The sequence below is a fragment of the Caballeronia sp. dw_19 genome, from assembly GCF_018449515.1.
Classification (GTDB): Bacteria; Pseudomonadota; Gammaproteobacteria; order Burkholderiales; family Burkholderiaceae; genus Caballeronia.
The window spans coordinates 1-113316 of sequence record NZ_JAAVUQ010000022.1; the positions used below are offsets into that span (position 1 = coordinate 1).

Below are 113316 nucleotides of genomic sequence, written 5' to 3' on the forward strand. Positions count from 1 at the left end.
CCCGCAGCCCATTTTTGCTCGAGCGCTATACCGTGATGCGCGCAGCTTAATGACGCATGCGCCATACCAAAATTCGAGATCTGCTTCCAGTCCCCGCGCAGGATTCGGTTGTTGCCAACGGGGACGTTGGATGCGGCGATCGACTAGAACTGACCGCCGGAGAATCGATTAGGACCGCTAGTGGAACGAACCGAGCCGCGCGGATTGGAGAAAGAGTCAACGCTTCGCTATATAGACCTTTAAAGGAAATTTTCATGGCCCTCGTATCACTACGCCAACAGCTGGACCACGCTGCCGAACACTGTTATGGCTTACCCGCCTTCAACGTCAACAATCTGGAGCAGATCCTGGCCATCATGCAGGCTGAAGATGCCTGTGACAGCCTGGTCGTCCTGCAGGCCTCAGCCGGGGCGCGGAAATATGCCGGCGAAGCCTTCCTTCGCAAAATCGTTGAAGCTGCCGTGGAAACTTATCCGCACATCCCGATCTGCCTGCGTCAAGACCATGGCGGCAGTGCCGCGGTATGCAAGGCTTCGATCCGTTCTGGCTTTTCCAGTGTGATGATGGACGGCTCGCTGATGGAGGATATGAAAACGCCGTCGTCCTATGCCTACAACATCGAAGTAACCCGTAAGGTAGTGGACTTCGCTCATTACATCGGTGTATCAGTCGAGGATGAGCTCGGGTGCTTAGGTTCGCTAGAATCCGGACAGGCGGGGGAGGAAAACGGCTCGGGCGCCGAGGGAATGCTGTCGCACGATCAACTACTGACCGATCCTGCCCAGGCGGCCGACTTCGTCAAGCGGACCGGCGTCGATGCGCTAGCCATTGCAATCGGCACCAGCCACGGCGCCTACAAGTTCAGCCGTAAGCTTACAGGCGACATTCTTGCGATTGATCGCATCAAGGAAATCCATGCTCGCATCTCCGACACCCATCTCGTGATGCACGGCTCCTCCTCCGTGCCGCAGGAGTGGCTGGAGTCATCCGCCAATACGGCGGGGACATACAGGAAACGTATGGTGTGTCGGTAGAAGAGATTTTGCAGGGCATCAAGCATGGCGTGCGCAAGATCAATATCGATACGGATATCCGATTGGTAATGACCGGAGCGATGCGGCGCGGCATGGCCCAAAATCCTTCTCAGTTCGATCCGCGTAAGTTCTTTAATGATGCTGTGGCTGCAGCCAGAGACCTATGCCAGATGCGCTTTGAAGCGTTCGGGTCCGCCAGACAGGCGGCGAAGATTAAGGTTATGCCACTTGAACGGATGGCGCGTCGGTATGTGAAAGGTGAACTGGCCGCTGTGGCGAATTAAATGGTATCTGTCAACTCGGCTCACTTTTAAGGAAACCAGATCAACCTCCAGGAAGTGGCTTTGCACCACGTAAACGGGGCACAGCTTTCCCTTTATCGAAGAAAGGGAAAGCCGCCCAAGTGCAGTATTGGCCGCATTCGTGTGCGACACGGCCGAGAACCTGTGTTGATGCGATCGCACCAGTGGCGCGAGAGATGCTTTCCAGGACAACTAAGTCGATGCAAAGAAACGGGCCGTACGCCGCGACCCGGGCAGTATTCGGGTATAAAAGTGATTGTCGTGTCCGTACTGTTTGGCGCTTTCATCGAGGCCGCCTAGATACGGGCGTTCATTGCTTTTCACGGATACCCGCTTTTGCTCGGTACGGCCCTTCTGGCCTGTGGTTTTGGATTGCGGCACGCGGCGGATGACGATCACATCGTCGCGATCTATAACGTGATGCGCAAGCTCATGCAGGAAGGAAAGCGCCCGCTCGCCATCGGATTCATGTTTTCGCCGGGAAATTCCACGGCAGTCGTGCCCGCGACTACCGTGAGAGGAGCCACCGCCCTCGCCTTGCAACGCGAGATGGACGCGATCAAGGAAATCGGCGGAATCAGCGGCACACTGATCAGCTTTCTTCCTATTCGCCACTGCGTTGATCAACCTGATGGTCCTGGATTCCATCTATCAGGCCTTCACGCGCAAGCGCCGGGGCGAGCCTTACGGCGAGAAAATTTTCGCTCAGCTGCTGGCGGACCGGGGCCTGCTTGCGCGGATTTTCCATCCTATGTTCAAGCTGATTATCCGCAGCTGGCATAGGTATCCGCGCGGTGTGCTGTTTGGCTCGGGCTTCGATACCGCGACGGAAATCGGCTTGCTGGGCATTTCGGCTGCAGAGGCGTACCGAGGCGTATCGGTTTGGTCGATTCTTGTATTCCCGCCCTCTTCTGCGCCGGTATGTCTCTCGTCGATACGACCGACAGCATTCTGATGCTCGGCGCCTACGGATGGGTCTTCATCAAACCCATGCGCGAGCTGTAAGTTGTACTACAACATGACGATTCCCTTCGTCTCCGTTGTGCCGCTCACTAAGCCCATGGGGAAGTTCGAAAGCACCGTACACGAAATTGAAAAGCTCCAAGCTATAGCACTACTCACCCGACAGGCGCCCGAGGAATATGAAGAGCTTCACGATCAGCCCTTCGGTGATGGATGGCCTGATTGGACAGGCGTTTCGGCTGTCGGGTAACGAATGAACGGTTGCAATAATGCGTCGCGAAAGAGTCATGGCTCACACGTAAGACCGGAGCATAAGCCTATCAGCGCCACGGAACTCGCATTCGGCGAGCGAGATAGCTGTACTGCCTGACGGCTGATGACGTTGTGATGTGTCGCTCAATCAAGAACAGTAAGCAGTCCTTCCGTAAGAAGGGAGGCGTGTCTACGATTGTTGTGGTAGGCGCGATGATGCCGTTGACCAGCCAGGATATTACTTCGTGTACGGCCCGACAGACATTTGAACGGGAGCAGATCATCGCCTGATCGGTCCGCCATTACGCACTGCCCGGACCGTTGGCGATCAACTCAGACCTCAGCATGGAGGTGAGCATGCTCGGGGCGAACCCCTCGAAATATGCTGGATCTGGCCCCTCAGTGCGATATTGTTCCGCTCTGTTTCTGACCTAGGATGGGCAAGGTCGCTGCGCGGCTCGCGGACCACGTGGTGCAATTCAGGTGATCTGCAATTGAGGTAATCTGTACAAATCGCTATATCCTACGGTATATTACGGTGTCATGCGCCGATTGAAACCGATTATCTGAGGCGAGAACTCCTATGAATCCTCAACCATCTCATCGTGCCCAGTCACCGACTGCGGAGTACATGAAACACGATGCACCCGAACACGTGCCCGGCAGTGACATCCGGCGCGCGCGGCTGGCCGACCTCGATCCGTACATCCACTGCTCTGTGATCGGCACCTGCCCTGCCAGCACCGATCTGCGCGATATCGTTACCCGCTTTGCGGGGTTCGACTTCCATCATCGGGTGAGCAACTTCGAGGTGCATCACGCCGCAGTACAGATCGCTGCCGAAGGCGGCCGGGGCGCCGACGCTCTGCAGGAGATGCTGGACCATCGTTACGATGGGGAAATCAAGCGTTTCGAAAGAGCGCGCAATGAAAGTGAACTGTGCCATCTATGGAACACGGCGAGGCGAAGTGGCGAGACAGCCGGCGCCTACTGGGCGCTGATGACGCACCCGCATGCGACGCACGAATTGCGCCAGCGTATCGTCGTCGAAGCGCACAGGCTTACGTATGTAGTGACGGGGCCGTCACCGATGCTCGACACTGATTGACCGCATCTGTGGCGCGGAGGTGGACTGCGCTACGCCGTCGAAAGCGAGCCAATGCAGCGCTCTACCAGTTGCGATTCCGGAATCGATCAGCGCTGCAAGACCGGCGCCTGATTTTGGCCGCGGTGATCTCTGCCAGGATTCGTCGAGAATCGGCATGTGCGGACGGCGGTCATTTCCGGGTATATTCACATTGATGAGTGAGCCCTCTTCCGATTCGTCGGCGCACATCTCGCCGATTCTGCTTGTGGCCTGCCTTTGCGCCCGGTGGTGTCGCACGTGTGACACCTATCGCGCAACACTCAACGCCGTACGCGCAGAGCTGCGACGCACCCGACCCCATGCTCACCTGCGCTTCTTGTGGATCGACATCGAGGACGAGGCCGCGCTGATAGGTGACCTCGACATCGAGAACTTCCCCACGATCCTGCTTGCGAGCGACGAACAGGGACTGTTCCTCGGTCCTGTGATGCCCCACGCCGCGGCGCTGGACCGCCTGATCCTCGCGGCCCTGGACGGCGACCTGCCGCCAGTGACGCTGCCCGAGGGCGATGCCGCGACATTGCCGGCACGGCTTGCGGAGCATACCGATCTCTGAGCGTCGTGCGAGCTGCTGCCACACGCGCCGCGATTGTCGACGCAACACGCATCGCCGGTCGTTCGCTGAAACCTCCGCGCTCCAGACGCGAGAAGCGGTGCGAGCAAGCTTCGTCGCCTCAGCCGCCGATGTAGTGCATCTCGACGCGCGGCGCGGATCGCCGATCGACCCCAGCCGCAATAGCGTCCGAAGCGCGGAGCTCCGAATAGCGGTCGGCACGCTGACCCCAGAGACCGTTGATCGCGTTGGCAAGCTCCACGTCGCTTGCGCCTCCACGCAGCGGCCCGCGCAGGTCGTAGCCAAGCGAGGCGAACAGACAGAGATAAAGCTGGCCATCGGTCGACAGGCGCGCGCGATTGCAATTGCCGCAGAATGGCTGCGTGACGCTCGAGATCAGACCGACCTCGGCACCGTCATCCGAGAAACGCCAGCGCCGCGCCGTTTCGCCAGAACTATTCTGTGTCATCGGTTCGACCGGCCCGATCTCTCGCAACCGCTGCAGTACGTCATCCGAGGGTAACACCTCGTCCGATCGCCAGCCATTGGTGGCGCCGACATCCATGAACTCGATGAAGCGAAGCACTACCGCGTCACCGTATCGCAGCCGAAGCGCACGCGCGAGTGGGACGATCTGGCCATCGTCGGTACCTCTCTTGACAACCATGTTGACCTTCACGGGCAGCAGACCCGCTGCCAGAGCGGCATCGATGCCCTCGAGAACGCTCTCGACAGCGAAGCCGACGTCGTTCATTGCACGGAACACGCCATCGTCGATCGCATCGAGACTGACTGTCACGCGATCGAGCCCCGCTCGCTTCAACGCGGCGGCTTTGCGTGCAAGCAGTGAGCCATTCGTCGTCAGCGTCAAGTCGAGCCGACCGCCGGTGGGCGTGCGCAGCGCGGCCAGCATTGACACGAGCACGTCGACGTCCTTGCGCAGCAGCGGCTCGCCGCCGGTCAACCGGAGTTTCGTGCAGCCCGCGGCGGCGAACAGACGCGCGAGTCGAGTGATTTCTTCGAAGGTCAACATCGCCGAGTGCGGCAGGAACGCATGGCGGTCGTCGAAAATCTCCTTGGGCATGCAATAGCTACAGCGGAAGTTGCAGCGATCGGTAACGGAGATGCGCAGGTCGCGCAACGGGCGGCCGAGCATGTCGAGGCGATCGGCTCCTGGAGCGAAACCGCTCGAATTTCTCGTCGGTAGGCGCTGGTCGACGAGCCGGATGAAAGTTGAACTCATGAATCTCCGGGTACAGGGACGATGCAATGCGCAGAGGAATTCGCGACAGACGACGGCAAGTGTCCAGGCGTCGCCCACCCCGGCACCCGCGCCGTGACGACGTCGATCAGCAGAAACAGGTTGGGCTGTCATCTCGCACCACCGGTAGATGGCTTTCATTCTCGACTGAAGGAAGCTCGGTTCCGACTCCAGCGAGCAGAAAGTGCCGAACCCAAAGACCCGCACCGGTCGCATGCGAAATGACGCTTGGCAAGCGAGCCAACAAGACAGTTGGCCAAGCGCGATGCACAGCGCAAGCCGCACGGCAAGCGCGCGGCTTGCGGCGATCGACAGCGAGATGCCATCTACTCACGCGGGCTCATGGCAAATCAAGCCGGTAGCGACGTCTGTGAACAACGGTGCCAGGTTCTCAGCCGCACGATCGCGATCCTTTTCGCCCAGTAGAGTTTCACCGGCCAAGCCGGCGCAACTCAGCAATGGCGAGCACGGACGTCGCCACTGTGTGATGGTGGGTAGCGTGATACCACCGCTGGTCATCGGCCTGCGTTGACGACACGCTCCGAGGCGTCTCCGACGGGATGTCACGGGCAACCGCCAGACGGACCCAAGGAAATGGAAGAGAGTCCTGGACATCGTGCACCTACCATCGTACAACTCCGCGGGCGTCACCGTTTCGCTGTTGAGTGCACGTTTCGCTTCGTACGTGGCGCTGGACCTGGCGCGGAGAGTACGCAAGAAGCATGGCCGCATCTCAACGGATAGGTGGCTGGGTTGATCGTTCGTCATGGGCACCGGTATCTGATGCATGCATTTAGTGGGGATGCTGGCTTTTCCCCTGCCCATCCGCTCGGCTACACGAAGATGGCAACCATCGTCTCGTGGATCGCGGCTGCCTCCGCCGTCGCGCTGTACATCGCGAGTCGACCATCGCTCAGTTGGCAATCGCTAACCGGCAGCGCGCTCGCGCCGGACGCGGCGGGCATCTGTGCGATGCACTTCATCGGCACTGCGGCGCTCGACATCGCGCCGCGTATCGTCTGGAGTCCCTGGCTTGTGGCCGCGTCGGTAGCGATTACGATTGGCGCATCGGTGCCGTCGCTGGGCGTGTTCTTCTGGATCCGCCGCGACAACATCCAACATTGCCCGGATCACCTATCAGAAACGATGACGCACGCCTACGGCGACCGCGACTTGATCTTTGGTCGTTGAAGGCGGAATCATGCCCGCCATAGAAGTCGCGTTGGGTCCCACGGAAACGGCCTCTGTCGAGGTGTCAACGGTAATTGCTCGGCCTTGGGCATATTGATAGACTCCGGCCACATAGACATCGCTACGCTTGCTAAGCGAATAATCAAGGCCAAGTACTCCGGAATGCCATTTCGGAGTCGCCGATACTCCGGCATACGACTCTCTTCCAGTGGTATAGGTATAGGAACCGATTGCGGTCAGCGAGGCGGTCACACCATACGTACCGTTGATTTCGATATTGTCAAAGCGGGCCTGGTCACCAGCAATCGCGGCGATACCCTGTTGTTGAGCATGCGTCCAGAGGATGCCTACCGTACCGGGACCAAATGCATAGTTGCCACCAACGCCGTAAATGCGCTGACGCGTCGCGGTGCCAAGTGCCTGAGGTGCGAGTACTGAGGTCACCCCTAAATTCGCCCCGCTACCCGATTGGTCCCGCTGGACGTAAGCAGCCGCGATTTTGATCGGACCATTCGCATAAGCTGCTCCGACACCGAAAAGCCGTCCTTGATTGAACCCGCCGGGCACATTGCTGAATCCATATTCACCCCCGACATGGAAGCCTGAAATATCAGGGCTCTCATATTTGACGACATTGGAAGACGAAGCCGGATTGCCGAGATTGTCGACATCACCCGGATGGGCAGCAAGATTGACCCCTCCTGCCTGTCCTGCCAGACCCAATGGGCCAAGATAATCCACACCGGAATCAAACTGACGGCCAAGCGTCAACGTTCCGATCCGATCATCCTGTAGACCGACATAAGCCTGACGGGTAAACAGGCCCGAGCCCGGAGCACCCAGATTTGCATCGAACTTCCCGAACTGACCATTTCCGATATTGAAGCCACTCTCTAATTTGAAAATTGCCCGTAGGCCATTTCCAAGATCCTCCGTACCGCGCAAACCGAAATACGTATCCGACAGCGCACCGCTATCCTGAGCCCAGAGGCTTTTACCACCCGCATTATTTACATAAGCCAGACCCGCATCAATCGTACCGTATAAGGTAACGCTGCTTTGAGCATGGGCAATCGAAGCCATCAGTGCGGGAATGCCGATAATCATAAATTTCTTCAAGATCAACTCCTCATGGAAATTATTGATTTCACTTTTTCACAACAGGCACCGTAACGCCACTTCTACATGTTCGAGTTGGCTTCTTATTGATCTGGTCGCAAAGGCACCTCGCGGCACGCATCCACGCACGACGTTGCGAGATCCGTGCCCTCGGGCCAGTCGAGCGTCTCGCCGATCCCGAGCGCTTCGCGCAAGGACGCAAATAGCGGACATTCAACTTCATGGCGCGAGCTCCGCGAGAGACAGATACCGCACGCTGTCGCCGGCTCGCACGACGCGCCCCGGCGCGATATCCGCCAGTCCATCGCCCCAGGCCAACGAAGTCATCACGCTCGAGTTCTGGTTCGGATAGACGTCGAGACCACCATTCACGTTTCGACGCACGCGCAGGAATTCACGGCGCGCGTCCGGCTTCTGCCAGTCGAAATCAGCGCGAGCCAGCAGGCTGGGCGGCTCGACGTCCCTGACTCCTTGCATCCGCAACAACACCGGCCGCACGAACAGCAAGAAAGTGACGAAACTGGACACCGGATTGCCGGGCAGCCCCAGGTACAAGGTCTCGCCAGCGACGCTGTTTCCCGGGTCAGCCTCCGGCCGTCGCACCGCGCCGAACACCAGCGGCTTTCCGGGCTTGATCGCCACGGCCCACAGGTCGAGCCGGCCCTCCTCGCGCAGCGCCGGCCTCAGGTGATCCTCCTCTCCGACAGATACACCTCCAGCGCTCAGTACCAGATCGTTGTCTCGCGCGGCAGCGCGTAACGTTGCCCGCGTCACATCGAGGCGATCAGGCACGTTGCCGAGATCGTTGACGATGCAGCCAAGACCACGCAGCAACGCACCCAGCGTAAAGCGGCTTGCGTTGTAGATCGCGCCGGGCAGCAGCGGCTCGCCCGGCATCACCAGTTCGTCGCCGGTCGAGAAGAGCCCGACTCGCGGCCTTGCTACGACGTCCAGGTGAGCGCATCCAATCGTCGCGGCGAGGCCTAGCGCCGCGGCATCGAGTCGGCTACCCGAGCGCAGCACGACACTGCCGGCCTGGACGTCCTCGCCGCACAGCCGGATCGACTCTCCGGCCGGCGGGACAACGCGAACAAGCACGCTCCCGAACCCGGCGCGCTCGGCCGGCGCCAATACTGCTTCGCAGTGCTCCTGCATCACGACCGCATCGGCGCCCGGCGGGATCGGGGCGCCGGTGAAGATCCGGGCTGCGGTGCCGGCCAGCAGCGGCTGACCGACCTGACCCGCAGGGATGCGCTGCGACACCGGCAATGACGCGGTGGTGTCGCCGCAGAGGTCAGCCAGCCGGATTGCATAACCGTCCATCGCGCTCTTGTCCAACGTCGGGACGTTGATGTCGGAAACGATGTCATGCGCCAACACGCGGCTCCACGCGCATTCCGTCATGACGTGCTCGGTGCGCGCCAGCGGCGAGACAGCGGCAAGCAGTAGCTGGCGCGCCTCGTCGGCCTCGATCAGTGACTGCTGCGACTGGACGGTTGGGGTACGCGAATTTTCGTCTGTGATGGATATCATGACGGTTGGAAAGGAACGGAATGGCAGGCGCTGCACACAATGCGTGAGTTGCCGGCACATAGGCGCGACCGACCACGATCGGCTCAATCGCGAATGGAGAAGGCCTCTGCGTTCATCTGCTCGGACCTGGAATAGCAGACACTGAACATGACGATGAATGGCGCGCCGAAGAACATCGCGTATGCGAGCGCGGTGCCACTGTTGCCATTCGTACCAGGCGTCGAGCAGATCATCGTGGTGTCTGACGTGCCGAGGTAGTGCATCGGGATGATGCCCCCGCCCATGACGCCGCCATCCAGCGTGTACGCCGCGGACATGATCCGGTCCTCGGCGTCTATACCTCGGCGACGCGAGCCACAGTGCGGTGCATGAGCCGCAAACAGCGATCGGCAGCGACAGCGCGACTGGCGTCGGATCATAGCGATGATTGGCCAGACCAACTGCCAGTTCGAGACTCGTCGCGTGCGAAATACCCCGTGCATCAGTCGACATGGTCAGCTTCCTGCCTCTTCGCTTATCGAATGACTCACAGCCGTACGAGTTGATGGCATCTGCCGGGCCGTGACCTTGCATTCCGTCGTGGATGTACTCCAGTCGACCAGTGCGCCGCGCAGTTCGCTGCCACGCCGTACCGCCGTCATCTCGGCCAGAATCGCCAGGCAGATTTCCGGCGGCGTGCGGCCTCCGAGGTTGAGCCCAACCGGGCCGCGCAGTTTGCGGGCCTGCATCTCGGTCACGTCAAATTCGAGAAGCCGGGTACGGCGTGCCTCGTTATTTTTGCGCGAGCCGAGGGCGCCCACGTAGAACGCTGGCGTCTTCAGCGCTTCCATCAGAGCCAGGTCGTCGAGCTTGGGATCGTGTGTCACCGCTACCACTGCGCTGCTTGCATCGAGCTTTAGTTGTACAACCAGGTCGTCGGGCATTTCTCGCACGAGTTCGACCCCTTCGAGCGCTTGCCAGCCTTCGTGATATTCAACGCGCGGCTCGCAAACGATGACTCGATAGTCGAGCATCAAGGCCATCGCTGCGAGATAGCGCGACAGCTGGCCTCCACCAATGATCAGGAGCCGCAGCCCCGGGCCGTGCACCGTCGTCAGCACCACACCGTCGAACGTGACGAGATCGCCGACGCTAGCCATCGAATCGATCGAAACCGCGCCCGATTCGATCTCAAGCCGACGCAACACGATGCGGTGCTGCTCGACTGCCACCAACAGTTCCGGCAGTTGCGATTGCGTTCCCAAAGGCTCAAGGACGATCTGTACCGTGCCGCCGCATGGCAGCCCGAAGCGCTCCGCCTCACCTGCATTGGCTCCGTAGATGACAGACTGAGGCAGTGTGGGTGCCAGCTCGCCGCGTTGCACGCGGCCGATCAGGTCATCCTCGATGCAGCCACCCGACAATGAGCCGGCCACTTGGCCGTCGTCGCGAATGATCATCAGCGAACCCGGCGGGCGTGGCGAGGACCCCCAGGTGTGAACCACTGTGCCCAACACGACACGGTGCTTGCGCCGGATCCAGTCGATCGCGGTGCGAAGAACTTCGATGTCCATATTGTTCATGGTCTCTTCTCCAGCTTGTTAAAGGCCGCGGGTTTCCACAGCGACAGCGCCGCTCCTACGGCGGCGAGTGCGCCGAGGCCGATCTGTGTGCCACGCAGTGCCGATGGGCCGCAGTAAGTGACGGCCACGCCAAGCAAAGCGATGCAGCAGGCTGGCACCAGTGCGCCGAACCATGTCGGTGCCGCCGCTCGCGTTTCTATTCGAGGCGCGTCGCCGATCCGGGCGAACCAGGCCAGACTCCAGCCAAGCGACTGGCACATCGACGCCAGCATCAGGCCCAGCATGCTGGTCGACAGCAGCGACAGCAGGAGGCCCGCTGTCATCGCCGCTGCGACCCACGCCTCGGCGCGCAAGGTCACACGCAGCAGGTACAGCGTCAGCGGCGGCATGAGCATCGCACCGAGATGCAGGCCGACTATGGCGGCCGTGCTCAGCCAGACTTCGCCGCGGCACCACTGCGTCATGACGGACATGGAGGCCATCATCGGCAGCATCGCCCAGCTTGCGGCCTGCGTGGGCCACTTCGCCGGATTGCTCCAATGGCTCCATCCACCCAACGGTAACGCACAGTCGAACAGGCCCCCGCGGCATCCGCTCGTGATGCCGCGGGATGGCAGCATGATCGCCAGCAGCGCCGCCGCGGCAAGCAGGCCGATGGCGGGCGCGGTCGTCAGCGCGACGCCCGGGTCGCCGGAGACGAGCCAGGCCAGAGCGGCACCTGCGGTGGCCGGTAATATCGGTGGCGGCGCGCGCCGGGCTCGTGCCCGAAGCATCTTCACGGCGCGCGACGCGGCGACCAGGAGTGCAGCCCATCCAGCGGCAGCGCACGCAACCATGATCAGGCTCGCGGAGTGGCCAGTCCGCAGCAGCGCTCCCGCAGCAACAGCGGCTGTCGCCAGCAATACGAAGCGAAGCACCATAGCGGGCACCGCCAGCGTGGCCCCGGCGCGCAATACGATACCGGTGACTCCGAGAAACAACACCATCGGTGCCAGTCCACCAAGCTCGAACGGCATCACGGCACTCCCGAGATCGCCCAGCACCAGCCAGCCGCCGATCAGCAGCGCCCACGCCAGCGTGCGCGCGACGAGCAGGAGCGAAGTCGCGCTATCGATCACTGTAGCCACGCAGTTGGTCGCTTCCCCGCACCGCGTGGATGCTCGCGTTGAACGACACGATGAGTCGCTCCGACTCTCCTGCATACGGCAGCGCCTGGTGCGCAAGCCACGAAGGAAACACGAGCAGTTGGCCCGGGAGCGGCTCGACGTCCACGTGCGGGGGAAGCAGATACGCATTGCCGAGATCGACGTGCGCCCCCGCCAGGGCGCCGAACGACGGGCCGTAGAATCGCGTCACGCCGTTGGCCTCGCCGAAGACCGGATGCATGGCTCGCCGGGACGGCTCGTCGACCTGCACCACGTAGATGCCCGACCAGGAGCAGTTGCCATGCGTATGCACATCGTGATGCGCGCCATCGTTGCTGAACTGAAACCACAGACCCTCGATCGCGACCTTCAGGTCGAGCCTCTCGCGCAGCCAGGCATCGCGGTTGGCCTGCGCGGCGGTGTCGCGAAGGCTCCTGACGAGGAACTCCACGAACTGATCCCACTCCGCCAGCTTCACGCGGCCAATCAGATCGTCGTCGCTGGCGAAGAAGGCCCGCTGCGGCTCGCCGCGTGCATGCAACTGCGTCGCACGAATTGCGGAGAACACGCGCACGAGCAGCGGGTTTAGCGAATCCGCGCGGACAAGGCGGTGAACGCCCAGCGGCATCGGCCACAGTGAATGGAAGCCGGGATCGAGTGCCACCGCGTCAGACCTTCTCGGTGCTCGGCCACCGCAGCGCGTGCCCGGTCTCGCGCTCGAAGCGCTCGACATCTTCCTGGGTATCAATGTCCACGCGGTAGCGCCGGTTGTCAGTCACGTACGGTGTCACGAGTTCGGGATGCCGCGACTGCCACTGCCGACAGCCGGTCTTGTAGTCCCCGGCCAACACCTGCTCGCGCACGTCCGATCCGAAGATGACCGGGTTGCCGCGTTCGCCACGCACTTCGGGATAAACTACGCTCGCGTCGCGCGGGCGTTTCTTCCACGCCGAGATCAGAGCGGTGATGTCCTGGGCGTTCAGCAGCGGCTGGTCGGCGAGCACCATCAGCACCGCGTCGCAGCGGTTTGACAACGCGCCGAGGCCGACGCGCTGCGATGAGACCTGACCATCATCCGGGTGCGGATTGCGCACGATGGTGACAGGGAAACATTCGATGACAGGCGCCACCGCTTCCGCGTGATGGCCGAGCACCACGACCAGTTCGTCAACTCCAGCGCCCGAAAGTGCCACCAGTACGCGTCGGATTAGTGGCACGCCGCCTAGCTCGAGCAGACACTTCGGCCGGCGTCCGATGCGCTCGCCGGCGCCAGCGGCCAGCACGATCGCGCCGATCACCACGCGACTGTTCAGGCCTCCACCACCTTTCATGATGCAGCCCATTGTGTCGACTCCTCAGTGAGCGGAATGGCCGGCCGCCTCAAGCGCGGCCGATTGTAAGGCGGGCTCGTGTTGCGCCGAGCCACCCGAGCAGCAGGAGCCACCGTGCGACATCGGCGTTGGGGCAAGCGACGACGATGCGACGGCCGCGGTCTGCGGCACCGAACGCGCGGCCTTCGATGTCGACACGTCGCGACGCGACGCGATTACGGCAGCGAGCACAGACAGTGCGATTTCCTCGGGTGTCTGTGCGCCGATCGCGATCCCTGCCGGGGCGATGATCGATGCGACAACGCCGGCGTCGACTCCGGACTCCGCAAGCGACGCGCGCATCGCCTCTGCCTTGCGCGCGCTCGAGACGAAGAAGATCGAGCGCGCATCGATTGCGATCGCGGCGTGCAAGCCCTGCAGATCGCGCTGTCCTTGCGTTGCCACGACGACGACGGCGCCGCCGGGGATGTCGGCGTTGACCTCCGTCGGATCGTCGGTGTTCACGACACGCGCTGCATCCGGGAACGCGGCCGGGTCGGCGCCAGGCGCGACGACGAACACGTCGAGGCCGACGCGCGGCGCGAGGCCGCTCAACGCGATGGCAACGGGCGAGTGGCCCACGACGACGAGGCGCGGGCGAGGCAGAAACGGATCGACGAACAGCTCGATCGTGCCGCCCGAGTGGCAAGTCATGCCGAACTCGAGCACGTCGTCGGCGTTGCGCTCGTAGCCATCAGCCGAAGGCGCGATGCGCACCACGCGCGCAATGCCGTCGGCGATCGCTGAGCGCACCACGCGCGCCACCACGGGCTGCGTGCAACCCCCGCCGATCCATCCGTCGATGCGGCCGTCCTCGGTTACCACCGCCTTGTCGCCCGGGTGGGCGGACGTAGGGGGTACGACTCGCACGACGCTCACGAGCGCACACGGAATGCCTTGCGCCTGCAGGCGCTGAATCGACGTGAGAGTCTGGGACACGGCGGCTTTCATTGGGGAATCCTTTGGGTCATTTCAGCAGCGCCGCGGCGTTGGCGAGATCACGCAGCGTCGCGAGGGGAATGAAGCGCTCGATCAGCGCATGGCACGGTTGCATCGCTTCCGAGGTGGGTGGCTTCACGGTGGGATGGAACCACGTAATGCGGGCGCCGCGCGCTCGCACGCGTTCGAGTTCGTCATGCAGCCGCTCCGGCGGGTCGGCGTCGAAACCGTCTGACAGCACCCACACGCGCGACCCGCGATCGATCTGCGCGCGCGCGTGGACGCGGTGAAAGTCGGCAATGCTCGTGGCGATGCGCGTGCCTCCGGCGAAGCCTGCCGTGACGGCGTTCACTTTTTCCTGCACCGTGCCAGAGTCACGCTTGAGCAGCGGCGTGACTTCGGCGAGCCGCGTATGGAACACGAAGACGCGCGCGCCCGCAGCACCGACGAATGCACGTGCGATGCGAAGGAACAATTGCGCATGGGTTTGCATCGAGCGGCTGACGTCGACCAGGATGAACAGTTTTGGTCGTTCCCGGCGCGGCCGGCGCCACACCGGCGCGACTGGCACACCACCGGTGCGCAAACTGGCGCGCATCGTACGTCGGATGTCCAGCCTGGACCCCATCGCGTGCTGGTGCCAGCGTCGTGTCAGTTGCTGCCGCAGGCGGTTCGCGATGAGGTCCGCAAGCCGCTGCAGCCGTTCCAGATCCTGCGGCAGCCATTGCGACAGCGATCGGTCATCGAGCGGCTCGGCTCGGCTCGCCCCACCCTGCGCCCGTCGACCTTCGCCTTCATCCGATAGTGCGACCCCGTCCTCGAGAGCGCTGTCACCACCCGAGGCTTCGCCCGGGCGGCTGCTGCCGCCCATCGCATCGTGCAGCGCCTGCACTATCTGGCGCAGGTCACGGGACGGCCGCATCTGGCCGCTCATGCGTACCTGCCCCTTCAGGCGAGTCGGGTGCCAGTAGCGCTCGAACAGATCGTCCCATTTGTGCCATTCGCGATGCGAGTGGCACGCAACGGAGCGCCACGCGGCTTCGATTACGCGGTGGCGTGCGACAGGAATCGCGAGCGCGGCGTGGATCAGCGCCTGATGCTCGGCAACGCCGATGTTGAGCCCGTGATCGCGCAAAAACGCGACGAAACCGGCGATCGCCTCCAGTGGGCGAGGAACCGCCTCGCTCGCATACTTGCATTGGCCGTCGACGATGGGATCGGAGTTCATGGAAGAGCGGCACAATGTCCGTCTGCAATACCTGATGACGATTGCGCCGTCTTCACGGCGACGCCTTCGGTGCGCCGCCCGTCGATGAGCTTCTGCACGTGCTCCGGCGTCAACTGGAACAGGTCGTCGCGCGTCTTCAGGAGGCAACCGAGCGTCGCCGTCAGGCCGTGGGGATCGTCGGGCAATGCCTCCATGCGCATCCGATGCAGGGCGCGCACCCAGTCGAGTGTCTCGGCGACACCCGGCGTCTTGCCGAGGTCTTCCTTGCGCAAGCGCTGCACGAACCCGACCGCCTGTTCTACCAGCGCGCCTTCGGCGGTGGGTACCGCGCTGCGCACGATCGCGATCTCGCGCGCCAACGTCGGGTAGTCGAGCCAGTGGAACAGACAGCGCCGGCGCAGTGCGTCGGACAGCTCGCGCGTACCATTGCTCGTAAGCAGTACGCGCGGCACGTATCGCGCACGCACGGTACCCAGCTCGGGCACGCTGATCTGGTAGTCCGACAGTACTTCGAGCAGAAAAGCCTCAAAAGCCTCGTCGGCACGATCAATTTCGTCGATCAGCAACACGCAGGGTACGTCGCTTGAGATCGCCTGCAGCAGAGGGCGCTCCAGCAGGTAGTCGCGCGAGAACAGGTCGCTCTCGTTGACGATTGCCGCTTGCGCTTCAAGCACGCGAATCGCCAGCAACTGACGCCCGTAGTTCCATTCATACGCCGCTTGCGACAGGTCGAGGCCTTCGTGGCACTGAAGCCGAACCAGGCGTCGTCCTTCGGCGCGCGCCAGCGCGATCGCCAGGGCCGTCTTGCCGACGCCCGCATCGCCTTCGACCAGCAGTGGTCGCTGCAGCTCGCACGCGAGCCACATGACGGCCGCCAGGCCCTCATCGGCGATGTAGCCCGCGCGCTGCAATTGTTCCCGAAGCAGGGCGTCGCCGCCGGACGTAGTCCGCGCATCGGACTCGACCGACGCTGCCTCGCTGCGCTGTTGCCGCGTGATCGTGTCGTTCATTGACTATCTCGCGCACGCTTGCTTTTGCCGAACATGCCGGCAAGCCAGCCCTTGAACAGCGCCCAACCGAACGCCATTACGTTGAGTTCCTTGACCGGGCGCGAGGCAATGCCATCAGCTGCGCTGGCTGGAGCCGCACCGCCCGCGGACGCCGGAGCCGCACCGCCTGAGGAAGCCGCAACCCCAGGAACCAGAGCCGCCGACGCCTTGAAGTTCTCGGCGAACTGCCCGAGCATCATATCGGCCACCGGCACCAGCAGGCGCCCGCCGAACTGGGACAACTTGCCATTGACGATGACCACGGCGCACCCGACGAGGACGCACTTGCCGGGGCCGTCACCGGGCTCGAGACTGGCGGTCAGGTCCATCGATGCCGACGAACCCGCCTTGTCGACCCCTTTGCCGAGCATTCGAAGCTGGTGGGCTGCAGGGTCGATGCCGAGCACCTCTATGTCGCCACCGAACGTCATCACGGCTGGGCCGATCTTGCTACGTACCGTCCCCTTGTAGCGCGTAGCGTCGACCTGCTCGGTGATGGCGGCGCCCGGCATGCAAGTCGCGGTAGAACGGATATCGGCGAGGATGGCCCAGGCCTGATCGACGCTGACGTCGAGGGGATACCGTTTGTCGAGTTGGACGTCCATTAAAGTTGCGCTCCGATTTCTTTCAGTTGCTGCCACACGCGATAGCTGTTGTGCGGCATCGTCATGTTCGAGATCCCCAGATGTTCGAACGCATCGACGATTGCGGCCGTGAACGTGGGAATGGACCCAACGTGAGGCGACTCGGCAACACCCTTGGCGCCGAGGGGGTGGTGCGGCGAAGGCGTGACGGTGAAGTCGGTCTCCCAGGTCGGCGTCTCGACCGCTGTGGGCAGAAAGTAGTCCATCAACGAGTTACCCATGATGTTGCCCTGCGCGTCGAACGGCAGTTGCTGCCCCATCGCAACCGCGAAGCCCTCGGTCAGACCACCGTGGATCTGGCCTTCGATGATCATCGGGTTGATTCGCGTGCCGCAATCGTCGAGCGCGTAGAAGAGACGGATCTTGGTCTCGCCGGTATGGCGGTCGATGTCGGCCACACACAGATAGATGCCGAAGGGGTACGTGAAGTTGGGTGGGTCGTAGTAGTGCACTGCCTCGAGACCCGGCTCAAGGCCGGGTGGTGGCGAGTTGTATGAAGCCCAGGCGATGTCCTTCATCGACTTGAATCGCGCGTCGTCGCCCTTGACCTTGAAGCGATCGACCTCCCAGTCGAGATCGTTCTCGCCGACCTCGAGCAGGTGCGCAGCGATCTTGCGAGCTTTCGCATGGATCTTGCGTGCGGCAATGGCGATCGCGGCGCCAGCCACCGGCGTAGAGCGCGACCCGTAGGTGCCCAGGCCGTATGGTGCGGTCGAGGTGTCGCCCTCTTCGACCTGGATCACTTCCGACGGAATGCCCAGCTCGGTCGCGATGATCTGGGCATACGTGGTCTGGTGGCCCTGACCCTGGGTGATCGTGCCCATCCGCGCGATGGCGCTGCCGGTCGGGTGGATGCGGATTTCGCAGCTATCGAACATGCCGACGCCCAGGATGTCGCAGATCTTGCTCGGACCCGCGCCCACGACTTCGGTGAAAGTCACCAGCCCGATGCCCATCAGCGTGGGCGATTGTGGGTCGGCGCGCTTGGTGGCCTGTTCGGCACGCAGTCCCTTGTAGTCGACGGCGTCGAGCACCTTCTTCAGAGCCGTGTGGTAATCGCCGGAGTCGTACTCGAAACCGAACGCGGACGTATACGGGAACTGCTCCTTGCGGATAAAATTCTTCGCACGGATCTCAGCCTTGTCCATTCCCAGCTTGAACGCGAGGATGTCGACCATCCGCTCGACCAGATAGACCGCCTCGGTGACGCGAAACGAGCAGCGGTACGACACCCCGCCAGGTGCCTTGTTCGTGTACACGCCCTTCACACTGCAGAACGCAGCGGGAATGTCGTACGAACCCGAGCAGATGTGGAACATGCCAGCCGGAAATTTGGTTGGGTCGGCGCAGGCGTCGAACGCGCCATGGTCAGCGATGACATTGACGCGCAACCCGACGATCTTGCCGTCGGCTGTGGCGGCAATCTCGCCGTCCATATGGTAGTCGCGGGCGAACGCCGTCGACGACAGGTTCTCGATGCGATCTTCGATCCACTTGACTGGCTTGCCGAGCACGATGCTGGCGACGATAGCGCAAACGTAGCCCGGGTAGATGCCGACCTTGTTGCCGAAGCCACCTCCGATGTCGGGGCTGACGATGCGCACCTTGGATTCGGGGATGCCGGACAGCATCGACACGACGGTGCGGACGACGTGCGGCGCCTGCGACGTGATGTAGGTGGTCAGATCGCCACGGATCGGGTCGAAGCTGGCGACACAGCCACAGGTCTCGAGCGGGCACGGGTGCACGCGCGGGTAGACGATGCGCTCGGCGACACTGACGGCCGCCGACGCGAACGCCGCCTCGGTGGCATCTGGATCGCCGGCGGTCCACGTGAAGATGTGATTGTGGTGATCGCGTTTGCCGTGGGCGCCGACTGTCTTGCCCGCAAGATCATCGCGAACGACAGGAGCATCGGGGGCGAGTGCTGAGTACGGATCCACGACCGGTGTTAGCTCGTCGTACTCGACCTGAACGGCAGCCGCGCCGTCGGCTGCGATGTAGCGGTCCTCGGCGATGACGACGGCCACTTCCTGCATCTGGAAATGCACCTTGCCGTCGGCCAGCACTGCGGCGACGTCGCCGGCCAGCGTCGGCATCCAGTGCAAGTTCAGCGGCTTCAGGTCTTCCGCGGTCAGGATTGCGACGACGCCGGGGATCTTCAGCGCCTCGCTCTTGTCGATATTCGTGATGCGGGCGTGCGCGATCGACGATCGCACGATCGCCATGTGCAGCATGCCGGGCATTTTGATGTCGTCGACGTAGTTGCCCTTGCCCTGGATGAAGCGTGCATCTTCCTTGCGAAGGCGGCTTTCCCCCATGCCCTGGAGAGCGGCGGTGCGCTCCAGGACGCTTTGATCGACCGACACGTTCATGCAGCCTCCACTTCGGATTTCTGTTGCAGTTTGGCCGCGGCGTATTGCACGGCCTTAACGATGTTCTGGTAGCCGGTACAACGGCATAGGTTGCCGGCCATGCCGTGGCGGATCTCGGTGTCGGTGGGATTCGGGTTGTCCTGCAGCAGGCGGTAGGCGCGCGTCAACATGCCCGGTGTGCAGAAGCCACACTGCAAGCCGTGCTCCCTGTAGAAGCCTTCCTGCACCGCGTGCAGCACGCCGCCCTGCGCGAGTCCCTCGACAGTGACGAGCTCGGAGCCTTCGCACTGCACCGCCAGGTGCGTGCACGACTTGACCGAGCGGCCGTCGACGTCGACCGTGCAAGCGCCGCAATGGGTGGTCTCGCAGCCGATGTGCGGACCCGTCAGGTTGCATTCTTCACGCAGGAAGTGGATCAGCAACATGCGGGGCTCGACGGCCTTCTCGACCGCCTTGCCGTTGATCTTCAGATTGACAATCGTCTTGGACATGAGTTTCCTCGCTCCTGGTGTTTCAACGGCAACGGGCCGCGGCATTGCGGATAGCGCGCTTGACCATTTCCCCAGCCATCGCGGTCTTGTATTCGACGTTGCCGCGCAGGTCTTCCGTGGGATCGGCGATGCCCATCGCGGCGGCAGCGGCGGCGTCGATCGTCGCGTCAGTCAGCGGCTTGCCAATCAGTGCCTGCTCGGCGGCGGCGGCGCGCAGCGCAACGGGCGCTGCGTTGGTCAGTGCGATGCGCACGGCGCTGACGGTCTCGCCCGACTTGCGCATCACGACCGCGGCGCCCGCCGTGGCGAAGTCGCCGGTCTTGCGCTTGAGCTTCTCGTAGGCCCAGCCAGTGCCGACGGCTAGCGACGCGATGCGGATCTCGCACAGGATCTCGTCTTCCGCGAGCTCGGTCATGTAAGTGCCGTGGAAGAAGTTGTCGGCTTTGACGGTACGGCGGCCCTTGGGTCCTTGCAGCACGAACGACGCGTCGAGCGCGAGCGCGATCGCGGGATGGTCATTGCCGGGGTCGCCATGGGCGATGTCTCCGCCAATCGTGCCTCGGTTGCGCACCTGAGGATCGGCGATCAGCCTGGCGGCTGCGCAGATGAGCGGCACCTTGTCGAGCAGCAGCGCCGAAGTAATCAGATCGGCCTCGCAGGTCATCGCGCCAATGACAATCTCGCTACCTTCTTCGCGGATGCCGCGCAGCTCGGGAATGCGGTTGATGTCGATCAGGTGCGCGGGCGCAGCGAACCGCAGTTTCATCATCGGCAGCAGGCTGTGACCTCCCGCTAGCAGCTTCGCCTCGCTGCCCAGGCTACCCAGCAGGGAAATTGCCTCGCTGATGGATTTGGGCGCGTGATAATCGAACGCGGCTGGAATCATCAAGGTCTCCGTCTTACGTGTTATGAGCTGAAAACCAGTCTGACCGCAAATCACCAATTGCTCAACTCATGCCCAAATTCGCTCTTTGCCTCTGTCATAGCGCGAATTGCAATTGGCACGACACGAAATGCAAACAGGTTGCGCGGGCTGCGTAATATGCATAACAGCGCGATGAGGCCGTAAGGGAAAACGATACCTAGTATTTACCTTAGGTATGCTATGTATGAAAGGAACGCCACGACCTGCGGCGCAACGCATCGTCGTTGTGCATCGAAGCCAGGTCCATCGTGCGCACGTCCAAGGCGTCGCGCACCTGGACGGCATATCTCCTGCGACTCGGGATGATCAGGGATGACGCCCGGTAGTGACCATGTTCGTCACGCCGAGACGTTGGAGCAGCGCGGGCGCGCTGGTGCGTGACACTGGCACCCCGGCACCGCCGTCGATCACCTGGACCACGACGCGACTGCCCTCGCGCGAGACGGCCTTGACGGCGCCGATGTTCACGATGTGACTGCGGTGCACGCGCATGAATACGTCCGGATCCAGCCGTGCTTCGATGTCACTGATACTCAGGTTGCAAAAGCTGGCACCTTCGGCCGTGACAACCCAACTGTAATGTCCGTCTGAATATAGATGGAGTATCTTTTCTGTGTCCACCAATACGACATGGTTGTCGGACGCGGTTGGAATCTTGTTCAACCGACGGCGCTGGTTCCTGTCCGTGCTCTCTGGAGTTTCAGTACTGACCGCGTCGGTGATATCGTGGAATATTAGGATATATCCAGCCGGACGCGACTCAACGTCAGAGATGCGCGTCACCTTGATCAGCAGCACCCGTTCCGGGATATTGATGATCATGGTCATCGGTGGCGGGTTCGCGACAGGGCAGACCGCCGCCTGCTCGAGCAGGAACGCGACTTTGGCTCGCGAGCGCTCAGGATGAAACGACAGCACATCCCGCTCGAACGGTCGCAGTTCGTCAACCGGCAGCGTCGCGCGCGCGATATCGTTCATGCCCACCACGCGCCGGTTGACATCGAGATAGACGACGCCGACCTCCGCGCGCTCGAGCGAGTACAGCGGGGAAATTTGCGTCACGCGTGATCCTCTGGGAGCCAAACGTGCCAATCGCAGTTGACAGACTGCAACCGGGCTATAGACATGCAATGCAGGATTGCTCTTGCGCAGAGAGACTCCGCGACAGCGCAAACTCTCGTGCTATCTCGTCGACCAAACCAGGTGCGTTGATCCGGTGCAGAAAGCAGGGCTTCGTCTTCAGGACGCGTCAGCGAGTGCATAAGGGTACGCGTAAAGCGCTTGCTCGCGATTGCGAGAACCCGTTGAATCTGTGCGGAACGATCCGGTGCCTCGAAGGCGACGTAATGGAAGAAAGAGCGCCGCGCCGTAAGGCGAAGATTACGGCTACCCATACCATTCCAGCGCTGGCGCTTCTCCAGTTCGTCGAGAAATTCAACTACCAGAGGAGCATCGATGTGCTCAAGGTCCAGTTGTGACGGTGACTTGTGCAACTGCTGCTACGCGAATTTTAGAAATTGACGAAAGTATCGCGATAGGAACTGATCGTGTGCCCTTGAGCTCCGCGAGTTTTCCCACGTCGATGAGATGGCCTCTGACAGGCTGCGGGGAGCGTGGTATTCGAAAGGGCGATGTATCACGTGGGTCTCCTGGCTTTTATCGGTCGGCGAACGGGAACGTCATCGGCCTGTAGCTCATAAGCATTTCACAGGACGACGCAGCAATTCAAGGCGAGTTCTTCAACGGCGGAATAGGTGCGTCAACTGTCGGCTAGCCAGCGTGAATTGCGATTAGTCCACTGCACGTACGCACTGGAAGGTGCAGCGGGACCCTGTATGTCTGGGATCAAAACGTCACGCCAAAACCGACGCCCAGGATCCAGGGGTTGATTTTCAGGGTGCCGATCGGAGGGTTCTGTCGCAGTAAGCCGATCTGCTATGGTGGTCGGTTCCGAGACGAGCGATGTAACGAATGACCAAGACCCCGAACGCCACTGTGAGCAAGGCGCTAAAACGGCTGCATTACCCGCTGGATATAATGCTGACATGCGTACGTTGGTACGTCGCCTATCCGTTGAGTCTGCGTCATCTGGAAGAAATGATGTCCGAGCGGGCAGTGTCGGTCGATCATTCGACGGTGCACCGGTGGGCTATCAAATTGCTGCCTGCGCTCGGTAAGGCATTCGGACCGTACAAGAAAAAGGTTGGTCGAAGTTGGCGAATGGATGAGACCTACATCAAGGTCAAGGGCGAATGGAGGTACCTGTACCGGGCCGTTGATAAGGCCGGCGACACGGTTGACTTCCTGTTCCGCGCCAAGCGGGACAAGGCCGCGGCCCGGCGCTATTTCGAAAAGGCGATCGCTGGAAACGGCGTACCGGAGACGGTGACGATCGACAAGAGCGGAGCGAATCTTGCAGGGCTAAATGCGATCAATGCTGATCGCGAAGTGCCGATCAAAATTCGACAATCGAAGTATCTGAACAACGTGGTGGAGCAAGACCATCGATCGATCAAACGGATCGTACGACCAATGCTAGGATTCAAGAGCTTCCGTTGCGCCCGCATCATTTTAGGCGGTATCGAACTCATGCACATGATAGCGAAAGGGCAGATGAAGAGTGACGATGGACGGCGTCGTTCAGTCGCCGAGCAATTCTACGATCTCGCGAAATAAGCATTCCTATCCGTTCTGTCTCACCTCCACCTAATTTCCTTACTGCGACAGAACCAGAAATCTTGCGCTGAGACTGGATTTCACGCGACGTTTCTCCAGTTTGCGGCATTCACGTATTGTCCGGTCCATCATCGCACCCTGCGCGGCACCTCTGGATTCGATCAAAACCGGCCTCCGAAATCGCATTTCGAGACCTAATTCGGTAGCCTTGTCAGGCCGATCATCCCCTGCTCGATTACGCCGATCCGCAACAGCCGGCGTCGCTCCGTCCAGTCAATCCCGGACGGTAGGTGTCGATGGCATAATTGGCTTTCACTTGAACAGCCGCTGGCTCCCGATTTCAAGCATGCAACTCGATATTTTTGCAGATAGCCGCGATGTGATGCTGCGCAACGATGTCTTGAGCGCGCTGCAACGCTACGACGCGCGTGAGACACAGCAGACCCTTCGGCGGCTGAGTGACGAGTATCCCGATGACGACAGCATTCCCCAACTGACCGCTCTGGCCGGCGCACTCGATCTGCGCTCAACCGTCGCGTTCTCCAAGCATCAAGTTGCGGCTGAAGCACGCGGTGGGCTCGTTGAAAAAACCACGCCGGCCGCCCTGCGCATGTGGGGCGAGCATGCGGGCAGCAGATGGCTTTTGCCTCTATGGCGGGAACTGGCGCAGCGCGCGACTTCGCTGCCCTTCCGAGGCGATTCGATCGACACCCATGCAGCAGCGCTATGGCTGAAGGCAGGCGGTTGGTCGGATGCGCGCGAATCGGTCCTTACTATCGAATCATGGCGTCGCATTCCTGCGCCGCTAGCATGGATGGCCGAAGCCTCCTACCGGCTCGACGCACTGGAGGACACTTGGCCCCTCCTGGCGGAACTCGCATGGCTCGCGCCGGATCGCTGTGCCGGGCTTGTCGAACGAATGGGCGACAAGTCGTTGGATTCGTTGCTCAAGAAGTTCTACGCGAGCTTTGAAGGCGCCGGTGATAGCACGGATATCGCTTGGTTTCCTGCCTGGGTCTTGATCGAGAAACCCGCTCTTGCGCGCCTCCTGATCGCGGCGCAACCCTCAACGCAGGCAAGTCCGGAACGCGCCATGCGACTGCTGCTTGAATTGCTCAGCCTTGAGCGACAAGGCCGCCACTACGACGTTTTGGATTACCGCAAAAAGCTTCAGGGCTTGCACGCCTCGCTCTACTTGTCCTACATGAGCACTCGCTGATTGAAAACTTCAATGGTCGGAAGAAGCTTCCACAAGTGGGCATTCGCTTCCCACTTTCGACGTCAGGCTTTCGGTTGGCGCTCAGCGCTGCCGATTCAGGGTCTGAAGGAAGCGGGAACAGAAATCAAGCGCACGGCGCGCACTGACCCTCTGCTTGCGGCCGACGGCGCTGTTTTGCTTCTTGAAAAGCTCTCGCCCGCGCTGGAGCAAGTCGATAGCTCCTCCGGGGCACTGGGAAGCGCGGTGAATCGCGCCATCGACGTACTCGTCCCGATCATCGCTGCGCCAGACGTGACAGAATCCGTGCGCGAAGCGTGGCTTGAGCGGCTATTCGATACGCTACAAGAAGACCGGATACCGTACATCGAACACTTAGGTGACCTTTGGGGCCAGTTATGCGTGACGCCGTCAATCGCCTCGGCTTGGGCAGAACGGCTTTTGGGGACGACCACACGTGTGTTAGGCCCTGATGCCCATGGCGAGTTCTTTACCGGCACGACTGCTTGCCTGAGCGCGCTCTACGGCGCTCAACGCTACGAAGAATTGATCCGACTGGCGGACAGCGCACGTTTCAACTGGTGGCACTACCGTCGCTGGGGAGTCGATGCGTTGATGGCGCAAGGCCAGCCAGCCGAAGCACTCCGCTATGCACAGGCTTGACAGGAATCCAATGCCCCACTTGGCGCGGTCGCGAAAGCCTGTGAGACGATCCTCTTGCAGTCCGGAATGATTGATGAGGCCTACGCCCGCTACGCAATCATCGCCGACGAGGGAACCACCCATCTGGCGACGTTTCGCGCCATCGTCAAAAAGTACCCGCACAAGCAGCCGGGCGATGTCCTGCACGACCTCGTAGCCAGCGATCCTGGCTCGGAAGGCAAATGGTTTGCAGCGGCCAAGGACGCGGGTCTCTTCGAGTTGGCCGCGTCGCTTGCGAAGCGAAGTCCCACCGATCCGCGAACGCTCACCCGCGCAGCGAGAGACTTCGGCGATAGTCAACCTGACTTCGCGATGTCATGCGGGCTGAGCGCGCTGCACTGGATGGCGGCGGGCTATGGTTACGATATTACGCGTATCGATGTACTCGACGCATACGCTGCAATCGTCCATGCCGGCGAAGCGCTGGGCATAGCCACGGCCGAAATTAACGCGCGCATTCGGGCCCAGCTAGGCAACCGAGGCAGAGAGCGAACGGTGGTCGAGGAGGCTTTGGCACATTACATCCGTTGATGCGAACACCAGCGCGCAAAAGTCAGCGTGTGTCGAAACGATTATCGAGGATTGCGCGAACAGCCCTTGATGAGCGAGCGCAATGACTCTCCTCGACCCAGTGGGGCGACATGGATGCGGCTCACGCCTGTCCGCTTTCGATTCAGATTCAGCCCACCTGCGGCGACACCCATACAGAAGACGTGATATCAACAACTGAGCGGAGTCGTCGCACCCCGATCCCTTCGCACCGTTTCCGTCAGCAGTAAAAGCGCCGCAGTCGAACTGGCCGCCGACCCCACCATAAACCACGCAACCGACGCCCCCTTGCCAGTGGTCGACAGTAGTGCCGTCGTGATGATCGGCGTCGCCGCGCTGCCCAACAGTCCGGATAGCATGTAGCTCACCGACAGGCCGGAGTACCGAACCTGAGTGCCGAACAGTTCCGCGAGAAAGGTGGCAATCGGTCCATAGTTGGCGGCGAATGCGGTCATCATTAGCAGATAGCCGAGCAACGCGGAGGGGAACTCGCGGGTGTCGAGCAGCCAGAAGAGCGGAAATGCCAACAGCGCGTCGGCGATAATGCCGCCGACGATTACAGGCTTGCGGCCGATCAGATCGGAGAGCCGTCCAAAGGCAGGCAGCATCACAATGCAAAGCGCGCAGGAGATCAGCGCGATAGCTAGATCGCGTTGCGCGAAAAACCGAGTGTTTGCGTTCCGTAGGTCAGTCCAAACGCAACGATCAGGCGGAACGACGTACCGGTCGACATTGTGGCGATGCCCCCAAGCAGCATCTGTTTCCAGTGCTTGCCCAGCAGTTCAGCCAACGGCACTTTGACCTGGGCGTCGGCGTCCCTGATCTTGCGAAATGCCGGCGTTTCCGAGGTGTTCAGTCGAACATAGAGGCCGACGGCGACTAGCAACACACTGACGAGGAAAGGGATACGCCAGCCCCATGCGAGCAGCGCGCCATTGGGTAGCACCGCACTGCACAGCAGGAAAACAAGGTTGGCGATCAAGGTGCCCGCAGGCACACCGATTTGCACCCAGGAACCGTAAAGGCCACGCTTGTTGGCCGGTGCGTGTTCGACTGCCATCAACACCGCACCGCCCCATTCGCCGCCTAGCGCGAGACCTTGCACGATGCGTAGCGTGAGCAGCAGGAGAGGCGCCCAGATGCCGATCGACGCGTACTCCGGCAGAAGACCGATGCAAAACGTGGCGATGCCCATGATCACCAGCGACACGAGCAGCATCGACTTGCGCCCTAGCCGGTCGCCGAAATGACCGAACAGCGCTGCGCCCACGATACGTGCCAGATACGCAGACGCAAACGTGCCGAACGCGAGCAAGGTGCCGATCAACGGCACAAAGCCCGGAAAGAACACCTCGTTGAACACGAGCGCCGACGCGGTCGCGAACACAAACAGGTCGTACCATTCGACCGTCGTTCCAATGACGCTCGCGACGGCAATTCTCGTCATGCTGTGCTCGATTTCATCCGGTTCGAGGGTACCGTCAACGGTGGGGGCGTGATTCATGGGATTCTCCACGGGATATTGAGCGTGAGCGACGGCTACCGATCGCTGTCGTCAGAGGAGGACACTTTTCGGGTCAAGGGCGGAGCGGGAAGTACAAGTTCTTTCCGGTCAGGGACGCGACCGTCTATTTCACAGCATTACAGCGTGTACGACGCCGATCGGGCTCACGCGGAGCTGGGCGCCGCGGGCACCCGCGGCATCCTCCGGGACGCAGTTCCGTACACAGCCCGATACCGGACATTGTTTGCCGAGGACTACCTCGTGGACTGTTTGATATACGCAATCACGTTGCCAGCGTTCGACACGTCTGCGTATCGTCGGCCGACATCGCGCAGATTGTCGCGGTGCGGGCCTTCCTCGATATCGCCCACACAGTCTTCCGGAACGATCGTGCGAAAGCCCCACTGGAAACTGTCGATCGTTGATGCACGAATACATCCGCTCGTATTGCATGCCGTGATGATGACCGTCTCAACGCCCTCCTTGATGAAATACGGCACCACCGGCGTCTGGAAAAATATGGACGGTCCGAACTTGCAAACCACTACGTCGTAATCCTTATCGTATATCTGAGGGTCCAGCTGAGCTCGGATGATCCAGTCTGAACTGATCCCGGACAGCGGCAACTTTCCAGTGCGGCATGTCACGCTCGGTTTGGTAAGCGGTGAAACATGTCGCGATAGGTACGTTGTGCGCGAGAGCAACCTTTAGAAGGCGCGCGGTATTTTCCAGTCCACGCATAACGAGCGGCGCGCCACCTAGCGGATATTTTGGCTCGGTGAAGGCCAACTGATAGTCCACGACGACGATCCCGACCTTACCCCTCATGCCAATCTCAACAGCGCCGTACGAGCGATTCTTGTAGTCGTCCATTTTTTCCTCCAAATCAATAGGTTAAATGTCATTGCAAGTTGAAGTGTAGGAGTGCAATATACGCATATCAATACGTATCAGATACGTACGGAATCACCCTTACTGCGAGGAGGTTGTATGAAAGGAATGCCATCCGGTGCGCCCGTATCTGAGCCGATCAACTATGAGCAGGTTTTCGCGCACGTGCCGGTCGCTCTCATGGTTACCCGTCAGCGGGTGATATCCGCCTGCAACCGGCAATTCCTGGACATCTTTCGCACCACAAGCGACGCGTTGGTCGGTCAGTCGGTCCGAATCCTGTACCCGAATCAGGTGGCCTTCGAGCGGTTCGGAGCACGCGTAATTCCGGCGCTAAAAAAGTTCGGCCGAATCACAGAGCCACGAGCCATGCAACGGGCCGACGGCGAGCTTTTCTGGGTGAATGTGACGGGCGTCAGTGAACACCGTGACGATCCGTACCGCGAGGCACTGTGGTTCTTCTCGGAGATGGGTGCTGCAACGAGCCTGTCGGGCGGCGCAAGTTCAGCCAATAAATTGATCGCAGAGGCTAAAAATTCAATGACCAGCCGCGAGCGCGATGTGGCGGCATTACTCATCCAGAACCAGACTGCGAAGGAAATCGGAATAGCGTTGGGTATCAGCCCTCGAACTGTTGAGGTCTTTTGTGGAAAGCTGTTGAAGAAGTTCGACGCGCCCTCGACAACCGAGCTGGTTAAAACACTCCTTGCCTAGAGTTATCCGATGGGAACGGAAATGCCCAAAGATATGACCGATGCTGGATACGGAACAGACAGTGCCCATTCCACCTGACCGTCCACTCTCCTAGCGGCTTCTTCCCTTCCGCGTTGGGTGCTCGCGTGCCCTGTTGCGCTAAAATGCGACTCGCGATCGGGCCTCTAGCCCAAACGTGATTAGAGGCGCGGTGGGCTCATCACCTACGGATGCCGTGTGCGATTCATTGGAGGCCCTGGAGCTCGAGTGATGAAAATGGTAGACACCGGAGACTTAATATCCGCCGCGGACTCGAACGCGTGCCGGTTCGTCTCCGACCTCTTGCACCAACGGCAACAGCGAGTTCACATGCCGAAAGCAGGCTGACCCAAATTTTTCTGAACGTTGCTTCGATACGCGTATGGCAGGCACCAAGCGAAAAATCACCCGCCCGGGTGCGAACCGAAAAACGCTGAGCAAGTCGTTGCTGCTGCCGATGTCGGCGCAATCGGCGCGCGCGATGTCACTGGCCCACCACCTCGCGCTGGCTGCTTGCCGAGGCGACAACGCGAACCGGCATCAGATCAACGAACTGGTCCGTTCGGTGTATATGGCCTACTTCCTTCAGCGCATGGGGTTTGGTGATATGCCATTTGAGTGTTACGAACATGCAGAGGCGGCGTTCGAAAACGCCCTCGCCGTCGCAGCGAAAAGCGCCCGGTGGATGATCAGCGAGCAGGACGCACCCGTGATCAAACGATTGTTGGCGCTGCACGACCAGCAACTGAGCGAAGCACCGATGCACCGAGTAGTGGAGGCTGAAAAACAACTACGTCAATTCCTCGCCGGCACAGGCGTATCGCCGCTGGTCCGCCCGAAATCGGATTAACGGGTCCCCCTTCCAATGAACGCGTTCGCTTTTTAGCCATGCCGCGCATCCGACGTGTCAGCTCCCGCGCTCGCCTCTCGCTGAAGACGCGTCCCAAACGCGGGGCGCTGGTGCGGTACGGCGACCGAATTGCGGAGGTGCTGGGTGCGGCACGGGGCGAGCGCGTCATGATCCGTTCGCTGCACGCCGATGGTGTCGAGCGACGCAGCGCGGTGAAATGGAAAAATCTGAGATTGCTCGACGATCAATTGTTCTAGTGCGAGCCCGCAGGTATCAAGCCGAGCTCATTGCCACCGCCTGCGACCCGCGCAGGCGGATACCGCGTTCAACACCCTACTGGTTCACTGCGTCTTTAAACGCCTTGCCGGCGGTGAACTTGACGGTCGTCGACGCGGCAATTTGAAGCGCCTCGCCGGTCTTCGGATTGCGCCCGGCTCGGGCCGCACGCGCGCCTGTGTTGAAAGATCCAAACCCGATGAGTTGAACTGGGTCGCCGTTGACCACCGCGTTCGTCACGGTCGCCAAAAATGCGTCGATCGTTTCGGCTGCGGCAGATTTCGCGATGCCTACTTCGCTTGCCACTGCATCGATGAGTTCCTGTTTGTTCATGTTCGCGTTCTCCAATTTAACCGAGAGACAGCCTATTACCCGTCGGGGAAGGAGAATACCGCACCGGACCGACCTCGTTGGGTTTATGAGCCAAAGCGGATCTCGAAGGACCACCACTCGATGTGGCGCGGCCGGCTCCTACAACGCTCGACTGCTGGGACTGACCGTGTCATCGTTCGCCGCGTCGATGGGCGGCTCGCCCTTCCCGGAAATCCCGTCGGCATCTGTGATGTCTCCGAACACTTCAGTTGCGTATCGTCAAGCCCAGGGCGCCATTCAGGACGTAGTGTTCAATACGTTTTACATCCTATCTAATACAAACGCCTTATACGGCGGGCGTTTCGCTGTTCGCCGACTGAAAAACCTCTTTTAGAGCGTGTCGAGCCGAAAGGGTCTCGCGGCAGCGTGAAACATTTGTGCGTTTAGCGCGGCCATTCCATGCTGGATATAGCTTGCAGGCTGCCACGAATTCAACGTTGAATGTTTCACGAGTTGCTGATTTGCGAAACACTTTGGCACGCAGGCGGTGCCGCGGCGCTCAATCGAAAGTCGATCAGCCGCCGTGCCGGCACATGGTTCGCGCGCGATTCAGCAAGCCTCAATGTGCCGCATCGAATACCGCTGCCGTGGCGGACGGTCGGAGAGCCGGTCGGAGCTCTTCGCTCCCTTGGATTGCCTTCAAACTACTGAACATTACCCCCATAATGTCTAGCAGTTAATACGGCTCGTGCCGATGGCACGAACACGCGTCCGGCGTGTCGAGCGTTTCACACACGCTGCATCCATTGCGCCACGCTGACCGGAACCACGCGCCATGGTTAGTGGTAGTCATCCTCGCGTTGATGCCGTATGGCGAGAATCGTCACGGTCTCCGCGCCTTCAATTTCGAACAATGCGACATAGCCCATATTGCCGAACGGCACGACGAGTTCTCGCAGGTAGGGATTGTCCGGGTCGATCTTGCGGCAGGTGAAGGGAAACGATTCGAGCATATCGGCACCCTTGCGGATCGTTTCGAGCGCTTGCCCAGCAGCCACCGGGTCCTGTTCTAGTAAAAATTGGTAAAGACGGATCAAGTCAGCGCGCGCTTGACCCGTGTACCGGACCTGATAATTCAACGAGCACCTTGCCCTTTCTGGGTCGCAGCAAGCATCGCTTCGAGTTCTGCCTGTACATCATCGGCGGCGTAATATTCGCCTGTGCGACGGGCCTCATCCCGGGAAGCAAACCCTCGAGCGAAGAAATCTCGCTGCAATTGACGGCGGACGACACTTGATCGCAGTGACGATTCCATTAGAGACGAGAGGCTCTCGCCGTCTTCTAAGACACTTTCAGCGGCCTGGCGCAGGTCGGGATCGACACGAAGCGAAGGGAGGGAAGCAGTTTTCATGGTTGCTCCAATGCGTTGCATTTGCAGCGCAAATTTTAGCACGAACTATCGGATATCGGCCTGCGCTGATGGTTGCCGTGCTTGCCGCTTAGTGGTGCCACCTAATTCCGGGAAATCAGCTTTCATTGACGGAAGACCGATGATTGCGTCGATTCACAATCTCACTCGGGCGTGGGTGCGCAGGCGCTGCAGGATATGGTGGATCGCTTGGAGGTGCTGTTCGCCTACCTTGCCGGGCTGAGAACACCGGTTCAATAGCTTGTGAACCGACTTGCCCAGCTGACGACACACGGTCCACAAGTAGGGTTAGCATCACCTTTAGCGCATACGCGCGTACAGCCTTGACAATCTCTGTCTCGCCGACAGACTCAATAAACCCCTTTAATGGCCGGCGATCCTGCTCGTACCGCATGCTTACCCGCTGTTCCATGGCTTCCTCTAGTACTGTGTTTTTATACAGCAAAGATTGCCACGACTCGCAGATGACTAGTAGCACCCATTTACCGCCGTTGACTGTTGAGGGCGGCATTGTTTGTTGTGTATGTGCTTCCGGCAGACTGTTAGTTGCGCTTGGGATTCGCACAATATTGCGCACTGTCTGACATGAGTTTTCTAGTCCGGTCCCTAGATGGGCCTCCGACAGTGCATGGTTCACGGTGTCTCTACCAGGAGGCTAAACGAATTTGGGCGTAGATCGCCAAAGCGGCGGCATGCGGAGAAGCGATCATCATGCTACTTGCGGTAAGGCGAAGCGTTTTGTAAAAGTCGTGCAAGCACGAAGTGCTGCGATATTGGGCTGCTGCTCAACGAGGCTCTCCGCGGTCGTTCGAGACCCCGGAAGCCGCGGCGTGAAGACGCTCTCGTTCGCGCGAGGGATGATCGCTGCTTTCTGCGCGGATATTACTTTGCACTGACATTGATGAAGCGTACCAAGTGTTGCCACTTCAACGCTCTCCGCTTTCGCGCCAGGATCACAGTTCGATTGCTCGGCTATGATCTTGCGCGACACGCTGGGATAAGAAGGCAGCAACCGCTTAAACCATAGCCGTATTGGCGTGGCCAGTTCAGCGCGATATCTTGTACCGGCTATGTGGATCGACTGCTCGCCAGAGGAAAATGCGGCGCGCCGCAAGGAGGGAGCAAAATACATCTTTCACATGCGATGTGACGCGGGACTGCCAATGGGATGCCTTTCCGCGCGAAGTTTGCGCCACACTTGTCGTATCCGCAGAAATTGTCTTCGAGGGGCCAAACCCCCGACGCTGAAAAAACGACTCTTCAATGCCTCGCGGCTTCAGCTGAAAATTGGAAGTCGAACGCGCCGCTCGATTGATGACACAGGATGGGAACGGTGGCCGAAACAGAGCAATATCGATTCTTTCGCCTTGGGATTTGACGCTGGCGGTTCGACAACGTGACGGCGAGTAACCGTCTATCAGCAGCGGAAACTTGACATTTTTATCGGCATGTTTCTCGGGCACGAAACCGACGCACCGCTAACGAGACGATGCGCGTCTAGAATCTAGACACGCTCAGAAGTGAAGCTATTGTCGCGTGGCAATTCTTTCACAGTGTCCGCAACTGGACGCGCTGGGCAGAGGCCGATAGTGGCGCTTGAGAATGTGTGGGGCCGAGGTGTTGTCGCCGGCACAACTGCTTAATCATCCGGAACTCGCAAAGGGCTGGTCGGAGAAGTTCTTCGCGCCGGAGTGGCGAGCCGTGACAAGGCGTTTATCGGAGGGGGCAACCCGCGCGTTGATCACGTTTTGGTGCCGACCTTTGCTGGATCGCAGGCTAGGCCAGTTGTCGTAGGTTTGTTGGGATACCGCGGACTTAACGTCGTCCCCGACGCCACGAGCCAGAAACAACCAACTGGGATCAGGCAGCCTTCCTGAACATGTTCGATCGCGAGGATTTAGCTACCAGCCGGACCGCTGTCATCATCAAGGACGGTCGCGCTGCGTCCTGGCATCTTCATGATGTGCCCACGAGCGTCGTGGTCTGCTGTTGTTGTGGGCAATACGACTCCTCCGGTACTTTTCCGGGTCGTGGCATTCTTCTCGCAAATGCGATCCGGTCCTGTTGCAGACCTCACAGACGTTATTACCACGTTCGCGACGCGATATTTTGTAGTCGCTGCTTTCTCGCAGGGGATCGACAGCCAATCAGAGTTGAAAATCGCTCAACGCACCAGCGCGACCTATGGTGTGTGCGTAAGCAGGCTAGGACGCAGGACCAATCCGCTGCGTGATCAGCCAGGCGCCCGGGTAGCGCCGAGTGCCGACGCCCTGATCGACCGGTAGGCTATCCGACGTGGGCACCTGGACTCGAGACGCTCGCCATTTCGGATGCTAGCGCCGCTGGATTGTGTCTAGACACAACTACATCCTGCGAAAACGATCGTCGTCCGGTCCGCCGGATCTGGCTCGTGTCTAGACTCTAGACGCGCTGAGCAAACAGCAACAAAAAGGCCCGCACATGGCGGGCTTTTTTTCGGTCAGCGTTCGTCAGACCGCTTTAGGCTGGCTGTGGAACATCTGGCTTATCAGCTCCCTAATTTGAGTCTCCTGTGCGTCGGTCAACACGCCGGACTTGATTTTTACCGTGATACCGCTGACATCCTTAGTGATAGAGCCCGCGTGTTCCTTGCCGGAAAAGAACTTGTCGATGCTCCGCTCGCTCGCTGAGTCGGCTGTCGTCGCTTGGCGGGTTGCCATCGCCTTAATTGCCGCCGCGACCTTCCCTTGATCCATGTCGCCCTTCACAACAAGGGGCCAGAGGTCCACTATGGCGTTCATTCCGTTCTCGCCATGCTTTTTTATCGCCGTAACAATCGCCTGAGCTGCGGTCCCGCCAAGTAGTCGGGGCTGAATGTCTAGGTCCTTCCTGATGAAGTCCGGCAAATTCTCGAATGAAAGGAACTGGTAGAGCCCACTGCGGGACATACCCAGCGCCTGGGCCATCCTTTTCCGGTCGGGAAACTCCTTTTCCGTTCGCCTTATAGACGTGGCGATCTCATAGTCCGACAAGTCGTCACGGCTGACATTTTCCACCAAGGCCAGCACCGCCATATCTGCGTCGGAACACGCGACAACAACCGCGTTTATTGTGTCCAGGCCCAACATTACGTGTGCGCGCCATCTACGTTCTCCCGCCACGATCTGATAGATCTCTTCGGACCTGCGGACCACTATCGGCTGCATAAGCCCGACTTCACGAATGGATTCCGCTAGCTCCGACAGCTTCGCCTCGTTGAATACTCGACGTGGCTGCCAAGGGTTCGGCACAACATCGGACACCGCCAATCGAGAGGCGGCGCCAGTGGACTCCAGCTCTTGCACACGGAGCTGCGCAACCGCCAATGCGCCCGCGAGGCCCGGCGCCGTTTGCGTTCGAGTGCTACGTTTCGCCTCGTCTTCATTGATAGCCGAAGTCGCCCGTATGCCCGCCGTCTTAGCTAGCAATTGCTCACGCATGTTGCTCATTGCGCGTTCCTCCATTTTTCCGAATAGATTTCATCTATCCAACGACAGTAATCGACAAGAGGCTGTCTAACTCGCTGAAGCGACTTGGACGCGCTATGGGTACTGCTGACGTCGAACACCGTTGAGAAAGCGAGCGCTCCCGTACTCATTACAGAACTCGCAGGCACCTCAATCGAGTGCAACCAACTCTCATAGGCGCTTTGTGCCCATGCACGCACGATGGGTGCTGACGAGGTACGGCCATAATCGACCCTCGAAAGCAGCAGCGAAATAAAGTCGTATTTCTTGTCTGTCTCGTATCTTATAAAGCTCTTGGACACATCAGAAAACAGGCGCCAGAACGACAACGAGCTAATAAAGTCGAGATTCTCTGGGACCATTGGCATAACCATCGCGTCTGCTGCCAGCAATGCGTTTAGATTGAGGTACGACAGGGAAGGCGACGTGTCCATGAGAATGTAGTCGTATCGGTTCCGCAAAGGCTCTAGGCCTTGTCGCAGCACAGTCCAGAACCGGAATCCGGGTCTCATTTTCTGCATCGCGGGCAGATGGAATTCTGCACCAATCAATTCAGTGTGAGCCGGGATTACATCAAGACCATCCCAGTATGTCGACTGAACTCTCGCCTCCAAGCCGCCTTCGATGTCTTGGTCGTAAATGTAAGGCAGAATCGTGTCGTCCGGCGTGACGTCCTTCTCCGCGTATAGGCCACAAAGCTCAGAAAGCGATGCTTGTGGGTCAAGGTCGATAACCAGCACCTTACGCCCACGCAGTGTCAATCCTTGGGCTAGGCACATGGTCGTAGTCGTCTTTGCCGACCCGCCCTTTAACTGAGCCGTGATGATGATCTTTCCTTCAGGCTCCCGAGTTCCGGTAACAAGCGGAGTCTGATAAATGTCCGAGACTTTCTGAACCCAGACACGCGCTTCCTCTAGAGTGAATATCCGGGTCCGGCCAGTGCCTGCTGCGGTGCCCGACGGTAACTCTCCGTCACTCTTGGTGGCGAGGTATTGAACCTGAGAGTGGGCGATATTGCACATCTCGGCAATCTCCCCTGTTTTGAAGACAGGCGCAGCCTTTCTTGGCCGTGGAGCGAGAATAGTGTCACGTAGTTCATCTGTGAAAATCGAGACCCTTTCAGCGAACTGACTAATCTGCTCAAGGTGAACAGTTCGATCTACAGCAGGAAGTTGGCTTGTTTTCACCATTCTGAGGTTTTCCAAAAAATTTCAATTAACCTCAGAATACATGAATTACTTGGAAATTGCGCTATAAATCGCTGTTTACCATAGAGATTTCCTGTGGAAACCTCTCTCCACTCTTGTTCACGACCTCAAAGGACGCATTTGCGAAGCGTGCAGCTATCCATGTCCTCCTTGAACCATTGTAATTAGATTGTCTTGTCGGCTGCGTGCTGTCAGACCGTTCTCTTCCTTAACTACTTTCACTACTACCGGACTTTCAAGGTGAGGTCCATTGTGCTGTTATTACTCTTGCGTCGTTCGACCTTGTCCGAGATGCACAATGGACCTCACCTTCGTATTCAAGGTTCAAGAAAGACCCGCAAAAAACTGATGCAAGAAGGCACAAACACAATTCAGCACAATCAATCTCACCTTCGATCCCGCGGTTTGGACCCTCAAAATATGTTTTCCAGAAAAACCTCCGCGAACAACACCCAGCGTCGACGCGATGCACAATCAACCGCACCTTGAATTCATGCACGCAGATTTCGGCACCTGTCTCACTTCTGGCCCCTGCCCAATTAACCCCACCGCCGACAGGAACTCAGATGTACGCTTATTGATGACCGGTTGGTCTTGTTTTTTTAAAGAATTAAACCAACTCACATACCAACAGACACCTCCGACATTCTTTAGTTTCAAGCACTTAGCCGTGGAAAAGTGAGGTTCCTTGTGCTGGAGGTGAGGTTTGCTGTGCACCAAGGTGAGTTTCGTTGTGCGGTGAAGGTGAGGTTTGTTCCACACCAAGGTGAGATTGGATGTGCGAGAAAAAAACTGCTTTGGCAAAGGTGAGGTTGGGTGTGCATCGCCAGGAATGCGCCGCTGCCGGCGGCATGAGATAAGGCGCTATCGTTCCGCGCAGGTTCAACGTGGTGAGGTTGATTGTGCCTAGGTGAGGTTGATTGGGCGTAAGCGGCGAGGTAGCGCAACCAACCTCATATCACGGGTGGAGGGTGAGGTTGTATGTGTTGACAGCTCACCCATGCATGCTACATTCGCAGCAATTAATTGATCAGCTGATGCGCTTATGGCGGCGAACACTCCTGAAGAAAGCAAATCGAGGGTAACACCTCGGCAGATGGCGCTCGCGTTGTTCGAGGACTTGTTCGACCTAGGCATGCCCATCAGCGAAGCCACCCGGGAAATCGGCTATCAGCGCAACAATTTCTTCACCCAAATCGTCAACATGGGGCTACCGGCGCGCCGATTTCTTGACGCTGCGTATTTCATCGTCGCACAGGAACAGGACGCACAAGATCAGTACGACGTTGAACTGAACTACTTCAAGTGGCTCATGCGCTATGACAGCCGCAATCTTAAGCACCTGCGAACAATCGCAGAGGAAGCGCAGAACGCGAAAATCCAGGTGACAGACACGCCGCTCGATCGTGACCCCAACGAAGACGACCTATGGGTCTCAGTCCAACTCCTGGGGATGGTGGGGTTCCACAGGGGGCGGGTCCGATTCGACGTGCATCCTCGATTGGTCCCGCATATCCGTGACCCAAAAAAGTCTCACTGGCTGAGCTTGCGCATTTCGACCGCTTTTACGCGCAGCCTGGCGCGCGCGATTTATGACCAGATACTGCCGAGTGTCCCCGATGGTCGAACGGAATGGATACCGCTTGAGGACATGCGAAATTGGCCTGGAAAAATGGGCGCAAACGCCGCCATCTTCAAATATTTCAAACGCGACTGGCTCGAGCCGGCAGTGCGTGAAATCAATGAGGTATCGGACATCGATCTCACGTATGAAACTAGGACCGAGTCCAGCACATCGAAAAAAATCGACCGCATAAGGTTTCTGCTCAAGCGCAAGGACACCGCCGACGCTGTCTTGGCCAGCTTGGCTGACGCCAGCCACCTGTACAAGATTCTCAAGGATGAATTCAACTTGTCGACTAAACAGTTCACTGAGATTTCCGAAAACCGTGAAGTCTGGACCGATACGCACATCCAGCAAGCTGTCGAATACACTCGCTTCAAGATTAATCGCGGACAGGTAAAAAGGAGTCCAGCTGGCTACTTGATGAGAGCTCTCCGCGATAACTGGAAAATGTCTGAAGCCGAACGGACGATGGTCGACGTTCAGGCAAGGCTGCTTACCGACGAAAAAAAAACTGAGGTCGCGAAGAATGAAACCCGGAGTTCGGTTGCACGCACTATGGCGTCGCGCGAAGAAGAGGTCCGTGCACGCATGAATGAAGAATCACTTAAAGGACGTGAACACTTCGACTCTGCGGACTTAAAAACCCGTAAAGAGTTGGTGCGCTCATGGGTCACGTCGAGCCAAGGCAAACTCATGCTCCGGCGTATGAAACTTGAGGCTTCAGCAGTAACGGAGGAGGACATCCTCGCAAATGCGGACCTCGTTTGGTATCTGGGACAATTTGTGTTCGGGCGCATGAATTCGTCTCGTACATCGCCTTAATACGCTGGAAATCGAATGTCGCCGAAAGCTAACCTCGAAATTGGTGCCTCCAATGTTTGGCGGGATGGCATCGTTCACGCCCCGAAGTTTCAGAAGTTCAACTGACAGATTGGGCTTTGTGTCCCGAGGCAAGCTTGTATAGCTGCCGCCCGTGTGTATCGTACATAGGAAAGGACTAACTGGCCTGCGAAGCTGGGCGAAGGCGGGTCGGTGAGAGCGGAGGATGCTCGTTGATCTGGAGTTGCAATGGCGTACGCATACACCTTCTGATACTGCCAGGCGAACAACTAATCTACGTGTTCGGTGCTGGCTTCCAGGCCTTGTTCAACGACGGAGCGGACTACCCCGGCGAACTCGTCGGGTGCTTCGACGCCCGACGTATGGCTCGTATCAAGCACCACAAGTCTTGAGCCCGGAATACCGTTGTTCAGGCTTTGTGCATGATACAAAAGTGCGAGCCGGGTCGCGACTTCCATGAACCACCGCGGTGGGAAGGGATGATAGTTCGCTGAGCATGCTTATGAGGTCGGTCTGTTGCAAACTGCGCAAGCTCTCGGTGGTTGCCTTAGCAGTAGGGCGACGTGGATACGTCATAAACGAGTCCACAAGCTCGGCGGGGCAGACGCTTCCAAGCGAACGTTCAGTCATGGCTTTCCACAGCGGCGGCCCCCATATCTGAAGGACGTGCTCGATGACTGATTCGACGTCGCCATGTCCCTTTGTATTCGCTCCGCTATTGCTCAGCACGAGACCAGCCACGTTGCTCTTCGTCGAGCGTAAATCGATTGCAGTGGCGAGCGCCGCGATCGGTGTGCCTACTGAATGTCCTATCAACACGGTTGGCTCGAGCTCTCTTAGTAGAATGGCTACACGCGCTGCAACCGAGTCAAGGTCGTGTGGGCCGGCACCCATCGAGCCAGCCCACGCCAATTGCGCGAAGTTTAACGATTCTTGTGACGGGCGCGATGGCGTTTGGCGGAATGGGGGTGCCTGGCAAGAAGACGAGGGTCGGTCGATTTTTGGGTCCGTGACCGAGATGGAACGTGGCTAAAGCCTGTGTCATTTATCTACGTCTTTTTTGTTGTTCGACGGGAGCGGTGCAGTACTTTCACGATGCGCTTTCAGGCGGCTCAGTGGTTTCCAAAATGATGCGTCGAATGCTTTATCGAAGCGCTGAGGTTGCCACGCGGACAATCAGCATTTCAGTTGGCGACCGCCTCATTGAGACAGTCATTTGGCCCTTTTTATTCGACAAGTTGGCATCCGTATGAATGAACTTGACCGCCATCGTTCCAGCGGCGGCAGCGCCGAGTCACGGGCTTCGCGCTATCTGCTGCACTTCTGATCTGACGAATCGTCGTGCGATGTTGAGCCGCCCAGTCTATCGCTGCGATGAAACGCGTTAGTGATCGTTCCCCAGCCGAATAAACGCTAGATCTTGGCTAGTGTCTTTCGGCGGTTTATTGTAAAAGTGGATATATGGAAATTCGTGAAATGAGCCTCTCGCCCAACGCGCGTGTTGACCTGCTGTGCTATCTCGTCGCTACGGCGGCGACTTACGCGCTGACCAGCGACTGGCGAGCGGGCCACGTGGTGAACTCCTGCCGGTCGTGACTTTCGCGCAACTGGTTGAGTCTGTCGTGGCCGGACCGAATTTGCCTTGGGGCAGTTAGCGTTGCAAATTGCGAGGCGCGATCTGCGCGGCGTGGGCATTGCGTTAAAACAAGGACGTTCAGGGTCTCTTCATGGGCGACATGAAGTTGAACCCAGCCAGTATGGTCGTACAGCGCATGCTTCAGGTATGTCGCCATGCGTTAGAGGAACATCGGTTCACATGAGGATGGCAATGAACGCAACCAGTTTCGTTGAGCCCACTGTGGTAGGAGGCGGACTCGCGGTCGCCTTCGAACTCCTCGCCGCGGGTCGTGTTGTGAAATGCACGGTTTCGCGCGAATCGCTGCAACACTACTTTTGGCTTCAGCCTGATGCGGACGATGCACGCGTGCTCAAGATTTTCAATGACGGACGTCGGCGAATCGTTGCCGTCGCCGAACGCAAGGCGCGTCGACTCGCGGCTGCTTCTGTCCACCTAGAGGCGGCCGACTTTCAGCCGTAGGCGAGACGGTAATTCGCGGCAACGCAATCCACAATGCAAACATGAAAGCTGAGAATTCAAATCCTCGCGAAGCAGCGGCGCTCGCAAGAGTGGCCGAGGCCGCCCGCGAAGTGCAAGCCGCGTCTGCTGCGATAGAGGTGCACTTCACCGCCGTAGGAGAGCGACAAGCTTCCACCCTGGAGCTTGCACGTCTAACTGCCGCAGTCCAGGAGCTCGAAGATGCTCGGTTAGCCTTGGCGGTCGTCATCGACGACGGCAATGGGTGAGGACGAGCGAGAGAATCCGTTGTCTGCCGATAGGTATGCGAAACGAATGCTGCCATGGACGCTCGGGTTTGACGGGCCCTGCTTTGACAACTGAAGGAACGCCTCCCTCGCAAGGTCTGGACACTTGCGACCCCGATGGGGAGGAAAGATCGGCTACAATTCATCGGCTCGTTTTTACTCACTGAGTCGAAGCCTGTCTCGTTCGTACCCAAGAGGAAGTACAACCTGTTCTACGATGCCGCGATCGCCCCAATCAGTCCTCTATACGAACTCGGGCAGCCCTGAAAAAATTGATGAGGTGAGCGGCTATTTCAATCGCGGATTCAACGCGACGGGCAAATCCGGTTTGCATGGGGAGAAGAGGGCATCCGGGAAATGGAAGCGGATGCCGTCCGCGGTTTCGAAAAGCTAGTGCAAGACTACGCCACAGTCCAGTTATTGGATGGACTGCGCAGGACGCGCTAAGCGCAGATGTGATGTACAGAGACAGGAGCTAGACTCCGCTCTGCCTCGTCGAGCCGACACGTCTGATCGGGCGTCCTGGCCAGGCGATTCCCGCGCTAGACGAAGTCCGATGCGACGCGTTTCACACTGCAGCAAAATCGTCGTGCGTGCCACCACAGGTCGCGCTTGCGAGATCGAGTAGGTGCCGGAAACTGGGCGTGCAACGCTAGGACCAACGCACGCAAAGGGCGGTGACTTCGCAATCAAGTTGGCGCGGTCGATCAACCTGTCAATGCCATCGCCCTCATCGCACGCCCGTGCTTGTCAGTCTCAAAAGCCTGCATTGGGTATCCGAGTTGGACCATCGCCCGAGCAGGTGCCTCCGTGCCAACCATAGACGAAAAAAAGCCCGCTCATGATGGCGGGCACAATCCATATCAGTGGAGACATGGAGGAGACAGACTAAGCGTAAACACCTATTAGATACTGCGCAACCGAATTTTGCTGCTTGCAAAACACTTAGTTAGGTCTCGTCCGGCGATGAGCCGTGACGTACTCCGTACGGGAAAAATGTCGCAAAAGGAGCTTGGCTGCTGGACGACTATCGTTTTGGTATCATTTGATCTATGATGACAGATCAAATGGTCTATTGAGGATATTCTGTGATTCTCGTCTCGCCGGAAAAGATCGCCGCCGTGATGGCGCTCACTCCAGTGCCGCACTCGGTAGCGGAACTCGACGATCGGGTTCGCGAGGGCTTGCCTAAATCGGCGCTGCGGGAAGGGGTTGAGCACGCGACGCGCAGTCCTGAAGAACGCAAGGCGTTACTCGCGCGTATCGTGCCAGAAGCCACGTTTAAGCGTCGACGCGAGCGGCTGAGTCCAGACGAGTCGGAGAAGACTGAGCGGCTCGCACGTATCTTTGCGACAGCCAACTACGTATGGGACGACGAAGACGACGCTCGCGCGTTTTTGAACACGACGCATCCATTGCTCGATGGTCGTACGCCACTCGACGTAGCGATGACGGAGCTTGGCGCGCGACGGGTCGAAGAGCTGCTTTGGAAATTGTTCTATGGGGTGCCGGCGTGATCTCTCGTAGTACAGCAGTTGAGGCGCTGGCCTGATGCAGATTTATAGAATTGCGGACAGCCGGCATCCGGTGTGGAGCGGCACCGGGGCGGTGCTAGTCGGGGGCCGTTTTAATAGTCCCGGTCGTCCTGTGATCTATGGTGGCCTGAGCTTTGCAGGCGCCATGCTCGAAGTGCTGGTGCACGCTCGTATTGGCAAGGTGCCGCGTCATCACGTGTGGGTGCAAGCTGAGGTTCCCAAATCCGTTTTGATCGAGCGGATTGAGGTGGACGATCTGCTCAGGGGCTGGGATGGGCCGGACTCGAAGATCGCCCGAGCAGTAGGTGATCGCTGGATCGAGGAGGGTAGAACTGCGGTGTTGATTGTTCCATCAGTGGTCGCGCGCGCTGAATTCAATGCACTGGTCAATCCGGCGCATCCTGATGCGAAGAACTTGTCGATCACAGAGCCTCAACCAGTGGTGTGGGATGAGCGTCTTTTTACGAAACCTCGATGACTTCCATTATTGTCGACGGGGCGTGTGAGCCGCCACAATTAAACGATCTTCGGAGGAGCCGACGGAACCACGTGGACTGTGAGCGTGCCGGTGCGCCGCACCCGCGGAGTCCGATCACAGCAGGTCCAGTAGCTCGATGCGCAACCCTTCGTGACATTTATCCAATCCGCCGACAATGCATTGGCAAAGAGTAAAGCGCCAGGCGCTAATTGAATATCTCCCCGTGCGATCCATGCCCCGCGCAAACTTGGGCTAGATGCATAAACGTGGTAATCGGCAGGTGATAAGCCTCACGCATTCATGGCTGACTTGTATGGCCTCTACGGGCATCGGCGAAGAGGGCGCTAGTAGAAGGGCGCCGCACGATAACTTCTAAGAATCTCTTAATCTCAGCCCGGGCAGCAATCAGTAAATCGATTCGATCGGAGCTAACGCGCAAAGATCGCCCATCGGGTCCAACGGTCAACGTCACGAAGCTATTATCTACACGTTCCCTTCGACCGCTAGCTATGGCATCAACACGCTCATTCGCATTCAGACCTTCGCATTTTTCGTAAACAGATCTAGCATTTTGGCCAAGCTTCGACGGGCCAAGCGCTGCTTTAAGGGAAAGCAGTTTTTTCCCAATCTCGAAGGTCAGCGGCGCTAGTTCGCCAAACAGGTCGATGACCTCCTCGGGTAAGGCTGCAATTCTTAACGCCAGGCTGACTCGAGAGGCAGAGTGGTTCAAATACTTTGCAGCTCCAGTCCCGGACGTCCAGTGGCCGGCTTTAACTCCCGAGTAATAATTTGCGGCAACAACCAAAGGTAACGACTCCCCGTCGCGGCGCCTACTCGACAAGTTTTCCAATTCATTCGCGAGACTATCGAAGTGCGCGAGTTCGCCGTTGGCCAGTACCGCCAAGACACGTTTAACCGGCAGCTTATTGGGCAGCGCAAATAGGGCACCTGCATGTAAGCACATTGCATCTAACCCGACCTCGCGGCGGATAGTCACGAGTTTTTCAGCTACCCCAAAGCCTATTACTTCGCGTGCTTCAAAGGCGTCGAGAATCACGTCAGGAAGCCGCGCTATGGCAAGCGCTTTAGACACTTCTCCTTGCGTTACCTTTAGGAATGGAGCCGCCTCCGCCTGCGTCGCCCAAAACCCATGGCAGACGCCAGATTGGTATCGTGCGGCAATACTCAGGGGACTGCGGTCCGGAGTTTCGTCCGTCGTAGCCTTCTGGCCTGCAGTGCACCCTACGTCCGTGTGTCCGGCAAATTTCATGTGAATGAACCTCAATAAAAATTGCGTGAGTTTTAGCGTCCCAATTCGGCTACGCTGAACACAGCGAAGCCGACCGTCTAGATGTCTCGGTCGATGTACCAAGACCCGAGTGTTGTATGTGTCAAGACGGAGGCGTTACCGACGCTTATTCCCTCGTCGTCTTAAAAGCCAAAGCTAGACACGGGGCAGAATCTTGAGATCACTGAGTTCTCTTAAGTCTTGTCATGTTGGTAGAAGCAACTACCCGCGGCGCGAGTGCACAGCACAACATGTTGGCGCGAAGAAAAACCCCAAATCGGCGGAGATTTTTAGCGCAAGTCGTTGTAAGAGAAGCAAAAATAAAAGACGACTCTAAAATATTCTTGCCGAGCGATTCGGCTCGGATTACAAAAATATCGCACTGTCTACCGGATAAAACTCGCCTAGCCTTCCTCAGGTTGGCTTGCAATAGCATTCAAGACCGAGGGCTCCGTTCCGAGAGGAGCCTACTATTCTCCCGACTGGGAACCGCCGTGAAAGAGTGGTCTTTTGACCGAGCTTTCCGGCCTAGGGCTTTCAACATGTTGCGCTGGAACTTAGTTTTGCCCGAAGCCGCGACGCTCGTTGCGCCAGAGAGATCGGCATTCGTTTGGTCTCTTACTCGTCCCAACGTCCAGTGAAAGCTTCACAAAATAGCTAGCCTTTCCCCAAGTTCCGCCGTGCTCGTCGCTGTTTCAATAGACGCATCCAAAAAGGGTTGTTATGCGTCTTTTCAAGAACAAGCGGCGAGCCGCGCTCGCCACGGCTCCCGGCATGTATGCCGACGAAGATCCCAGCAAGATCATTTTCGAGACCAGCACACGGCTGAACATCGAGACCAACCACTGGAAGCTCATTGCATTCGTCCTGGCGATCGTGGCGGCTGGTGCGGTATGGACACGCCAACCTCCGCCTTCGGTCACGAGAGTGGTCGGTGTATCTGCCGATGTAGGCGGCCATCCCATCGTCACGGAACTGGTCGCCTACAAGCCTGATGCTCAGGCACTGCGCACCAGCTTCAAGGAAATGGTCGTTCGTTGGTTCACGATTGAGCCGATTCTCACCGATCGTCTTGAAACGGCGCGCATGACCAAGAACATCAATTCGGTCAAAGCCCAAATGATCGGTGCGGGCGTGAATCAGTTTGCCGAGTGGCTTCGAGCCGATGCGCCATTTCAGGCCATCAGCGCCAATCCCAAGCTCATTCGCGAAGTCCAGGTGCGAAGCGTCTCACTGCTCGAAGACTCGACAGCGGTCATCGAGTTCACCCAAACCACGTCGCAAGGGCCGGCCACGCCAAAGCCTGACGTCAAAACCTTCGCCTTGACGATCCGATACCAGATCGTTCCCCCGACCGCCGACGCAGCGTTGACGGCTAACGCCTTCGGCATTTTCGTCCCGTATTTCGTCCTGCAGCGCACCGGGCAAAGCTCATGAGATCGATGACCAACCGTACCCGAGTCGCGACGCTTACCGTCGCCGGATTCACCGCGTTCGCGCTCAGCGCCGGAGCGTTAGCACAGGCTAAGAAGCCTTCGCTCGAGTCAAGGCAGTTCGCGCTCCTCGCGGCCGACCCGATGAGTCCGGTCAATCCGTTTAATGGTGGCGTCGATCCCATGACGATGCCTGATGACGCGCGGATCGGCGTATTTCCGTACAGCCGCGATCAGATCTACCGCGTTCTCTCGGCGCCGCTCAAGTTGACCACGATCGAGTTCGAGAAGGGCGAGGCGTTGGTGGGCGAGCCCGCAATGGGCGACAGCGTTCAGTGGGAAATCGATACGGATGGCGCGAACCACGTGTTCATCAAGCCGCACAAGGCGGGACTGGTCAATACGCTCCACATCACCACGAACAAGCGCGAATACGACTTCACGCTGATCTCGTCGCCGACCGGCGGATTCTTCTATCAAACCGTTCGTTTCCAGTACGCACAGTCGTTGATGGCCAAGGTCGCTGATCGGCAAGCCTCACGTCAGAGCACGGATAACGGCGCGACTGGCGACGTCGAGTCAGGTAGCACCGGCGTGTCCCCGGACAAGCTCAACTGGGACTACGCGATCAGCGGCAACGCCGAGTTCAAACCCGAAGTGGTTTTCGACAATGGTCACGCGATCTGGATGCGCATGCCGGCTAACGCGCAGTCATGGCCCGTTCCGATGATCAAGGAGCACGGCGATCTGTTGGTAGGCAACTTTATTCGACGTGGCGGCTTCATGGTGTTGCAGCGGCTTGCCGATGAGCTCGTCCTCGTTTCCGGGAAGGACGAAGTGACGGTCACACGTGGGCGTCGCCGCATTCTTGGATTGTTCTGAGCACGATGGCCAATCAAACACCGTCTCCGAGCGACGAAGAAAAAGCCCTCGTCAAAGGCAAGCTTCCGCGCAACGCGCTGATGAGCGTGGGGTTAGCCGCGGCCGTTCTCATTGGAACCATGGCGTTCTACTACGAGCTCAAGCGATCGAACAACGCAGAGGCCGAGGCGAAGGAGAACAAGGCTGTCATGCTGAAGGGCGGCACTGCTGATGCATCGCCCGTCGACGATATGGATCGCATCGTGCGCGACCAGCGTGCTCGCGCTGACGCGGAGGCTGCATCGGCTGCGCGAGCCGCCACGAGCTCCGCAGCGAAACCCATCCTCACCGGAGACGACTTCCGGTCGGAACTCGAAAAGCCCGGTACGAATAATTTGAGCGACCGGAACAAGGAAGACAACGTTTATACGTCTTCGGTGTTCAAGCAGAACGCCGCACGTAACAAGGCGGCACTCGACAGCGCGACGGGCCAGCCATACGGCGTAAAAGGTCCCGAGGAAATGCTCGCGGCACAACAAGCAGTCGCCGCTGCGAATGGCAGCGCGGCAGACCAGTTGGCGCTCGCGTTGAGTCGGCAGGGTCAAGCGCCCGAAGATCGCGACAAGTCATTTCTGAAGGATGCGGCCGGGCAGGGCGGCATCGTGCGCACCACGTTCAACGGCCGGGCCGGTAGGTGCACGCTGACGCCGCCGCACAACATCCACGTCAAGACGATTGAAGGCCTAAATTCAGACAAGCCCGGTCGCGTTGCCCTCATGGTCGATGAAGACGTCTACGACAGCCTCACGGGCGACTGCTTGATGATGCCCAAAGGGGCATTCATTAATGGCGCGTACAGCTCGGACATCAAGGTGGGACAGGAGCGCTTGCTCGTTGCTTCGACCTCGCTTCGGTTGCCCAATGGAAAGAGCGTGCCGATGAACGGCATGCAGGGCGCACACGAAAACGGTTATGCCGGGTTCTCGGGCGATGTGAACAACCATTTCATCAAGATCTTCGGCGCGGCATTCATTACCGCCGCGTTGTTCCAGGCGTTCGACAAGAATTCATCGACGGGCACCACGGCTGGTCCTGGTGGCGTGACCACATACGGCAGTACCGCCGGACAGGTCGCCGCGACCACGGCGCAAGCGGTCCTGAATCGGAACCAGAATATTCAACCCACGATTACCGTCGAACCTGGTCAGAAGTTCCTGATCCAGGTGACGCAGGACATCGTGATGGAGCCGTACCATGAGTAAAAGTCTCATGGTGGCTTTGTTGCTCGGCGCCTCCTTCGCTCACGCCGCGACCATTGAATCGATCATCAGCCCCACGCAGGTTGTCGTGGCCGATGCGGGCACGCGCTCGATACTCAGCCTCGTGGGTTCTCCCGTCTACGACTGCGGCATGAAGCCGTTTTCCAGATGGGCCGCCCGTCTTGAGGGGCAGACTATCTCGCTCGTGGGCAATCAGATGCCGAGCGTGGTCGTAGACGGTACTGCGGTGCCGCTCGAGAAGGCCTTGATTCGCGATGGCTGGTTGCGCCCGCGCGTGCTTGACGATGACGCCCAGGCTGCGATGACCGAACGGCGCGGGGGCTGGGCGTGCGCATCCGCGCGTGCTCCGTTTGATGCGATGCGCTCGAGTGTTGACGCAAAAATCCTCGCGGGCATTGCCCTGAACGAGTCCGCCTACAAGGGCCGGGCGTGGCCGTGGACGCTCAACGTCGCGGGAAAGGGTTTCTACTTTCGCAGTCGCGACGACGCCCACCGCGCGATCCGTGTGCTGCTCGCTGATCGTGGTTGTGATTTCGACGTCGGCCTTATGCAGATTAATTGGTGCTACCACGCGAAGCGTTTCGCCTCGCCTTGGGACGCACTCGCGCCTGCCACCAACATTCGCGCTGCCGAAGACATTCTCAACGAGAACTATCGCAAGACGAAGTCGGTTGTGAAGGCCGTCGCCTACTACCACAGCGCCAATCCACAGCCCGGGCGCGAATACCTCGCGCGCTTCGAGCAACACCTCTCACAGATCGATCGCGGCCTATGAAGCACACGTTCCTCACTCTCGCTTTGGCGGCTACCGCTTTGCACGCGACAGCCGCCAGCACCGATCCGTTCGACTTCGATTATGAGATCACCGGCAATGTGCTGGAACGTCCTGCCCTCGTCTTCAACGATGGCGACGCGACGTATCTCCAGCCGCGCGCTGGCCAAGACCTCAAAGTAGAGGGCGGGCGCAATCAGGGACCGTACATCGTTGTATCCGGCACCCCGGAGACGATCCGCTACACCGTGAATGGTTCGAGCGCGAGTGCTCAGTGGAAGAGGGCCAATCACTTCATGGGCGGCAAAGGCTTGCCAGGGGCGCAGAACAACGGCGACCTGCCATCCGGCTTTGTCGGATTCTCCGACCGCCTTGCACTGATTGGCACGCGAACACGCCTCGATAGCACGCGTGCGCTCAGTGCGACATTGCCGCTCTCGCAGCTCGTCAAAGCGCTGGTACCGCAGGGCTGGACGGGTTCCGCACAGAAAGAGGTGGATCTCACTGCCGCCTCCAGCTTCGCCACTCGCGACGGCGAAAACTGGATGCAATCCCTGGACCGCTTGATGATCGGTACCGGCCTGTACGCCGATGTCGATTTTGACAAGCGGCACGTGAGCCTGCGGCGGATGGCGCCGAAGTCGGCCGCCGTCAATTACGTCGCGCCGTCTGCTTCGTCTGCAGTCGCGTCATCCAGCGACCCAATCGCGGCGATTGCGACGCAAAACAGCGGACCGCTGCGCGATTCTTTGCTTGCGAGCAAGTTCGGTGCGCTCGCGATCCGCGACGGCGACGATACGCATGTGCAAATTCGGTTCGCGTCGAAGCCATCGAAGGAGTTGAAGGTAGTCGATGCGGCCGGCGCTTCGCTCAAACCGAAGTGGGACGATGCCTCGAACGTCCTCACAATTAATCGCTCTGATCGGTCGATTTTTTCTGATGGAACCGACCAGGTAGAAGTCGCACGCGTGGCCGGCACCGTCTATGAGTTTGATACCGGCAATTCGGCGTCTCTCGAGGCCGTCTTCGACAAGGACGGCGCGACGTTCTTTAAATTTTCAGAGACCGTCGGACATGTCACGGTGTCGGACGCGCGGAATCTAGGTTCTGGCGAACAGAAGGGCAGGTACTACAAGTTCAACGGTACGGCCGATCAGTTCATCGTCAACGCGGACGGCAATGTCGCGAACGTCATACGCAAGCGTGACGTGCGCTTTTTCGACAGGCCGAAGTCATGATCCGTGCCGTCTTGCTCGCACTCGTGCTGTCGGCCGCAAGCGTGTGCCGGGCTGACTGCCTGGACGACGCCGCGCGCTATCACCGGGTCAACGCGCAACTGGTGCGCGCGATCGCGCAACACGAGTCGGGCATGCGGGCCAATGCGATCAACACCAATCGCGACGGCTCAGAAGACGTGGGACTTTTTCAGATCAACTCGTCCTGGTTGCCCAAGCTCGCACGCTATGGAATTTCCCGCGAGCGCTTGTTCGATGCGTGCGTGAACGCCTACGTCGGCACGTGGATTCTCGCTTCAAACATCAAGCAGTTTGGCGCGACATGGAAAGCGGTTGGGGCCTACAACGCGGTCTCGACCAAGAAGCAAATCGTGTACGCCAACGCCATTTATCGCCGCCTTCAACGCACTGCGCACTGAACCTCATGACGCCATTAATCACTATCCAAAGCCACCGATGCGCCCGTCTGGTCACGCAGTTATTCGCAGTATTCGCGCTCACCACCGTCGCGTCTGTGTGCGCGGCGGCGATTGACCCCGACCAATCGCGCATCGTGGCACCCGCTGGCGATGGCTGGCAAATGCTGTCCGCAGCGCCGGTCGCGTCTGTGCCGTCCAACCCGAAGCCGGCTACGGGTTCCACCGCGCCGATGGCGGGGGCCACCGCAACAGTGGTTGTGCCAACGTCCGCATCTGATGGCTCCCTCCTTGTAGCACCCGTGTTCTTGCCTTCTACCGGCATTGCGGCCGCACCAACGGGCGTGCTCACGATAGCGATCACGCCGCAGGACATCAACCTGCGTAACGCGCTCGATCGCTGGCTGCAAGTGCAGGGATGGCAACTGGCCTGGAAGATCGACGACGACTTGCCGCTCGAGTTCAACGCGACCTTTTCGGGTGACTTCAAGTCGGTTCTCACGCAGGTCATGCAGGCAACGAATCACATGCGCACGCCCACACGCGTTTGCAAGCACACCAACAACGTAATCCGCGTCGTCGCACGCGCCGCTAACTGCCAAGACTGATCCTATGCGCCATACCAAATTCAAGACCGCTGTCGCTCTCCTGGTTGCCTCAGCACTGACGGGATGCGCCGTGTCGCAGATGGACGTGAATCGTGCGTACGACGCGGCGAACGCCGACGCCACTCATGCGATGGGCGGTGGTCCGGAATCGATGCAACTGGTGGAGGAGGTACTGACTGCCTTCCTCGGCGATCGCCTCGTGCCGGTCGCCTATGAAGCGACGCTGCCGGCGATCTTCCGCGAAAAGACGGTTACGTTTCCGCCCAATCTGCCGCTTACGAAGATCGGTACGCTGGTGTCGAACGCAACCGGCTATCCGGTGCACCTGAGTCCAGACGTGTTCATTCCGCGAGAGGCCCTGATTCCGAAGCCGAGTTCGACAGCGGCTGGCCAGGCAACACGTCTTTCGGCTGGCGCAAGTGATCAGACAAGCGTCGAGCCGATCTATCGGCAGTCGTGCGATTGCAAGGTCGGGCAGTACCTGCGCGGCGTGACGGAAGACCTGGGCTTGGACTGGACGTTTGACGGCACGACGATCGCAATCTCGCGTTTTGTCACCAAGACGTTCACGATCGCGGCGATTCCGGGCAAGGTTTCGTTTAACTCCACGATGTCCAAGGGCACGGACACCTCGACCGGCAATCAGTCGTCGGGCGGGACCGGCAGCACCGGTGGGAACACCGGTTCGTTCTCTGCCGTGACGAAAACCGGGCGCGACGGCAACTTCGATCAGATGGCCACGATCGAGACGATGCTCAACAAGCTCAAGACGCCCATGGGGGAGGTTGTCGTCAATCCGCAGAGTCGCTTGGTGCTCGTGCGCGACACCAAGGAAGCTGTGGACCGGATGGGCATGATGCTTGCCCGAGAGAACGCGATTTCCACGCGTCAGGTAGCGCTGCGTGTGCGAACGCTCGAAATTGACATGAACAAAGGCTCGCAGGCTGGCATCAACGCGGACATCATATTCAACAAGATTTCGGACGGCCTGGCTCGCTACGCGATCAGCTTCGCTTCGCCGACTTCGCTCGCGACATCGGCTGGTTCCGTTGGGCTCTCCGTGCTGCGCGCCAACGCGCCACTGAGCGGCACCAATGCCGTCATCAACGGCTTGAATACGTTCGGCAAGACGATTGACGACAGTACGCAAACGAAGCTCACGCTGAACGGCTTGCCCGTGTCGGTGGGTTCGTTCGAAACGAAGGGTTATCTCGCGTCGACGACACCGGGGACGGGTTCGCTCACGGGCTCCTCGGGCGGTTCGGTCGGTCTTGAGCCGGGTTCAGTGACAGTGGGCGACTTCGTCAACATCCTGCCGTCGGTGAACGATCACAACCAGATTGTGCTCTCGTACTGGAGCGATAGCTCGAAGTTGAACGGTCCGTTCCAGACCATCAGCGCGGGGTCGGGCGCGACGCTGCAAACCATCCAGTTGCCGGACATCATCGGGAACAAGGACGATCAAACCATCGCTTTGTCAGATGGCCAGACGGTCGTCCTGTATGGCGCTGTGACGAATCACAACGACGGCGCGAGCAATAACGGGATTGGCGGGGCGAGCGGGGCGTGGAATAAGTCCCGCACCTTCAAGGTCATCATGCTGACCGCGACCGTTGTCCCATCGATGTGAGCCCGGGCATGCACTTCGAAAATATTCCAGGTGAAAAGGACGCTCGTCTCGTCTTCGGTCTCGAATGGCGGGCATACGCGATCAAGGGCGCGGCAACTGAACGACGCCGATACGCGGAGGAGTTCGATGCGACCCATTACGTCGAACTGAAAACGAAAGGCGAAACGATTGGCGGTTTCTGCGCGCCTGATGTAACCGAGCGCAAAGGTCTCACGCTTTATTCGGCCGCCGCTCGTGTTGCTTTGCTTGAGCGGGTGCGCAGCCGGCCTGCCGTGCTGGTGTTGATTCAGAACGAACAGCACGTTCACCTGATTCTCGTCGTGCGCGGTGCCATTACCGCAGACGAAGAGGTTGCGCTGGTGGCGCTTACGGATCGGCGGAATTCGATCGAAGATCAGTGTGTAAAGTCTGGCCTTCAACTCGTGACGCTGGGGTACGGAGCGCAACTGCATGACGTCGACGAGACGTTCGAAGTGCGCGAGTTGCTCGCCGCGCGCAAAGTCGGCCTGATCAAAAAGATCCCAATCAGGGTGCCGACGTTCATTCCGCTTCTGGTGATCGCGTGCGCGGCATTCTTTGGCGTCAGCAAGGCGATCGACATCATGAACCCGCCACCTCCGCCACCTGCGCCGCCCCCGACGTATATGCAGGACTATCAGGCCGCGGTTATCCGTGCGATGGCGGCTCCTGCACCACTGGCTTCGGTCCTAGTACCGAAGCTGCTCGCCATGTTTGGCAGTCAGGAAAGCAATTCCTCGGGCTGGCAGTTCTCGAAAGCGAGCTGCGGAGCGGTGGGCGTGTGCTCTGTCACGTACAAGCGCAAGGGCGGCACCTTCAAGGATTTCGATTCACGGGCACCGTCCTCGATCCGGCCGATCGTATTCAACCCCGATGGTCTGCACCTGGACACGCGAGGGCCCGACATTCCGATCGTTGAGCGGGTCGCTCTCAACGAGCAGCAGACGTGGCCAACGCGCCAGGCGCTCATCAAGGCGCTTCAAACTGATCCGCAGAAGCTATCGGTTAATCCGGACACGCTTGATAGCCACGGGTACACCGTAGATATCAAGGAACCGGAGGGGTTGCTTGCCCGACAACCGTTGCCGGGGGAGGTGCACGGAGCGCTCGTGCGGCGAGGAGCCTGGGTGATCAATGCATACAAGTGGCAAAGCGCGCTCCTCGAGCGGCTGCCAAGCAACATGGCGCTGGACACCCTCGACGTGGAGTTGAAGGAAGACGGCACGGGCGTTCATTTCACGGCGAAGGGAAAATACTATGTTCTCAAATAAGACCGCGCTGGCCGGTTTCACCGCGTTCGCGCTGTCGGCGGGCGTTCACGCGCAAGAAAAACATCTCACGCTCGACGATATCGACGGGCTCGCTCGTCAGAACATTGTCGACTCCATGCGCAAGTCGAACGATGCGTCGAAACCCGCTGCGGGCGTCGGGCTCAACGCGCCGCTTACCGGGGCACCCGCACCGGACGCATCCGCACAAAAAGCCCCTGTCCAAAAGCCATCTCCATCGCTCAAGCGCTCTATTGCAGTCTCGTTCGTTGGCGCCTATTCGGATGCGTCCGGCTCATACGCTCTCTACGACTACCAGGGCGCGATTTACCCGGCCAAGCAGGGCTCGAAGCTGTTGAACGGCTGGGTGCTAGGCCGCGTGGATGGTTTCGTCGTGAACGTTTCGGAAGGCAAACGCAAATGGACTGAAGTCATCGCTGCGCAAGCCCCGGTCGTGTCAGTCGATAGCTCGAGCGTTCAGGCGATCAACGATCTGAGCGGACCATTGCCGCCCGCCTTTCCGATCGCTGGCGGTAGCGCGCCCGCTCCCGCACCGGCGAAGAGTGGTGCTTCGGTTCAGATTCCTTTTGGGAAGTAAATCATGGGTCTATTTGGTGGAATTGAAAACGATGAACCGGAAGTTCGGTCGAGCTTTTTTAAGCGTCTGCGCGCGCCCAAGAACTCGACGTTAGTGGAGTCGGCGCCGGCGGCGGAACCGTACCTGTCCAAAGCATCGAGGCCGGTAAAGGCGCATCCCTCGTTCCTTGGCCGTAGCCTTGCCGCCGATGACGTCGAGGACGTTGAGAGTTCGACTGTGAAGGACACAATGCTTGGGTCGTCGTCTCTCGAACACTCGCCACCGAGCGCGGTGATTCCGGAAACAGGCGGGGAGTCCCCCTCTGTCGATTTCGACCGGGCGTCGGTCGAGGAATTCGCAGCGCGCACGACCGCCGCGCATCTTGCCAAACACTTTGGCGTAGCTAGCCGATCGGCTGAACCCTCCGTCGAACCTCTTGCGCCCGCTGCCAGCGCAGTCCTGCCGACGACTTCAGGCGTCCCCCCAGCGGTTGCGGCGACAATCGCGGGTTCAAGCGAGGCAACCGAGTTGACGGGCGCGGCCGAAGGCGGCAGCTTCGAGAATGTCGAGGACCGACAGTTCGTCGAAGAGGCAGACTCCTTCATCGCCGAGTCAGGTCGCCCAGAGTTGGTTTCAGCCGAAGCCCTCCCTGATTACAAGCGAATCTTGACCTCTGCGGACGACGATGCGGCCTTGCGCATTCCTGCTGCTGCGCGGAAGGAATTCATCGCGCTCGAGCTGCAGCCAGGCATCGCCATTTCAGTGGCCACCGCGAAGTTCTGCGAGCGGGCGCAGTACGCCACTTTCATCAAAGACCTCGCTAACAATGACGTTTTTGTTCGGGAGGAAATGATCGCGACCGAAGCGGTCATCGCTGCCGTATACGCGGGGAAGACCGTCGCGTTGTCGAAAGGAATACGGGAAGCGTCGCGCGCGATTGGCAACTTCCGCGACATCATTGAAGCAGCTCACGCCTACGGTGCGAGCGACGTGCATTTCGAGCCGCGCGACTTTCAAGGTGAAGTCGAGGTGCGCTTCCGTGTGAACAGCGACCTGTATACCTTCCGTCACATGCCCAAGGCGATCGTTCGCCGCGCACTGTTCGCGGCATACAGCGATCTGGTCCAGCGCAACACCAATTCGGGCAACAGTTTTCAGCCGAGCGCTCCGCAGTCGGCCATGATCCCGCTCGTGGTGAAGACTGACACCGTCAATCTGCGCTGGCAGTCTTCGCCGCTGGTCGGGGGCTATGACGTGGCGTTGCGGCTGCTGGACGGCAACTTCAAGAACTATAAGGTGCTGCTGCCCAAGGACATGGGCTACGAGGCGAGCCAGCTCGCAGTCATAGACACGCTCAACTATGTGAGTGGCGGGGTCACCGCACTGACTGGCGAGACCGGGTCAGGGAAGACCACGACGCTGCGCGCGCTGTCCTATATGCTCCCGGATCGCGATCTTAAAAAGCAGTTCGCGGTGAACGAGCCGTCGGAATACCCGATGCCGTGGCTGTCCGACTATTCAATCATCCGTCGGCCTGACGAAACGGACGATGAGGCGAACCGCAAGTACGCGGAAGTGATTCGGACTTTGATGCGTCAAGATCCCGACGACCTGACCATTGGCGAAGTCCGCGACAAGGTTGTGATGGGTCTTGTCGCGGAACTCGCGTTGACGGGTCACCCGGTCCGGTTCTCCCTGCATGCGGGTGATGTCATTGCCGCGATTATGCGGATGGCCGGTGGCCGATTGCAACTGCCGATCGATGAGCTGGCCGCCGAAGGCTTTATCAATGCGGTGGGGAATCAGAAGCTGATTCCAACCCTATGCGAGCACTGCAAGATACCCGCCGAAGACGTGATGTCGCTGCCCGACTTGGAGATATTGCGTTCGAAGTTCGGTGTCCACACGAGCAAGATGGCCTGCCGAAATATGGACGGCTGCAAGTACTGCCGCCTCGATGGTTTGTTCACGCGTAACGGCAAGGTCGCCGGCGGCACGAAGCGGCCCACGCTTGTCGCGGAGCTCTACCGGCCAACCCCTGAATTTCTTGATCGAATCTCGGTACGGGATTGGGAGGGCGCGCGCCGAGTTTGGCGAGGTGAACGAAAGACGGGGTTCGATAATGTGGACATGACCGGAAAGACGCTCTATGAACATGCTCTTTACAAGGCTTCGCAGGGGTTAATTGACCCACAATTCATTAACCGTTCGATGCAGTCATTCGCGCAGTACCGCGTGATGCCGGGCGTCGATGGGTTGATGGCTTAACCGGGGAGATTATGTTTTATAGACTTCTAACGATGCTTCCGGAAAGTGGCCAGATGCGCTTCGCGCGCTGGCGGTTTTTGGCCGTGCGCGAAAACTTCTACCGTGAGACACGTCTTGACATTGCGAAGAAAGGCCTTCGCAATACAGAAACGCTTTCTGAGCGACTCGCGACCTTGGAAGAGCGTAATCGCAAGCGCAAGAAACTCGTCTGGATGGTATTCGCCCGCATGCGCGACGCGATGGGACGTGGGGATAGCTTCTCGGCCGCGATCAAGCGCTTCGTGCCGGGCGATGAGTACGCACTGCTCGACATCGCCAACGAATCATCACAACAAGATGCGGTGGTTCGAGGCTTCGAACTCGCTGAGATGGCGGCCAGTGCGAAACGTGTCTTGGCTGCGACCACTTCTTTGCAAATGGCGTATCCGGCATTTCTGCTGATCTACCTCTACGCCTTTTGCATGATGTTCGGTGGGGCGATTTATCCGCAGGTTCTCGATTCAAAGCCGCTGGATCAGTGGCCGGACGTGGGCCGCTATCTCTACTACTTCGACACGTTTTGCTACGAGTACTGGTGGCTCTCTTCCACAGTCGTGGCCGGGCTTGTTTTCGCGTACTTCGCAACCCTCAAGCGCTGGACGGGAATGTTTCGCAATCGGCTGGATGGCATGCCGCTGCTGTGGCGTAACCGCCGGGATTTGCGGGCAGCGTTGCTGATCGTCTCGCTTGCAGGCCTCTTCGATTCGAACCTGACGCTGCGTGCGGCGCTTGACCGACTAACGAAGACGGCCGATCCCTGGCTGCGGTGGCATTTGCATGCGATGAGCCGACGCTTGACAGTGCGCGCCGACGAACCGATGCGCGCGCTCGATACGGGCCTCTTCTCGTTGGTGATCGTTGACACCATTACCGATGCAGCGGGCCGTGACCAGTTCGAGGATGCAATCAAGGATCTGGGCCGAAAGTCGCTTGATAGCGTGGTCGAGCTGGTCAAGCGCAGCGCTCGCATCACGCATTACGTCTTGCTCGGCTTCGCGGCCGTGCTGTTTCTAACCGTCGGGATCGGCTCATACGTGATGACCGGCGCCATCAGCATGACTGCGGGTGCGCCCGCTGTCGCTATTCAATAAAGGAAGGGAAATCAAATGATTGAGCAAAAAGATAAACCGCGGCGCACGTTCGCAGGAAAGGTCGCAAGTCGGCGCAAGCAGAAGGGCGAACTGTCGATGATTGAAGCGGGTGCCGTGATGGCAGGCGCGGCGCTGGTTGCGCTCGCGGTCTATGCGGGCGGCAAGTATGTGCTTGATCTGATCCACGCAAATCAGTTCAAGAGCGAAGTGCAGATGTTCCACACCGGCATTCTGAACGCGACCCAGAACGACTCGGATTTTTCGGCCGAAACGCTGCAGATTCTCGCTCAAAACCATGCGTTCGATGCTGCCGGTTCGAGGCTGGCGACAGACAAGTCTGCAGTGAAGGGGCTGTTCAACGGTGCGCTGGAGATCTCGATCGGCACGCTGGTGACGGCGAGCGACTCGATCGTCCTGGCCTATCCGGTTCCTTCGACCGTGTGCTCAATGAGCGCTGCCGCGGTCTCGACCGTCTACACGCAGGTGTCGATCAACGGCACAGTGGTGTCTGCGCCGGCCACACCGTTTTTGAGTTCCACGGCCGCGACCGCATGCGCGTCTAACGGATCCACTGCGACGTTGTCACTTTATACGTCGCGGACGTAAGGGATAAGGGCGCGTAAATGTTCAGCATCCTTGAGATGATGATCGTCTTGATCGGATCGGCCTTGCTGACGATGCAGGGAATCAAGGAAGACATCGCGGCGAAACACACGAACCTTCTGCAGATCGAAGGCCAGAATCAGGCTTCGATCAACGCAGCGCTCGGGAGCTACATCACGGCCCAGTACGGCAATTTGATGGCCGCGCTGGGACCGAATTTCTCGCAGACGTCGCCCACGCCCCTTGCTGTGCCGACGATCGCCCAATTGTCGGCTTCGAGCAATGATCGGGTCACGTTTCGCAGCGGCCCGTTTTGGGGCGGAAGCTATCTGATCTCGCTTACGGTCGTTCCGAGCGTTTGCTCTGTTGCCGCTGGAACGTGTCACATCGCGTCGCAGTTGTATTCGAACCGGCCCCTGCTGAGTCGTGGAACGCCGGATATTGCCGGTGCTGGGATTCTCGCGGCGGCCGGCGGCTCTCAGTTTGGTTACTCAACCAATCGTAATCCCGCGACGATTACCGGTCTTAGCGGACAGTGGACCGCGACGAATCCATTGGCGGCCCAGGCCGGAACGATCCTGGCCATCAACGGTTTCGGTTCCGACGGCAATTCACCGTACTACCGGCGTGACGGAGCTCTGCCGCTCACCGGCACGATGAATGCGAACAATCAGGATATCCAGAACGCGAAGGATGTCACTGCGAATTCACTCACGTTGTCGGAAGGAAATAGCCTGAGGATCGGCGCGGGTGCAACCTACTATGGCGACAGCGCGAACGCGGCCATTCGGACCAATGGCGCGCTGTATCTGCAAAACCAGGCAGGCACCGCGGCGGCCGATCTGAGCGTGGGCAATGTCTACGCTTCTTCCAGTATCAACGCGCCAACCGCGACGCTGACTGCGAATGGCGATTCGTTGAGGATTGGTTCTGCCGGCGTCAGTCTTTATGGCGACCAGAACGGTAGTGCAGCAATACGAGGTAGCAACGGTCTTTTCGTACTGGACATGGCCGGTGGGGCGGCACCGATTCAGCAGGTTGGCAACATCAATTCGTCGGGAACTGTCACCGCGCCGGTCATGAATATCGACCCCGCGTCGGCTAACTGTGCATGGAACACGGTAACGATGCGCGGTGCTAACCAGATGTGGGTGTGCAACAAGTACGGGAACTGGACCCCCATCAGCAACCTCGTCGGCAACATGACGACAGACGCTGTCTATGTGGGCTACTACACTGGCTGGGGCGTGACTCCTCCCGCGTGCGGACCCGGCGGATCAGCCTGGTATCGCATTATTCCTGCGACGATCTCGACCGACTACGCGAACAGCTATCCACCGCTCTCCGGAGCGAGCTATCAAATGGGTTCGAACGGAAGCCAGTGGGTTCTGCAGATCTACAACGTATTAGCCGATGGTAATAACTCGCTGGTGCCCGATCGGCTCGGCCTCCAGGCAGAGATCGATGTTGGATGCACTTTCGCGAACAATTGAGAAGAATGAGGATGTAAATGAACACCATGTTTCGCGCTTGTGTTGCGCTCGCCTTGTTCGCTTCGGCCACGATCGTGAATGCCCAGTGGTACCAGAACCCGATTAATCCTCCAATAGCGCCCGGTTGTGCACCAGGTACGTCATGGAAAAAGAATGGTCTGCGGTATCAATGCATGTCGCCGGCCAATCCAGACCCAGGCCAAGGCGGTGGGGTTATTGTTGATCCGGTTGTGCGGGCAGCGGCGGTGTGCACTGCTAGAGCGGCTCAGGACGGGCTCACGCTCGGCCCTGTTACACGCCAATATTCTTTTGATTCGCAAGCAGGACCAGCCTTCCAAACTTATCACGACACCAGTGTTGGGCCTCAATGGCAGGACCCCATTTCCTATCAAACAGGAAACGGATATATGGTTGTGTGTAGCACCTTGAAGTCCACTGGCGAGTTCGTCCCGCCTTACAACAACCCCTACTTTGTGGACTGGCTTACGGCCCCGTGTGTGGGATGTGGCGGCGGTAGTTAAGCCACAGCCCTGAGACCAAAGGTAAAAACGCCCCAAGGTCCTTGGGGCGTTTCTGTTTTGAGCTGGTGTTGTCGATTTAGTTAGCGGCGGTAGCGAAATTCCATGCCGGAGGCGAAACGGGGGTACCGTTCCGCGCGCCGCTGAAAGTAACGGTGTATGTGGTGTTGCCTTTCAACGGTTGAAGTGGGAGCAATACCGCGGTGCCGCTCGGCATCAGATTATTCGGGTCGGCAACGGTCGTTGCAGTCGATCCGGCCATTGCGCTAGAAGGCACCAAGATACGCGACGGCACCGCTGCGCCCGAGCTGTCTGTCAAGGTGTACGCGCTTACGGTCAGCGTATCGATGCCTTGTTGGGCATTCACGCGGACCAGAATCGGACGGCCAGGTATGGGCAGATCGGATGCGGGGTTCGGCACTTCCGCTCGCATCGCCAATGCGACTCCAGTCTCGCCGGTGTAGGGCGAATGCACCACGGTGGATGTTGCAATTTGCTGGCCACCGACCGACGAATAGCTGTTGGAGCCCGCAGTACCCGAAACGCCGGTATACGTGCCGAAGTCGCTCGTGCAGGTGTAGAGAGGATAGGCGCTTGTTCCCGGCGTATAGCCCAACCCAATAGACTGCTGAGTGTATGTCAGATCCAATAAGTGATAGACCGATGCCAGGGCTTGTCCGATGCAGTCAGCGGCAGCGGCAGCCGGCGTCGCGGTCGAGGTTCCGGCCGCAATGTTTTCGCCAATGAATTCGGAAGTTGACGCGCCAGCCTTTTGCGCGCGCAAGAGCGGCGTCTCGGCATAGTAGTTTGCATTCCCGGCGACTTCATTGTGCGGCAGCGAAGTTATGACGCTCGTGCTCAGATTGCTAAACATATACAACGAATGTGCCTGAGCCGACGTGTCAAGGACTGGATCTTGACTGAGCATGCCCACTCCCATCGCTTTGCGATAGGTATTTACCTGATTGAACGCGGCGAGTTGGAACGAGTCTGCAGCATAGCTTGGCGTCGGCACGGACGTCTGCGGAGACACGCCGGACGTAGGTTGAGTCACAGCCGGTATGCTCGCACCAGACGCTGGCGCAGCGGGCGTCGTGTTGCCACCATCACCACCACCACCACCGCAAGCGGCGAGAGAAAGCGCGGCAGTCATCGCCAGCGCGGTCATTTTGGAAATCGTTTGTTTGTTGTTCATTCGTAACCCCGTGTAGGTTGTTGTTGCAGTCGCTTTGTGCGATCTGCTTAAGTCCATCTTACTGAGCGCAAAACGAAGACAAGACACGGCGGAATGACGCCGCGCATCTTCGAAAATGCCCCTTACTCGTTGGATTTTTGGACGGCCCAGATTTGCCATCAGACGTAGATATCGACGCTATTCCAGGGCTTAGGCTTACCCCCGGTGGAGCCCTGAACATCCGCGGCCGAAGACGCGGCGTTATCACTACTCTCTTCGGGTTTGGGTACTGGGAACAGCATGCCCATAAGCGTTGATTTTTCGATGTCCTCCGGTGTAATCACGTCATCAGCGCCGCTTGCGTCATTTGGATCCGTAGCTCCATTTTTTTCCTTCTCCCGGGCCTTCTCCGCTTGGATAACGGACCGGATTGTGTCGAAGAACTGCGCGCCTGCGATTCTCATGTCGGCCTCTGGTTGCTATGAATATCGAGAAGCATTGCTCCTCTCCTCTGCTTGCGTCGCTTCACACGAATGGCAATGAATACGCATGCCAGAACGACGCCCGTTGGAATGGGGGCAAGCTGCGCGATCTTGGGAACAAACAGCGCGCCTGCATAAGTGAAGATCAACATGATCGCGAGATACCTGAACGCGCCCGAATTCAACACGCCGATGAGCCAAGGTGCACGGCTCTGTAGGTAGAGCGGGTACTCTTCGTTGGATACCTCAAGGTCAAATGTTTCGGCGGCCGCCGCCTTCGCCCGCCGATAGAAATGCTCATAGGCGGCGAAGCGGCCATCGCCACGGCCCTGGAGCCACGAGGCAGCGCTGTCGGAGAACAGATACGCGAAGTCGACCATGTTCAGTGTGTGATGTCGGAAATGAACTCGACCGCGCCCACAGCATTGAGGATCGCTTGGCCGTCGGCTTCGGAGTGGAACAGGCCGGTTACGAGGTCACGCCAACCGAACTGAGCCTGCCCGTCGGGGGTGAAAACGATAAGGCCCGCTTCTATCTGGAAGGGAAAGGACAAGCTGGGCGAAGTTGCGAAAACGCTCATGCCAAATTTTTCCTCTTGCGTTTGGAGTCCAAGTCGCGCGGAGTGATCGATTGGGTACAAACCGGGCACGAAAAGGTGTTGGGGAACTCGATTTTCAAGTCCGAACTCGAGAGCACGTATTGCGTGTCGCAGGTTCGGCAGGGGAGCACCGTGAGGCGCCGATCCACTGCCATAACGCCGGTCAAGTGGATTGCGCGGTTCGGGTTGATTCGCAGCTTCTTGCCGAAGAGCTTGTAGGCGATGTCATTCGCGGCGATCAGTGCTTCCGGTATGTTGGCGCCGGCCGCAAGCGCGCATCTATAGAGCCACGTGTAAGTCGTTGCCTGCACGCGGTTGACCGGGTTCTCGACATACCATGTCAATGACGTCGGCAAGCAGCCGCACGGGGAGCTCACCCCGTGGATCTCCCGGTACGTCAGTCGCGTCGTAGTGGGCGCGATGTTGAAGAGTTCCGAGGCGATCGACGCGCGACATCCCTGACTCATCATCGCGTAGGCGAACGCGTCGTTTTGCGAGCGCTTGAGCCGCAAGCTAGTCCACACGTTTTTGAAGGGTAGGGAGCCCGAGCGCATCGGCGACGATTGCATCAGATGATGCGAGGCGGACTCGTCGGAGATCCAGCCGGCCGTGAAGTCATGCCAGAACCGCCGCGCGCTGAAGCGCCATCTAAACAGCGGAAACTCGATGTCGTGTACGGCCATCTCGAGCTTCTCGATGGACGTTGCTCGCAAGTAGTCCGCCAACTCGATGCTGATCCCAAGGATCGGAGCGGCTAGTACGTTCATGGCCAGCACGTCCTTGATCAACTGGAAGTACTGGCGGTTGTGGTGATACAGGTGCGTGCGGGTTACAGGCCCCATCTCTGGCATCGCCCCCTGCAGGGCTGACACTGCGGCCGTTCGCACTTTGTTTTCCACCAGGCATCGCCAGTCGTCGGGCTTCGTCAAGCTAGGGGCGAGAACCAGGAACGGCTTGTTCATGAGGATAGACAGCGACTGCTCGTTGTTTCGCGAGTGGTCCAGATCCTCTTTGGTGACCTGAAACGCGACGCTTGCCGAAGGGTGGGCGTTCAACGTGACCGACATGAAATCGGTGAGCATAAAGTTTGTGCGTTGAACGCGTTCAAGAAGCCAATCTTGGATCTGAAGTTCTGCGGTGCTGTTGAAGTTATTTTTCACTTGTATTTCTTACCTTCGTGATCTGCCTCGCGGCTTGGTTTGTTCGTCTGTCGTGTGCCTTGGACGCGCGCGGGTCCCATTCCGCGCGGCCCTTTTCCCAGTGGCTCGATCAGGCTTGCTTGAAGTTGGCGGCCGCTTCGATCTCTGCGAGAAATTTCTGTACCGTGTCGACCAGTGCCTGAAACGTGGGTCGGTACCGGACGGTATCGCCATCGGCCAGGACCGCAAGCTGCGTCAACGTGAAATTCGCCGAAAACTTGGACCAGTCTTGTAATAGTTCGTCGAGTTGGCGTTGTGCCTTGGCCCCCGCATCGATCTCTGCGCGCAGCGTGCGTTTGTTTTCTTCGAGGGTCTGGTACTCGTTCTCCGCCGCGGCAAGCTTTTCTTTGGCGGCGGCCAACTCGTCGAGTTTGGCTCGTATGGCGTTTTCCATATTCACGATGCCGTCGGGCATCTTTTCGACGATCTTCTCTACCTGGATTTCTTTTGGCCCAGCCAACTCGTGCTCGGCGATCTGTGCCGTGAGCCGGCCGACTTCATTCGTCAGGTCCGACACAGTCTTCTGCATGGCTGACATGGACGCGCTGCGGCGAGCACCGTCAGAATGAGCTTGGGCGAGTTCTTCGTTACGCGCGGCCTGGGCCCGTTTGAGCGTCTGGATTTCTTCTTGCAGCCGACGGTTCTCGCGCTCGAAGTCGCTTGCCTTGCCCACGCTCGCGGCGACCTCGGTTTCCATGGCGTCGAGGCTATCGTCCTTGACTCGCAGCTGGGCCTTCAACTGCTCACGGCTCTTGATCAACGCGCTGATTTCGGCCCGCGTCATGTTCGAGTCTGCCTTGCGAGCTTCCACGACTACCGCAACGTCCTCGTCGGTAATGGACTCCTTGAGCAGCAGCGATAACTCACTGATTTTCAGCACATCCAATGCATCCGAGTTATCGGAAAACTTGCTGTAGCAGTTCATGTAGAGGCGCGTCGAACTACGCTTGAGCGCGAAAGCCTGCTGGATGAAATCAAAGGCATTGCGCGCCGCACGGTTGCGCACGGCCCTTGTATCGCCATGGTCAGTAATCTGCTCGGTCTGCGCGAGGTTAAAAATCTCGTACATGTGAGCGCCCAGCAGGATCAATTCACGCGTGATTCGATCGCGTGATGCCTTGATTTGCAGCGCGGCATGCACGACATTGCCAATAAACTCGGCATTAGTCGTGCCGAATACGTCATGCGCTGTCTTCAGCAAAACTTCTGCTGAAGCAGAGGCCGGGTCTGGAAGCTCGAAATCAAATTCGAGGTCGCTATCGAGCGACTTCGTCTCTATAACGGCGAGGTGCTTCTGCGGCTTACTCATTCAATATGTTCTCCAGTACTTAGGTTCGGCACGTCGAAGGGTGACGACCAGATCGCCCGTTGATGGCCAGATTACGCCGCCATTCGAGGCGGAGCGGGCCGAAAGGCTGCGATTTTCATGCAGCTTTCGCCGCACACATGCGTGCTCGCGGCTATCGCACAAGTAGTCCTGCATACCGTCGTGGCCCAGGGGCGGTGCCCTGGGCAAACGTGCTCGACGTGGGCTGACGGCGTGGATTGCGAGATCGATCAGGTTTGCGCATAGTCCATAACGCAGTACTTTGCGCACCCGGCGAAAGGCCAAGAAAAAGCCACGGCTTTTTTGGCTAGCAGTCGTCTTATCGGCCAACCTTCGAAGAAATTTAGGGTAATTGTAAATTTTTCGAAAGAAATTGGTAGGGATCACGGCGAGAGGCGTACGCGTTCTTGATGACGCTCAATCGCGCCGGGCGCCAGATCGGCGTACATGAGCACACCGTCTTTAGCCCGCCGGACGTCCACAGGTCGCCTGGTGCCGAACTTCTGGCGCTCGGTGCGCAACCATTGCGCGAGGCTGGCCACCTTGATGAGGTTGAGGGGCAAGGTCGGGTCAATCGCCACGTTCTCGGCCGTAAAGACACCGGCGTGACTCACGGGCCAGAAGGGCGGCAACTGGTTTCGGAGAAACGCGACTTTCGAGCGGTTCTGCGCGAGCGGCGACTTGCGAAGCTCGCGCGTGCCATCGAACATGGTCCGAACCAGCCGGTCATCAGACTCGGACGCCGAGATGTGACCGGACCAGTTCTTGGTCTCGAAGACGAACACGCCGAACGGGGTAATGGCGAGGTGGTCGATCTCCGCGGTCGGGAAGGCCGTCCCCGGTGCGTGCTCGACGATGAGCGCACCCTCGTGCAGGTAGAAATCCTGGCCGCAGAGTTGAGGCAGCACTTCGAGCAGCGCCGCATGTGTACGCTGCTCGCCGAGTTCGCCGGATTGCTGGGCTCGGGTGGGCGGCAGGACCGAGCTGTTGTTCGGATTGCGACCTGCTCGTCGACTTTTTCGGGTTCCGCGCCAAGCGATATAGAGGGCGCCCGCTGCGATGACGATGAACGAAAAGGACATGAGAACTCCTGCTGTAGGTATAAGCACAGCCTGTCAGCTCTAAAACGAAGTCAAGACACCGCAACCCGGAAAGCTTCGTTTTTTCGCGAGCTTTCTGGGTTTTGACCTTCAACATGTTGGAGCGAAGGGCACCTGAAGCGGTTTTTGCGATGAACATCCGCCGTGCGCCAAAGAACCATTGCGATTGAAAGCGGCCGTGATTTCGTGAGCATTGAGGCGCACGTGCGCCTGCCACGCGCGTAATCTGTGTCTATCCCCGCGTTCCCCACGCATCGATCCGCGAAAACTCGGCTCTCGCCGTGCGCGCCTTCCGCGCGCTTCGCCATCCAGTCTCTCTTTTTGGCCGCCGAACGCTTTCGCCACGTCTTGCTCTGAGTCGTGACGAAAGCGCCTCTCCGCGCGCCGGCTTTCCCTGCTCGTCTCGAGCATCGAAATCGCTAGACCTCATCTAGCCAGCCCCTTGTGCGTTAATTTTTCTGGAGAGAAAAATGCCGGATCACTCTTTCGAATTTTCACCGAAGTTGTTGTTGAAGCTGCTTGCAGCAAGTTTTCTTCTTTACTTCGCTGCGCAGTCTTTCTTCGTTGCGATTTTCGTCATGCTCGCTGTTGGCACGTACATCAAGAAAAAGATCTCGAAAGCCAAGTCGGATAGTGCTCCGCTTGACGCGAAGAACGCTCCGGCTGCTGCGGTGCCGTCTCAATCGGCGGCAGTTCCACCGCAGCCGCAACCGATTCAAGCCGCAGTTCCGAAGCGTCAATACGCAAAGTCTGCGGTTGTGATTCCTTTAAAAACCGGCACCGACGATTAGTCGAACGCCGTCATCGCTGGATCTCCCTCGGGAGGTCCAGCACCTTCACCCCAACGGGAACCCATCCCGTTCAGGGGGCATGGGATTTCCGTTTTACGGAGCAATCTCATGCAAACGAACGTGGCTGCATGGCAGCTCGACATGTTCGGCGGCGAAGCTGCAATCGTCGTCACACCTCCCAAGCCGGACCCGCTTCCCGATCCGATTGACTGGAGTCAGGACATTCGCGACCAGATGGCAGACGCACTGATCGACCTGGCGACAGATAGTCGGCGCGGCGACAAGATGCCCGAGTCGTTGATGGACTGTTGTGTCCTGCTCAGCGACCGCCTCAGGCCAAAGCAGAAAGCTCGGTTCGAGATGGCAGACTACAGGGCGACCCTCGGCTGGATCATGGAGTTCTGGAATGGTGCCGTGTCCTACGACTATGTGTGCCGCGTCAACGGCGTCGATCCCGAGTTTCTTCAAGAAATCATCCTTAACAATCCGCTGCTCAAGCGTGATATGGAAGAGGTGCGTCGTAACTGCTTCGGCACGTTGCTGTAGGAGCGGCCATGTTGAATTCAACTCTTGGTCGCCTGTTCGGTGGCATCTTTGCGTCAACTTCCACTGATGCTCGCGCGCAAGCGCAACAACCTACTTCTCCTCGTCCCGCAAAGGCGCAACCCGCCGTAGTCGGGCAGGGTGGTGCCAATGAGCGGCACGTGACTATCGACGGTATGCCCGTGCTGTTTCGTGATGAGGGCGATGTCGTGGTGCAGTTCACGCCCGCATTCGAGTACGCCCTGCAAGAGACGACGTGCGGGATGAAGCTCATTCCGTCTTTGACGCCCCATTGGGAAATGTGCGAGGAGCATCGTTGTTCAATGACGCAAGCAGTCGTGAACGCGATCCAGGCCGGGGGGCAACAACCTCGTCGAGCCGACATCGCAAAGGAAAGCGGTCCTCGCTTCAGTGAGAAACCGGCGGTTGTCCATAGCTCGCCCGTCAGCCAACCCGCGGTGCCGGAAAGCCCTGCTCGTTTCAATGAGCCGCGCGAACAGCATCGTCACGAAGGCGCTACTTATGGACGCATTGTCGAGTGGGGGGAGAAGACTTTCCCCGATCGCAAGTGCCCGGGCAAAACCTACGATTCTTTTGCACTCACGCTTCAGACGCGTACCAGCAGGCGTGACCTGCAGGGCGAAGGTTTGAAGGACGCAATAGCGGAGGTCAGCGCGAGCATTGGCGATCAGGTCGAGGTTCGGCGACTCGGAAAGATAAAGGTCCCGGCTGTCGATGACCAGGGCCATCCGAAGTTGGACGCAACCGGACGGCAGATCCTTTGGGACAAGTGGGAATGGTCAATCAAGAAGAAATCTTAAGGAGCTTTATATGGCATCGGTAAACAAGGTCATCCTCGTTGGTAATCTCGGCGCGGACCCAGAGACGCGGTATCTCCCAAGCGGTGACGCTGTTTCCAACATTCGACTGGCAACGACAGATCGCTTCAAGGACAAGACGTCCGGCGAGATGAAGGAGCTGACCGAGTGGCATCGTGTTTCGTTCTTCGGCCGGCTCGCGGAGATCGTGAACGAGTACTTGAAGAAAGGCTCGTCGGTGTACATCGAAGGCCGCATCCGTACGCGCAAATACACGGACCAGGCTGGCGTCGAAAAGTACGCAACCGAGATCGTGGCCGAACAGATGCAGATGTTGGGCAATCGTGCCTCCGGAGACAGAAGCGAGCGCTCCGGCGAACGCGATGACTTCAATGCACATGATCGTACGGGTTCAACCAGTCGCGCTCCGGCTGGCCGTAGACCTTCTCAGCCAGCGCAGTCGGCACAACCGGCGGCACCAACAGGTGGTAGCTATGGCGGTGGCGGAGGTTTTGCAGACATGGATGACGATATTCCGTTTCGTCAGGTCTATGCACGCGCAGCGTGGTCACTGATCTGATCCCGAACGTACTCACCGTCGCTCCCGTATAACCTCACCTTTCGTCGTCTAGCGCATCCATTTCGGATGCGCCGGGCGGCGCTCTCCCTTCTCCTGTTTGACTTCTTCCGCTTCATAGCGCATTCGCGCATGCCTTTTGAGTAACGCCCCTTGCTGAAAAAAGCCGTTCCGCGCCTTCGTGCGCCCGGACCGCTTTTTTGAGCACGGCTTCTCCGCCTGTCTCAGGCATCGACCTCAACCCACTTCCTAAACTGGAGTGACATATGAATGCTAAGGACTTAAAGCTGTCGCCGGCTCAGTGGCTTGCGTTACTCCAGAAGTATGGAGTGCCGCAAAGCGCGCTGACTGGCAAGGCTGCACCATGTCCGATCTGCGGCGGAAACGACCGCTTCACCTACGATAACAATCGCGGCCGCGGCGATTGGGTATGCCGCAAGTGCGACAAGGGCAACCCCAAAGCGGCCGACGGTCTTGAATTGATTTGGAAGGTCGCCGGCATCACGTTCTTCGAGTTGATGGTTGAGCTCGAGGGCGGCACGCTTGCGGAAGCACGCACGCGTGCTGCGCACATGCCGGTTAGTGCGGCCAAACCGAAGAGGAAAGCTGATGCGCAGTGGATTAGCGCAAAGCTGAATTCTTCTTGGGACCGGGCGCTGCCATTGTCGGGGGGCGACCTAGCGTCGCGCTACCTTCAGGCGCGCGTGCCGGGCTTATCAGTACAGCCATCGGCTGCGTTGCGCTTAGGCATGCTGGATTACTGGCACGAGAAGAAGGTGATTGGACAGTGGCCGGGGATTCTTGCTCGGTTCACATTGCCAGATGGACGGCTCGGCACCTTGCATCGCACGTTCCTCGAGCGGTCGCGGCCGGAGAAGGCCGCGATCGTGTCCGCTGACGGCGAGATCCTCGACGCCAAGCTGAACGACCTGGCCTTGAACAAGCTCAACGGCGGTGCCGTACGGCTCATGGACCCGGTCAATGGCGAGATAGGTGTGGCGGAAGGGCTGGAGACGGCCTACGCCGCTCACATGCAGTTCGGTGTACCGGTCTGGTATTGCCTGAACCGCATTCTGCTGGCGGACTTCGTGGTGCCCGAAGGTTTGGGTATTCGCGTGGTCCACGTCTTCGCCGACTTTGATGCCGTCGATCAGCGCACGAAGCAGTCTCCTGGCATGGCAGCAGCATTGCACCTAGCAAAACGTCTGCGCGCCGAAGGCTACACCGTGATCATTCACCGTCCGAAAAGAAGGGAAACCGACTTCGCCGACGAATGGTTTGCATCGCATGCGGTGGTAGCAGCACCGGCGTTAGCCGTTCGGCGTGGGATCAGCGATCGATCTGCATTGCCTGCTTGATTACGCGGGGTTCTCCTCGCGCATATTTTTTAAACCACCCGGTGGGGATTCGTCCCCGCCGGGGCCGCATTCCGCCGGGCTTTTCCTTTAGGGGAGTTGGAAATGAGCTTCAGCGTCAAGGTGGGTCGGTTTGAAATCATTGCCACGTCGGGTCGGAAGAACGGATCTGTTCCGGTCTCGAAGTCGGAGGCAGAAGAGTTCGACGTACTCGAACGCAGGAAGGCCGGTAGTGTGGAGCGCGCGCGACGAGGCCTGACCTTTGAAACCGCTGTCACGTATTGCGTGCAGCGAATTGCAGGTGCAAAGGGAGAAATCCTGCTGCACTAAGCGTGAAGAAAAAACCCGGCAATTTTGCCGGGTTTTTTTTCGCCCCTATAAAACGCGTCATCAGCGGCGCAGGAAAACGTTCCAGAACTTCATGAAGACCCAGAAGCCCTGCGCGAACAAGACGTACAGCTTCCAGACATTCCACGCCCACGACCACGCTGCGAAAAACACCAACGTCATCCACTTGCCGGCATCCGAGTATCCGAAGCCGAGAAAACTCACGGTCATGAGCAGGTAGAACACTGCGCCGAGAATCCCGCGGCGAACCACAAAGGGCAGCGCCATAAAGCGATTGAAAAGTGCAACGGCGATCTCTTGCATTACTTGCTCGCACGGTGGGTTGCAAATGCGCGGCCGAATAACACGGCGGTGTTCCAGGCCGCGACTGCGGCGCCAACCAGCAGCCAGAATCGCGCTGCGCGTGTCCAATCGAGTTGCATCAGCGAATCGAAAAATTCCATGTGAAGCTCCTTTAGGGAAGGCACCGAATCCCGATGCCGATAACCCATCTTGGCAGGTCCTGCGCGAAGTCAAGCATGCGCACTTACAGCGCTAAAACCCTGCAAACTGGTCTGCAATTGCATCGACCTGAAAGCGGTTCAGTGCGTCATTGAGGGCCGGTTTCGCATCGATTGCTGTGGAATCACGCGTGGCCGCACGCTCGACGACCACACTCCCTCTCGTTGGATTTTCAGCTTCCTGTTCGAACGGCGATCGCGTGATGGGTGGCCCCGGCTCTGGACCGGGTACGGTACTGCCGACGCCGCGCACGTGATCGTCAGCAAGCCGCTTGAAAACGCCAGCCCGCGCCCGCGGATTGGGAATCTCTATCAGCCTGCGGTATAGATCAGGAAACATCTCTTCATCGATTGTTACCTTGATGTCGAGTTTGCCCGTCACGCAATCGCTCCTGCCTGCTTACGCTCGCGCGCCAAGGTAGCTTCTCCCACGATGAGGAAGCCTTTGACGTTCGCGAAGCAGGGTGCATCGAGGACATCGAGTTGCACGCGGGGAAAGGCTGCTCGAATGGCCGGTTCGTAGAGCGCGGCGCCACCACCGGTCAGCACAATCGAGCGCAGGTCGGCCGTCCGCCCGACCTTGTTCTGCATGTCCTTGACCGTGGACAGGATCACCGCCTGCGACTGTTCGAGCAGTGGGCGTAGGTCGACGTCCTTGCCGTAGAACAGCAGCGGTTTCTTTTCCCGCAAGCATTTGTCGATGCGCTCGATGTCGTCGGTCGGTTCACCTTCCTGTTTTGATATCAACGACGCGATGCGCTGGTAGATCTGCGAGGCGCCACCTGGCGCACCACCGCTGCGGCGATCGATCATCGTGAAGCCGCTGGCCACCACCCAGTCGGTCGTGAAGTATCCGACATCGATGACCAGGTGCGCATTCTCGCGGTCGAAGCGATCGCCGCCATACTCGGAGAAGGAAACCAGTGAGCCAAGCGGCTGCGGCACGACCTTCACGCTGCCGACACGGACGGGGCCGTGACCGAAATTCAGCGTGCCCGTGAACCGGTCGCGCAGATCCGCGGAATACTTGGTGATGCTGTGAACGGGAAGGCCGAGGACCATACGGTCAACCTCGGTCATGCCGGCGAAGTGCAGCGATCCGCCGAGCAGCGCAGCGTAGTTTGGCGTGAGGCAAAAATCTTCCGACAACGTGCGGCCAGCGTTGCCATATGCGGAGGACAGTTCGACACCAGGGCCGACTTCGTAGGTGGTGCCGTCCACCTCGATCGGTGCGACTTTTCGGGAGGCGAATACGCCTTGTCCATATCCCGAGACTGCATCGCTGACGGCAAGCGGTGCGAGCGATGGGAACATCTGTGTGGCGATATCCGAGCCCAAGCGAAACGCGCTTTTGGTGTTGCCGTATCCGACGTCTGCTGCGAAAACTGATGCTTTCAAAATACTCTCCGGATTGAGCGAAGGTCAGAGACCGTCAGCGCATCTGACAGATATCTGATACTCAAGTGTTAGATAAGTGGCAGCAACGATGCACCCGTTTTCGAACCTCATTTGGATCTGACAGTTATCTGCTAGTTATCTGACAGATACGGGGCTCGGCTTCGATGCTTCGTTATTCGAAGCAGCAGTTATCTGATAGATATCTGTCAGATAACTGCCACAACGACGATTGCTACGAGGACCACTGTATCGAGCGCAGGGAGAAGTCAAGGCACCGAAAGCTCAGTACATTCAGCGATCTTTCGCGAGCCCCAAATAGGGCATGTCGCTATATCCTCGCTTTTACACACCGCGCCACAGGCGCATCGACCACGAAGTTGTATGAAAAGGGAAGGCGCATGCCTTGCGTTTTTCCCTCTTGTCCACGGCCGCACAGTGATGCGGCCTTTTTCTGAATCAAATCAAAAGCACCGTGAGCTACATTGAGGACCACGGACAGGCGATATCCATTGGGTTTGCGGGCAGTTCAGCCCCTATGAGCGCATTGAGACGCTGTGTTTGCGGACAGTCGGACAGTAATCGACACCACAAAGACGTCGCTCGAATGCGCATGGACTCACCCTTTAAGCATACGAAGCTGAGCGCGTTGCACGAAGCCCGATACACAGCGGCGAAGTGAACGTGCTTAAGGGTGGGGGAACGAGCGATCCACAAGGCATAGCTCGTCCCTGTACGGAAGACGAACGGTAGGCGCAGCCGTAAAAAGAAATGCGCAAAAAGCATTACCGAGTGACCGAACGGTGTAGCTGATCGCAATCGCGATAGCACGCAACGACGCAGATGGATGCGTCTAGGCCGACGCGGTAGCCGTAGCAGCCGCATAGCCGGGTTGAAGAGCGTGATGCTCGACCACTCGACCAACGACAGCAGCGCACGGCCGCATCAGCGACAGTGGTTTCCGCAATGGCGGGGCCGGTTCGCGGATCCGGAGGTGGCGGCAGGTCAGGAGGCGATCTGTACGCGTGAGCGTAATGGATCGGCAGCAGGCAGCAGGACAGTCGAACACGTTTCTTCCACGTGTTGGGTTGATCGAATGGAATCGCTAAAGGACAGGAAGGTACGGCCCGGCGGGGTACGCAAGCGCAGCGCGATCGAGCGACGGGGATAGGCTCCCGACCGACTCTCGCGAAGCGCGCAAAACAGAAGGCGGGCTGTGGTCAGTGACCACGTATTTAATCTTGCGTGCAGGGATCGCTTGGCGCGCTGCTGCATGCACGAGATTTGGAGAGGGATGATCAGTGGCTGCGATTTTGAATGTATCAGCCTTACTTCGAGGCTATCAGTTGCCGTCGGATTTCAAGGGCGCACTTGAGCGGCTTCTCTTAGACCACGTCGATCAGGTTCACAGTCACACGCGGATCAGCAAAAAGTCCTTATCGATTAAGACGCAAGAGTTCCGGGCGCGCGCGATCTGCAAGGCCTTCGAAGAATTGCGTAAGAACGGGCATCCGCTGCAATACCCGCAGTCCCTGAAAACAAAACACGTGCAATTCCTTGTTGATCTCTGGGTCCGTCAAGGGCAGACGGGCGGAACGATAGAAAACAAGTTGACGTACCTGCGTGCGCTTGCCCAGTGGATGGGAAAGTTCAACATGATCGGCACACTTGGTGACTACGCCGATCGCGAAGAGCATGGATTGGTCAGGTCCTACGTGGCGCTCGAAGATAAGTCGTGGGAGGGCAATGGCGTCGACGCGGTCGCGGTCATCGAACAGGTGGGTCGCACGGACGCCAACGTTGCAGTCCAACTCAAGTTGCAGGCGGCGTTCGGCCTGAGGGTGGAAGAGAGTTTTATGCTGAGGCCGCAGGATGCCGTGCGCAGCGAGGATTTTTTGAACGTTTCGCATGGAACGAAAGGCGGTCGCGCGCGCGTCGTTCCGCTTGAATTGAAGTATGCAGTCCTCGAAGAAGCCGCGCGTCTCTTGAATCCCTATACCGGTACAACGATGCGGCACGGGTTGACGAAGAAGCAGTGGCGGAATCTTTATTACCGGGTGTTGAAAAACCACGGAATCACGGACAAGGGGCTTGGCGTAACGAGTCACGGACTCCGACACCAATACCTCCAACAAATGTACGAGCGGATAACGAGCGTTCCGGCACCGGTGAAAGGTTCGGATGAACGGGCGGACCGCGACACTCATCGCGCTGCGATGCAGCGTGTCGTGGAGGCAGCGGGGCATAGTCGTGCGTCGAAAGCGAATGCGTATCTTTCGACCCATCGGGTTCAGGCAGCAAAGCAGACGTCGAAAGTGACGCTCGAGCAAGCTGATGCGGCGCTTGCGAAGGCGCTGGGTAACAAGAGTCACGCAGCGACAGCCTTGGGTATCTCTCGACAGTCGCTTTATCGGCTATTGGCTCAAATGAATTGATCTGTTTCGGGATGGTCGGCGAACGGATCTGTAAGAGCAACCATCGGACGGTGCAGGTGTTCTGGCGCCGGGCCGCGTGAGTAACGGCAGTTTGTCTCATCAAGCAGGGCAGTTCATTCACATTTACAACTCGATAAATTAAGAGGTCGTAGCAATGGAAGACCGTATCTACACGAACAAGGAATTAGCCGACATTATTGCGCTCGGCCTTGATCGCACATCGCTTTCAGCGTGGCCATTGGTGACGCCACCTGTGTGCGCGGCAGAGCTCGAGAACCTGCGTAGCGATGAGCAAGCCGATGCAAAAGAGATTGCGGATTTTGCAGGCACGCGTAGGGGAATCCGGACTACGTGGGGTTTCGTAACAGCGACCATGGATGACGACGATCTGAAGAGCCTTAAGATTCATATCGAAAGCGATCCCTGGTTTGCGGACTCGAATTCAAACTCGGGTATCTACCTCAGCGACATTGTTCAGGTTGATCTAGAGCGTGCCATCGAAGCTGACCTGGAAGCGTTGAGCGCTGCGGGTGCGGAATGGACGGATATCGGTTCTGTGTACGTGGCCGGCGAGCTATACATATTGGATGGCGCCTCTTTATCTCGGATTGCCGCGTCCCTTGCCAGCGTATTTCGGCGCATTGATATTGCGGCGCTTATTAGTCGGGCGAAAGACGGTGTCGCAAACGCCGGGAAGTGACGAAAGCACCCTAAAACCGCTTTGACCTTTCCTATCATTGTGTCGATCGCTGCTGAGGCGCTGATGCAATCGGCGACGCAAGCGGACAACGCGAGAGACCGACGGTAAGCCCGCAAGAGGCTTCCTCGGCGTTGGTGGCGGCCGGCGAGACAAGAGCCACGCGGCGGTAGTACTTGGTATCTCGCGCCGGGCGCTCTATCGCCTATTGGCTACGAAAACGGCGGCTTGAGCAAAGGCAAGCGAACTAGGAAGAGTTCGCTTGCCGGTTCGACCGAGTGCAAGCCTCTTCCTTCAGGCAGAGGATAAGAGTGCGGACGGCAAGCCGTCCTTGACAACGTTAAAGCAGCGAGGTCCGCCCACAATGGGTGCTCCCGGAGAAAGCGAAACGAATATGCGCAAAATCGCACCCCGCGGAGCGTTCAACATGTTGGACTGTAAAATTGACCCTTAAAATAGATGAAAGTGTTTTGTTTTCAATTGCTTAGGACTCGATTTTCTGAATATCTAAATCCGCACGATCCGCACGATTTTCCTAGATATTGCAGCGCGTGAACCACGTTGCATCAAAACGTATCTCAAAAAGACCTTTCGTCTACCGACCTGCCAGCCAGGCAAGGCGAGGATCGGTCATTGCGTGGCAGCTAACGATCATGCAGAGCAAGACAAACACTGCGAGCGGAAAGGCGACTTCTTCGCGACGGCAAAACAGACGACGAACGAATGCGATCGGGGACATGGGTGGCTCCTGGGTTGAGGCCATGCCGAGTTGATGGCCTAAGATCAGTTTGCCAATCGCAACGCGAAGTCAAGCAACCCCAAACGGCTACCAAGCGTTTCGCGGCGGAAGATCGTCGACCGCAGCCGCAATGCGGGTTTCAAATGGGCAATGCTCAATGCCCGGGTGCGCTGCGATGCGCGGAAACTGCACGGACTCCACGCCGTCGATGTAGATGAACTTGACATGCTGCACGAGTCGGCGATAACGCGATGCGTCATGCAAGATGGGATCGATGGGCCAGAAGTCGCTGATGTTGATCGTGCTGTCGCTGATCTTCTGCGCGAGCATGGAAAACAAAGGTCCACGAGTCTCCCAATCTTCCGTGTTGCGCGCGAGCAGGTCCATCACGAACGGCGAATCGAGAACCGATAGCTCTTTCCGAACCATGTCGAGCAGATCTCCTTCGATTGCTGGCGGCCTATTGACTCGCCTGTTCCAGATCTTGCCTGCCTTGGTCATTGCAGCGTCCTCGTCCTCGCCAACCGGAACCCAGGGCGTTTGCATGCCGCAATCGGGATCGGGGCAGTAGATGCAGACGAGACGTTCTGTTTGAGGGGCACTGGGCGGGCGATGCTCAGTGTCTCCGAGCACGGGCGGGCCTTCGAAATTGCGCCCATACCTGGAGTAGTCGAACCCTTTTTCGCCGATTGTCGCTTTGACTCTTTGCGAATACCCGATCCTGAATGGGCCGTTGCAGTGGGGACAAGGAAAGAGTTCGTCGGTCATGGATGCGCGCAAAATTGGAGAGTGTTCGCGCGAATTATGCCGGATGATAAGAAGGGGCCAAAACAAAACAGTTCTGTTGCGCAAACGTTTCGTCGGGCAATGGGATCGAATTTGCGATCAGGCTCGACGGTCCGCCAGAAGGTTGTAGTCCTCATGGCTCACGATCCGCAACGGCGCGAGCGTCGGTGCGTCGAACAGAATGCGGTAGGAAAGTCCCACGGGGACAGAGAGAACGGCGCCGGCGGAGGCCTTCAGCGGCTTGCCTCGCAGCGCATAGGGATGGGTACCGCTGCGGACCTTTTCGAGAAGAGCTCGCGCCTCTCGTTGGACCGCTTTAAGGTGATTGACGGGGGAGAGGTCAATGCCGTCGGAAGCTGCGGCCAGTTGCTTGGCTTCGCGTCTAGCCTGTCGTTCCTGTTGCTCGTTCGCTTTGACTGCCTGCGCCGCTGCGCACGCATGGCAAAACTGACCTTTCCCGGTGTGGCCGCACTGAAACTTCCGCTTCATATTCCCTCCCCTCGCTAAGACTCGTGTTGGTCTTTTGATTGGATCACGGGCAGGCTGTGAGTCAAGTCATCTATCGCGACGCTTTGAGGTAGCTTTTCCGATTGCGCGCGGGTGGCATCGAGCTGCCCCGCCAGTTGCAAGATACGCTCGTTGGCTTGGGTGAGCCGTACTTGCAGGGAGTCGATGCTAGACAAGGCTAGGGCGTACTGGTCGCCTAGCATGGTGAGCGCCCAGAATGGCGACAGCGCCGCGCCACAATCGGAGCAGGTGACGATTCCACCGCGGGAATCGAGCTTTATGTGCCGATGTGTGCATTCGGAAGGGCGGTACGTCCGATCGTCCTTCGTGATGCGGATCCGACGAAGTGGATAGATATTGTTCATCGGTGCGCGCCCTGACTACGGCGAAGTTCGAGCCTGTGCATCGCATACCTCGAGCGCCGAGAGCGTCGTCGAGTACTCATGCCGCTCGTCCGCCCGTCGGAAACCCGTCGTGTTGAAGGCCGGCCAGCAGCCTTCCCCCCGCCTTCTTCCCGACGCGGCGCATCAATACATCTCCGCGGCGAAAATGTCCGTCGGGTTGCCCGTTCGCTTTAACGATGCGCACCATATCGCGCCGTATGTCTGCGCCAAGATCGCCGCCGGCGACCACGTTGGTGACTTGCCATTCGCCCCACTGCTTGAACAGAAATGGCACGCCCGCGGCTGCGCATTGGTCGCGTAGAGCATGTGCCCACGAAGGATGCATAGGGCGCGCACCGCGGCCGCTTTCTCCGCCAACGATGACCCAATCGAGAAGGTCGACGGACCTGGTCCGATATTCGTCTGGAAGCGACGAGAACGAATACCTTCCGCCCGACTTGGGTACGAGCCACTCCTTCGACAGATCGACCAGACCAAGTAACGGCTCCACCGACAGAAAGCGCACCGGCGCTGGTAATTGCAGCAGCTTCGGAATGTCGCGATCGGCCTCTTCCTGATTCACCACTGTTGCGCCGATCCAGGCATTCGATGGCCAGCCACCCGGTTCGAGCCATGCGGCCGGCACCATGCTGCGCACGTTCCCAATACGCTTGGTCAAGAGCAGATGATCGAGATTTGGAGTCCGCTGAACGAACTGCCAGTGCCGCTCGCGCACGCCGGCCGGCGCAAACTTGTCGAACAAATCGGACATGCTGTTCGTGAAGACGCGGCGTCGCACGCCATCGGCAGCCGCCTTGCGATCCCATCGAATCAGATCGTTCCAGTGAGTTTCACCGAACTCGCGCTTCGGTGCGTCGTCGCCCCAACCATAGCCAAAGCGCTTAGCGAGCGCTTGCGCGTAGCAACCATCGCAGCCGGGGCTGATTTTGCTGCAACCCCAGTGGGTATTAAAGGTGTGATCGGTCCATTCGATACTGCTGTTCTCGCTCATGATTGGACCTTCGTCCCGCTACCAACGCTGCGGCCGGTCCCTTCTTCGTGGCCCGGTCGCATGTCGGTTTTTCCGAACAGCGCGCGATGCCAATTCGCACACGCCGCAGCGGTGGTGGTGATGTGGTGCTCGCTTTTCGCGAGGTCTCCGTCCGCGTGCTGGTGCAGTGCCTTTCCGGCGAGATAGCCCACGAGCCAAAACCAATCGGCTGGCGATTTACCTGCGTCACCTTTCTCGCTCCAGCGCTGACGCTGATGCTCGGCCTCAATACTCACGGCCCGGATAAAGTCGTCAGCTTGAGGCGTGTTGATGATCGCGTTCAGTCGGGCGATTTCGGCGAGGGCATCGTTTAATTCGTTTGGGCATTGTGCCGCCGCCGACCATCCGACGACACGGTGAGTGCTGACGCTCAACTCGTTGGGTGGCGCTTCGGTCTTGGCAATTACGATCGCATCCAATAGCTGTGGATGGTTCCGATCGAAGCCATCTTTGAACGCGTCCGGGGCGATAAGCTCAAGTGCATGTAGCAGTTCGGAACCGGCTAGGTGCAGCTGTAGGGGAAAAGCTTTTCGCTGCGTATCCACTGTGCTCACTCCTTTTTGATCTTACGGTTGCTCGGGAAGAGTGATTTCTTCGCGGCGAACGCTATCTACATCCCAGGTTGCTAGCGCGAGGGCTGTCGGCAGGTTGCGCCGATAAAAGGCCTCGACGGTATCGAGGTACTCGCAGAACGATTCGTCCCGCGTGAAGGTGTCGCCGAGCGGCAGCTTCAGTACTCGCGAGTCGGCCGGGCTACCCGCCGCTGCAATGATGGCTGTCAGTGACCGCTGTTCGGGAAGCCACCAGCGGCTCCAGCGCAGAGCAAATTGAAACCAGCGTTGAGCGTCGGCAAGCTCCTTCCACGAAACCTGAACGTCGAGGATTGAGCCGAGAGAACTGAAAAAGACCATGCGGATACGGCTGGCATTAGCAGCTGCGACCACGATCTCTTTGGGGCGTTCATCCGCGGTCGCGTTGGTGGTGGCGCAGGTGAGAGCTGGATAGCGCATCTGCCAATCGGCCGGACGAGCGATGGCACGCCTAAGCAGAAATGATCGATCATCCATGGCGGTTGGTTCCTCGGAAAGGCGCGCCCGGCTGAGCGCACCGTTCCAAGCTAGCAGCGAAATGGCGAAGTCAAGTCGCTCGAGGCAGGGACACCGTGTTGATATCGGCGGGCGGCGTCCATTCAACGACGCGTGTTTGCTTGCGGGTGTAGATCGCCTGCTTCTCTGCCTTGCGCGCGAGGTACTGAGCGTTCGATTCCATTCCGTAGACCTCGATAAAGGCTGGCGGGGATGTATCGCTCAGAATAAAGTCGGGGAGCACCTCGTCCGCTTCGGAAAAGCGCATGGGTTTTTCGAAACGGCGACGCTCAACTACCAGTCGATTCGCCATTTCAACTTCATAGCTCGAATCGCATGGAATGAAAGCGCGGCTGCACAGTTGCGCGGCCAGGTCGACGATCCGGAGGTTGCCGTCTTTTGTCCGCTCGATGACTAGGACGGCAACGACTCGCGCATCAGATTTGCCGATCTGCGGCCACGCGTGGCGATACGACTTGGCGGCCGCATCGATGATCTCCGGTGCAGCATAGAAGGTTTCGTAGGTCTGGCGGATCTTTACAGCGAAACCGTACTTGGATTTTTCTACCGACTTCAATTCAGCGATGACGATGCCGCGCTCGGTGGCGGCGTCAGTGCGCGTAACGCGGGCAAGAAACGCGTCGAATTCCACCTTGATCGTCGCGGCGGCGTCTTTCTCGTAAAGGCGCATCACATGAACCACGTCCTGCGTCGGCTTGCCGTTAATCTTGCCGTCACCGAGTTGAGCCAACACTTGAGCGTTACAGGTGCCCCAGTTGCGGTGTGCTCCGCCTGTCCAGTGGTTTAGCCGAGCATCGAGCCACAGGCGTTGCAGGAACGCCAGGAGCGGTGCCGCCTTTCGCGAGTGTGATCCGGTGCCGGCGGTGCCTGGACGTCGAGTGACGGCCCCCGCAGTCCGGATACTGAAGGACACATCCAGTTTGACGTCGAGCCCGTCGGACGTGATGCGGATGGCGTCGTCGGGATCTGGGCCGCCTTGGCTCTGCAAGGGCTTATCGGAAAAGAAAGGGCAGGTATCGCGATTGTGCAGAGGCCCTTCGTCTGGCCAGCGCGCAAGATGGAAGACGGTGCCGTGACGACGAACTACCAATCGAAGAGGGCGACCCGGGACGGGTCGCATGCATCCACAAACAGCATAGCCGGGAACGACCTTCGCTCGTCCGAGTCGCGTTGCGTAGCGAGCGGGATTGTCCTGAACGTCTTCGAGCGCTATGTTGTTTCCATCGAACGAAATAATGGGCATCTTCGCCGCCAAATGGGAGTTGTGCCTCGCGCGATCAGCACGCTGGCATTTCGTGAATGTCCGCGCGCGTTCCGAGCAGATTGGAAATCTGGCGCACGGTGATGCAAAACTGCTCGCCGTGCGCGTGGCTCGCAAAGGCGACTGTCGTGCGCGACAGCATTCCGGGTGCGGCGTAGGCGCGTGATTTGACCGCGCCCACGCCGACCACGGCATCCAGCCAGCTATCGGGCAATCCTTTTGCTGGCTTTGCGCCGGCTCGCACGCCCGCCGGGCGCTGCGTGCAGTCGTGAAAAGAAATCTGCAAGTGCATCTTCTCGGCCTAGCTTAAGGTCGCCGATGATGCTTCCGAGGGCGTTGCTTCGCGTTCAACCTCGACGCGGCCGTCAGCCGATGTATTGATTAAGTGACGGATTCGCCGATGTGTATCGCGCACGAAGTGGTCTACGTGCCCGAGGCTGATTCCGAAGAACGGCAGGACGACGGTCACGATGATCAGTGTGAGCATAGAAATGCTCGTCCAAAGCTGAGCGAAAGCCTCGATCGTCTTTGCATTGGTGTTCGTCATCTGTGCCGCCAGGTGCGCCACGCTATCTGGATCCAGATAGGCACTGAGCGCCAGTAACCACACGAAGACCAAGGGCACGATGATGCCTACGCGACCGATGGTAAGCAGAGCAACGCGCAAATAGTTGCTTGCCTGGGACAAGTAGTTGCCAGGACTCAGCCATGCATCCAGCTTGGCCCGGGCGTAGTCACTGTCCTTGATCGTGCCTGCGCGGACATCGTTCACGTAGATGATCCACGTAGAGTTGTCAGCAGCTTCAACGCGCTTGCGCAGCCTGCGTATGCCCATTCGCCGCGATAGTTCGAGTAGCGACGAAACCAGCACGATAGTTACCGCGACTATCCAGACAAAGCGTTCGGGATTCCCGTACAAGAGCGTTGCAGCGATCGCGACAGGTCCCGAAAGAAGTGCGACGGTGCCCCAGTTTTCTGAGGGCGATAGCAAATTTTTCATAATTGAAATTCCATTTTAAATACGCGTTTTTGACAGGGCGTTCGTGTTGACGGCTGCCGGTGGGATGGATGTTGGTGGACGGCGCAGCAAAGCTAGTGCGCCTACGGAAGCCGTGAGGAAGTTCAAGCAGCAGAGAACCAGGAGCGCTATATGCACGGTGACGGAATTGAACGCCTCGGCTGTCTCCCGGCCCATCTGCGCGCGCCGCACACGGTCGGCATCAACGCCTGTTTGTAGGGCCGACATTGACGAAAAGCCTTGCGCTGCAAGAACCCGGGTAGATATGTCGGATGGCAGCTCCATCGCGATCTGGTAGACGGTGCCGCGCCGGACAGAAGAGACGGTCTCTGCAAGCGTTGCCAACTGGGTGGATTCCCGGCGCATCAGATTGACTTGAACGAAAAAGGAACCGAGCGCGCCGAGGTTTGCGAGCGCTAGAAGAACGAAGGCGAGAACGCGAGTTGATTTCATGGGAAGGGTTGTGAGGGCTATGTATCAGGTACCGGTTCGAATACGACTGACCAACATGACGGCGCCGCAGGCAGACGCGAAGAAAGTAAATGTGGCGAGCGCGAGTAACACCAACGTAGTGCGTTGTGTTCGTTGGATCTCTACCGATCGAGTTTGCTCAGCGTCGGCGAGTTCTGCGCGTTGTGCCTGGAGGCTTTGCTCGAGCGCGCTCACCGAAGCGAAGCCGTACGTTTGCAACACAGCGGAGCGCACGTCGGTCGGCAGCGAACCCGCGATTTCAAGCAGAGCGTTGGTCTGTGCAACAACGGCGCTTCCAATGATGACTGGCGGGACGGATTGCTGTTTGCCCATCTGACCGGGGAGAATCACGATCGACGCTATGGAGGCAAAGCTGGCCAGCACGAGGATTGCGACGGCGAGGATCTGCTGGGTTTTCATCGGCGCGCGTTCGGTTCGTTGAAGGGGGTCGCGCTTGCGCGCGAGTGCTTCACGAATTCTCAGGCTGAACCGGATACGGTAAGGCCGCGAAACATACGCGAAATCAGTGCTCTTTCCAGACTCAGGTGCTTGCGCGTGGCAAAGGCCGTTCGCGAAGACAACCGGTAACCCAAGGCTCGAAAGCGATATGGTTTTCGCGAGCTTTCTGGGTTATGGCCTTCAACATGTTGAACGCACGAGGTCTAAGGACCTCGTTGATGCAACATCGGCGATCGCGACTCAAGCCCCGACCACGCGGGCCGAGTCTCCACTTATCAACAAGTCTGTCCAAAAAATCTGTGGACAACTTTTTACGATCGACCGAAGCGTAGTCGGTGAAGCTGCCGGAGCGAAAGCGCTATAGATTTGGATAGCATTGGAGCCTAGCGCCGGCCGACAGCGAATTAAAGTAGACAGCTCTACCGCGCGTCTCGCGCATCGACCTCAGCGAGTCCTGGCTACTCGCTCGACCACACCTTTTCGATCCGTTCTATCCCGCAGGGGCATGCTCCGTAGCGGGCGTGCGCTTGCTCTTTTTTATTGGAGAAACGCATGAACACGCAAGAGCACGACTATCTGACGTATTGGAACCGCGCCAAACCGCTGATGACCCTCAAGCTGGAGCACATCAGAAGGCTCCTCGCTGAAAAGACGGCTTTCGGGCTGAGTGAAATCGTCGAGGGAGGTGACGAAGAGTTTCGCATGAGTCTTGACCTCGTTCGGCCGGACGACATCGTCGTCCTTAGTCTGGATTTCACACTGCTGGATTCAGCCGTAAATGGCGGAGCGACTGGCGCGGTGGCTGTGAGTTTGTCGGCCGTTGGCTATAACGCGTTGGCCTTGGGAGGATACGCACCGAACAATTACACGTCAGACGCATTTACCGACGACGTCGAGGAAATGCAAGCGCGGATAGAGCAGCTGGATGTTGCCGATTTCGCACGATACGTTTGTGACGAAGCGTTGACCAACACGACGTTACTACGCGAGCTTTCCGAAGCTTCCTAAGGGGCATCTGCCTATCCCTGCTAGCACCGCGTTGCTTTTCACCGCCGCACCTCGCTAGCCACATCGATCTTCATCTTTTATCCCGTAGGGGCACGCCCCTACGGGAGCGTGCTCGCGCTTCTATTCTGGAGTTTCATCATGAGCCGCAAAAGTGCAGAGAAAAAACACGACCAGACCGCCGACCAACATCAGCGCAATCTGATCGCAATGATCAAGAAGTTCTCGCATAGTCACCACACCCACACCGTGTTCGCGGACTTTGTAGAGATGGCAGCGATCAGTATCAGCAACGCAGTAGACCGCACGCAGTTTGATCCGCGTGAAAAGCGGTATCTGGACATCGTGCGCAAATACAGTAAGGAGGAAGTTGCGCTTTTCCCGCAAATGTTTGCCGAGCTTGCAGAGTCGTTCGAGCTTCGCGTGGCGATGATGCGAAAGGCAGCATCCGCGGGCGCGGCCACTTCAGGCCTGACTGATATTCTCGGCGAGACTTACATGATGCTGGAGTTGGGCAACGCGAGGGCAGGGCAATTCTTCACGCCCTACCACGTGTCCCGCATGATGGCCATGATGACGATCGGGGACGGTGGCCCAGCGGTACGTGATCACGGGTTCATCCGCCTTCAGGAGCCCGCATGCGGCGCCGGGGGGATGGTGATCGCCGTGGCAGACTCGTTAAACGACGCAGGGCACAACTATCAGCAGACGATGCATGCGACGTGTATTGATATTGACCCCTGCTGCGTTCACATGGCGTATATCCAGCTATCGTTGTTGCATATTCCGGCAGTGGTCGTGCATGGAAACGCCCTTTCTCTCGATGTATGGGGCATGTGGTACACGCCGGCTCACGTCTTGGGTGGTTGGAAGTGGAAGCTGCGCAGACGCGAGGCCGAGTCTCAGGCGCAAGCGTTGCTCGACACGCCTGTGGCCGAGCCAACTCGATCTGACCCACACCCTGCATCGGATGTCGATTATCCTTACAGCGACGGCGATCTGGTGATTGAGGACCCTGTCGTGGTAGACGATATAGCGTGCATCGAAACGGTGGCGCATGAGGAAACGCCGACGGTGAAGCTTTTCACGAAGATCGACCAGCTTGCGTTGTTTTAAGTATTGCCCCTTGTTCGAACCCGGCCGCGTGCCGGGTTTTTTTGCCTGTGCGCCTAGAAAATCGTCTCCGTCCAGGATGGTGGCAGAATTGAGTGCAAGATCCGGCAAGTTATGCCGCGCGGTCGCACCTTCTACGTGAGCCACCATGACGATTCCCCCACGGCCCAAGACGCAGGCCATTACGACGCACGTCCCGGAACATCTGGTCGAGGGTTTTCTCGAGACCACCACCGAATTTCTAACGAATGCGCGCGGCGGCAAAACTGCCAGTCAGCGGGCGGCGGAATTGAGGGCGCAGGATAAGGACCAGGGGCTGGACTCGCTCGAGTATCTCCTACGCGTCGCCGAGAGCGACACAGGGCAATCGCCCGTCATCGCACGATTCCTGGCCGGCCTATACAACGGGACAGATTTTCCTTTCGACCTGACCGAGTTTCGGGCTCTGGATTCGGATTTGCTTGAGCACTGTCTCAACGTCTTGCGGCTCGATAGCCGGCCGGCGGTCGAGGTTCACCAATACTTCCCAGGCGGGCAGGTGCGGTGGCAGCGGATGATTGCGAGCTGGAATCTGGATAACCGCCCGAAACCTGCACCAGCGCCCATCGAGGTAGAGCGATATCAAGCGAGGTATGTGAGATACGCCGATTCGCCGGGTTATCGCGACGTGACGTTACTGGTCTCGCTGAACGACGATCCAAAGGCCGCGCCGGTCGAACTGCACTTTTCGGGCAAGGAATCGTTGGAGATGGCCAAAGACATCGTGGACTTGCATAGGCGGGCGTGGAACCGAGGGGCGCCGATCGACGCGAGGCACGGGGAGAAACGACCGATCTGGATCTAAATCGCCGCGCCCAAATTAAAAGACGGGGTGAATTCGAGAGCTTTAGCATCAAAGCGAGCTTGCTAACTCGGTATCTTCTGCATATCACCTGCGTCTCTGACGCATCGACCCAAGGCCGGACCTCGTTCGGCCATCATTTTTTCTGTTCAACCCTTCGGGAACCTCTCCCGACGGGGCAGGTTCCCTCCTTGGAGACCTGCATATGCAAACTGCTGTCGAGCAACAATCACCGGCTAGCACAGCACTCGTGATGGCTATGCCGTCGCTTAAGCAACCGACTTTGCCGCTGAAGGCTATTGTCGTGCGGCACAACCCCCGTAAGTACTTCGATCCGGCTGAGATGGCTGAAATGACGGCATCCGTGAAGGAAACGGGCGTCATTCAGCCGATCAGCGTGCGCGTGGATGCGGAAGGTGTCTTTATCCTGGTCGCGGGCGAACGGCGCTACAGAGCGGCAATGACCGCTTATGGCGAGGACTATGAAATCCCGATCACGTTGACGGAAGCGGATGAGATCGGAGCGAAGCAGCTTGCGCTAATCGAAAACGTGCAGCGTGCCAACATGGCGCCGTCCGAAGAAGCGGCTGCGGCTGCCGAACAAGTGGGCATCTGCAAAGGGGACCGCGAAGAGGCAGCACGCATCATTGGCTGGTCGCTCTCGACGCTTGAGGCGCGACTCGCACTGATGAACTGCAGCAATGCGGTGTTGGATGCGCTGAACACCCGGACGATCAAACTCGGTCATGCCGAACTGCTCGCCGCGCTTCCGAAGGAGACTCAGGACAAGCTTTTGCCTGTGATCATCAAGGAAGACAAGTCGATTCCCGAGATCAAGAAGACGATCGAACAAGTCGCATGCTCGCTCTCCGCGGCGATCTTCGACAAGACTGATTGCGCAGGTTGTCACCACAACTCGGCCAATCAGGGCGAGATGTTCGGTGAGTCGATCAGCACGGGCAACTGTACCAATCGCACCTGCTACAACGACAAGACCGAAAAGCAACTTGATTCGGTTTCGATGGGGTTGCGGGACGAATACCCGGCCGTGCGAATCGTACGCGCAGGTGACAACGAAACCCGCGTGCAGCTCGCCGTTGACGGCCCGAGAGGTGTCGGCGCCGAACAGGCGATCGCCTGCCATGCGTGCCAGAACTACGGCGCTGCGGTGAGCGGCTTGCCCGATTCGTTGGGTAAGGTCTACAAGGGCCAGTGCTTCGATACCGTCTGCAATATGAAGAAGGTCGGAGCGCGCCTGCAGGCTGAGAAAGCTGCGAGCCAGCAGCCGGCGTCACCGGCGGCCAAGGGCGCGGCTGCGGGCGGCAAACCGGCCGCGAAAACTGCTGGTGCCGCGTCGACGGCGTCGCCCTCGACCAATCCATCGGTCACCGTGGTGTCCGAGTCCGACAAGATGAAGACGTATCGGGTTGCGCTCTGGCGCAAGTCGCTGCGTCGGGAAGTCGGTAGAGATCCGGCCACGGCGCGTAAATACCTGATTGCCATTGTGCTGTCGGGTAACGCGCGCTGCATCGAGGACAAGACGTTTTCGGGCATCTGGGAAAAGATGACGGAAGAACGGATTCCCACGATGGACGTCGCGAAGTCGGTAGCGGCTGTACAGGCGGCGCCGGAAGACACGCTCGACAAAGCGATGGTGGGTATCGCCATTGCCGCCATCGAGGGGCTGGAAGTCAACTACCTGACGCAACTCTGCAAGCACCACGAGCTCGATCTGGGTCTGCACTGGAAGCTCTGCAAGGAGTTTCTGGAACTGATCACGAAATCGGAAATGATGGTGGTGGCCGATGAGCTCGGTATCCGCGCGGCGCTCGGCGAGACCTTTAAAAAAGTCTTCGCCAAACCGAAGTCGGAAGTCATCGACGCGCTGTTAGCCGTCAAGGGCTTCAGCTACGAGGGCAAGCTCCCGAAAGTTCTGAAATTCTGACCGCGCCTCGGCGCATCGAAAAGCAGTATCCCTTTTGTTTGGACCGTCCTTGGGCGGTCCTTTCTCTTTTATGGAGTTCCTATGTTTGTAGCACTCGAACCGCTGTTGAACACGTGCGAAAAGATCACGCTCACGCTGAAGAAAAAAGGCGATGAAATCGTGGTCTTCGTCATGCCGCAAGGCACGACAAAAGATGCTGCGATGCTGCAGCCGCTCGCGATGACTGCGAGCGCTGCAGAACTGGACGCGGCCTTTGTCGAACACCTCGCAGCCTATACCGGTGCTCACGCATCGTTAGCGGAACAGGTCGCGGTTACGACCGCGATCCTCGAGGCTGCCCAAAAGACGCAAGTCACCAAGGCAACCAAGACGCTGGGCAAGGGCGGCAGACCAGCGCTACCCGCGCCGAGCGCGTCATCTGAGAGTAGCGATGATGATTCCGACGCGGCTGAAGAAGGTGACCAGGACGATCAGCAAAGCAACGCTGTCGTGCCTCCGGCCGCCGTCGAAGAAGCCGCGCCGAAAGGCACCGACCTTTCCTCTCTTTTCGATTGAGGTGATTCATGACTATCTCCATTACCAAGCTGATCCGCGAATTCACCTACAACGGAATGACGTTTGTCGATCCGGGTGCTGCGTTCTCGCCTGACGACGTTCGTGATCTCTACTCCGCGCAGTATCCGGAGTTGACGACCGCGGCCATCGACGGGCCGGAATACAAGAGCGAGGTTGCCCATTTCAAATTCGTGCGTGCGGCCGGAGCGAAGGGCTCCGATGCGTAAGCGCGATCTACTCAAGGCTTTGTCCGATCCGGAAAAGGCCATAGGCAATGGTGAACCGCCCGGAAGGGCGGTTTTTTTTCATGACAAGGAGATGGAAACATGCTCTTCGATCCTGGGCAGGCTGATTCAGAAGTCCTTGTCGGCGAACAGTGTTGGCAACAGCGACGCATTGCGCTTGCCAAACGTCGATCTACCAATGATTTTTTAACGCTGCCAGCTATCGATACCGATGTGCAAACCAGAGCAGTGATGCGATGGAATGCGCAGGAACAGATTGGATCTCTCGTTACCGCGCAATTTGATGCGGGTGTCCTTCGTGCGCGTGACGTGCCCGGTTTCACGGGGGCGGGTCACGCGCTCGCGAATGGGTTCTTCGCGTGGGCCGAGCGACAGTGCAACGCCTGGCGTCGTCTGACGTTGAACCTCGTGCTGTGCGACGTCGCAGCGGTACAGGAGCAGATCCAGTACCAATACGATGCCAGCGGCTTCGATCCGTCATCCCCGTTGTATCTGGGAATGGAGGTGGGGGAGGACAACATCTATGAGATCGGCCCGAAAGCGGACGAACTACGGGCGGTTCACCCGCGTCTGGTTTCAACTGCAATCACGCTGATCAATCGGGCGGCTGGCCGTACGGTCTGGATCCGTACGCCGGACGAGTTCCTGGGCATATTTGCGTCCTGGCACTGGGACGGTGATACGCACGCGACTGACGAGGCCGCACTTGAATCGCTACGAGAGTGTTTCGGCGAAGAGGATTCCGAGCTGGAGCGCTACCTGCCATCTGTTGTGCGGCCGGAACTCTGCCCAGACGACATGGACGTCGTCGGCTGGGATTCGCGTCAACGGAAGTTCCGGCACTCGCATGCGCTGGGCATTGCTGCCTTGCGTCGTCTTCAACGATTAAAGGGCGGATGGATTCGACGTTTTTGTTTGGAACTCGAAGTCCTGACGCTATTGCTTCGTAAGGCCGGAAATCGCTGTTTGTTTGATACCACCTATCAACCGCAGGCAGCGTATGCGACCTGCACTTTGGTCGCTGACGATAACCCGCGGATCACAGAGTTGCTTGATGACCATTATGAACATATGGCATCCAGCAGCGAAGGCTCGACCTTTCTTGGATTTATCCCCTTTGCCACCACACCGGATGCCATCCGCGCGCAGTACGCGGACTGGGCACTCGGTTTTTCCATTCTGAATCAACTCGATCGCGTCCTTGAGATGCTGACCGATCACAAATGAGGTTTTGACATGAAAGGCTTGATTGTGAGCTCTGACCGTCGCGAGGAGATTGCGGCAACGAGCGCGATCCTTCTATACACGGGCCGAGACGGCAAAGTGGTCTACGGCACTGCGCATTCGGTTTCCCCGCGCGGGGACTCCAAGCGTGCAGCGATCGGCGCCGGTCGGCCGATTGACCGTGATGGGCTGCGTAAATGCTTGCTCGAGCTGTCCGAGAGCAACGCTCCGAAGGCGGAATTTTTGCCGGACTCCGTGCTGGGTGTAGGTCAAGACTCGATTACCTGGTGGTGTAGACCGGCGACGAGGCGTGTGTTTTTCGATTGCCCTGAACTTGGCAAACGAACGGCAATTACGTCGCATCCGGGTCTTGTGTTCCAGGCAGCAACGAACGGGTTTCGCGTATTCGCGCTGGAAGGTCTCGACCGGCCGACACCCGACACGAGGCTGTTCGAGCCGCCGTATTTCAACACCTGGGATCTCGGAAAGATCTGCATCGGCACGGCTCATGTGCCCAAGCGGATCGATGTCGCATCGATTGCCGGCTGGGAGAGCGGCTTTTTCGATTCGGCCTTTACTCATCCGAACGTTGGCGGCCAGCGTGTGAACTTTCCGAAGGGCATTTTCGCCTTCTGGAAAGCGATGCTGGACGGTAAGTACCGCACGACGTTTCCAAAAAAGACGCTCGTCCCCATGAAATTTACGCTCGGGCAGTTCATTGCCGGCACTAAAGGAGCTTGATATGAACGCAGCAGATATGGTGTTGCAGCGCTCGTTTCCGACTGTCATGGTGCCGCGCCGTGAGCCGGTGGCACCAATGCAGTCGATAGGCGAGCGGTTGTTGATCGCGCAGAACGGCGTGTTCCTCGAAATCAAGCAACCTTGGATTTCGTTGGTACGGCGCATTGCTGACTTCTCGGTACCGACCGCTATTCCTTACGGGCGAGTGGTGGAGCATACGGCGTTGCACTGCGGGCGTGTGCCTGATTTATTGGTTGCGGAGTTTGCTTCGATGGCACGCGCCGCGCATCCGATGGAAACCGGTGCGTGGATCGTCTGGAACGAGTCAACACGCCAGTTTCGTCTGGTCGCGGTGAAGATTCTTTCCCACACCGCGGGCTCGCTGAACTATGAGCGGCCCGAATTGGAGCCGGACGAAGTGCTGGTCGTGGATTGTCATTCCCACGGCAGGCACAAGGCGCATTTTTCGATAACTGACGACGAAGACGACAAGCACGACATCAAATTCGCACTTGTCATCGGCAATTGTTCGTCGCCCGTTCCAAGTTTCGCGCTTCGGATGTGTGCGAAGGGTGTGTTCGAAGATGTTGAGCGCGTGCCGTCAGCCTGGTACGAGCTGAGCATGGTCAAGGAGGCGGTATGAGCGGAGCAATCCGACATGCGCTGCCGACTTGCATGGTGCAAGGCGCATGGGAAGTTGTTGTGGTCGGTACGGGCGGGACGGGCAGTGCAGTTCTGCCCAGTCTCGCGCGGCTGCACCACGCCATGCTCGAGCTCGGTCATCCCGGGGGCATCAACTGTACCGTGTTTGATGACGATACCGTGAGTCCCACGAATGTGGGGCGTCAGGGGTTTTACCCGAACGATGTCGGCGAATACAAGGCATCGCTTATTGTCAACCGCTTGAACATGCTCATGGGCACGAACTGGCGGGCGGAGACTTCGCGCTTTACCACCAACGTGAACTGTCGAGACATCGACCTGATTATCGGTTGCGTCGACACGCGAGCGGCCCGACAAACGATCGTCAAGGCCGCCACGATGAGCGGTAACGGGTATTACCTTGATTGCGGCAACGACACCGACAAGGGACAAGTTGTGCTTGGTCAGTTGATGAACTCGGTGGCCGCCAAGAAATGTCTGGGCCGGCTGCCGCATGTCGGAGATCTGTTTCCGGATCTGGTTGACCCCTCTCTCGATGCGAAGGATGAAACGCCGTCCTGCTCGATGGCCGACGCGCTGCGCAAGCAATCGTTGGTCATCAATCAGGCGATCGCAGTCCAGGCGTTCAACATGCTCTGGACGATGTTCAGGACGGGCCACGTGCCGTTCTCAGGCGTGTTCGTGAACCTCGCGACGGGGCGCACGAATCCCATTCCCTGTGACCCTGTTACTTGGGCGCGTTTTGGCTATGAAGCGCCAAAGCTTCCCGAGAAAAAAGCGCGCAAAAGTCGCAAGACGAAGGCCGCTGCTTAAGTAGATGTGCAGTCCGAAGCCGGCTCCCGAAAGGGGCCGGCTTTTTTAATCTCGCGGGTACGCAGCCCGTGAGGGGCTGTGCCGCAACTTTTTTGGGAGCAAAAAATGGGTGCAACTGTTTTGACGGGTAAGCGGGCTGGCGCGTTTCAACGAGGTAATGGCGAGTGGATCTTCGCGTTGTTCGAGAGGACGTACGATAAGAACTGCTATCCGCATCGAGACCACTGGTCTGGGATTACGATCGGCAATTATGCGAGCGTGATGCGACGGGTTTTTCGGCACGCCAGATCCTGCGAAGGCGGCATGCTGCAGTCCAGGTCGGGTGGGATTCGATCTGAACACTATATCGAGGCCTGGCGGCAGGAACTGGCGAGGCCCATGGTGCTGAATGATCGCGAAATCGATCTGCGGGTGGGCGAGACGTTTGGTGCTCCCATTCCTAAGAAGGCACTCGATGACGTCCGGCTGTGTCTTGCCAACGCGGGCCAGCATAGCCGTTTCGATGCACTGGTTGCCGGAGGCTTGTCCGTTTCGTTGTTTGCGGACATCGATCTGCTCATCGCGCTGTACGGCGAGGAGGGACCGTTTAGCTTGTGGCGGGTGCTTTCGGTGGACGATTGTGGTCCGGTGTCGATCAGCGCATCGGTGCCTCGTTTGTTGCCTGCCGCGAAAGTCATGGACCAGATGCCTGATCTCCGTTGCCATGCGATCGACGGTGACAGTCGTTTAGTGTCATTTGACGGGCAACCGTGGCATCACGCCGGTTGGCAGTACAGCGCTGTCGGATCTTTCATAACAGAGGTCGCGTACAGGCTTGAGATGGTCCATCCCGGCTTTGCCAAGCGAGCCATCCCTGAATATCGGGACACGCTTCGCAAGGCATCTCCGGTACCGCCTGATACGAAGCTGACCGTTTCGCGCGCGCCGGAGGGTGTCGACAAGTGGCGGTTGAGCACGGCAGACGAGATCGCTCAAGGACTGGGTCTTGTCAGCGAGGGCGAAGACGCACCCGCCACCTTCTCTTTCGAGTTCAGTGCGATCACCGGAGAAAACCCACGATCAAATCTTTACAGTTTGGGCCGCTTGGCTCGCGAACAGGTCAAGTGGGAGGTGCCGCAGACATCCGAAGTTTCGCCCGGCGCCGACGAAACCGACGCTTCAATGGGCAGCCAGCAGTTGGCGCTCGTTCTTCCCTAGCCGTGCAGCACCATCCGCTTTAGAGCAACGCCACCCCTGACCGGGTGGCTTTTTTTTCGTGTTCGACTGGTGGACAGCATGTCCGCCGGGTACGACCTCAGAAGGCGAAGGCAGCCTGCTCATGAGACCGATTGAACGGCGGCTGCGGGATGGCACGGTCCGCGAGAAGCGCATCGTATCGATCAAGGATGGTGTCTGCATCGGTATGCCGCGCATCCAGGCCGATCAGATTTGAAATCCGCGAACGCACGCCTGCGAGTAACGTTGCTTCGTCCCGGCTCGGTCGGCAAGTTGGCCAGCCGGCCGTGAACAGCAGGTGCGCGGGGATCGTGGCTTCGATAGCCTGCCGTTGAGCGGCGGTAAGTTTGGCTTGTTCGACGGCCGTTTGCAGCGTGTCGGACAGCAGATGCGGAGCGACATCGGCGAGCCACCGGTTTCCTTGAAACGCGAACGTTGACTGTGCCTCGAGCTCGACCATAGCTCGGTACACGTCGTGGTTGTCTGCGCACCCGGCGGCGGCTCTCAGATCGTCCAGGGAACTCATGATGCAGAAACAGCAGGAAACGCGCGTTGCTCCGTAGCGTGTGTACGCCTCGTGCGGTTCAAGGCCGGCTGCGGCGATTTCTGCAAATACGTCTTCGATGGGCCAATCAATAATCGCGTTCCATGCCACGCCCGTCTTACCCTTGCGCGTGAGGGCGGCGAGCGGCGCTGCGACGGGCATTTTGCTGCGAGCGGCACTCTCCTGCCGTCAAGTCACATCTTCGACAAACCGTGAAAGTGTTACAGGCCTTGTTGCATCGACGGATTCATGCAGGTAACACTTTAAATGTGTCTTGCCTTGCAATTTTTCGAGTTTTCCGCTGCCAGCTTTGGGGAGTGTTCCCTCACCATTCGATGGTGCAATGTGCCGTGACCGGCTCGAACCGATCCTCAACAGCCAATCCCTCCGCTTTCGATTTCGATCGGTTCGAGGCTGACAAGTGACGTTCGCAACTGGAGCGCGAAAAATCAGAAACACGTCGTAATACCAGTGACGATCAAAATCCGGCGACGCCGTCCATGCTGAATTTTCCGCACGCCAGTGTCGGCACCCGTAGTCTCGACACCATCGGTTTACCATCCCGTTTGATACTTCCCATTTCGTCCGCTTCCTAACAGAATCACATTTGCGTTGCCGCTCGCGTGTGCCCTGGAAACGATCATGGAGAAGCCCATGAATGACAACCCGCAAGGCTCCCTGGATCGTGGTGGGAAATTGCGCCGAGGCATCCTGAGGCCAGTAGCGGCGGTTGGCCGTTGGCTGGACCGGGTCGACCCCGGCACGCACCGTCGAATCAAGGGGTTGCGGCTCGTGACGGCGTACGGCATCGCGGCTGCACTCGGGACGTTGCAGGATATTGCCCACAGCGTACCCAGCAGCATCTCGCTGGGTTATCTTGCTGGAAGCTTCGCACTCTGGGCGAGCGTGTCGGAGGGAAAAACGACGCGCGCTGAGTCGAGCCGTGATCTCGTGCTGCTGAGTTTTGCCGCCGCGTCAGGCGCTGGCCTGTTCGTGGTTTTTTCCCAGCCGTTGCAAGTTGCGGGTCGGGCGGGACCGGAACTGATTCTCCTGACCGGCGCGTTTCTGGTCGGATATCTCAAACGATTCGGCATCCTGGGCGCCGGAGTCGGATCGCAAATCTATATTGGAGAATTGCTCGCATACGGCGCGCGTCTGACGATTAATGATCTGTGGGCTATTGGGATTGCGGCGTTCATCGCCGCCCTGGCGTCGGTGGTGCCACGCGTGCTAAGCGGCCCCGCAGAGCGGCCTGTCGCGACAGCGGCGCTCGCTGCCGGACCAGCACCCGCTCCTGGGAGGTGCTCGCCGGAGTTCTTCATGGGACTGCAGGCGGCCATCGGCGCTTTGGTCATCGTCGCCCTGAACGGCTTGATTGGTCTTGAGGAGTCTGCCTGGGCAATCACCGCATGTACCTACGTCGTCGCAGGTTCGGCGACCGGCACGATACATCGTGTGCGTCGCCGGATTCTCGGTACGCTGATTGGCGTTCCGATCGGTCTTGCCTGCCTGCCGGTTGCAGAGCATGCGCCGCTGCTGATCTGGACTGCAGCCGCACTCGCGATGGTCATATATGCAATGGCCTTGCCAGAGCGTTACGACATCGCCTGCGCGGCGTTCGCTTTCACGTTGATCGTGACACTTGCGGCAAGTGGTGTGCACTCAGTCCCCCTGCTCGCAGCACGCGCCTGGGAAACGCTTCTCGGCGGGTCACTCGGCCTGGTTGCCGCCATGACCATTTTTCCGCTCCGATCTTCGGGTCCCGGCGAATAGGCCGCGACCAGGCCCGAATCTATCTGAACGCGACGGCGCCAACGATACATACTGCCAGCCCGTGCTGGGGGTCACCGAACGCAAACGCTGCCGGAAAGGTCATGGCCTCATTGCTGCGACCACTACACGATCGCCTGGCATCGATCTCGACAGTCTCGACGAACGTCTGCAATGGCCTGACCTTTTGTCATCCAACGCGATCCCGCGGGTGTCGGTTCCTGGCCGATCGCCGTCTGCTAGAGATCGTTGGCACGCGACCCAATTCGCGTCTGTCAGATTTCTACAAACCGGCCATTCGATCGTCGTGCAGTGCAGTGGTTATCGGTCCCATCGCGAGAAAGGTAACACTCCTACGCCAATCGCAGATCCCACAATGCATCGAGTACATGTTGCGTGGACCGATCGACGTGCCCCGTGCGATGCGCAATGCCGAGCCGACGCCACAACGCAGGACGCAGCGGACGCATGCCAATGCGGCTGTCGGGTAACGGCGTCGTGGCCTCGTGAGGTAACAGCGCCGCGCCATAACCTGCCGCTACCAGACTCTTGATCGCATCGTTGTAATTGAGCTGAATGCGCGGCGCAGGATGATGCCCCCCGGTTGCAAACCACTCCGCGGTCAGACGTGCGAGACGCGTGGTCGCATCATTAAGAATGAGAGGGCGAGCGGCGAGCCATTCAGGCGTAATGCGAGCCGGACAGGGCCAATGCGCCGGCATAAAAGCCATCACGGGATCGCGGCGCCAAGGCTTTATCACGAGTCCCGCCGCCGGAGGCTGAGGCAATGCGACCAGCCCAACATCCAACGTTCCATCCGCCAATCGGGTTAGCGTTTCATGCGAGGTTAGAACCGCGATTTGAATATCGATGGCGGGATGGTGCTCACGCAGCACTTCGAGCGCCTGAGGCAACAGGTGCGCAATCGCGCCGGTCGACGCACCGAGCCGAACGCGTCCGACAAGCCCTTGCACCTGGCGGTGAACATCGTCTAACGCCTGTTCCGCGTCGGCCAGCAGGCGACGCGCGCGCTCGACCAATAACTCGCCTGTTGCCGACGGCCGAACATGGCCGCGCTTGCGCGACAGGAGCGGAGCCCCGATACGCTCTTCCAGTTCGGCGATGTGGAGGCTGACCGTTGGGGGCGCCAGATGCAACGCACGCGCCGCGTCGGCGAATGAGCCACGGTCGGCAATAGCGACCAGAGTGCGCAAACGGTCCAGGCTGATCTCTCGCATGTCGGGCCCCAGAATCAGAAAAACTGAATGTTCAAGTTATGAAATTCAACTTTCGCTATTCTAGCGGGGCGCGGAACATAGCACGCTCGTTCTACCTGTTGTCATTCAGTTACCGGAGTATCCCGCGCATGAACTCTCCCATTGTTTTCATTGACGGCGACCAAGGCACCACCGGGTTGCAAATTCACGAACGGCTTCGCGGCCGGACCGACCTGAGACTCGTCACGCTTCCCGCGGCGGAGCGCAAGGATTCCAAGCGTCGCGCCGAAGCGATCAACGCCTGCGACATCGCCATCCTCTGCCTGCCTGATGCCGCCGCGCGCGAGGCTGTGGATGCCATTGCTAATCCTGCCGTCAGAGTAATCGACGCCAGTTCCGCCCACCGCACCCAGCCGGACTGGACATACGGCTTTCCTGAAATGACTCCGGGACAGGCTGAGCGCATTGCGACCGCGCGTCGGGTCACCAACCCAGGTTGCTATCCAACTGGTGCAATCGGCCTGCTGCGTCCGCTGCTACAGGCCGGCCTTATTCCAGAGAACCACTCGATCAGCATTTACGCGGTGTCTGGTTACTCGGGACGCGGGCGTGCCGGCGTGGAAGAACACGAGGGGCCGGGTGCTGCCAACGCATCGTCGTACCAGGTATATGGACTCGAACTCGCGCACAAGCACACCCCGGAGATCCAGCAGCACGCCGGACTCGCGCAGCGTCCGATCTTCGTCCCTACTTATGGTGCGTTCCGTCAGGGCATCGTGTTGACGGTGCCCTTGGATCTGCGGCTGCTGACACGCGGCGTAGACGGCGTCACGTTACACGCGTGCCTCGGCCGCCACTATGCCGAGGCGGCCCGCGTCCACGTCTTGCCGCTGCATGAATCGTGCGTTTTAAAGCATTTGGATCCACAGGTACTGAACGGTACGGACAATATGCGCTTGAGCGTATTTCCTAACATGGAACACGGGCACGTCTTGCTATCCGCAGTTTTCGATAATCTCGGCAAGGGCGCAGCCGGCGCAGCGGTTCAGAACCTGAACCTGATGCTTGCGCGATAATAATGTCCGATGGCTTTCGGTGACAGACATGGCGGATTCTAAGATCCTACTACGCGTGGCGTTGCGTGATGATGCACGGTGCATCGCAAGGCTGCACACCCAAAGTTGGCAGGCGGCCTACCGTGAAATCCTCCCTGCTGCGTACCTACGTGAAAACGTCCCGGCCGAGCATGCCTCGCATTGGGAGAACTATATGCTGCAGCCAGCAGTAGCGCGAGGCCTCGTCATGTTGGCGGAGCTTAATGGAACAGCAATTGGCTTCGTCAGTGTCGAGAAGGTTGAAGGCTCGCCCCACGGAACATTACTTGACTGCCTACATGTGCTCGCCATCCATCAAGGACGCGGAGCAGGACAGCTCATGATTGACGCGGCACGCGAGTGGACGAAGGAACAAAATCAGAATCTGATGCATCTTTACGTACTCGACGCAAACGCTCCTGCGATCGCCTTCTACGAGCGGAATGGTTGGCGATTTGCAGGGATTGAAGCCGGTTACATCGACGCTACACCAGTGATCGACCGTCGATACGTTATTGACGTATAGATTGTCGGCGGTTTGGGTGCATTTCGTAACGGTCCGTTATTGGCCGACCGCGGGAGTTCGTCGCATGCGCTGCTCGCCACTGATCGCGTCAATTTGCGTGCTTCCTTTGCCGACCCTGAGCAGCCCTTGACGTACCCACGAGGCTCATGGCTGCTTCCAATGCAAACCAGTCATCAACATGTCCTTTGCCAGGTGTTGGCAGACTTCCGGCGGACGGTGGCAGTTGAAGCGCTATGAGCAGTAATAGCCCAGTCACGTTCATACGCACGGTTATGTGTCAATAGCGGGAAAACGGCCGGGCAATTCAAGTTGAGCTGTGGCAAACACTTTTAGATTGCCATATCCTTGCCGCCGCTCACGCCAATCGCAACTGCGGCATGCGAGGCAAGCAACGCGTCGACGTCTGGAGACCGCGCGACGGTCCTGACTGACGCACCGACGGGAGTGGAGCGGTTAAACAAGCGAGATACATCGATGGGCTGGAGCATTTTGCTGGACAAGGAAGATGACGATTCATCTTCGCAGGCTCTACGCGAAGTCAAGCCTGCACCCAGCGTATGCGCGGTGTTCCGGCGCGCCGTTCTTCAAATATGTGGTGGATAAAGGCGGAAAGAACACCGTGCCGATCCGACCATTCGGCTGATGCGTATCGGAACCGGCGGGTTCTGGAAGGTCTGAAAGACGCGGCTATACTCTACTTACTCTCTCAGGTTTGGCTCTTCCCCCCGGAGTCGGACCCTTAACGCCGTTGGCAACATCGGCGTTTTTTTTAGTCTTTAGAAAACCAGTTCAACCCGCGCTTGCTGGAACATGCTGTAGATGAACGAGGGCAGGCCACTTAAGCCTGTCGCGGCTTCGACCGACACTGCGCCCTCGTTGGGAGGGATGTTGCTGCGGCTCATGAGGCCGAGCAACGATTCCAAGGGCCAGCGGGCGAGCAAGCTCAAATCACAAAGCGTTTCTTCTTCGATGTCGCGTAGCAGATGCCACGTTAGATCGGCGTCTGCCGCCCGATATCGCTCGACAATTACTCGCGCCACGCGTTTTACGTCAGCGATGAGGGCTGCTTGGCCCAACTCCAGCGCTTCCACTTCGTTATCCGTCATCTTGATAATTCCGTCGCTTTTATACTGTTTGTGACCGCAGTATAAAAGTCATCCATGAACGGCGCAGATATGGTCCGGCTCTGTCGGGGAAAGGGTGGACATCAGGAGCCGTGCAGTGCGCGGCAGGTGGCCATCAGCGCCCGCGCGCAAAAGCCATAGCGAATTTCTGATCTTTCCGGCGAGCAGTGCGCCTTCTGCCCCGTAGACTCTCCTCATTCCCCGCGCTTCTAGTGTAGTGCTTCGTTTTTCTTGGAACCAAGGCGACGGTTGGCGCGAATGACTTTCTGCAAGATATCGTTGGCCTTGGCAGTCCACACGAATGGTTTGGGATCCTTGTTATGCACGGCAATGTACTCCTTGATAGCGAGGACGAGATCGGGAAGGCAGCGAAACACGCCACGGCGCAAACGTTCGGTGGTGATATCGCGAAAGAAGCGCTCCACCATGTTTAGCCACGATGCGGAGGTCGGCGTGAAATGCACGGTGATGCGAGGATGTTTCGCGAGCCACTCCTTGACCTTCGGGTGCTTGTGGGTGGCATAGTTATCGCAGATCAAATGCAGCTCTTTTCCCTTGGGAGTCTCACGCTCGATTTGGCGCAAGAAGTCGAGCCATTCGCTGTGACGATGGTGCTGATCACAGCGGGCGATGACAGAACCATCGAGGGTATTGAGCGCCGCGAACAGGGTCGTGGTGCCGTGACGCTTGTAGTCATGAGTCTGGGTGGCCGCACGGCCTCTCTTCAAGGGCAGTCCGGGCTGAGTACGGTCGAGCGCCTGCACCTGGCTCTTCTCGTCGCAGCACAGCACCAAAGCATGCTCGGGCGGGGACATGTACAGGCCCACGATGTCCTCGAGCTTCTCGGCGAACAACGGATCCCGCGAGATTTTGAAGCTGTCGACCAGGTGAGGTTTGAGGCCGTTGGCCTGCCAGATTCGCAGCACCGTGGTGTCGCTGACGCCGGCCTTCCTGGCGAGCGTGCGCGTGCTCCAGTGTGTCGCAGCTTCGGGCGTGGTCTGCGTCGTCAGGCGCACGATCTCAGCTCTATCGACGCGTGGTTTGCGCCCACTGCGCGGCAGATCATCTTCTATCGCCACGACGCCGCCCTGAACAAAGCGTTCGCGCCAGCGACCCACCTGGACCCGCCCGATCCCCAACGCGGCGGCGATCTCCCGATTGCCCATACCATCGGCCGCCAACAGCACGATCTGCGCTCGTCGCACTGCTCTTACCTCGAGGGTTTGCGATCTCACCATCCTCTCAAGCTCGATACGTTGTTTGCTGCTCAATTCAATCGGTCTCGCCGTCTTCATGACTCGCTCCATCGTCGGTACAAAGAGCATGACAACGGCAAAACCTAATGGTTCCGTTAATTCAGCAGCACCACACTAGCGCATCGATCCAGGCAGTTCCAGCATGCTGGACGCTTGATTTTTCTCTCTCAGGCTGTTCCCCGGACAGTCTTTTAAGACGGGCAAATTCGTTTGCCCGTCTCTTTTCCATCCCCGTGGGAGTTTTCCCACTCGGGACGACTCCCGTTTCTATCGGAGTCGTCATGCTTGTCACTTTGAAACATGCCTACAACAGCTTGCTCTGGTACATCGAGCAGGATGCCGAGGCATACACAATCTTGCTCGGCGGCGGCAGTTTCATCGCCGCTGTCGTAAGCCTCGCAGTGCTCAACGCAAGCTGATCACTGCATTTTCTCGCCGTGGTTCGATTTAATCCCTTTGGGGCAACCAGCCCCTACGGACTGATTGCCCTTTTCTATTCGAGGCAATCATGTTCAAGGTTCTCTTCAGCATTCTTCTTCTCTCGATCCTGACCGGATGCGCTTCGGCTGACTTCGGTTCGCCGAATGTCTACCAGCGCTATGACGTTCAACGCGTTGGCCAGATGGAGCAAGCAACCATCGTTCGCGTGCGCGCAATCACGATCGAGAGCAATTCCGATTCGTCGGGTGTCACGTCGCTACTCTCCGCCGCTGTCGGCGCGTTTCTCGGCTCACAAACCATTGGCAACGGTACCGGTCGCTATGTCGCCGGCGCTCTATCCGGCACGGTGACCGGCGTCGTTGCACAACGCGTCGGCTCCTACATGTCCCGCCATTCGGGGATTGAAGTCTTCCTGCGCAAAGACAGTGGCCAAATCATTGTCGTGAGCCAGGTCGATGACCAGCAGTTCGCCCCCGGCGAGCGCGTGTATCTCGTCAACAGCAATTCGGGTTATCGCATCACGCATTAATCCGGTTTTTGTACTGATCCACAGCGACGTCCTCGGGCGTCGTTTCATTTTCTTCCCTTGCGGGGCAGTTCCCGCAAGGGACCTGCCTCGTCTTCACGAGGTATCGCATGAAAATCCCGAAGGTCTTTTACGCCGACCGTACCAGCGCTTCTGCCGGTACGAATGCGGTGCTCCACAAGCATGCAAGCCGCATGCTCCGGCGGGTCGCACACGACCTGCGCCTGAACAAACGCGACCATGAGATTTTGGTGGAACCGGCAAGACGCAACGCTTCGAGCCGCGTCAGGCTGAGAACCGACAGCCTTTTCGTGGACGTCATCGACAAACCCTGTCGCCAGGGTGTAGCGCTGAGTTTTCGTACGCGTCGCGGCCGCTCGGATTTATCGGGTGGAGGCGATAACTACGTGGCGTTTGAGCAAATTGAATCGGCATATGGCTATCGAGCGTTTCTCGACGGTCTGCGGCTCGCCGGCGGCATCGCTCCTGACAACGGAGGCCGCTGATGAAGCTCGTCAGGGTCAAGGTCGAGTACTCGTGCGGGTTGACGTTACTCGAGCGCGCGTCGCTTGAGGTCGGTACGGGGGAAGTCCATCTACCTCCCCGTCTGATCGGATTGATGGCGAAAATGCGAGACACCGAAGTTTTTCCGATCGTAAGCGTTGAGCACAACGGACATGTGCTGTCCGCAATCGTTTCTGAAACCGGCACGGCCGTCGCAACTATCCCGGAGAAATCTGGGTCCGGCATGCGCCGGTTGTTGCACGCGATCACGTTCCCGACGAAGGATCAGCGGCAGCAAAATGGGCGGTTTTTGCATACGCTTGCAGCAGCGTCGATCGGCGGTGCGGTGGGCTATTCGCACTCCGCGGCGTCATGGGATCTGCAAACGATAATCGGGACTGCAAGCCTAGCTGGGCTTGGAGTACTATTGTGGTATGCGGGTTTTGAAGCAATGAAAGGAGATTAGGCCATGGGTGCGACGATTTTTACTTTGGTGTTGGGCGTGTCCATCGCGGCGTTCTTCCTTTGGACTAGCCACAACGGACAAAAGGCCGATCGCGAACGCGACTGGAATTGAACAACTGATATACGGCGTGCGGTAACCCGCACGCTCAACTAGCTAAGGCTGCACCTTCGGGTGTGGCCTTTTTTTGTTTACGCGCTTCGGCGCGTTTCTTCGTTTTGGAGGCTCGAATGAACGCAGTAATCGATGCAGGCCATCTACCGCAGGGTGTTTCGGCAGATGGCAAGGTGGACCTCAAGGCGGTGGCGAGGCTCGATCTGGAAGGCAAAACGGTCGATCAGGTCTACTCGGCGCTGTCCTCGTTTCTTCGCAAAACCGAGCTGGAGCCGGAATGGATATCTCCCGCGAATCTCATGAACGATCCTGACGAAGGCGCTTCCGGCGCCCGTCACAGCAGACCGTGGCCAGAGCGCCTGGTGCGCGACCGGATTTCGGTATCGGTCTGTATCGGGACTTCAGAGGGGTGGATCGTTCACGTCGACTGGATCTACCGGGGTGCCACGCATGACCCCATCAACTTCAACTATTCGGTCATGCCGCTGCTCCGCGCAAAGGTATTTTCTTCTGATCACGCGTGGAAGCTGGCGCGCTTGTTCGCTCACCAGCTCGACGTAGCCTGATCTGTTTTTCGACAAATTTTGATGCCGTCAGGCATCTCAACCCTTGCCGGGCATTCGACCCGACAGGGAACGATTGCCCGCACTTATCCGAGGCAATCGTCATGTACCACGTTTCTACCGTTGGTTTTTCGCGCTCCCTTTGTACGCTTCTGGATGTATTGTGGCTGTTTAGAAACGATGCGCATTTTGCGCATCTCGAGGCGGCCGACGTCAGTCTGAGTCACGCCGGCCAGCCAATACACGTCACGAAGTTCAACGGACAGCTTACCGTGCGCGTGTCGGGCGCAATGCGGGATATCTTCCTCGCATTGATCGACGAAATCGACGGGCAGTATTTTCGCCCGTACGGTAGCCAACTCCAGCCGTGGCAGATCCGCCGGCCGCACTGGAAATTGTTGTATTTCGCGTTCGAGCTTTCAACCGAGCCGTTGTACCTGTTCTCATCCGACCAAGTCTGCGATTCAGCGGACGCACAGATGGCCGGACGCACGCCGAGCCTCTCGGAGACATGTCAGGCTGAGGCACTTGCCCGTTTCGGCTTCGGCGCCGCCGGACCCGTCTATGGGGACTCCGGTCAGCACAACAGCCGCCACGAAGTCCATCTTGCATACGCGTTGGCGGCCGGGCTGCCCGTGCCTCTGGACGTGTTGAGCGACTACACGGCAGAAATGCAGCAGAAGTTGGTCGACATTCCCTGGGCGATACCGCTGCTTGAAGTGCCAGAGTTGCGCGGCGCCGTACCGGTTGCGAAGCTTCGCCCGCTCGCGAGCGTCGTGCGGCATTCGGGGAAGAAAATCACTTCGGAAAACGCTGCGTTGCTGGCGATGGTGACGCGGCTCCTTCCCAACGAGCCGACAACGGTCCAGGTCGATGATCTTCTGTATCGACATGGGTTGCTCGATGCGCAGCCGTTACCGGATGCGTATAGCAAACCGGTCGACATTGGCGAGCCAGTCTCCGCGTTCGCAACGGTGATCAGGCGTGTCATGGCCGATGAGAGAAGAGACGCCACGTTCAGCCGATTGGATCTGGAACGGGCGGATGGCCGGATCAGCCAGCGCTACTACGAGCTGCACCGTGCGATGGCCGCGTTGGACCACGGTTGCGGCACCTTCCAGTACGCCAATGATTTCGCCCGTGCACTCGAGAACGGCGACATGCAAATGTTGCTTGATATCGTGGACCGTCCCGATGATCAGAATCGGTGGACCAAGATGGCCATTCGCGAGCATTTCGGCATGAAACTGATTGGCCTGAAAGCCGCGGCGCGCCGCAGGGCGATTTTTGCCTTGGCGGGCATGAGCGAGTCGCAGCAATCGCAATGGGAGGAGGGCACGAAGCAATCCCGTGCGGCCGCCTGGATGGAACGCGAAGCGGATCGGGCGAAAGCCCGCGCTGCTAAGGCACGCTACCGTAATGGCACGCAAGTCATTTCAGGCGCGCAACACGTCGAGCTGTCGATCGCGAGCGGTTTCACCGAGATCGGGCGCTTCTGGCAAGGCGCAAGCTGTCGCTATTACCTGAAGAACGCACAGGTACGGGGCGCTCTGCGGTATCTGCGCGCCGGCGACGGCACGCTGGCGTACGCGCAATCACTCTTGTCTAAACAGTCGCAACAATCGACTTAGGCTAGATCTTTAACCAACCCCGGCGCTCGCGAGCGCTGGGGTTTTTTCTTGGCGTCGCGCAAACCCTGCGGCGGAAAGCTACCCCAAAAAAGCGACGTTTAGCCGGCTTCCCTCGCAGCCGATCTCCCTACACTCGATTCATTACCCGCGTCATTGACGCATCGACCTACCGAGCAACGTATCCGTTCGCTCGTCTACTACTCGCCCCACAGGGACCACGTCCCTCTGGGCGCTGGCTTTGTGGGGCTTTCTTTTTAAGGAAACCACCATGCAAGTCACGCCTTCCCAACTGACCGAACTGCTATCGCTCTTCGTCCCGCGAGGCCTACCGGTGCTCATTACCGGCAGACCCGGCATCGGCAAGAGCGACATTGTCGAAAAGGTCGCGCAATTGACCAATCACGAGCTGCTGATCAGCCATCCGGTCGTCGAAGATCCCACTGAATCGAAAGGCTTGCCGTTTCCGTCTCCGGACGGCAGAACGGCCAAGTTCCTCCCATTCGGGCACCTTGAGCATGCGCTGAACGCCAGACGCCCGCTCATTTGGTTCCTGGATGACCTTGGGCAGGCTTCGCAGGCCGTTCAGGCCGCAAAGATGCAGTTGCTGCTCGCCAGACGCGTGGGCGAGCATGCGCTGCCTCCAAACGTCACATTTCTGGCCGCCACCAACCGCAGAACGGATAACGCCGGCGTCTCGGGAATTCTTGACCCGGTGATTTCGCGTTTTGCGACCGTGGTCGAGCTTGCTCCAAGTATCGACGACTGGGCTGCGTGGGCCGTGGAGGCGAGTTTTCCGCCCGAACTCATCGCATTCCTGCGTTTCCGTCCAGATCTGCTGTCGGTGCAAAAGACGTCGCGCGATATCGAGAACACGCCGAGTCCCCGCAGTTGGGGGTTCGTCGCGAAAACGATGCCGTTCTTGCCTGAGCCGCTCAAGCACATTTCGTTCGCGGGTTCCGTGGGCGAAGGCGCCGCAACGGAGTTCATCAGTTTCCTGCAGATCTTCCGCGAATTACCGTCACCGGCCGCTGTCTTGCTGGCACCCGATACGGCGCGCATTCCCGAAAGCCTGGCCGCGCTGTATGCAATTAGCGCGGCGCTCGCCGCGCACGCGACGGAGGCGAACTTCGATCGCGTGATGATTTATGTCGAACGTCTCATTGCCGGCGGCAACAGTGAATTCGCCACGTTGCTGGTTCGCGACTCGGTGCGTCGCGCGCCGGGAATCCAAAACTCTTACGCGTTCATACGCGCTCAGAGTGGCTCGCTCGGTGAAATCATCCGCGGCGAATAAGCCGCTTCAGCTTTTCTCATTTTTCTTCGAGGCGAAACGCGTATCACCGCGTCTTCGCTTCTCTTCGTTGTGCCCCTTCCTGCCTTACCCAACCCCTTTTTATTCGGAGTTTCTATGAACACGTCTATTCAATCGAAAGTGATGTTGTGCTCGGTCACGATCTCCTCGTGGGTCGCTCGGCGCTTTGACGGCAAAGTGACCGAAGAGGTCGAGAAAACGCACCACGCCAAAGGTCTGGGCCGATTCAACAAACGGCTTTTGCCTGAGCACGCACCAAGCTTTGCCGAAGTGCTGGCGATCGGCGGCAGAATGCGCTCGTATTTCTATGCCCACACGCTTCAATACGATCAACTGGGCGTGCGGCTGCTGCCGACGATGATCTACATGGATTTCGCCGCCAAGATGCGGGCGCTCAAAGATGAGTTTGATCTTGCTGTCTCAGTCTTCCTGACGGACTACCTGGACCTCAAGGAACGGGCGCGCTCCGAGCTGAACGGACTCTTCAACGAGGCCGATTATCCGAGCCTCGCGGAGATGAGCAAGAAGTTCGGCGTGAAGATGGCTGTCCTGCCGTTTCCGGACGCAAGCCAGTTTGGTGTTGACCTGCCTGACGACGTGCTCTCGACCTTGCGCGGCGAACTGGATCAGCATGTTCTCGCATCGATCTCGACCGCGAACGAGGACCTGGTCGGCCGGCTGTACGAAGCTGTTTCGCAGATGGCCTCGCGGCTGTATGCGAGTGGCAATGTGCGGCTGGACGTGGCCAACAACGTGCGGGAGTTGTGCGCGTTGCTGCCGAAGCTAAACTTTTCCAACGATCCGAAGCTCACGCACATTCTCGATCAGGCCAAGACGCATCTGGCCGTGCATACGGGCGCAGATCTGAAGGAATCGTCGGTGCTGCGTTCTCAGGTGGCCAACAAGGCGCATGAGATCGAAGGGTTGATGGCGGCCTTCATGGGCATGTCACCGCCGTCTTTAGATATCGAGTCGGATCATCTGCCGCAACAGCAACTCAAGCTCGTCGCTTAAGGGAGAAACGCCATGCAACGCATCTTTGCAACGTTTCACCCGCAGGTTTGGGTGAACAACTACGCGGTCGATGTTGATCCCGAAGGCGAGTGCGATTTCGACGTGACTGAGCATTTTGTCAGTCTCGGCGAGAAAGCGGCAAGGGCAGTGCGGGACTACGACGATTCGTCGGACGCCCTTGCTGCTCTCCCACAAGCGCCGGAGTGGGTCCGAAACTGGACCGGTTCGTTCTTCGTCACGGTAGAGGAATCGTCGCGAGACTATTTCGACATGCTTCAGGTTGCGTGGGATTGGGCATGACTATCGATCCTCGTATCACGAAGCAACGCAGAGAACTGGTGCTCTCGCAGCCGTTTTTTGGAGCGCTGGTTCTTCGTCTGAATGTGGTCGAGGATCGTTCCTGCGAGACGTTTTGGGTGGACGGCGTAGACCTGGGTTACAACCCGGATTACCTCGCTACCCTGAACGATCTTGAGCTTCGGGGCGTGCTTGCGCACGAAGTCCTCCACGTGGCCAATGGCCATACGTGGCGGATGGGCGCGCGAGACCTGGAGCGATGGAACGATGCTGGTGACTATGCGATCAATCCTCTCGTCCTGTCGGCCGGAATGCTGTTGCCAAAGGGCGTGTTGCTTGATTCCCGCTTCTTGGGCAAGTCAGCCGAAGAGATTTACGGTCAACTCACGCAGGAGGCCAAGCAGGCGGCTAAGAAGGAGCAGTCCTCTCAGAATGGGAAGCCGGGCAATAGCGGTGACGCAGGCGGGCCGGGGCCGCAAAGCCCCGCTCAATCAGCTTCACCTACAACGTCCGGCCAATCCGGTTCATCGGGTGCGCCTGGTGCGTCGAGTCCGTCGTGCGGCGAAGTTCGCCCGTATGCCGGGGCGGACCTGCCAACGAAGGAAGCGGAGTGGAAGATTGCCGTGATCCAGGCCGCGAAAGCAGCCCAGATGCACGGCAAGCTTCCGGGCGACCTGCAGGCGATGGTGGGCGAAGCGGTACGCCCGGCTGTGGACTGGCGTGCGGTGCTGCAACGTTTTGCGCAGCAATCAACGCCAGAAGACTACAGCTTCGCCATGCCCAATCGCCGGTATCTGCACCTGGGGCTCTATTTGCCCTCGTTGCATTCGCCGGCGATTGCCGATGCTGTCTTCGTGCGCGATTCCAGCGGCTCTGTATTCGATGAGACGCAAGCGCAGTTCGACGCGGAGATCCTGACGGTGTTTTATTCGTTGCGTCCGGCGCGCCTGGTCGTGATGGACTGCGATACACGCGTGACGCAGGTGCAAATCTTCGAGCGGGGGGACTCGCCGGAGTTGCTCCCAGTGCGCGGTGGTGGCGGGACGGCGTTTGCAGCGCCGTTTGAGCGGGTCATCGCTGACGGGATCGATCCAGCCTTTCTGGTCTATCTGACAGACATGAACGGGAAGTTCCCGGCGGCGATACCGCATTACCCAGTGCTGTGGGCGTCTACAACGCCGCTTGCGCGGGCGAAGAAAGCCCCTTTCGGGGAGTGTGTCGAAGTGATTTGCTAGTCGGGGAACGCATTGGGCGTCTTCCCATCCCTTGAATCCAAACCCGGCCTCGTGCCGGGTTTGGTCGTTTACGCGCGTTCGCTCTATGAAACCCTGCCACGTCGCCCGCCCGCGTGAGCGCCGAAAGCTATACGTTTTTCGCGAGCTTTCCGGGTTTTGCCCTCCAACATGTTGGAGCCTGGCGAATGCGCCGGTGAGTTGCGGTGCAAAACGATCCGGTCGCACGGCATCCGCTATTTTGAAAGATGCGCGATTTAGCGGGTCTTTCAGAGCGCTGACCCTGAAGCGAAACCCTAACAATAGCTCCATGTTAGAGACCGCCGATGGGCCCCATGACCGCTGAGAATTCGATCCTCAAACTGCGTCCGCTCGAGGCGAACGCCGTGAAGATGTTTTTTCAGTCTCTCTCGGTACTGAAGACGCAGCTCGACGCGCCCGACACCGCAGAAATCATGGTGAACAACTACAAGGACATCTTCGTTGAACATCGCGGAAAGATGGAGCGGCTGGATCTTGAACTGAACCCCGCCACGCTCGAGGGTGCCATCAGGTCGCTCGCATCGTCAGTGGAGAAGAGCGCGTCTGCCGGTACGAGCCAGGGCATCATCAACGCGGGCCACAATAACCTGCGTATCGCAGCAGTGATGAGCCCGACCGCGATAGACGGTCACGCACTCAGCATCCGCAAGCACAGTGATTCGAAGCTCGAACTCGAAGATTACTGTGCGATGGGCGCCTTTTCCGCCGCGAACGCGCGCCCGGAAGTCGCAGACGTGGTGCCGTTCGAGGAGGGCATCGAAAACGAAGCGCTCATGCGGGCGATTATCGCGGTTGTCGAGACCCGAAAGAACGTACTCATCGCAGGCGGTACGTCCGCGGGTAAGACAACGTTACTCAACGCGATGCTGAGCAGAATCCCCCACTCCGAACGCACGATCACCATCGAAGACACGATGGAGCTAAAGGTGCGCGTGCCCAATCGCGTCAGGTTGCTCTCAAACCCTGACAAGAACGTCACGATGAAGCTGCTGGTCGCGCTGTGTCTTCGCATGCGCCCCGACCGCGTCGTCATCGGCGAAGTGCGCGGTGGCGAGGCCTACGACCTGCTGCAAGCGCTGAACACCGGCCACGACGGTGGCTTCGCCTCGATTCACTCGAATAACGGCAGGACCGCTCTCAGCCGTCTGGAAAGTCTCGCGATGTTGGGAGTCCCAGAAGGCTCCCAGTGGAGCTTTGACATCCTTCGCAAGATGATTGCCGACTGCTTTCACTACGTCATCCACATGCGCCGGTCCGGCGCGCTGCGGCATATCTCCGAGATCCTGGAGATCCGCGGAGTCACCAACGGCGAATACATCCTCAAGCGTGTTTTTTAAATGGAGCTGGAAATGAAGAAAGGAATTAATCGGGCCAACCGAGTGGCGCGTCGCTTGCGCCCTGGTATGCCGATGCTCATCGGGGCGCTGCTGAGCGGCATGTCGACCGCAGCATTCGCAGTTGCTGGCGATTACTCGAGCTTAACGAGTGTCACCGACATCATCTGCACGATCAGCAACCTGATCAGCGGCCCGTATCTTTACGGCATCGGCATCATCCTGATCGTCGTGGGCGCGATCGCGATTGCCAACTCTGAAGGCACGCTGGCCAAGTTCTTTTCGATCGTGCTGATGGGTATCGGCATCGCAGCCGCTGCCATTCCGATCATGCGCGATCACATGAAGATCACGGTCGCCTGCTAGGTCGGAGAACCCATGCGTTCACACAAGGTAAGCCGTGGTCTCTCGTTGCCGCGCGAGATGGGCGGGGCTGATCGTGGCCTTGCGATTTTCAACGGAATGATGACGGCCTTGCTCTGCTACACGAGCATGAGCCCGATGTTCCTCGCGCTGGGTGTCCTTTGCCATTTTTTCTTGCGCTGGAAGACATCGACGGATCCTTGGTGGCGGCTTGTCATGCTGGTCTACAACCGGTATCCCGATGTGTATGAGCCGGGCCCATCTTCCAAGTTCAACGTCCGCTTCAAGCGTCCATACGGCTTTGATCAGGACCTGCCATGCTGAAAAAGGGTTTTACGCGACGCCCCGTGCAGGAGATCGCGCCATGGATGACACTGGTTACGCCGGACATCGTGCTCGACAAAGACGGGTCTCTTTTGACCGTCTTCGAGTTCGAAGGGGTCGATGCTGATAGCCCGAACGCGAACGAAGCGTCGGCCGCTCGCGACAATCTGGACCACGCGTGCCGCAATTTCGACCATCGAGTCACTGCCTGGTGGCGGGTGTCGCATCGGCGCATTCGAGGTGGTATCGAAGGCGAGTTCGCCTCCCCAATCGATGCGCGTCTTGACGCAATCAATCAGGCCAACATCGGCAGCGGCAAGTACTTCCGCAATTCGCACTCGCTCGCGCTCGCGTACACGCCCGAGACAGGCATATCGCGGATTTTCGACAAGATCGGCTATCACATGACGGTGGGCGGCAAAGCGCTACCCATCGCGTTGTTTGAAGCCATCAAGGACATGGTGTTCGCCCGCAGCGCGTTCGCATTCGATCTAACTAAAGTCCAAAGCGAGATCAAGCGGTTCGAATCAATCCTCGACGCGTTCACCGGCGGCGTCACGCGGCTCAAGATGAAGCGGCTTCAGCTTCAGAACGCACTTTCGTTTTTGCACCAACGTGCGAATCCCAGCACGCCGAAGCGGCGAGTTAGGTTTCCCGTCACGCTCCTCGACAGTCACCTGACCGAGACGTTCGTAACGATTGGTGCCCAGGAACTGATGTTTGAGTCCGCGCACGGCAAGCGATTTGCCCGGATCGTGAGCGTCAAGGAGTGGATGGGGTTTCAGGAAGCGGCGCTCGATGTGTTGACCCAGGTAGACGCAGAACTCGACGTCTGCGTGATGTATCGATTTCTCGACACGTCGCGCGCGTCGGCCTACATCAAGAAGATTCGCGGCTTCTACAAGATGGCTGCGTTCAATCCGATCGCGATCATCAAGCAGTTTGCCACGAAAGAAGAGCAGAAGAACGACG

At 58.7% G+C, this 113316-nt stretch carries 119 protein-coding genes and 3 pseudogenes (1 of these 122 only partly in view); 68 read left to right on the top strand and 54 right to left on the bottom strand.

What is annotated here, in order from left to right:
- Window positions 1–254 precede the first annotated feature (254 nt).
- The 5 genes and pseudogenes from fba (at window position 255) to HB376_RS25310 (ending at window position 4254) form a co-directional block, all read left to right on the top strand.
- Window positions 255–1318 (top strand): annotated as a pseudogene (gene fba / locus HB376_RS25295) (class II fructose-bisphosphate aldolase).
- Between the two features lie 390 nt (window positions 1319–1708).
- Window positions 1709–1864, top strand: a pseudogene (locus HB376_RS41765) (HoxN/HupN/NixA family nickel/cobalt transporter); the annotation flags it as partial.
- A gap of 103 nt (window positions 1865–1967) precedes the next feature.
- Window positions 1968–2341, top strand: a pseudogene (locus HB376_RS41770) (hypothetical protein).
- A gap of 841 nt (window positions 2342–3182) precedes the next feature.
- Window positions 3183–3659: a hypothetical protein gene (locus HB376_RS25305; protein WP_213766470.1), complete on the top strand. Its 477-nt coding sequence runs from the start codon at window positions 3183–3185 to the stop codon at window positions 3657–3659.
- Window positions 3660–3852: 193 nt separating this feature from the next.
- Window positions 3853–4254: a thioredoxin domain-containing protein gene (locus HB376_RS25310; RefSeq protein ID WP_213766472.1), complete on the top strand. Its 402-nt coding sequence runs from the start codon at window positions 3853–3855 to the stop codon at window positions 4252–4254.
- Window positions 4255–4372: 118 nt separating this feature from the next.
- Here the strand turns inward: HB376_RS25310 and moaA are convergent, their stop codons facing one another.
- On the bottom strand, window positions 4373–5494 hold the full coding sequence (moaA, locus tag HB376_RS25315; protein ID WP_213766474.1) for a GTP 3',8-cyclase MoaA: 1122 nt from the start codon (window positions 5492–5494) through the stop codon (window positions 4373–4375).
- Between the two features lie 861 nt (window positions 5495–6355).
- Here moaA and HB376_RS25320 point away from each other — a divergent pair.
- Window positions 6356–6703, top strand: coding sequence for an MHYT domain-containing protein (locus HB376_RS25320; protein ID WP_213766476.1), 348 nt, complete (start codon window positions 6356–6358; stop codon window positions 6701–6703).
- On the opposite strand, the gene HB376_RS25325 is transcribed toward HB376_RS25320, so the two are convergent.
- From HB376_RS25325 to HB376_RS25395, 15 genes are all read right to left on the bottom strand, one after another.
- Window positions 6650–7822, bottom strand: a complete 1173-nt coding sequence (locus tag HB376_RS25325; RefSeq protein ID WP_255631568.1) for a porin — start codon at window positions 7820–7822, stop codon at window positions 6650–6652. The genes HB376_RS25320 and HB376_RS25325 overlap by 54 nt on opposite strands.
- Before the next feature lie 219 nt (window positions 7823–8041).
- Window positions 8042–9355 (bottom strand): gephyrin-like molybdotransferase Glp, encoded by a 1314-nt coding sequence (glp, locus tag HB376_RS25330; RefSeq protein ID WP_213766478.1) that lies wholly within the window; start codon window positions 9353–9355, stop codon window positions 8042–8044.
- 83 nt (window positions 9356–9438) lie between these two features.
- On the bottom strand, window positions 9439–9672 hold the full coding sequence (locus HB376_RS25335; protein WP_213766479.1) for a hypothetical protein: 234 nt from the start codon (window positions 9670–9672) through the stop codon (window positions 9439–9441).
- A gap of 177 nt (window positions 9673–9849) precedes the next feature.
- Window positions 9850–10917 (bottom strand): XdhC family protein, encoded by a 1068-nt coding sequence (locus HB376_RS25340; RefSeq protein ID WP_213766480.1) that lies wholly within the window; start codon window positions 10915–10917, stop codon window positions 9850–9852.
- Entirely contained in the window at window positions 10914–12044 is a 1131-nt protein-coding gene (locus HB376_RS25345; RefSeq protein WP_213766481.1) for a hypothetical protein, read from the bottom strand. Before HB376_RS25345 ends, HB376_RS25340 begins: the two co-directional genes overlap by 4 nt.
- Window positions 12025–12726 (bottom strand): putative 2OG-Fe(II) oxygenase, encoded by a 702-nt coding sequence (locus tag HB376_RS25350; protein WP_346730576.1) that lies wholly within the window; start codon window positions 12724–12726, stop codon window positions 12025–12027. The genes HB376_RS25345 and HB376_RS25350 overlap by 20 nt, the downstream gene beginning before the upstream one ends.
- A gap of 4 nt (window positions 12727–12730) precedes the next feature.
- Entirely contained in the window at window positions 12731–13405 is a 675-nt protein-coding gene (locus tag HB376_RS25355; protein WP_213766482.1) for a nucleotidyltransferase family protein, read from the bottom strand.
- A gap of 12 nt (window positions 13406–13417) precedes the next feature.
- A complete protein-coding gene (locus HB376_RS25360; protein ID WP_213766483.1) occupies window positions 13418–14371 on the bottom strand; it encodes an XdhC family protein in 954 nt (317 codons plus the stop codon).
- A gap of 28 nt (window positions 14372–14399) precedes the next feature.
- Window positions 14400–15599 carry a VWA domain-containing protein gene (locus HB376_RS25365; RefSeq protein WP_213766484.1) on the bottom strand — a complete coding sequence of 400 codons (1200 nt, stop codon included), beginning with the start codon at window positions 15597–15599 and terminating at the stop codon, window positions 14400–14402.
- Complete coding sequence (locus HB376_RS25370; RefSeq protein ID WP_213766485.1) at window positions 15596–16609, bottom strand: MoxR family ATPase; 1014 nt, start codon at window positions 16607–16609, stop codon at window positions 15596–15598. Before HB376_RS25370 ends, HB376_RS25365 begins: the two co-directional genes overlap by 4 nt.
- Window positions 16606–17253 carry an SRPBCC family protein gene (locus HB376_RS25375; RefSeq protein WP_213766486.1) on the bottom strand — a complete coding sequence of 216 codons (648 nt, stop codon included), beginning with the start codon at window positions 17251–17253 and terminating at the stop codon, window positions 16606–16608. Before HB376_RS25375 ends, HB376_RS25370 begins: the two co-directional genes overlap by 4 nt.
- A complete protein-coding gene (locus HB376_RS25380) occupies window positions 17253–19667 on the bottom strand; it encodes an aerobic carbon-monoxide dehydrogenase large subunit (protein ID WP_213766487.1) in 2415 nt (804 codons plus the stop codon). The genes HB376_RS25375 and HB376_RS25380 overlap by 1 nt, the downstream gene beginning before the upstream one ends.
- A complete protein-coding gene (locus HB376_RS25385; RefSeq protein ID WP_213766488.1) occupies window positions 19664–20158 on the bottom strand; it encodes a (2Fe-2S)-binding protein in 495 nt (164 codons plus the stop codon). The genes HB376_RS25380 and HB376_RS25385 overlap by 4 nt, the downstream gene beginning before the upstream one ends.
- Window positions 20159–20180: 22 nt before the next feature.
- Complete coding sequence (locus HB376_RS25390) at window positions 20181–21044, bottom strand: xanthine dehydrogenase family protein subunit M (protein WP_213766489.1); 864 nt, start codon at window positions 21042–21044, stop codon at window positions 20181–20183.
- 345 nt (window positions 21045–21389) lie between these two features.
- Window positions 21390–22145 (bottom strand): PAS domain-containing transcriptional regulator, encoded by a 756-nt coding sequence (locus HB376_RS25395; RefSeq protein WP_213766490.1) that lies wholly within the window; start codon window positions 22143–22145, stop codon window positions 21390–21392.
- A 284-nt stretch (window positions 22146–22429) separates the two neighbouring features.
- Between HB376_RS25395 and HB376_RS41210 the strand changes: the two genes are divergently transcribed.
- The 5 genes from HB376_RS41210 to HB376_RS41780 all read left to right on the top strand — a co-directional run bounded on the left by HB376_RS41210 (window position 22430) and on the right by HB376_RS41780 (window position 26208).
- On the top strand, window positions 22430–22561 hold the full coding sequence (locus HB376_RS41210; RefSeq protein WP_255631570.1) for a hypothetical protein: 132 nt from the start codon (window positions 22430–22432) through the stop codon (window positions 22559–22561).
- Window positions 22562–23054: 493 nt separating this feature from the next.
- A complete protein-coding gene (locus HB376_RS25405; protein WP_213766492.1) occupies window positions 23055–23759 on the top strand; it encodes an IS6 family transposase in 705 nt (234 codons plus the stop codon).
- A gap of 346 nt (window positions 23760–24105) precedes the next feature.
- Window positions 24106–24978, top strand: a complete 873-nt coding sequence (locus HB376_RS25410; protein WP_213766493.1) for a hypothetical protein — start codon at window positions 24106–24108, stop codon at window positions 24976–24978.
- Between the two features lie 12 nt (window positions 24979–24990).
- Window positions 24991–25638, top strand: coding sequence for a hypothetical protein (locus tag HB376_RS41775; protein ID WP_346730577.1), 648 nt, complete (start codon window positions 24991–24993; stop codon window positions 25636–25638).
- A 66-nt stretch (window positions 25639–25704) separates the two neighbouring features.
- Window positions 25705–26208 carry a hypothetical protein gene (locus HB376_RS41780; protein WP_346730578.1) on the top strand — a complete coding sequence of 168 codons (504 nt, stop codon included), beginning with the start codon at window positions 25705–25707 and terminating at the stop codon, window positions 26206–26208.
- Window positions 26209–26396: 188 nt separating this feature from the next.
- Here the strand turns inward: HB376_RS41780 and HB376_RS41215 are convergent, their stop codons facing one another.
- The 4 genes from HB376_RS41215 to HB376_RS25430 form a co-directional block, all read right to left on the bottom strand.
- Complete coding sequence (locus tag HB376_RS41215; RefSeq protein WP_255631571.1) at window positions 26397–26834, bottom strand: hypothetical protein; 438 nt, start codon at window positions 26832–26834, stop codon at window positions 26397–26399.
- A gap of 35 nt (window positions 26835–26869) precedes the next feature.
- On the bottom strand, window positions 26870–27730 hold the full coding sequence (locus HB376_RS41220; RefSeq protein ID WP_255631572.1) for an MFS transporter: 861 nt from the start codon (window positions 27728–27730) through the stop codon (window positions 26870–26872).
- A gap of 254 nt (window positions 27731–27984) precedes the next feature.
- The gene (locus HB376_RS25425) at window positions 27985–28275 is read right to left on the bottom strand and encodes an isochorismatase family protein (RefSeq protein WP_346730579.1); all 291 of its coding nucleotides are present in this window, start codon (window positions 28273–28275) and stop codon (window positions 27985–27987) included.
- A gap of 13 nt (window positions 28276–28288) precedes the next feature.
- Window positions 28289–28603: a hypothetical protein gene (locus tag HB376_RS25430; RefSeq protein WP_213766616.1), complete on the bottom strand. Its 315-nt coding sequence runs from the start codon at window positions 28601–28603 to the stop codon at window positions 28289–28291.
- Window positions 28604–28720: 117 nt separating this feature from the next.
- On the opposite strand from HB376_RS25430, the gene HB376_RS25435 reads away from it, so the two are divergent.
- The 3 genes from HB376_RS25435 to HB376_RS25445 all read left to right on the top strand — a co-directional run bounded on the left by HB376_RS25435 (window position 28721) and on the right by HB376_RS25445 (window position 30460).
- Window positions 28721–29335 (top strand): LuxR C-terminal-related transcriptional regulator, encoded by a 615-nt coding sequence (locus HB376_RS25435; protein ID WP_213766495.1) that lies wholly within the window; start codon window positions 28721–28723, stop codon window positions 29333–29335.
- 400 nt (window positions 29336–29735) lie between these two features.
- Window positions 29736–30203 (top strand): hypothetical protein, encoded by a 468-nt coding sequence (locus HB376_RS25440; RefSeq protein ID WP_255631573.1) that lies wholly within the window; start codon window positions 29736–29738, stop codon window positions 30201–30203.
- A 38-nt stretch (window positions 30204–30241) separates the two neighbouring features.
- The gene (locus HB376_RS25445) at window positions 30242–30460 is read left to right on the top strand and encodes a hypothetical protein (protein ID WP_213766617.1); all 219 of its coding nucleotides are present in this window, start codon (window positions 30242–30244) and stop codon (window positions 30458–30460) included.
- A 76-nt stretch (window positions 30461–30536) separates the two neighbouring features.
- Here the strand turns inward: HB376_RS25445 and HB376_RS25450 are convergent, their stop codons facing one another.
- The 5 genes from HB376_RS25450 to HB376_RS25470 form a co-directional block, all read right to left on the bottom strand.
- The gene (locus HB376_RS25450) at window positions 30537–30812 is read right to left on the bottom strand and encodes an HU family DNA-binding protein (RefSeq protein ID WP_213766496.1); all 276 of its coding nucleotides are present in this window, start codon (window positions 30810–30812) and stop codon (window positions 30537–30539) included.
- A gap of 818 nt (window positions 30813–31630) precedes the next feature.
- Window positions 31631–31930, bottom strand: coding sequence for a type II toxin-antitoxin system RelE/ParE family toxin (locus tag HB376_RS25455; protein ID WP_213766497.1), 300 nt, complete (start codon window positions 31928–31930; stop codon window positions 31631–31633).
- A complete protein-coding gene (locus tag HB376_RS25460; protein ID WP_213766498.1) occupies window positions 31927–32202 on the bottom strand; it encodes a YlcI/YnfO family protein in 276 nt (91 codons plus the stop codon). The genes HB376_RS25455 and HB376_RS25460 overlap by 4 nt, the downstream gene beginning before the upstream one ends.
- 2507 nt (window positions 32203–34709) lie before the next feature.
- The gene (locus HB376_RS25465) at window positions 34710–35687 is read right to left on the bottom strand and encodes a ParB/RepB/Spo0J family partition protein (protein WP_213766499.1); all 978 of its coding nucleotides are present in this window, start codon (window positions 35685–35687) and stop codon (window positions 34710–34712) included.
- Window positions 35684–36895 carry an AAA family ATPase gene (locus tag HB376_RS25470; protein WP_213766500.1) on the bottom strand — a complete coding sequence of 404 codons (1212 nt, stop codon included), beginning with the start codon at window positions 36893–36895 and terminating at the stop codon, window positions 35684–35686. The genes HB376_RS25465 and HB376_RS25470 overlap by 4 nt, the downstream gene beginning before the upstream one ends.
- Window positions 36896–37958: 1063 nt before the next feature.
- Between HB376_RS25470 and HB376_RS25475 the strand changes: the two genes are divergently transcribed.
- The gene (locus HB376_RS25475; RefSeq protein WP_213766501.1) at window positions 37959–39362 is read left to right on the top strand and encodes a replication initiation protein; all 1404 of its coding nucleotides are present in this window, start codon (window positions 37959–37961) and stop codon (window positions 39360–39362) included.
- Between the two features lie 287 nt (window positions 39363–39649).
- On the opposite strand, the gene HB376_RS25480 is transcribed toward HB376_RS25475, so the two are convergent.
- A complete protein-coding gene (locus HB376_RS25480) occupies window positions 39650–39838 on the bottom strand; it encodes a hypothetical protein (protein ID WP_213766502.1) in 189 nt (62 codons plus the stop codon).
- A 1370-nt stretch (window positions 39839–41208) separates the two neighbouring features.
- On the opposite strand from HB376_RS25480, the gene HB376_RS25490 reads away from it, so the two are divergent.
- The 3 genes from HB376_RS25490 to HB376_RS25500 all read left to right on the top strand — a co-directional run bounded on the left by HB376_RS25490 (window position 41209) and on the right by HB376_RS25500 (window position 43775).
- Window positions 41209–41478 carry a DUF1488 family protein gene (locus tag HB376_RS25490; protein ID WP_213766503.1) on the top strand — a complete coding sequence of 90 codons (270 nt, stop codon included), beginning with the start codon at window positions 41209–41211 and terminating at the stop codon, window positions 41476–41478.
- A 1372-nt stretch (window positions 41479–42850) separates the two neighbouring features.
- Window positions 42851–43279: an antitoxin Xre/MbcA/ParS toxin-binding domain-containing protein gene (locus HB376_RS25495; protein WP_213766504.1), complete on the top strand. Its 429-nt coding sequence runs from the start codon at window positions 42851–42853 to the stop codon at window positions 43277–43279.
- A 34-nt stretch (window positions 43280–43313) separates the two neighbouring features.
- Entirely contained in the window at window positions 43314–43775 is a 462-nt protein-coding gene (locus HB376_RS25500; protein ID WP_213766505.1) for an RES domain-containing protein, read from the top strand.
- A 298-nt stretch (window positions 43776–44073) separates the two neighbouring features.
- Here the strand turns inward: HB376_RS25500 and HB376_RS25505 are convergent, their stop codons facing one another.
- Window positions 44074–44868 (bottom strand): hypothetical protein, encoded by a 795-nt coding sequence (locus HB376_RS25505; protein WP_213766506.1) that lies wholly within the window; start codon window positions 44866–44868, stop codon window positions 44074–44076.
- 918 nt (window positions 44869–45786) lie between these two features.
- Here HB376_RS25505 and HB376_RS25510 point away from each other — a divergent pair.
- From HB376_RS25510 to HB376_RS25575, 14 genes are read left to right on the top strand one after another with little or no spacing between them, the layout of a single operon-like run.
- Window positions 45787–46500 carry a type IV secretion system protein gene (locus HB376_RS25510; protein ID WP_213766507.1) on the top strand — a complete coding sequence of 238 codons (714 nt, stop codon included), beginning with the start codon at window positions 45787–45789 and terminating at the stop codon, window positions 46498–46500.
- Between the two features lie 5 nt (window positions 46501–46505).
- Window positions 46506–47378 (top strand): TrbG/VirB9 family P-type conjugative transfer protein, encoded by an 873-nt coding sequence (locus HB376_RS25515; RefSeq protein WP_213766508.1) that lies wholly within the window; start codon window positions 46506–46508, stop codon window positions 47376–47378.
- A gap of 5 nt (window positions 47379–47383) precedes the next feature.
- Window positions 47384–48619: a TrbI/VirB10 family protein gene (locus HB376_RS25520; protein ID WP_213766509.1), complete on the top strand. Its 1236-nt coding sequence runs from the start codon at window positions 47384–47386 to the stop codon at window positions 48617–48619.
- Window positions 48612–49412, top strand: coding sequence for a transglycosylase SLT domain-containing protein (locus tag HB376_RS25525; protein ID WP_213766510.1), 801 nt, complete (start codon window positions 48612–48614; stop codon window positions 49410–49412). The genes HB376_RS25520 and HB376_RS25525 overlap by 8 nt, the downstream gene beginning before the upstream one ends.
- Entirely contained in the window at window positions 49409–50647 is a 1239-nt protein-coding gene (locus HB376_RS25530) for a hypothetical protein (protein ID WP_213766511.1), read from the top strand. Before HB376_RS25525 ends, HB376_RS25530 begins: the two co-directional genes overlap by 4 nt.
- Window positions 50644–51063, top strand: coding sequence for a lytic transglycosylase domain-containing protein (locus tag HB376_RS25535; RefSeq protein ID WP_213766512.1), 420 nt, complete (start codon window positions 50644–50646; stop codon window positions 51061–51063). The genes HB376_RS25530 and HB376_RS25535 overlap by 4 nt, the downstream gene beginning before the upstream one ends.
- 5 nt (window positions 51064–51068) lie before the next feature.
- On the top strand, window positions 51069–51668 hold the full coding sequence (locus HB376_RS25540) for a toxin co-regulated pilus biosynthesis Q family protein (protein WP_213766513.1): 600 nt from the start codon (window positions 51069–51071) through the stop codon (window positions 51666–51668).
- A 4-nt stretch (window positions 51669–51672) separates the two neighbouring features.
- A complete protein-coding gene (locus HB376_RS25545; protein WP_213766514.1) occupies window positions 51673–53298 on the top strand; it encodes a type II secretory pathway protein in 1626 nt (541 codons plus the stop codon).
- Window positions 53299–53306: 8 nt separating this feature from the next.
- Entirely contained in the window at window positions 53307–54587 is a 1281-nt protein-coding gene (locus tag HB376_RS25550; RefSeq protein ID WP_213766515.1) for a hypothetical protein, read from the top strand.
- Window positions 54574–55182, top strand: coding sequence for a hypothetical protein (locus HB376_RS25555; protein ID WP_213766516.1), 609 nt, complete (start codon window positions 54574–54576; stop codon window positions 55180–55182). Before HB376_RS25550 ends, HB376_RS25555 begins: the two co-directional genes overlap by 14 nt.
- A gap of 3 nt (window positions 55183–55185) precedes the next feature.
- Entirely contained in the window at window positions 55186–57429 is a 2244-nt protein-coding gene (locus tag HB376_RS25560; protein WP_213766517.1) for an ATPase, T2SS/T4P/T4SS family, read from the top strand.
- 53 nt (window positions 57430–57482) lie between these two features.
- The gene (locus tag HB376_RS25565) at window positions 57483–58559 is read left to right on the top strand and encodes a type II secretion system protein (RefSeq protein WP_255631574.1); all 1077 of its coding nucleotides are present in this window, start codon (window positions 57483–57485) and stop codon (window positions 58557–58559) included.
- A 15-nt stretch (window positions 58560–58574) separates the two neighbouring features.
- Entirely contained in the window at window positions 58575–59165 is a 591-nt protein-coding gene (locus tag HB376_RS25570; protein WP_213766519.1) for a hypothetical protein, read from the top strand.
- 17 nt (window positions 59166–59182) lie between these two features.
- Window positions 59183–60655, top strand: a complete 1473-nt coding sequence (locus tag HB376_RS25575) for a hypothetical protein (protein ID WP_213766520.1) — start codon at window positions 59183–59185, stop codon at window positions 60653–60655.
- A gap of 597 nt (window positions 60656–61252) precedes the next feature.
- On the opposite strand, the gene HB376_RS25580 is transcribed toward HB376_RS25575, so the two are convergent.
- The 7 genes from HB376_RS25580 to HB376_RS25610 all read right to left on the bottom strand — a co-directional run bounded on the left by HB376_RS25580 (window position 61253) and on the right by HB376_RS25610 (window position 67035).
- Window positions 61253–62368: a CAP domain-containing protein gene (locus tag HB376_RS25580; protein ID WP_213766521.1), complete on the bottom strand. Its 1116-nt coding sequence runs from the start codon at window positions 62366–62368 to the stop codon at window positions 61253–61255.
- A 158-nt stretch (window positions 62369–62526) separates the two neighbouring features.
- A complete protein-coding gene (locus HB376_RS25585) occupies window positions 62527–62811 on the bottom strand; it encodes a hypothetical protein (RefSeq protein ID WP_213766522.1) in 285 nt (94 codons plus the stop codon).
- Window positions 62808–63209 (bottom strand): hypothetical protein, encoded by a 402-nt coding sequence (locus HB376_RS25590; RefSeq protein WP_213766523.1) that lies wholly within the window; start codon window positions 63207–63209, stop codon window positions 62808–62810. The genes HB376_RS25585 and HB376_RS25590 overlap by 4 nt, the downstream gene beginning before the upstream one ends.
- A gap of 2 nt (window positions 63210–63211) precedes the next feature.
- Window positions 63212–63409, bottom strand: a complete 198-nt coding sequence (locus HB376_RS25595) for a hypothetical protein (RefSeq protein ID WP_213766618.1) — start codon at window positions 63407–63409, stop codon at window positions 63212–63214.
- Entirely contained in the window at window positions 63406–64587 is a 1182-nt protein-coding gene (locus HB376_RS41785) for a FlhC family transcriptional regulator (RefSeq protein WP_346730580.1), read from the bottom strand. The genes HB376_RS25595 and HB376_RS41785 overlap by 4 nt, the downstream gene beginning before the upstream one ends.
- Before the next feature lie 109 nt (window positions 64588–64696).
- Window positions 64697–65935 (bottom strand): hypothetical protein, encoded by a 1239-nt coding sequence (locus HB376_RS25605; RefSeq protein WP_213766524.1) that lies wholly within the window; start codon window positions 65933–65935, stop codon window positions 64697–64699.
- A 401-nt stretch (window positions 65936–66336) separates the two neighbouring features.
- The gene (locus HB376_RS25610; protein WP_213766525.1) at window positions 66337–67035 is read right to left on the bottom strand and encodes a nuclease-related domain-containing protein; all 699 of its coding nucleotides are present in this window, start codon (window positions 67033–67035) and stop codon (window positions 66337–66339) included.
- 527 nt (window positions 67036–67562) lie between these two features.
- Here HB376_RS25610 and HB376_RS25615 point away from each other — a divergent pair.
- The 6 genes from HB376_RS25615 to HB376_RS25640 all read left to right on the top strand — a co-directional run bounded on the left by HB376_RS25615 (window position 67563) and on the right by HB376_RS25640 (window position 71467).
- Window positions 67563–67844 (top strand): hypothetical protein, encoded by a 282-nt coding sequence (locus tag HB376_RS25615; RefSeq protein ID WP_213766526.1) that lies wholly within the window; start codon window positions 67563–67565, stop codon window positions 67842–67844.
- A gap of 108 nt (window positions 67845–67952) precedes the next feature.
- Window positions 67953–68390 carry a hypothetical protein gene (locus HB376_RS25620; RefSeq protein WP_213766527.1) on the top strand — a complete coding sequence of 146 codons (438 nt, stop codon included), beginning with the start codon at window positions 67953–67955 and terminating at the stop codon, window positions 68388–68390.
- 8 nt (window positions 68391–68398) lie between these two features.
- Complete coding sequence (locus HB376_RS25625) at window positions 68399–69208, top strand: hypothetical protein (RefSeq protein ID WP_213766528.1); 810 nt, start codon at window positions 68399–68401, stop codon at window positions 69206–69208.
- Between the two features lie 10 nt (window positions 69209–69218).
- Window positions 69219–69785 (top strand): single-stranded DNA-binding protein, encoded by a 567-nt coding sequence (locus tag HB376_RS25630; protein ID WP_213766529.1) that lies wholly within the window; start codon window positions 69219–69221, stop codon window positions 69783–69785.
- Window positions 69786–70048: 263 nt separating this feature from the next.
- A complete protein-coding gene (locus HB376_RS25635; protein ID WP_213766530.1) occupies window positions 70049–71140 on the top strand; it encodes a primase-helicase zinc-binding domain-containing protein in 1092 nt (363 codons plus the stop codon).
- Window positions 71141–71242: 102 nt separating this feature from the next.
- Window positions 71243–71467 (top strand): hypothetical protein, encoded by a 225-nt coding sequence (locus tag HB376_RS25640; RefSeq protein ID WP_213766531.1) that lies wholly within the window; start codon window positions 71243–71245, stop codon window positions 71465–71467.
- Between the two features lie 60 nt (window positions 71468–71527).
- Here HB376_RS25640 and HB376_RS25645 read toward each other — a convergent pair whose 3' ends face one another.
- The 4 genes from HB376_RS25645 to HB376_RS25660 all read right to left on the bottom strand — a co-directional run bounded on the left by HB376_RS25645 (window position 71528) and on the right by HB376_RS25660 (window position 73383).
- Window positions 71528–71788, bottom strand: coding sequence for a hypothetical protein (locus HB376_RS25645; protein WP_213766532.1), 261 nt, complete (start codon window positions 71786–71788; stop codon window positions 71528–71530).
- A complete protein-coding gene (locus HB376_RS25650) occupies window positions 71788–71928 on the bottom strand; it encodes a hypothetical protein (protein ID WP_213766533.1) in 141 nt (46 codons plus the stop codon). The genes HB376_RS25645 and HB376_RS25650 overlap by 1 nt, the downstream gene beginning before the upstream one ends.
- Before the next feature lie 91 nt (window positions 71929–72019).
- The gene (locus HB376_RS25655; RefSeq protein WP_213766534.1) at window positions 72020–72367 is read right to left on the bottom strand and encodes a hypothetical protein; all 348 of its coding nucleotides are present in this window, start codon (window positions 72365–72367) and stop codon (window positions 72020–72022) included.
- Window positions 72364–73383, bottom strand: a complete 1020-nt coding sequence (locus HB376_RS25660) for a PRTRC system protein D (protein ID WP_213766535.1) — start codon at window positions 73381–73383, stop codon at window positions 72364–72366. Before HB376_RS25660 ends, HB376_RS25655 begins: the two co-directional genes overlap by 4 nt.
- Before the next feature lie 1298 nt (window positions 73384–74681).
- Here HB376_RS25660 and HB376_RS25665 point away from each other — a divergent pair.
- Window positions 74682–75815 (top strand): integrase domain-containing protein, encoded by a 1134-nt coding sequence (locus tag HB376_RS25665; protein WP_213766536.1) that lies wholly within the window; start codon window positions 74682–74684, stop codon window positions 75813–75815.
- A 154-nt stretch (window positions 75816–75969) separates the two neighbouring features.
- Window positions 75970–76515, top strand: coding sequence for a hypothetical protein (locus HB376_RS25670; RefSeq protein ID WP_213766537.1), 546 nt, complete (start codon window positions 75970–75972; stop codon window positions 76513–76515).
- Between the two features lie 592 nt (window positions 76516–77107).
- On the opposite strand, the gene HB376_RS25675 is transcribed toward HB376_RS25670, so the two are convergent.
- The 12 genes from HB376_RS25675 to HB376_RS25730 form a co-directional block, all read right to left on the bottom strand.
- The gene (locus HB376_RS25675; RefSeq protein ID WP_213766538.1) at window positions 77108–77251 is read right to left on the bottom strand and encodes a hypothetical protein; all 144 of its coding nucleotides are present in this window, start codon (window positions 77249–77251) and stop codon (window positions 77108–77110) included.
- A gap of 87 nt (window positions 77252–77338) precedes the next feature.
- The gene (locus HB376_RS25680; protein ID WP_213766539.1) at window positions 77339–78019 is read right to left on the bottom strand and encodes a Lar family restriction alleviation protein; all 681 of its coding nucleotides are present in this window, start codon (window positions 78017–78019) and stop codon (window positions 77339–77341) included.
- Between the two features lie 117 nt (window positions 78020–78136).
- A complete protein-coding gene (locus HB376_RS25685; RefSeq protein ID WP_213766540.1) occupies window positions 78137–78526 on the bottom strand; it encodes a hypothetical protein in 390 nt (129 codons plus the stop codon).
- A 14-nt stretch (window positions 78527–78540) separates the two neighbouring features.
- Window positions 78541–78909, bottom strand: a complete 369-nt coding sequence (locus HB376_RS25690) for a hypothetical protein (RefSeq protein WP_213766541.1) — start codon at window positions 78907–78909, stop codon at window positions 78541–78543.
- Window positions 78910–78985: 76 nt separating this feature from the next.
- Complete coding sequence (locus tag HB376_RS25695) at window positions 78986–79939, bottom strand: phage Gp37/Gp68 family protein (protein ID WP_213766542.1); 954 nt, start codon at window positions 79937–79939, stop codon at window positions 78986–78988.
- Complete coding sequence (locus tag HB376_RS25700) at window positions 79936–80523, bottom strand: hypothetical protein (protein ID WP_213766543.1); 588 nt, start codon at window positions 80521–80523, stop codon at window positions 79936–79938. Before HB376_RS25700 ends, HB376_RS25695 begins: the two co-directional genes overlap by 4 nt.
- A 21-nt stretch (window positions 80524–80544) precedes the next feature.
- Window positions 80545–81045 (bottom strand): hypothetical protein, encoded by a 501-nt coding sequence (locus HB376_RS25705; protein WP_213766544.1) that lies wholly within the window; start codon window positions 81043–81045, stop codon window positions 80545–80547.
- A gap of 70 nt (window positions 81046–81115) precedes the next feature.
- Window positions 81116–82327 carry a DUF1173 family protein gene (locus HB376_RS25710; protein ID WP_213766545.1) on the bottom strand — a complete coding sequence of 404 codons (1212 nt, stop codon included), beginning with the start codon at window positions 82325–82327 and terminating at the stop codon, window positions 81116–81118.
- A gap of 34 nt (window positions 82328–82361) precedes the next feature.
- Entirely contained in the window at window positions 82362–82631 is a 270-nt protein-coding gene (locus HB376_RS25715) for a hypothetical protein (RefSeq protein ID WP_213766546.1), read from the bottom strand.
- Window positions 82632–82646: 15 nt separating this feature from the next.
- The gene (locus HB376_RS25720) at window positions 82647–83345 is read right to left on the bottom strand and encodes a hypothetical protein (protein WP_213766547.1); all 699 of its coding nucleotides are present in this window, start codon (window positions 83343–83345) and stop codon (window positions 82647–82649) included.
- Between the two features lie 15 nt (window positions 83346–83360).
- A complete protein-coding gene (locus tag HB376_RS25725; protein WP_213766548.1) occupies window positions 83361–83816 on the bottom strand; it encodes a hypothetical protein in 456 nt (151 codons plus the stop codon).
- 24 nt (window positions 83817–83840) lie between these two features.
- Complete coding sequence (locus HB376_RS25730) at window positions 83841–84254, bottom strand: hypothetical protein (RefSeq protein ID WP_213766549.1); 414 nt, start codon at window positions 84252–84254, stop codon at window positions 83841–83843.
- A gap of 591 nt (window positions 84255–84845) precedes the next feature.
- Here HB376_RS25730 and HB376_RS25735 point away from each other — a divergent pair.
- From HB376_RS25735 to HB376_RS25785, 11 genes are all read left to right on the top strand, one after another.
- A complete protein-coding gene (locus tag HB376_RS25735; protein WP_213766550.1) occupies window positions 84846–85301 on the top strand; it encodes a hypothetical protein in 456 nt (151 codons plus the stop codon).
- A gap of 138 nt (window positions 85302–85439) precedes the next feature.
- Window positions 85440–86414, top strand: a complete 975-nt coding sequence (locus HB376_RS25740; protein ID WP_213766551.1) for an N-6 DNA methylase — start codon at window positions 85440–85442, stop codon at window positions 86412–86414.
- 145 nt (window positions 86415–86559) lie between these two features.
- Complete coding sequence (locus HB376_RS25745) at window positions 86560–87255, top strand: hypothetical protein (RefSeq protein WP_213766552.1); 696 nt, start codon at window positions 86560–86562, stop codon at window positions 87253–87255.
- Window positions 87256–87511: 256 nt separating this feature from the next.
- On the top strand, window positions 87512–89197 hold the full coding sequence (locus HB376_RS25750; RefSeq protein WP_213766611.1) for a PRTRC system ParB family protein: 1686 nt from the start codon (window positions 87512–87514) through the stop codon (window positions 89195–89197).
- Between the two features lie 81 nt (window positions 89198–89278).
- A complete protein-coding gene (locus HB376_RS25755; RefSeq protein WP_213766553.1) occupies window positions 89279–89752 on the top strand; it encodes a PRTRC system protein E in 474 nt (157 codons plus the stop codon).
- An 8-nt stretch (window positions 89753–89760) separates the two neighbouring features.
- Window positions 89761–89979 (top strand): PRTRC system protein C, encoded by a 219-nt coding sequence (locus tag HB376_RS25760; RefSeq protein WP_213766554.1) that lies wholly within the window; start codon window positions 89761–89763, stop codon window positions 89977–89979.
- Window positions 89980–90078: 99 nt separating this feature from the next.
- Window positions 90079–91224, top strand: coding sequence for a PRTRC system protein F (locus HB376_RS25765; RefSeq protein ID WP_213766555.1), 1146 nt, complete (start codon window positions 90079–90081; stop codon window positions 91222–91224).
- 9 nt (window positions 91225–91233) lie between these two features.
- The gene (locus HB376_RS25770; RefSeq protein WP_213766556.1) at window positions 91234–91962 is read left to right on the top strand and encodes a PRTRC system protein B; all 729 of its coding nucleotides are present in this window, start codon (window positions 91234–91236) and stop codon (window positions 91960–91962) included.
- Between the two features lies 1 nt (window position 91963).
- Window positions 91964–92605, top strand: coding sequence for a PRTRC system protein A (locus HB376_RS25775; RefSeq protein WP_213766557.1), 642 nt, complete (start codon window positions 91964–91966; stop codon window positions 92603–92605).
- Window positions 92602–93438, top strand: coding sequence for a PRTRC system ThiF family protein (locus tag HB376_RS25780; protein WP_213766558.1), 837 nt, complete (start codon window positions 92602–92604; stop codon window positions 93436–93438). Before HB376_RS25775 ends, HB376_RS25780 begins: the two co-directional genes overlap by 4 nt.
- A 105-nt stretch (window positions 93439–93543) precedes the next feature.
- Window positions 93544–94635, top strand: a complete 1092-nt coding sequence (locus tag HB376_RS25785; RefSeq protein ID WP_213766559.1) for a hypothetical protein — start codon at window positions 93544–93546, stop codon at window positions 94633–94635.
- A 97-nt stretch (window positions 94636–94732) separates the two neighbouring features.
- Here the strand turns inward: HB376_RS25785 and HB376_RS25790 are convergent, their stop codons facing one another.
- A complete protein-coding gene (locus tag HB376_RS25790; protein ID WP_213766560.1) occupies window positions 94733–95359 on the bottom strand; it encodes a hypothetical protein in 627 nt (208 codons plus the stop codon).
- 492 nt (window positions 95360–95851) lie between these two features.
- On the opposite strand from HB376_RS25790, the gene HB376_RS25795 reads away from it, so the two are divergent.
- A complete protein-coding gene (locus tag HB376_RS25795; protein ID WP_213766561.1) occupies window positions 95852–96970 on the top strand; it encodes an FUSC family protein in 1119 nt (372 codons plus the stop codon).
- A gap of 350 nt (window positions 96971–97320) precedes the next feature.
- Here the strand turns inward: HB376_RS25795 and HB376_RS25800 are convergent, their stop codons facing one another.
- Window positions 97321–98205: a LysR family transcriptional regulator gene (locus HB376_RS25800; protein ID WP_213766562.1), complete on the bottom strand. Its 885-nt coding sequence runs from the start codon at window positions 98203–98205 to the stop codon at window positions 97321–97323.
- 128 nt (window positions 98206–98333) lie between these two features.
- Here HB376_RS25800 and argC point away from each other — a divergent pair, with 128 nt between their 5' ends.
- Complete coding sequence (argC, locus tag HB376_RS25805) at window positions 98334–99260, top strand: N-acetyl-gamma-glutamyl-phosphate reductase (RefSeq protein ID WP_213766563.1); 927 nt, start codon at window positions 98334–98336, stop codon at window positions 99258–99260.
- 28 nt (window positions 99261–99288) lie between these two features.
- Window positions 99289–99804, top strand: a complete 516-nt coding sequence (locus HB376_RS25810; protein ID WP_213766564.1) for a GNAT family N-acetyltransferase — start codon at window positions 99289–99291, stop codon at window positions 99802–99804.
- A 776-nt stretch (window positions 99805–100580) separates the two neighbouring features.
- Here HB376_RS25810 and HB376_RS25815 read toward each other — a convergent pair.
- On the bottom strand, window positions 100581–100910 hold the full coding sequence (locus HB376_RS25815; protein WP_213766565.1) for a hypothetical protein: 330 nt from the start codon (window positions 100908–100910) through the stop codon (window positions 100581–100583).
- 227 nt (window positions 100911–101137) lie between these two features.
- Window positions 101138–102223 carry an IS630 family transposase gene (locus tag HB376_RS25820; RefSeq protein ID WP_213766566.1) on the bottom strand — a complete coding sequence of 362 codons (1086 nt, stop codon included), beginning with the start codon at window positions 102221–102223 and terminating at the stop codon, window positions 101138–101140.
- Window positions 102224–102465: 242 nt separating this feature from the next.
- Between HB376_RS25820 and HB376_RS25825 the strand changes: the two genes are divergently transcribed.
- The 14 genes from HB376_RS25825 to HB376_RS25890 all read left to right on the top strand — a co-directional run.
- Entirely contained in the window at window positions 102466–102603 is a 138-nt protein-coding gene (locus HB376_RS25825) for a hypothetical protein (RefSeq protein ID WP_213766567.1), read from the top strand.
- Window positions 102604–102692: 89 nt separating this feature from the next.
- Window positions 102693–103154, top strand: coding sequence for a hypothetical protein (locus tag HB376_RS25830; RefSeq protein ID WP_213766568.1), 462 nt, complete (start codon window positions 102693–102695; stop codon window positions 103152–103154).
- Window positions 103155–103261: 107 nt separating this feature from the next.
- The gene (locus HB376_RS25835; protein WP_213766569.1) at window positions 103262–103657 is read left to right on the top strand and encodes a hypothetical protein; all 396 of its coding nucleotides are present in this window, start codon (window positions 103262–103264) and stop codon (window positions 103655–103657) included.
- Window positions 103657–104121 (top strand): hypothetical protein, encoded by a 465-nt coding sequence (locus HB376_RS25840; RefSeq protein ID WP_213766570.1) that lies wholly within the window; start codon window positions 103657–103659, stop codon window positions 104119–104121. Before HB376_RS25835 ends, HB376_RS25840 begins: the two co-directional genes overlap by 1 nt.
- 227 nt (window positions 104122–104348) lie before the next feature.
- Entirely contained in the window at window positions 104349–104798 is a 450-nt protein-coding gene (locus tag HB376_RS25845) for a hypothetical protein (RefSeq protein ID WP_213766571.1), read from the top strand.
- A gap of 101 nt (window positions 104799–104899) precedes the next feature.
- Window positions 104900–106426 carry a hypothetical protein gene (locus HB376_RS25850; protein WP_213766572.1) on the top strand — a complete coding sequence of 509 codons (1527 nt, stop codon included), beginning with the start codon at window positions 104900–104902 and terminating at the stop codon, window positions 106424–106426.
- A gap of 268 nt (window positions 106427–106694) precedes the next feature.
- Window positions 106695–107720: an ATP-binding protein gene (locus tag HB376_RS25855; RefSeq protein WP_213766573.1), complete on the top strand. Its 1026-nt coding sequence runs from the start codon at window positions 106695–106697 to the stop codon at window positions 107718–107720.
- 114 nt (window positions 107721–107834) lie between these two features.
- On the top strand, window positions 107835–108752 hold the full coding sequence (locus tag HB376_RS25860) for a hypothetical protein (protein WP_213766574.1): 918 nt from the start codon (window positions 107835–107837) through the stop codon (window positions 108750–108752).
- Window positions 108753–108764: 12 nt separating this feature from the next.
- Window positions 108765–109052 (top strand): hypothetical protein, encoded by a 288-nt coding sequence (locus tag HB376_RS25865; RefSeq protein ID WP_213766575.1) that lies wholly within the window; start codon window positions 108765–108767, stop codon window positions 109050–109052.
- Window positions 109053–109054: 2 nt separating this feature from the next.
- On the top strand, window positions 109055–110284 hold the full coding sequence (locus tag HB376_RS25870) for a VWA-like domain-containing protein (RefSeq protein WP_213766612.1): 1230 nt from the start codon (window positions 109055–109057) through the stop codon (window positions 110282–110284).
- A gap of 332 nt (window positions 110285–110616) precedes the next feature.
- Window positions 110617–111660, top strand: a complete 1044-nt coding sequence (locus HB376_RS25875; RefSeq protein WP_213766576.1) for an ATPase, T2SS/T4P/T4SS family — start codon at window positions 110617–110619, stop codon at window positions 111658–111660.
- A complete protein-coding gene (locus HB376_RS25880) occupies window positions 111661–112023 on the top strand; it encodes a TrbC/VirB2 family protein (protein WP_255631575.1) in 363 nt (120 codons plus the stop codon). It begins immediately after the preceding gene.
- 12 nt (window positions 112024–112035) lie between these two features.
- Window positions 112036–112344 carry a VirB3 family type IV secretion system protein gene (locus tag HB376_RS25885; RefSeq protein ID WP_213766577.1) on the top strand — a complete coding sequence of 103 codons (309 nt, stop codon included), beginning with the start codon at window positions 112036–112038 and terminating at the stop codon, window positions 112342–112344.
- On the top strand, window positions 112338–113316 hold the start of the coding sequence (locus tag HB376_RS25890) for a type IV secretion system protein VirB4 (protein ID WP_213766578.1). 1484 nt of this gene lie beyond the right edge of the window; the window shows 979 of its 2463 coding nt (coding positions 1–979); it begins with the start codon at window positions 112338–112340; its stop codon lies beyond the right edge, outside the window. The genes HB376_RS25885 and HB376_RS25890 overlap by 7 nt, the downstream gene beginning before the upstream one ends.

Bases quoted from the DNA above. Each gene is read 5' to 3' on its own strand.
- HB376_RS25305 (WP_213766470.1), top strand. From the start codon at position 3,183: ATGAAACACGATGCACCCGAACACGTGCCCGGCAGTGACATCCGGCGC.
- HB376_RS25310 (WP_213766472.1), top strand. From the start codon at position 3,853: ATGAGTGAGCCCTCTTCCGATTCGTCGGCGCACATCTCGCCGATTCTG.
- moaA (WP_213766474.1), bottom strand. From the start codon at position 5,494: ATGAGTTCAACTTTCATCCGGCTCGTCGACCAGCGCCTACCGACGAGA.
- HB376_RS25320 (WP_213766476.1), top strand. From the start codon at position 6,356: ATGGCAACCATCGTCTCGTGGATCGCGGCTGCCTCCGCCGTCGCGCTG.
- glp (WP_213766478.1), bottom strand. From the start codon at position 9,355: ATGATATCCATCACAGACGAAAATTCGCGTACCCCAACCGTCCAGTCG.
- HB376_RS25335 (WP_213766479.1), bottom strand. From the start codon at position 9,672: ATGTCCGCGGCGTACACGCTGGATGGCGGCGTCATGGGCGGGGGCATC.
- HB376_RS25340 (WP_213766480.1), bottom strand. From the start codon at position 10,917: ATGAACAATATGGACATCGAAGTTCTTCGCACCGCGATCGACTGGATC.
- HB376_RS25355 (WP_213766482.1), bottom strand. From the start codon at position 13,405: ATGGGCTGCATCATGAAAGGTGGTGGAGGCCTGAACAGTCGCGTGGTG.
- HB376_RS25365 (WP_213766484.1), bottom strand. From the start codon at position 15,599: ATGAACTCCGATCCCATCGTCGACGGCCAATGCAAGTATGCGAGCGAG.
- HB376_RS25370 (WP_213766485.1), bottom strand. From the start codon at position 16,609: ATGAACGACACGATCACGCGGCAACAGCGCAGCGAGGCAGCGTCGGTC.
- HB376_RS25375 (WP_213766486.1), bottom strand. From the start codon at position 17,253: ATGGACGTCCAACTCGACAAACGGTATCCCCTCGACGTCAGCGTCGAT.
- HB376_RS25380 (WP_213766487.1), bottom strand. From the start codon at position 19,667: ATGAACGTGTCGGTCGATCAAAGCGTCCTGGAGCGCACCGCCGCTCTC.
- HB376_RS25385 (WP_213766488.1), bottom strand. From the start codon at position 20,158: ATGTCCAAGACGATTGTCAATCTGAAGATCAACGGCAAGGCGGTCGAG.
- HB376_RS25390 (WP_213766489.1), bottom strand. From the start codon at position 21,044: ATGATTCCAGCCGCGTTCGATTATCACGCGCCCAAATCCATCAGCGAG.
- HB376_RS41210 (WP_255631570.1), top strand. From the start codon at position 22,430: ATGGAAGAAAGAGCGCCGCGCCGTAAGGCGAAGATTACGGCTACCCAT.
- HB376_RS25405 (WP_213766492.1), top strand. From the start codon at position 23,055: ATGACCAAGACCCCGAACGCCACTGTGAGCAAGGCGCTAAAACGGCTG.
- HB376_RS25410 (WP_213766493.1), top strand. From the start codon at position 24,106: ATGCAACTCGATATTTTTGCAGATAGCCGCGATGTGATGCTGCGCAAC.
- HB376_RS41775 (WP_346730577.1), top strand. From the start codon at position 24,991: ATGGTCGGAAGAAGCTTCCACAAGTGGGCATTCGCTTCCCACTTTCGA.
- HB376_RS41780 (WP_346730578.1), top strand. From the start codon at position 25,705: ATGATTGATGAGGCCTACGCCCGCTACGCAATCATCGCCGACGAGGGA.
- HB376_RS41215 (WP_255631571.1), bottom strand. From the start codon at position 26,834: ATGCTGCCTGCCTTTGGACGGCTCTCCGATCTGATCGGCCGCAAGCCT.
- HB376_RS41220 (WP_255631572.1), bottom strand. From the start codon at position 27,730: ATGAATCACGCCCCCACCGTTGACGGTACCCTCGAACCGGATGAAATC.
- HB376_RS25430 (WP_213766616.1), bottom strand. From the start codon at position 28,603: ATGGACGACTACAAGAATCGCTCGTACGGCGCTGTTGAGATTGGCATG.
- HB376_RS25435 (WP_213766495.1), top strand. From the start codon at position 28,721: ATGAAAGGAATGCCATCCGGTGCGCCCGTATCTGAGCCGATCAACTAT.
- HB376_RS25440 (WP_255631573.1), top strand. From the start codon at position 29,736: ATGGCAGGCACCAAGCGAAAAATCACCCGCCCGGGTGCGAACCGAAAA.
- HB376_RS25445 (WP_213766617.1), top strand. From the start codon at position 30,242: ATGCCGCGCATCCGACGTGTCAGCTCCCGCGCTCGCCTCTCGCTGAAG.
- HB376_RS25450 (WP_213766496.1), bottom strand. From the start codon at position 30,812: ATGAACAAACAGGAACTCATCGATGCAGTGGCAAGCGAAGTAGGCATC.
- HB376_RS25460 (WP_213766498.1), bottom strand. From the start codon at position 32,202: ATGAAAACTGCTTCCCTCCCTTCGCTTCGTGTCGATCCCGACCTGCGC.
- HB376_RS25465 (WP_213766499.1), bottom strand. From the start codon at position 35,687: ATGAGCAACATGCGTGAGCAATTGCTAGCTAAGACGGCGGGCATACGG.
- HB376_RS25470 (WP_213766500.1), bottom strand. From the start codon at position 36,895: ATGGTGAAAACAAGCCAACTTCCTGCTGTAGATCGAACTGTTCACCTT.
- HB376_RS25475 (WP_213766501.1), top strand. From the start codon at position 37,959: ATGGCGGCGAACACTCCTGAAGAAAGCAAATCGAGGGTAACACCTCGG.
- HB376_RS25480 (WP_213766502.1), bottom strand. From the start codon at position 39,838: ATGGAAGTCGCGACCCGGCTCGCACTTTTGTATCATGCACAAAGCCTG.
- HB376_RS25490 (WP_213766503.1), top strand. From the start codon at position 41,209: ATGAACGCAACCAGTTTCGTTGAGCCCACTGTGGTAGGAGGCGGACTC.
- HB376_RS25500 (WP_213766505.1), top strand. From the start codon at position 43,314: ATGCAGATTTATAGAATTGCGGACAGCCGGCATCCGGTGTGGAGCGGC.
- HB376_RS25510 (WP_213766507.1), top strand. From the start codon at position 45,787: ATGCGTCTTTTCAAGAACAAGCGGCGAGCCGCGCTCGCCACGGCTCCC.
- HB376_RS25515 (WP_213766508.1), top strand. From the start codon at position 46,506: ATGACCAACCGTACCCGAGTCGCGACGCTTACCGTCGCCGGATTCACC.
- HB376_RS25520 (WP_213766509.1), top strand. From the start codon at position 47,384: ATGGCCAATCAAACACCGTCTCCGAGCGACGAAGAAAAAGCCCTCGTC.
- HB376_RS25525 (WP_213766510.1), top strand. From the start codon at position 48,612: ATGAGTAAAAGTCTCATGGTGGCTTTGTTGCTCGGCGCCTCCTTCGCT.
- HB376_RS25530 (WP_213766511.1), top strand. From the start codon at position 49,409: ATGAAGCACACGTTCCTCACTCTCGCTTTGGCGGCTACCGCTTTGCAC.
- HB376_RS25535 (WP_213766512.1), top strand. From the start codon at position 50,644: ATGATCCGTGCCGTCTTGCTCGCACTCGTGCTGTCGGCCGCAAGCGTG.
- HB376_RS25540 (WP_213766513.1), top strand. From the start codon at position 51,069: ATGACGCCATTAATCACTATCCAAAGCCACCGATGCGCCCGTCTGGTC.
- HB376_RS25545 (WP_213766514.1), top strand. From the start codon at position 51,673: ATGCGCCATACCAAATTCAAGACCGCTGTCGCTCTCCTGGTTGCCTCA.
- HB376_RS25550 (WP_213766515.1), top strand. From the start codon at position 53,307: ATGCACTTCGAAAATATTCCAGGTGAAAAGGACGCTCGTCTCGTCTTC.
- HB376_RS25555 (WP_213766516.1), top strand. From the start codon at position 54,574: ATGTTCTCAAATAAGACCGCGCTGGCCGGTTTCACCGCGTTCGCGCTG.
- HB376_RS25560 (WP_213766517.1), top strand. From the start codon at position 55,186: ATGGGTCTATTTGGTGGAATTGAAAACGATGAACCGGAAGTTCGGTCG.
- HB376_RS25565 (WP_255631574.1), top strand. From the start codon at position 57,483: ATGCGCTTCGCGCGCTGGCGGTTTTTGGCCGTGCGCGAAAACTTCTAC.
- HB376_RS25570 (WP_213766519.1), top strand. From the start codon at position 58,575: ATGATTGAGCAAAAAGATAAACCGCGGCGCACGTTCGCAGGAAAGGTC.
- HB376_RS25575 (WP_213766520.1), top strand. From the start codon at position 59,183: ATGTTCAGCATCCTTGAGATGATGATCGTCTTGATCGGATCGGCCTTG.
- HB376_RS25580 (WP_213766521.1), bottom strand. From the start codon at position 62,368: ATGAACAACAAACAAACGATTTCCAAAATGACCGCGCTGGCGATGACT.
- HB376_RS25585 (WP_213766522.1), bottom strand. From the start codon at position 62,811: ATGAGAATCGCAGGCGCGCAGTTCTTCGACACAATCCGGTCCGTTATC.
- HB376_RS25590 (WP_213766523.1), bottom strand. From the start codon at position 63,209: ATGGTCGACTTCGCGTATCTGTTCTCCGACAGCGCTGCCTCGTGGCTC.
- HB376_RS25595 (WP_213766618.1), bottom strand. From the start codon at position 63,409: ATGAGCGTTTTCGCAACTTCGCCCAGCTTGTCCTTTCCCTTCCAGATA.
- HB376_RS25605 (WP_213766524.1), bottom strand. From the start codon at position 65,935: ATGAGTAAGCCGCAGAAGCACCTCGCCGTTATAGAGACGAAGTCGCTC.
- HB376_RS25610 (WP_213766525.1), bottom strand. From the start codon at position 67,035: ATGTCCTTTTCGTTCATCGTCATCGCAGCGGGCGCCCTCTATATCGCT.
- HB376_RS25620 (WP_213766527.1), top strand. From the start codon at position 67,953: ATGCAAACGAACGTGGCTGCATGGCAGCTCGACATGTTCGGCGGCGAA.
- HB376_RS25625 (WP_213766528.1), top strand. From the start codon at position 68,399: ATGTTGAATTCAACTCTTGGTCGCCTGTTCGGTGGCATCTTTGCGTCA.
- HB376_RS25630 (WP_213766529.1), top strand. From the start codon at position 69,219: ATGGCATCGGTAAACAAGGTCATCCTCGTTGGTAATCTCGGCGCGGAC.
- HB376_RS25635 (WP_213766530.1), top strand. From the start codon at position 70,049: ATGAATGCTAAGGACTTAAAGCTGTCGCCGGCTCAGTGGCTTGCGTTA.
- HB376_RS25640 (WP_213766531.1), top strand. From the start codon at position 71,243: ATGAGCTTCAGCGTCAAGGTGGGTCGGTTTGAAATCATTGCCACGTCG.
- HB376_RS25645 (WP_213766532.1), bottom strand. From the start codon at position 71,788: ATGCAAGAGATCGCCGTTGCACTTTTCAATCGCTTTATGGCGCTGCCC.
- HB376_RS25650 (WP_213766533.1), bottom strand. From the start codon at position 71,928: ATGGAATTTTTCGATTCGCTGATGCAACTCGATTGGACACGCGCAGCG.
- HB376_RS25670 (WP_213766537.1), top strand. From the start codon at position 75,970: ATGGAAGACCGTATCTACACGAACAAGGAATTAGCCGACATTATTGCG.
- HB376_RS25675 (WP_213766538.1), bottom strand. From the start codon at position 77,251: ATGTCCCCGATCGCATTCGTTCGTCGTCTGTTTTGCCGTCGCGAAGAA.
- HB376_RS25680 (WP_213766539.1), bottom strand. From the start codon at position 78,019: ATGACCGACGAACTCTTTCCTTGTCCCCACTGCAACGGCCCATTCAGG.
- HB376_RS25685 (WP_213766540.1), bottom strand. From the start codon at position 78,526: ATGAAGCGGAAGTTTCAGTGCGGCCACACCGGGAAAGGTCAGTTTTGC.
- HB376_RS25690 (WP_213766541.1), bottom strand. From the start codon at position 78,909: ATGAACAATATCTATCCACTTCGTCGGATCCGCATCACGAAGGACGAT.
- HB376_RS25695 (WP_213766542.1), bottom strand. From the start codon at position 79,939: ATGAGCGAGAACAGCAGTATCGAATGGACCGATCACACCTTTAATACC.
- HB376_RS25705 (WP_213766544.1), bottom strand. From the start codon at position 81,045: ATGGATGATCGATCATTTCTGCTTAGGCGTGCCATCGCTCGTCCGGCC.
- HB376_RS25710 (WP_213766545.1), bottom strand. From the start codon at position 82,327: ATGCCCATTATTTCGTTCGATGGAAACAACATAGCGCTCGAAGACGTT.
- HB376_RS25720 (WP_213766547.1), bottom strand. From the start codon at position 83,345: ATGAAAAATTTGCTATCGCCCTCAGAAAACTGGGGCACCGTCGCACTT.
- HB376_RS25725 (WP_213766548.1), bottom strand. From the start codon at position 83,816: ATGAAATCAACTCGCGTTCTCGCCTTCGTTCTTCTAGCGCTCGCAAAC.
- HB376_RS25730 (WP_213766549.1), bottom strand. From the start codon at position 84,254: ATGAAAACCCAGCAGATCCTCGCCGTCGCAATCCTCGTGCTGGCCAGC.
- HB376_RS25735 (WP_213766550.1), top strand. From the start codon at position 84,846: ATGAACACGCAAGAGCACGACTATCTGACGTATTGGAACCGCGCCAAA.
- HB376_RS25740 (WP_213766551.1), top strand. From the start codon at position 85,440: ATGAGCCGCAAAAGTGCAGAGAAAAAACACGACCAGACCGCCGACCAA.
- HB376_RS25745 (WP_213766552.1), top strand. From the start codon at position 86,560: ATGACGATTCCCCCACGGCCCAAGACGCAGGCCATTACGACGCACGTC.
- HB376_RS25750 (WP_213766611.1), top strand. From the start codon at position 87,512: ATGCCGTCGCTTAAGCAACCGACTTTGCCGCTGAAGGCTATTGTCGTG.
- HB376_RS25755 (WP_213766553.1), top strand. From the start codon at position 89,279: ATGTTTGTAGCACTCGAACCGCTGTTGAACACGTGCGAAAAGATCACG.
- HB376_RS25760 (WP_213766554.1), top strand. From the start codon at position 89,761: ATGACTATCTCCATTACCAAGCTGATCCGCGAATTCACCTACAACGGA.
- HB376_RS25765 (WP_213766555.1), top strand. From the start codon at position 90,079: ATGCTCTTCGATCCTGGGCAGGCTGATTCAGAAGTCCTTGTCGGCGAA.
- HB376_RS25770 (WP_213766556.1), top strand. From the start codon at position 91,234: ATGAAAGGCTTGATTGTGAGCTCTGACCGTCGCGAGGAGATTGCGGCA.
- HB376_RS25775 (WP_213766557.1), top strand. From the start codon at position 91,964: ATGAACGCAGCAGATATGGTGTTGCAGCGCTCGTTTCCGACTGTCATG.
- HB376_RS25780 (WP_213766558.1), top strand. From the start codon at position 92,602: ATGAGCGGAGCAATCCGACATGCGCTGCCGACTTGCATGGTGCAAGGC.
- HB376_RS25785 (WP_213766559.1), top strand. From the start codon at position 93,544: ATGGGTGCAACTGTTTTGACGGGTAAGCGGGCTGGCGCGTTTCAACGA.
- HB376_RS25790 (WP_213766560.1), bottom strand. From the start codon at position 95,359: ATGCCCGTCGCAGCGCCGCTCGCCGCCCTCACGCGCAAGGGTAAGACG.
- HB376_RS25795 (WP_213766561.1), top strand. From the start codon at position 95,852: ATGAATGACAACCCGCAAGGCTCCCTGGATCGTGGTGGGAAATTGCGC.
- HB376_RS25800 (WP_213766562.1), bottom strand. From the start codon at position 98,205: ATGCGAGAGATCAGCCTGGACCGTTTGCGCACTCTGGTCGCTATTGCC.
- argC (WP_213766563.1), top strand. From the start codon at position 98,334: ATGAACTCTCCCATTGTTTTCATTGACGGCGACCAAGGCACCACCGGG.
- HB376_RS25810 (WP_213766564.1), top strand. From the start codon at position 99,289: ATGGCGGATTCTAAGATCCTACTACGCGTGGCGTTGCGTGATGATGCA.
- HB376_RS25815 (WP_213766565.1), bottom strand. From the start codon at position 100,910: ATGACGGATAACGAAGTGGAAGCGCTGGAGTTGGGCCAAGCAGCCCTC.
- HB376_RS25820 (WP_213766566.1), bottom strand. From the start codon at position 102,223: ATGAAGACGGCGAGACCGATTGAATTGAGCAGCAAACAACGTATCGAG.
- HB376_RS25825 (WP_213766567.1), top strand. From the start codon at position 102,466: ATGCTTGTCACTTTGAAACATGCCTACAACAGCTTGCTCTGGTACATC.
- HB376_RS25830 (WP_213766568.1), top strand. From the start codon at position 102,693: ATGTTCAAGGTTCTCTTCAGCATTCTTCTTCTCTCGATCCTGACCGGA.
- HB376_RS25835 (WP_213766569.1), top strand. From the start codon at position 103,262: ATGAAAATCCCGAAGGTCTTTTACGCCGACCGTACCAGCGCTTCTGCC.
- HB376_RS25840 (WP_213766570.1), top strand. From the start codon at position 103,657: ATGAAGCTCGTCAGGGTCAAGGTCGAGTACTCGTGCGGGTTGACGTTA.
- HB376_RS25845 (WP_213766571.1), top strand. From the start codon at position 104,349: ATGAACGCAGTAATCGATGCAGGCCATCTACCGCAGGGTGTTTCGGCA.
- HB376_RS25850 (WP_213766572.1), top strand. From the start codon at position 104,900: ATGTACCACGTTTCTACCGTTGGTTTTTCGCGCTCCCTTTGTACGCTT.
- HB376_RS25855 (WP_213766573.1), top strand. From the start codon at position 106,695: ATGCAAGTCACGCCTTCCCAACTGACCGAACTGCTATCGCTCTTCGTC.
- HB376_RS25860 (WP_213766574.1), top strand. From the start codon at position 107,835: ATGAACACGTCTATTCAATCGAAAGTGATGTTGTGCTCGGTCACGATC.
- HB376_RS25865 (WP_213766575.1), top strand. From the start codon at position 108,765: ATGCAACGCATCTTTGCAACGTTTCACCCGCAGGTTTGGGTGAACAAC.
- HB376_RS25875 (WP_213766576.1), top strand. From the start codon at position 110,617: ATGACCGCTGAGAATTCGATCCTCAAACTGCGTCCGCTCGAGGCGAAC.
- HB376_RS25880 (WP_255631575.1), top strand. From the start codon at position 111,661: ATGGAGCTGGAAATGAAGAAAGGAATTAATCGGGCCAACCGAGTGGCG.
- HB376_RS25885 (WP_213766577.1), top strand. From the start codon at position 112,036: ATGCGTTCACACAAGGTAAGCCGTGGTCTCTCGTTGCCGCGCGAGATG.